Source organism: Proteus vulgaris (assembly GCF_016239305.1).
Taxonomy (GTDB): domain Bacteria; phylum Pseudomonadota; class Gammaproteobacteria; order Enterobacterales; family Enterobacteriaceae; genus Proteus; species Proteus vulgaris_C.
Window position 1 is genome coordinate 115,344 of record NZ_JAEHOQ010000003.1, and the last position, 109,506, is coordinate 224,849.

Genomic DNA, 109,506 nt, shown 5'->3' on the forward strand with positions numbered 1-109,506 from the left:
TGACCAAAATATTCTCAACATTCCACAACTAATTGAACAATATGGTGTTCCACGCGCCATTATCGAAACATGGGCGGCATTACCGCTTAGTACAGCGACAATGTGGGGCTTCTTTATCCTCTGCTTTATTGCCACTGTCACCTTAATTAATGCCTGCTCTTACACACTAGCAATGTCCACTTGTCGTTCTATGAAAGAAGGCTCTGAGCCACCTTTATTAGTGCGTATCGGCTGGTCTGTATTAGTTGGTGTTATCGGCATCATCCTGTTAGCACTTGGGGGGTTAAAACCAATTCAAACCGCCATTATCGCTGGAGGATGCCCACTATTTTTCGTCAATATCATGGTCACCTTGTCCTTTATTAAAGATGCCAAAGTACATTGGAAAGACTGATCCGCTATACGCAAAGAATGACATATTAAGAGGTTATTAACATGGATTTTAGATTGAATGATGAGCAGGAACTGTTTGTTGATGGTGTCCGCGAATTAATGGCCAGTGAAAACTGGGAAGCTTATTTCGCACAATGTGATCGCGAAAGCAAATACCCAGAACGTTTTGTCAAAGCCTTAGCGGATATGGAAATTGACAATCTGCTTATCCCTGAAGAGCACGGTGGCTTAAATGCAGGTTTTGTTACTGTTGCCGCCATTTGGATGGAATTAGGTCGTTTAGGCGCGCCAACTTATGTGCTTTATCAATTACCGGGTGGCTTTAACACTGTCTTGCGTGAAGGAACTCAAGAGCAAATTGATAAAATCATGGCGTTCCGTGGTACTGGTAAACAAATGTGGAACTCTGCTATCACCGAACCGGGTGCAGGCTCCGACGTCGGTAGCTTACAAACTACTTATACCCGTAAAGATGGCAAAGTTTATCTTAACGGTAGCAAATGCTTTATCACCAGTAGTGCCTATACCCCTTATGTTGTAGTGATGAGCCGTGACTCTGCATCTCCAGATAAGCCTATCTTTACTGAATGGTTTGTGGATATGAGCAAACCGGGTATCAAAGTCAATAAGTTAGAAAAATTGGGTTTGCGCATGGATAGCTGCTGTGAAATCACTTTCGACAACGTTGAACTTGAAGAAAAAGACATGTTTGGTCGTGAAGGTAACGGCTTTAACCGTGTAAAAGAAGAGTTCGATCACGAACGTTTCTTAGTGGCTCTCACTAATTATGGTACTGCGATGTGCGCATTCGAAGATGCTGCTCGTTATGCCAACCAACGTGTGCAATTTGGCGAAGCTATCGGTCGTTTCCAACTTATTCAAGAAAAATTCGCCCATATGGCGATCAAACTCAATTCAATGCGCAACATGTTATATGAAACTGCATGGAAGAGTGACAACAACTTAATCACTTCCGGTGATGCAGCTATGTGTAAATACTTCTGTGCGAATGCGGCATTTGAAGTGGTTGATAGTGCAATGCAAGTGCTTGGTGGTGTTGGTATTGCTGGCGAGCACCGTATCTCTCGTTTCTGGCGTGACCTTCGTGTTGACCGTGTCTCTGGTGGCTCTGACGAAATGCAGATCCTGACACTGGGACGTTCAGTGCTTAAACAGTATCGCTAATTAATCACGAACACTCTCTCATCATTAGGTGAGAGAGTATTCACTCAACCATTTACGAGGTGACGCTATGACAGAACATTTACCAATGCCACAATTCGGCCCACTTTCAGGGGTTCGTGTTGTGTTTTCAGGAATTGAAATTGCAGGGCCATTCGCAGGACAAATGTTTGCAGAATGGGGTGCTGAAGTGATTTGGATTGAAAACGTCGCATGGGCTGATACCATTCGCGTTCAACCTCACTACCCTCAACTTTCTCGCCGTAATCTTCATGCATTATCGTTAAATATCTTTAAAGACGAAGGTCGTGATGCATTTCTAAAATTAATGGAAACAACCGATATCTTTATCGAAGCCAGCAAAGGCCCAGCATTTGCACGCCGTGGTATTACTGATGAAGTATTGTGGGAACATAACCCTAAATTGGTTATTGCACATTTATCGGGTTTTGGTCAATACGGTGATCCGCAATACACCAACCTACCGGCTTATAACACTATCGCTCAGGCCTTTAGTGGTTACCTTATTCAAAATGGTGACAAAGATCAGCCAATGCCAGCCTTCCCTTATACCGCAGACTATTTTTCAGGGATGACAGCAACAACTTCTGCGTTAGCTGCACTGTATAAAGTCCAACAAACAGGTAAAGGCGAAAGTATTGATATTGCAATGTATGAAGTGATGTTGCGTATGGGGCAATACTTCATGATGGATTATTTCAATGGTGGCGAAATCTGCCCTCGAATGACCAAAGGAAAAGATCCGTACTACGCAGGCTGTGGGCTTTACCGTTGCCAAGATGGTTATATCGTGATGGAAGTTGTCGGCATCACTCAAATTGAAGAAATTTTCAAAGATATCGGCCTTGCTCATCTACTTGGTACACCTGAAGTGCCAGAAGGCACTCAACTTATTCACCGTATTAATTGCCCTCATGGTCAATTATTTGAAGACAAGTTAGATGAATGGTTAGCAAAACAACCGATCACTGACGTTCTTAAACGACTTTCAGAGCTCAATATTGCTAGTGCCAAAGTGCTGACTATTCCTGAACTTGAAGACAATCCGCAATATATTGCGCGTGAATCGATCACCGAATGGCAAACCATGAACGGCAAAACCTGTAAAGGGCCAAATGTGATGCCTAAATTTAAAAATAATCCGGGAAAAATCTGGCGCGGAATGCCATCTCACGGCATGGACACTGACGCGATTTTGAAAAATATCGGTTATAGCGATGAACAAATCAGGGGGCTAGTCGATAAGGGGCTGGCTAAAATCGAAAAGTAATACCGTTGAACTCAGATAGCACAAAGGCATAAAGCGCATCTGAGCTCACGGCAAAAGAATAGGGTAACAGTTTAATGGATGTGATTGGCAAACAAAACTTACGTCAAATGTGGGATGATTTGGCAGAGGTTTATGGCACAAAAACAGCGCTAATTTTTGGATCCGCACAAGGACAAGAGAGACAATTTAGCTACAGTGACTTAAATGAAGAGATCAACAGAACCGCAAATCTTTTCCATGCTGGTGGCATAAAAAAAGGCGACCATGTTGCCTTACATCTTGATAACTGCCCTGAATTTTTCTTTTGCTGGTTTGGGCTGGCAAAAATAGGTGCTGTCATGGTGCCCATTAATGCGCGTTTTATGCATGAAGAAAGTGCATGGATTATCAATCACTGCCAAGCCCATTACGTGGTAACACGCGATAATTTCTATTCTATTTACCAACCTATGTTACAGGATGAACAAAACCCTTTAACCCAGCTGTTTTTAATAACAGAAAACAGCCTTCCTACTGAAAAAGGGGTTATTGACTTTCTAAAAGAGAAAGCCAAGCATCCTGTTACACTTAATCATCACACCCCATTAAGTGTGGATGATACAGCTGAAATTCTTTTTACCTCAGGTACAACCTCTCAACCCAAAGGCGTTGTTATTACACACTATAACTTACGCTTTGCGGGTTATTACTCATCATGGCAAAACGCATTACGTGAAGACGATGTTTATCTCACTGTTATGCCTGCCTTTCATATTGATTGCCAATGCACCGCATCTCTCGCGGCATTTTCTGTAGGCGCGACGTTTGTCCTACTTGAAAAATACAGTGCCAGAGCCTTTTGGAAACAAATTCTTAAGTATCAAGCGACAGTGACGGAATGTATTCCCATGATGATGAGAACCTTAATGGCACAACCGGTTTCATCCGAAGAAAAGCAACACAAATTACGCGAAGTGATGTTCTACCTCAATCTCGCAAATGAAGAAAAAGACGCCTTTATTGAGCGCTTTAACGTGCGATTGCTCACCTCTTATGGCATGACTGAAACTATAGTTGGTTTAATTGGTGACAGACCCGGTGATAAACGCCGTTGGCCATCAATTGGCAGACCAGGTTTTTGTTATCAAGCTCAAATCAGAGATAAACAAAACCACGAAGTGCCTGATGGCGTTGTGGGTGAAATCTGCGTAAAAGGCGAGCCTGGAAAAACCTTATTCAAAGAGTATTACAACCGACCCGATGCAACAGCAAAAGCACTAGAGCCAGAAGGTTGGTTACATACCGGTGATTATGGTTATCGTGATGATGAAGGCTTTTTCTATTTCGTTGATCGCAGTTGCAATATGATCAAACGCGGTGGTGAAAATGTCTCTTGCGTTGAGATTGAAAATATCATTTCTTCACATCCTAAAGTTCAAGATGTCGCCGTAATTGGGGTTCCTGACAACATTCGTGATGAAGCAATTAAAGCCTTTGTGGTACTGGTTGAGAATGAAACTTTGAGCGAAGAAGAGTTCTTCCATTTCTGTGAGCAAAATATGGCGAAGTTTAAAGTTCCTAGCGCAGTTGAATTTAGAGAGGGCTTACCACGTAATTGCTCCGGAAAAGTGATTAAAAAGCATTTGAAATAAGGCATAGGTGGGTTCAACCACAACTTAATAACCTCAATCATAAATGCTTATTTTTGATGATGAAAAGGAATACAACATGAGCCAATCATTACACCTAACAACTCGTGGTTCAATACTTGAAATTGTATTAGATAGACCAAAAGCCAATGCGATTGATGCGAAAACCAGCCATGAAATGGGGGAGGTTTTTCTACGTTTTCGAGATGATCCCAACTTACGTGTCGCAATTATTACGGGTGCAGGCGAACGCTTTTTCTCAGCGGGATGGGATTTAAAAGCAGCTGCTGAAGGTGAAGCCCCTGATGCTGATTTTGGTGCGGGTGGTTTTGCCGGTTTAACCGAACTTTTTAATCTAGATAAACCTGTCATTGCAGCGGTTAACGGCTATGCTTTTGGTGGTGGATTTGAATTAGCACTCGCTGCCGACATGATGGTGTGCTCAGACAACGCTTCTTTTGCGTTACCTGAAGCACAATTAGGTATTGTGCCAGATAGTGGTGGCGTATTGCGTTTACCTAAACGTTTACCCCCGGCTATCGTCAATGAAATGCTAATGACCGGCCGTCGCATGAATGCAGACGAAGCACTACGTTGGGGAATTGCAAACCGCGTTGTCAGTTCCTCTGAATTAATGGATAGCGCTCGTGAACTTGCAGACCAAATCGCCAATAGCGCCCCACTAGCTGTTGCGGCGTTAAAAGAGATTTATCGTGCCACTAGCGAACTTTCTATTGAAGAAGGTTACAAATTAATGCGCAGTGGTGTATTAAAACATTATCCAAGCGTTCTCCATTCAGAAGATGCCACAGAAGGGCCACTTGCCTTTGCTGAAAAACGCGCACCTGAATGGAAAGGACGGTAATTATCTAGTGCTTTGATAATACAACAAAGAGGAAAACGGATGAGTATCTACGCGTTTGAAGGCCTTGTTCCTGTGGTACACCCAACGGCCTATATTCACCCATCTGCGGTATTAATTGGTGATGTGATTATTGGTGCTGGTGTTTATATCGGCCCTTTAGCTTCATTAAGAGGAGATTATGGACGCTTAATTGTTGAAGCAGGCGCTAACCTTCAAGACGGTTGCATCATGCACGGTTATACCGATATGGATACTATCGTAAGAGAAAATGGACATATTGGACACGGTGCCATTCTTCATAGTTGTATTATCGGACGTGACAGCTTAGTCGGTATGAACAGCGTAATTATGGACGGTGCAGTGATTGGTGAAGAAAGCATTGTAGCAGCAATGAGCTTTGTAAAAGCGGGTTTTCAAGGACAACCTCGCCAAATGTTAATTGGCAGTCCTGCCAAACATTTCCGTGATATTACCGAACAAGATATGGAATGGAAACGGATGAACACTCGTGAATATCAAGACTTAGCAGTACGCTGTCGCCAAAGCTTAGTCGAAACCACACCGTTAACAGCACCAGAGCCTAATCGCCCACGTTTACGAGGCACAACAGAGGTAAAACCGAAAGGCCAGTAACAAACAGCGACAGGCGTTATGCGCGCCTGTCGTCATTATTCTGTAGCCTACCACTTAATAAGTCACATTAGCGTCGTTGTGATTTTGATAACATCCATTGCCATTTTTGCTCATGGTTTAACCCATGAGGGATCATGGCGGCTAATTTCTCAGGAGAACTTTGACTACTTTTACCCTGAATGTGGCCTTTTAAGCGTGAATAGAGTTGAGGATCGATATGACTCACTTTGATCATTCGTTGGCATTGACATCCTCTGCCTTCAAGCTGATTAGGGACACTTTTCGTTTCACATTCAATTTCTTTTACATCAGAAAGAATATAAGAAACGATATTAATCGCATTACATTGAGGAATATCGAATTTTGTTGCAATTTCTTTCGCACTTACCCAACGTTCTTGCGCTTGAACCCAGTCAGCAATTGATAGATAAAGTGGCTTATTCATGTATTCTTCGCACATATTTACTCCAGTATCACAAGTAAAATTTTATTTATCGCTAAATAAAGATAATAACTGTATATGTTAATTATCATTGCACCGCGGAGTATCGGTTTTCCCTGTTAATCTGGTAAGTTAACAACCTCATTAATATAATATTTAGTTTATCTTTAACAACCAAACTTTTTAATTAACACGCTTGTCACAATTTATTATTTTGTTATTAAAGCAAAAGCAATAACAATTAAACCGAGTAAAAACAAAAAATTAATTAAATATTAAAATATAAAATAGATTTTAGAGAAAAATAACAATGCATTGATAAATAAACTATTTTTAACAACAAAAAATAGATAGATTATATTAATAATCCATTTATAGACTAAGATTATAATAATAGATCTAAATTTAGATTGCCAGAAAGGTGGCTTATTATTAGATATAAATCAATATTCGTTTATTTTAAGCTATCCTAATCTAGTTATTAATACATTAATAAAAGTGAAGTTTAATATCTTTAATATCCCAAAATTGATAAGTTAAGTGCTATATAGCACTATAGCACTTAGTCTCATATTATTAATTTAATTATAAAAAACGACGATCAAATGCTGTTTGCCAATCATCTGCAAATCTATTTACTGCATCATCCACCACTGGTGAACGAATAATTGAGTAAGCAAGTTCAATCGGTAATGTCACCGAAGAAGCCCCCGCTAATAAACAATCAACAACCTGACGGGGTGTTTTAAAACTCGCGGCAAGGATTTTTGTCGGTAAATTATGCATAGTAATTAGGGTTTGTAACTCTTTTACCACTCTTACCCCATCAGAGCCTTGTCTATCCATTCGATGAACATAAGGGGCAATATAATCGGCTCCTGCTAATGCCGCCATTAACCCTTGTGAGACACTGTAAATTGCGGTACCTAATACCAGCATGTTTTTTTGTTTTAATTGTTTAATCGCGACAAGCCCTGCTTCAGTAACTGGGATTTTAATCACGGTATTATCCGCGATATTGCCAATACGTAGTGCTTCTTCAATCATGGTATCGACATCACTGGCAATGACCTGTGCAAATACCCGACCTTTGCCACCCATTGCTGCTTTTAATTCAGGTAACAGCGTTTCAATATCTTGTGCCGATTTAGCAATAATAGACGGATTGGTAGTGACACCTGCAATAGGAAGAACTTGAGAGAGTTTTCTGACTTCTTCGATATCCGCTGTATCTAAATAGATTTCCATAATCGCGCCTCAATAATGTGGGTTTTAAGCTAAATAATTATAGGTATAACGTAGAAAGTAGCATTGTGCGCGATGGATTTCTAGTCGATTCAATGAAAATAGCGCCCATACAAAGGCGCTATTGATTAAATTTCAATAATAAATGGCGATTAATTTCATTTAACAACTAAACAATTATCAATCTAAATTTATATTTAAATTTCAGAGGTAAAACCTATTTATATTTAAAACAGAATAATATATAACCAACATAATTATTAATATTAAAAAATGATTTTAATTGAATTGATTATTTTTTAAATTCCGCATCAATGACTTGATAAAAGGCATTACCCGTATCCGCAATATCCCAAACGCCTAAAATAATTTGATAACCTGAACGCTCTGGTATATTACAATTTATCTCTACGGTTTCTGTTGGTATTTTGCCATTATCATCTTGTTGGCAGAATGGCGTTAAATCAAAGTCAGCACGGGTCAGCGGTTTATTCACATCCCACCCTGGTTTGGTAATAAAGAATCGCCATGATGCAGTGCTATGCTTTGCAGTTAATGTCCACTTAAAGGTATTTTCTCCACTTTTCATTGCTACTTTATGCCAGCGATCAGCACTTTGTGCATTTAAAGCAGAAAAAACGTCTTTTCCACCACTAGCAATTTGACCATCAGCAGGTCCATCTTTAGGAAAGCCTTTAAGCCCTTCAATTGATTGAGGTTCATACTGTATTTGACCACAATCTTTATTTAAATTTTTCCCTGTTGATGAACAAAGGAAAGCTCTACTGGGGGGGACATCAATATATCCATGTTTTAATGTCACATCAGCTGATGCTGTTGAAATAAAACCTGCTGATGATAGTAATAATGTTGCAGTAAATACCATAAGTTTATTTTTTTTCATAATGAAACCTCAATAATTATTAAAAACTTTTAAAGTATAATGATTGTGTTAATCACATTAGATATTAGTCAAAAAAAGATAATTAAATATGTGTTTATTAATATTTGTGAGCAATATCGCTATTTAATTTAATATTAAAATGGAACTAAAACGGCTATTTAATATTTGTTAGATATACAATTTATTATGGAAACAAAAACAAGTCCTTAAAATAAAATCTAAAATAAATAAGTATTCAACTGTATTTTGACTATTAGAATTTATTAACCTTCATTATTAAAGTAATTTTTAATGAGTGTTTATTGAGAATAGTAATCACACTTAAGTTAAATGTTATATATAAACAAGTATCATTATAACAAAGGGATATCCAGTGGTTTTCCCTATATATAATGATATAAAAGTAGCCATTATAATAATTAATATGGGCTACTTTTACTTAATCACATTATCTTTTATAAAGACTTATTGCATTTTTGACTTTATTTTCTAATTCTTTTGCATAAATATAAGATACACCTCGCTTAACTTCGAGTTTAGAAATTTGAAACTGTGTTTTTGGTAGCATCAAAACTTCTTTTTCAGTGTCTGCAAACTCAGAAAGTTCTTTGCTATCAATTAGTTTCCCTCGTTGTACTTCTAATGACATAATATATCGGATGTCATTTATACCAGCACTCGCTGAACTAGCAAATTTTTCTGAAGCAGCTTTATCTAATGATGTTGATAAAAAAGCAGGCTCATAAATAACATCATTCACTTTTAACCCTGCATTTAACGCTTTATTCATTGCAGCACCGCGATAAACATATCCTGAATAGTTAGGTAATATATTTAAAGCATCAATAACTTCATTAATTGAATTCTTGATATTACTTGCCATTTTATTTATTCTTAATTTTTCATTATATAATCGATACTTACCACCAGTGTAACGCCGAATCGCCGCTTTATGTGCATCTGTTAATGTATTTTCACTTTTATTATCAATATTTATTGGTTTTGGTATTGTTTCACTATCTACTGAATTTAATGTTTTTTGCAATGGTAATGAAGCAGAGGCTACCATACCAATATCTAAATTCTGTACTTTATTTTCTAGCAAACTTACATCTGATACTATTTTTGATGAACTAACCGCATTTACCTTTGTTTTTTCCTCGATAGAAGGCTTAGGTTTAAGCTTAACTGGAATTGGAGAATTATTCTCATTACTAGAACTAGCTTGGTTAAACATCGCAAAATTATTCATATTGAGTTTATTAGGCATTCGTCCATCAGGATCGTGCAAAGTCACCGGGTTATTACGCACCATGCGATATAAATTAAGTCCATCTACCGTACCGGCGGGATCAGCACTTAACCAACGACCAATCCACGGCTGATAATAACGGTAGCCGTAATAATAAAGTCCAGTAGAATCTTTCTCTTTTCCTGAATAACGGATCGTTTTGTAATCTGCTTCTACCGCATTTTCGCTAGACCAAATTGCAGTGCCTCCATAAGGGTAATACTCTTCATAACTGACTAATTGCCCTTTACCATCGGTTTCTAATCCGCTATTACCAATACCGTCATCATAGCTATAGCGCAGTGAGTTATTTTCAATGCCTTGCGGTGAGCCAATTTCCCAACATAATGCTCTGACTTTTGCACTGGTACCTACCTGAACTTGAACAACATCATATTTTTCTCTTGTCGGATATTCTCCAACTTCCCACACTTCGATATTGGATAAGTAATGAGTGGTGATTTTTTCTAACTTATCAGATGTACCTTGTTTACGACCTCTTAATTTAGTGGCTCGTTGTCCCCCGCTATCATATTGATAAGTCTCACCTTCATAAATCATTCCATTTTCTATTCTATTCTTTGTGGCTTCCAATTCATTACGGTTATTCCAAAGTAGCGTATCGCCATTCAGTAGTTTGGTTAAATTACCACTCTCATCAAAATAGCTATCCACCTTGTGTGGATCTGCACATTGAGATTTCAATAAAGCACGATTGGTTTTATGAGAAACAACAATATCTTGAGTAAAACTTTGTTGTGCCGTCGGGGAGTTATGACGAATTTGTGTTAAATTACCACCACGATCGTAAGTGTATAAACGGGTGTAATTAGTATAACTTTGTGCATCTTTAGCGAATGTTGTCACTGGTTGGGATTGCATCGAAGCAGGTGTTTGTTGGTTAGCAGATTCACGGCCTGTTGCACTGACTAATTGATATAGTGAGTCATACACATAACGATTTTCAGGCACCACTTTCTGATTACGCCAATAGCGAGTCGCTTCAGCATCGTTTTTTAACACAATAATATTGCCCACAGGATCATACTCATAACGCAGATCTTGCATGATCTTCGCCCCTAACCTATGACCTTGAGGGCGTTCTGTTTTAACATGCAATAATCGCTGAGTTTCTGCTTCATATTCATAAATGGTCACTAACCCATTGCCATGCTCTTCTCGTAATTTTTGCCCGGCAGCGCTATAAGTGAGTGAACGCAAAATCGCTTGTTCTGATTGTCCCTTTAACGTCACCCACGATTGTTTAACAAATCCGGCAATATCATAGACAATACGACGTTGATGGCCTTTAGCATCTGTTTCAGTTAATACAGCACCTACGGCATCATAAGAGTATTGTGTAACGTATTTTTCAGCCTTCTCTAGGTTATTCATACTAGAGCCACTTGCTGACCAATCAACAATAGTCGTACCTAAAAACTGTTGTGTCTCTGAAAGTATATGGCCATTTAAAGCATAGTGAGTATAGGTTTTTTTACCTGCTGTATCATAATGTTCAATACATTTACCAACTTGATTATTAGCAACATGTTTTTCAGTGTCACCATCTCCCCATACAAATTGTTGGATAACAACGTTGCTTGAATCACCTAATTGTTGTTCTTTTACTTTCTCTAAATAACGCGCAAGACGTTGATCTGTATACTCATACGTAGTCACTATACCTTTTGCGTTAATCTGTTGTGAAACTGTGCCTTCAATATCATTCAGATTAAAACTAATACCATTATCAACGCCTTTTGAAAGTGATAATGCGCCTCCTAAACTCACCGTTTGTTGAATATTAGGCTGAATACTGACATCTGACTGTTGTGTGTCATACAGTCTTGCATCAATACTGCGCTCTAAGTAACCACGAGAGTGATAGTGATGACGAGCAATACGCTCATCTGTTTTATTTATTATGTCGGGATGGCGACAATAGTTAATTTCACGAATTGTCGATCCACGGTTATCATAAACCACCACAGTGGGTGTTCGTGTGTGTAATTGTTGATTTGACATAGTTTTATAATTCCTTAGTTAATTTTCTTTTTATGATCCAATTCATTGCTACTACGCAGATTTTTTGAAGCTAATATTTCGGCAACGGCTTTTTTATCGGTATTGCATTTTTCTAAAACCAATATTAAGCGTGCCACATAATCAGGATAATCTCCCCATACTTGCACATTAAAAAAGGGTGCAGAGCACGGTTGTAACAAATGCGTAGGAACAAATTTATCCGGTGCTTTAACGATGATTGAGGGAGTTTTGCTGCAACTGGATAACAGCATCAGGCACAAGCTCATTAGCACAAGGCGTTTGAGCCAAAATCTGCCGTAATTCCTGGCGTATAACATGATTTTCTTCCTCTAAAAATTGTTGCTCCTTTTGTTGATGCATAAGTGTTTCAGAGACTTTTTCTGCTTGTTCGTGCCATTGCACTAATTGTGATTGCAATGTGCGTTGTTGATATTCAAGCTGATTGTTTTGCTCAGAAAGTCGATTTATTTGGTTATATTGATAACGAATAACCAGTAGAGTGAAAACAATAATAATTGCCACTCCCCCTTTAACACCTAAACGTAAAAAAGTGATTATATTCATGGGTTTGTCTCTCGACAAAGCTCATAATGAGGGCCATCACGAAATGAAGCCCAATCACCACCCCAATTAATTCGAACATTTAATTGATAAGCGGCTTTTTTCATCGCCTTTGATACTGACTCAAATGCTGACCAATCTTGCCAAGGGATCACTCCTTTCACTAAAGGCACAATATCAACGGCATGACCTGTTAAATGGCGACTATTGAGGGTTTTGCTTTTACCTTCCTTCATTAGCTCTTTTTGTCGAGCTAATGAGCGTACCCCTTCAATAACGACAAAGTCATATTCACTAAATGTCAGTGCCAAATTAACCACTCGGACTAAATCCCGATCCACACCTTCTAGGTTTTTTTGGCTACGTTGACTTAATGTATATATGCTCATTTAGGCTCCTTAAAGTTATTCACACCAAAAATACGGTTCCACAACCAAATTAAAGTTGTGCTACCCATTGAGCCAAAAAGCCCTGCAATCATGTAAGACATATAACGACTTGCTCCGCTTTCAAAACTTAATAACCCGCCTAATAATCCTGTAAAAACAGAGATCACGACTTGGCTGGTGATACCACACCAAGACCACTTAATTTGTTTTTGCCTAATTTCCATTAAATACCTCACGATACCTCCCCAGGCTGAAAATCCACCGATAATCATCCAAGCCAGTGCATCGCTTTCTGATGGGATCGCAACTAGCATAATAAAAGTCCTAAATAATGCGGATTAAGCGACATCGCCAATTAATCCGCATAATAAGTAATGAATAATTTACATTAGGGTGTCATTTTCATCTTCCTGAGCCACAAACCAAGGCGTTACTATCGTATTACGCTGATAGTTCTTTGCTGTGTTCACATGATATAAACGACCTAATGCGTCGTAATAATGAGTATCTGCAAATCGATTAGGCTGTACTGAAGACTCAGAGATATAACGCCAATCATTAAGAAAATAAGGTTGATAAATGCGCTTTATATTCCCTTTACTGTCATATTCTGTTTCACCTGAAATTGCCCATCGTGTTGCAGTACTTTTTACTTTTGCCTGTTGTGCGCTATCAACAACGAGTTCTCCTTTTTCACTACGCAAAAAGGCGTCTCCTGCTTCAACTCTCACGGAGGTTTGCAATAAGCGACCAAAACCATCGCTAAATGCGATTTGTTGGCGGATCTGCTGTTGTGGATCACTGTCATAACGGTCAGTCATGATTTGCAGTGCATGAGGTGGTAATTTTGCAGATGTTGACATCCAACTGTCGGCCACATACACAAAACCCGTGGCAATAGGTAGTGTTGATGTTAGTGCCAAAGCTCCATTAATTGTTATTGGCATGATAAACGTTTTATCGCTATAGCCACTTTGCTGGCCATTTTCGGTACCTGAAAAACGTGTTGTGGTCACACGCCCCAAACCATCAAAGGTGACTTGATGAAGATTTTTGTTTTCATCCGTAATAGAGTTAGGTGATAAAAAACGCCAATCGTAAGTAAGATGGAAATCTTGTGTATTTAAAGGTGACTCTTTGCCCATTAGTACACAAAACTGCTTATCCCATAACAACGTGTAATCACAAGAAAGTGCTGTTTTCTTGTACACAAGTGGTTTATAGAATTGTGCTAATGAACCATATTGGATGACACCTAACAGCGGTTTTACCCACAGCGTTTTGCCTTTTTCTGACTCATCAGCAAATAAATACGCTTTTTGTTGATAACCTGCATTTATCATCACTTCATCCAATTTTAAATTTGGATAAGGCTGTGAAATTGCTTTTGCGGTTTCTTCATCGAGTTCAGCCGTTTCGCTAGAGGCTAAACGCACAGGGAAATCAGGTTCTGCTAATGTGGCATTACCATTCGCATCTAGATAAGCAAGTTGCTGCTGTCCTACAAATACGGATGCCGATTTTTGTGTGAGCAAATTATCAGTTGCTAATAACGCTTCGATATTTAAACCTTCCTTAGGCTGTTTTTCGGTACTTAAGGTCCAAATATCTTGACGATTTGTTGCTGTGATCCTTAGCTGATAAACCTGTTTTTCAGGATGATTAATATGATGACAAGTTTGACGAGATAAACCTAAGCGCAGTGCATGTTGTTGATCATCATAACTGGATACCCATAACGTCTCTGGCAAGCTTTCATAATGTTGATAAGGATTTTTTGTACCTTTAGTTCGTCTTGGATAATCAATCGAAACTGTTTTAGAAACAAAACCATAACTATCTTGTTCTAAGATGATTTGTTGATGACAAGCAGGATCAGTCGCAATACGCTCATAGTGATATTCACGACTTTCTACCACCGAAGGCATTACCACTGGGGAGCGCCCTTGCATTTCAATTAGACGTACTTGAGGTCGCTGTTCTGTGACAACATAAGGCACATTGGAGACAACGGTATTGTCTAAACCATAAATCTCTTTTCTGAGTAGTTGACCCTGTAACCCACGCTCAAGCCAATAACCTTGTTCTTGGCGCACTGTGTTATCACAGATCTTTTCAGCGCTTCCTTCTCCTTGTGTAAAACGCGGCGAGAAATGAGGAAATGCGTCATTATCACCTTGCCAAAACTCGTTATAAAGCTGAGTATCAACAATGGATTTCCCTGTTGAAAACCATTGACGGATTAACGCACTTGGCGTTTTATCCGTTGTATTTTCTTCACTTTTAAATGATTCAGCGTTCGTAGTTTCAACACAACCAAAACCACGGAACTCTTTTTCTTTACCGTCCCAGACACCATAACGATAATTAAAAGTTTGTGTTAACTGACTTTGTGTAATCTCATCAACTGTTTCAATTTTCCAAAGCGTATGCAAAGAAAAAGGTAAATGACTCACCGCTTTATTTTTGCTTTGTTGCTGAGCTAATTTTTCATCCAACCCATATTGAGCAGAACTACGGTAGTGTAAGTTTTGGATCAGCCCCATATTGTTATTAATAGAGGTTAATAACCACGGTTTGTTATTTTGCAAAGAAAGCACCCAATGTTGCGGTGTTGGATAAGATTTTGTCAGTAAAATACTGGCAATACCCAAACCTTGAACATCCGCCACTTGTAGTTGGCATTGGTTATCAAAACGCATGCCTTTAGGTAATGGGATATCATCACCACGTACAAATTGATTACCACTTTGATTAAAATAAACTTCTAAATGAGTAGATTGGGCATAAATGATATCAGTTGTACCACTACCATCTAAATCGGCTAAATAAAGCTGGCTAGGATTAAATTTAAGGCGATCTGCCGAAAATCCCGCAATAGTGATTGGTGTGCTAAATTTACCCTCACCGAGATGAACCCAACAGGTTACTCCTTGATAATCCACTTTAATTAGATGTTGTTGCCCAGAACCCAACACATCACTAAATGCGACTAAAGCACGACGATTAATATTCTTAATCGGTAAGAGCACACCTTCAGCCTGCATTATCTCTTTACTTTCTTTCCAACCTTGAGCTGAGCCAGCATAAAGACGAATACTACGAGGGCCAATCAAGGCGAGATCAGCAAAACCACTGCCTGTTAATGAGGTGATTTCAGCTCTAGGATGAAAATATTCCACAGGTATGGCATCAAGTGGCACAAAATTAAGCCAATTCTCTGCTTTAGTGTCATCCTGAATGTAATAACCGTTTACATTACCTTGTGTAACTAACCATTCTAATTTGCCGTCCCCCGTAATATCTGTCAGCATTGCTGAACCACGTAACAATGGGATAACAGGGAGTTTTTTAGCGTTATCCCATGTTATGGCATTAGGATTTTGCTTATCTTCTTTTCTAATCGGCGCACGATACCACCAAGCACCACTGTCTTGATACAACACACCAGCAAGCCCTTCCCCCAATAAATCAACATATTGATAAGGCTGTTGTGGTGTAAAAGAAGCGAGCTCATCCAACAATTGCCATTGAGCTTGTTTAGTCGTACCGACCTGCTGCCAGTCAAATTTTACAGGAGGCAATGTCACTAACGACTGTGTATCTTTATTGTCATTAAACGCCGATTGTTGTGCAGAAACTAATATCGAACCTGCTCCAGACTCGATATAAGTCAGTGTTAATCTCGCCACTAATTCCGGTATTTCGGCCAGTGCTGCTTGTTTTTCTAGACTTTCAACACGGTGATACATCAGTACTTGACGGCATAAACGGCGAGTACGGACTTCAAAACCGTAATGGAAAAGCGAAAAACAGTCTTTACGCAGTGCCCAGGCTGAATTGCTCTGCCATTGAGGATAAGAGGCTAATGCACTGCTACGTTCACCATAATCAAACACCAACGTAAACAAAGCATTTTTAGGTAATGTGTTATCGGTTTTAGTACATGAAAAAGCACGCTCTCCCACAGCGTTACCGTAATACACCTTTTCTAAATATCGTTGTGTATTGGCATTGGTATGTGATTGAATTTCTTGCGTATCACAACCTTGCTCATCTTCAGTGCGATAGCGATATTCAATTTGCTCACCAGTGGCTGAAACAGAAGCATTAAGGTTCCATTGCGCAATATGTGCACTGTTTTGACTATCCACAATCTGTGCGGTGATTTCATAGCCAAACAAGTGAACTTCACCATTGGCACTCAACATTACCCAAAACTGTTTGGGTGTATTGGTAGGTGCATTCGCCTCATTTAATGACCAAAGTTCAAACCGGCTAAAACTTTTTTCAATGCGTGAACGATAGGTTGTCACTTGATATTGATGGGCAAGTTTTACACCTAATAATGTATTACGCTGTGCCGTTTCAATTTCACCTTGTTTATTGATAATTGGCACAATCACTTCACCTTCTGGCCCAACAAACTCATCTTGTTGAGTGTACGTTGGCACACCTTTTGATGTACGACGACGGATCGCCATCACGCCAACAGACCAGCCAAAGCCAAATGCACTATTACCTGCTTGATTTTGATACGTTAAAGCTAAAGCGGGGATATAACTACGACATTGGCTAATCGGTAATGGTAAGCTAAAAGTGGCTGCACCATCGGGGCCAACAGCGCTCATGTTGCCCGTTAATCCTGTGACAGCCCCACCCCCTTTCGGTAAATTCGGCGCATCAAAGGTCAATTTCTCTGAATTTTGCATGTAGAACTCCTGACAGGCTCCCTAAAGAGCCTGTAATTAAGATTTGGATAATTAGCGAATGGTGTAATTAATATGGAGAATGATGTCGTTAAGTGTCAGTAACATCTCTTTTTGCTTACTAGTTGCATCAGGGAAGCTTAAAGTCAGTGTACTGGTGTCATTCACTGGTAACCCTTCAAAAGGGAGATAACGATCATCATTGAAATTCAGTTGGAATTGGCCACTGTCATTCATACCATGAGAAATCGCAATTGCATTACAACCTCTTGGTTTCACCGCACTACCGCCATAATTCAGCACTGCTCTTATATTCTGATAAGCACCTGTTAATGCTGGTAATGTCACACTAATTTGTTTAACTCGACGTAACTTACCTAAATCAGCAGGATAATCTTTGTCGATAGCTAAATCAGAGAGTTTAATTGAAGCTTGTAATTGGCCGTTTTTCAGCGTAATACCATTTTCTGCGGTACCTAACTGTGTTTTAGATTGATTAATCACATCAGTTACTTGCTCAAACCCAAATGGCTTAGTGCTTAATCCTTGATATACATCGCTCAACGAAACAATTTTGGTAATTTCTAATGCGCGTTTATCTTTTTCAAGGTAACTGTTTTCCATCTGAGTCAGGTTATGCATTAAACTTTCACCTGCCATCAAACCAGAATAATTACCTTGCCATGCACCTGGACGGATAAAGGTTTGGGTTTCGCCTAAATCGTACTGATAAGCCAATTCCGCCATACGACAGCGCGAGATGGCTAAGTCGTAGAAAGGTTTATAAATTGCCATTAATTTGCCACGTAACCAGTTATACAAAGCTTTATTGGTAAATTTATTTTGTAAGAAAGTTAAGTATTCTTGTGTTTGCTGTTGTTGCAATTTCAAACTATCAAGTTGTAAACTCGCCGCTTCTTTACGTACTTTTAGGGCTTCAAGTTGCGCATCAATTTGATTTATTTCTGCTTTTGCATTATCACGAGCCAGCTCCCACTCTTCACGACGACGACGATAAGACTCAGATTGGCTTAATCTATCTGCTGCAATACGAGTGGCAGAGCCTGATAATTGCAATCCAATTGAAGTAGCATTAAAAATAGCCCCAAAACGAGAGCCACCTACCGCTAAACCATAAATATTAGGTACTAAATCAGCTGCTGCTCCTGCGATATTCAACCCTTGACTTGCCGTATTGAGTACAGAAGAGGCTAAATAGAGATCCATCGCTTGTTGTTCTGATGTACTAATATTTTCATCATATAACTTGCTATAGTGATCAAGACGGTTTTGTGCCCCAACGCGTAACGCTTTTAACGCTTTCTCGTTATAGGTAAATTCTTCGATACTCTTCGTCTGATACTTCATATTTTGCAGAATAATTTCACTACCTTGCGTAGTAAGTAATTCTGATAATGCTTGAGCATCTTGACGTTCCGTAATGCTAGACAGTGAACTACCAAACTGCATTAGCTGACTGACTACAGATTTTGCACTATTTAAAATCACAGGGAAACGTTGTGTTGGCATAATTGCATTTGGCAATGCACTGCCACCTTGTGACTGATTCACAGCAGCATTTTGTAATGCTTTAGGATCTGCGGGTGTCGCGTAAATCGCTAAAGACAGAGGTTGCCCATCAATCGATAAATTGTGACGTAAATTAAACAGACGTGTTTTTAACGTATCGCGATACTGCGCTAACTTCTCATTAATTTGCGGTAAAAAGAGCGCAGTTAATGAATTAGCGGTACGTGGAGATACGGTTTCTTCACTTTTGCCATTAATTACACGGGTTGGTTGTTTTGTTTTTGATGCAGCCTCCGTTAATTTAGGGGCAGACCAAATGTTATTACCTAACAACTCGGTTTCATCACCCAATAATTTCAGCGCTTGCATATACCACATTTTGGCTTCATTTAAGGTGTCACGTTCTAATACACGATAAGCACTGTCACCGCGTTCCATGAGAATATCGAGACACTTCATAAAAGTGGCCAATTTATAGTGCATTGGATCCGTTTGCGCCACGGCATCCGGATCGGTTGCATCCAGTTGTTCTTTATCCCATGCGGTATCAGCTAACAGAGGCTGTGAATTCCAAACACGATCTGAGTAAGTGTCGTTTTCGATATAGCCATTAGGGCTAAAGACATAACGTAACCAACGACTGGCCTCATCATAATTTTGTCCTTCCAGCATCACATTGGCGACCATCATTGGGGTGTAATAAAACAGTTCCCAGAAATAGAGTGCATTGGCGCCATTGAAGTCCATGGTATCATCCGTATTACCTTCTAATGCAGGTTCAGGTAAACGCTGAGTATCTAGAGTTAAAATAGTATCAATCCCTTTATTGGCACGTTTAACTAATTGACGGGCAAATAAGGTATTTAAACGCACCAGCATAGGCTTATTTGTAATACTCATTGACATATACTGAGCCATTGCTGAATTTGTTTCTACTTTAATAATACTTCCTGTATCCGCAACGATAGTTTTCTTAGCTTCAAATGAAAAAGCCTTTTCTGATAACACATCAGATTGTTTATTTTTAACCTTAACATTTACCGTTATCGTTGTTTTTTCATTTCGGGTAAATTCACTAGCTGGAATATCTAAACTAAGTATGCCATCTACATTATTGAAACTATTTATACCACCATTAAATTGGCTATGATTACTCCAACTATCAATATTGTATTCTTTACTGTTTTCCGTAGATTTTATTTCGATTGTAATATCACTGATCTTTTCTGCTGTATTGTTATAGATTGGATTAAAATCTTTAATTAATATATTATGTCCCAGGGTTTTACTATAAGCACCATAATAATTATCACCCTGAGCAAGATAAATAAAAAGCATATTTTTATTTTGTTTTTCCACCTCATAACCATAATTACTCATTTTCAAAACAAAATATCCATCACTCTCAAGATAATCTTTATTTAGGTTAATTATATGGTTATTATTATAATGAGTATCATCTGTAATATTAAACATTGTATTATCATTATTCATACATCGACGAGCAAAGTCGACCTCTACTTTATATTCATCATTTTCATCAACAAAATAATAATAAATATTTCTTAATTTATAATCAAAAATTAAATATAAAGCCAAACCCACACTCTCATTACATGCACTTGCTAAATTATTATCCTTACTTTTACCTATTTTAACCCTGAAATAATAAATATCTTCAAAATCATCATTATGAGTATTTTGGTATGACAGTATTTTTGTCACGTGCTCCTTTACATGCTCTTCAGCTTCAATTGTTTTTTTAATTTCACATTTAATAGCGGCAGAAAATAAACATGTTGCGCCATGATCATTTAATTTAATTTTAGCATTATTAATTAAACTACCTTGTAATGATGCTAATTCAGAATCTTTAATTGTAATATTAGAAGTAGGTTCACGTGAAATAGTATAATTCGTTTTATCTCTTTTTATAAAATGATTATTTATAATTCTAACGATACTTCCTTTCGAATCATCTAATATATCGAACTCATTTTTTGCATTAATATAAATACTTTCAATTTCATTTGCAGTTCCTTTGGAAAAATTCAATTCATTATCAATATAATAAATCTCATATTCATCTTTTTCAGCTGAGTATGTTCCTGACATTTTATAAAATACAATCATAACTTTATCAAACTCATCACTATAACTTAGATAGAAATTGAGCTTATCCAGTTTATCTAATCTATCCAATACTTCATAATTAACAGGTGAGCTCCAAGAACCATCATAACGAATATGAGAAAGCTTTAAGCTATATTTAATTTCTTTTTCAATTTTTTCTGCCGTTTCATTTTTAGCAGTTTCAAGCCGCTCAATCCAAGCAATATATAAACGATTATTAAAAATTACTGGGCGAATTAAACCATTATAAGGATTTAAGCCATTTTCAATTTTAGTCCATTCTGTCCAGGCATTAGCCGCCATTTTGCCGTCTTTAATTTTACTATGGTCAGCACTGCGCCAATAATAGCTCATTTGATCAGCAGGGTTACGGCCAATAAAATAGGTAATGCCATCATCTAATGTTACACTATCATGATAACCACTTAATACCTCTAAATTTGCCACTTGCTCAAATGAAGTTAAATAGCTTTTAAAGGCATCTTCTACCGTATCTTGGTTAACACTATTTTGGCTAATAGATTGTAATAGGGTATCCATCATTTTGGTTTGCCCAATACGCATAGTTGGGTCAACATAGTTTTCAGGATAATAGACTAATTTAGACACACCAGCCCATGTACTATAACGCTTATTAAACTCATCCCATTGCGCAAAGAAGGTGCGACCCTTCACATTTTTATCGACATCTTTTTCATCACCTGATAAACAATTATTGACATAAAATTGAATATTAGCAATTGCTTGCGCAATCCGTGTCGTCATAATTTCAGCTGAAACTTGATTATCAATTAATAAATGGTGATAAACATCATCACGACTAATTAATGATGTATTCGTGTTTTGATTAGCATAATAGTGGGTCAAAACGGCTGCTTTTTTCTCATCCATTATCTGAACAAGTTGTGCCGTTTTCTCATTATTTAAACCCGCTTGCATAATTTGGCTTAACTTATTCCACTTATCATAAGTTCCCGCGACATTATTATTTTCAGTATATTTTAAATCAACTAATAATTTGAAATCCTTAGGTGAAATACCAAGTGTTTTAGATAGTTCAAGATATTGGATAAGAATGGTAATATTTTGAAAATCTTTTAATTCTTTAGTTGGTGTTAATTCTAAGGCTTGGGTCAGCGTTGTTTTATCAATATTTAAAATAGAGGCCATTTTTTCAGTCGTTAATGACTGATTTTTAAGTTCAGTTAAAAACTCATTCGCCACATTGCTACATTGTGAAATAAAATGATGGAAATCAGTAATATGCTTTATTTTATCAATCGTCAAAACATGATCTTCTTTAGGATAAAAAGATGTTCCTTTGACACTGATAATTTCTAATTCATACTTATTTAACCCTATTTTATTAGAAACTAATGTGGTTTTTTTAAGTCTATTAAAGAATAGTGCAATATCTATTTTATCTTGCTGAGTTAAATTACTTTTAATTATTATTGGTAGTATATCTTTGAGATATTTATTACCCGTTTCTAGATCAACCCAATGTAATATAAAATCTGATTTTTCGATAGAGTCAATACCCATTTCAGATGCAATAAAGGAAGAAACAGCTGAGAATTGTTCTGCGTAATCTGTTGATGTGTTTTTTAATATTACTTTTAAAGTATTAATTAACACTCCAAGTTCATAACCAAACTCAAGATCATATTTTGATGAACAAATCAAAAATAATTCATTTATCGTCCATTTCTCTTTTTTAGCAAATTTAACAACATTATTAAGAGTATGAATTAAATTACCCATATCATCTGAAGTAGTATGGGTTGAAATTTCTTTATTAAATGGAGAAGGGAGAATATTAATAAGTAACACTAATTCATTAATAGATAAATTATTTATTTTTGATAATAAAGCGGTACGGTATAACAATGAAAGATCCGCTAATGAACACGTAAAGCTAGCATTACCCGATGCTAATTGCCATAACATAACTAATTCAATATCATTGACATTAAAAGCGCGTTTTAAAGTATTTAAACGAATAATATCAGTAGAAGATGTTGCATTAACTAAATCAAGGGAATGGTTATCATCAACAAAAAGAGTATCATTAAGTGGTGGATAATTAAATAATTGATCAAATTGAGATGGTGTATTATCTAACGATGTTTTTGAAATTAATCCACCATTAAGCACAATCGCTTGTTCCACGGTAATATGATAATCATTCATTATCATTTGAATATGAAAAATAGCACTTAGCATTTCCTTATCAATATTAAATTTACTATTTTTTGATTGAATTGCGGTGATCACAGAAGATACTGGCATTCCTGTCGCTTTATACAATCTAATAATTTTATTTAAATTTAACAGTTCTTTATTAGATAACTTCTCTTTCTTATTAAACGCTTTGATAACATATCGAGCCTCTTTCTGTTCAATATTATAATATTTCGCTAAAAAACTAATTCTATTTATAATATCAGGGCTAATAGAGCCAAAATTTTGCTTAAGCAGTGTATCGGTATCTTTATCAACATCTTCAACTAAAATATTATAAAGCTCAGGGGAAATATCCGCTTTAATAGAAGCCAGTAATGCTGAATCTAAGGTTTTAGTCACCTCAGTCGCTGTCATTAAACCTTCAAGATTTTTATCTTGAAGCATAATAGCTTGGCGGATAGTTTCATAAGGTTGATGATAAGGTGTGCCACCCGTTAAACGATTTGTGGCTAATTCACGAAATAAATCTTTACCGCTACCTAATTTATTTTGTAGTGCAGTTATTAAAATTTGATTTGATAAAGAAAGTGTAGAAACTTCTTTATCCATATTTTCTTGAGAAAGCACTAATTGCGCTAAATCAGGGCGACGCTTATCAAGATGATAAATCGAACTTTCAGCATGTAAGGCTTTTGCTTCACGATAAAGTTCGGTTAAATAACCTGCTGGTGAAAACATAGAAGCTACAGATTTGCCATCAACAAATGTATCTCCCCTTTCAGGGATCCAATCACCTAATGCACGGGTTTGTGTTGATTGTGGTTGAATACCTAAAGCCACGGCATTTTGTACTTGTGGATTATTACGTGCTAAATAATGAGCTTCGTTAAGCTTATTGATTTTTACAGCTTCTTGAGCCTCTTTATATAATATTTTAGCTTCATGCCACGTTAATTTTTCAGCACTTAATGCACGAAGTTCATGCAATGATAGTGGTGCTAAATCCTTTAATGTAATAGTTTCCGAAGTGGAAGCGTTCATTTTTGTTAAAAGCGTATTAATGTTTTTCATTAAATATTTCCTAATATAAGTTAATTAAAGTAGAGATAATTGGGCCTTGTTTTTATCTCGAATATTAAAATATCAAGAAAATTAAAAATGAAAATTGAGTTTTTTATAATGTGATATTGAGTTTTTTTATGCTTTATAGGCTGATTGCCATTTTTAATAAAAAAGCATATTCAAAAAAATAGATATAAGTAATAAATAAATTAAAATAACAATAAAAAATAAATCATTTGATTTTGTTTTTTATAAAAAATGCTATTATTTATTATCAAATTTAGTCGATAATATTATTTTTTAATTTATCCTCGATGATTTTTTCAATTTTAGTCGCTCTAAAAATATTATTGACAAATATCAATATAAAATTTTTATTCAAGCAGATTATTAATTTCAATTAATATGTCTCTGTGGAGAACACCTGTATGTTTTTCTCACGAAAAATAAATCAGTTCTTTGCTGTCGCAACTTATCAAAGTCTAGTAAAAGCAGCAGAAAAAGTTAATGTCACTCCATCCGCGCTACGTCATGGCATTAATGAACTTGAAAACCAAATTGGTAAATCATTGATTAAACGCTCAAAAAATGGAATGGAGCTTACTCCGGCAGGAAAAACACTGTATGAGCGTCTATATCCCTATTATAAAAAAATCAGAAAAATTGAGACACAGCTCCTTGATTTAAACGAAGATAAAACATTGCTTTCAATTAAATTAGATGGTCTTTATTATCCTGATTTAAAAACAAAACTATTGGAAATAAGGCAAAAAAATAATCAATATAAACTGTCTTTAGAAGATGGTTATATTGACGATATTAATGAGGAACTCTTTGATAAAGAGTTTGATCTTGTTATTTCTTCTCTTGAATTTGACTATCCCGATAAAAATATTAATACGATTAATTTATGCACACAAAAAGTCGGCTTATTAGTGAATAAAAAACTCTATGAAAAATATTCAGATACCAAGACACTCTTTGCTAAAGAAACGTTAATACAAAGGAATAGTTCTTTGCATAATCCGATATTTTTAACAATTTTAGATAGATTAAAAAAACAGGGTTATCAATATCATACTTTAGGTTTAACAGAGATGGCGGATGTATTGCAATGCATTGATGAAGGAGCAGGTTATTGTTTTATACCTGAAAACATTCATTATATTTCAACGATCACAAATGATGAGGTCCAATTTATTCGTTCACCATTTCCTTTTGATATTTTCTTACATCAAAAGGTCTATTTTAAAAAAGATAATGATAAAAAATTAGCCGATATTGCAATGACACTACGCTAATCAATTAAAACAGTGCATTGATATAATCAGAGGTAAACCCACGATATTGTAAATAGCGGATCTGTTTCGCTTTCTCTTTATAGTCCTTGGGCTTATCGGTACCAAATTTTTTCTCTTTGACCTCTTGGCAAAGTACGTACCAATCGGTATCTGTTTCTTCTAAAACTCGTTCAATAATTTCACTGGGAAACCCTTTTAGACGTAACTCTTGGCGAATACGTAACGGCCCGTAGGATTTATTTAAATAGCTACGAAAAAAACTATAAATGGTTCGATTATCATCAAGGTATTGGCTTTCAAGTAAGCGTTCAATTACTTGAGGCAAATACTCAGGTGACGTCGGTGAGTCTTTCTCTGTTTCTCGAATTCGACGTTTAATACGACGTTGAAGTTCGATTGTACTGTAGTCCCGACGAGACAGCATAAAAATTGCATATTGATAAAGCTCTTGATAGGTCATAACGTTCCTCTCTTAACAAGTCCATGTGCATTGACGATTATCATAACCTGTTATCACCAGAAGATCTTATTTCGCTGTTAATTTCATCAATAATAGGGAAAGTAATATATTAGTAATAATTAAAAGAAGAATTATCATTCTCTTTTATAATTGAAATCGACTACTTTTATTAAGGTTAACTTAGAAAAAATAGGGTTTTTTATTTAATAAACCCTTAATAATCCTTTTAAAACACAAAATATAAGCATCTTTTGCTTTATATCGCACTTATAGCTGGTGACCATCAATTAGAAAAAGATTAAAATTTACGGCTACTCTTTTACTACTTACTTTTTTAATTTTCTGTGGGTTATGTATGAACTTTTCCAATTTAAATAAGATGGTATTGACCACCTCTCTCCTTGCCACGGGTTTTTCTTACGCGGATAGCGATCGCCCCCTACTCTCTTTAAGTGTGAGCCAATCTGGTGGCACTGCATTAAATAATGAAGGTTCGTTAGATACACGCACCCCAACAAGCCAATCTCGTGTTTTACCCATTTGGGGCGATGAAGCTCGCGCCCGTGGTTATGATTTACCAGAGCCATTTGGGGTCAGCTATAACTATATGAATCTACGCCAAGATGTAGTTGTAGATAAAATTGGATTTAGTTCTAGCAATATTGCTATGCAAGGTATATTGGATCAATTAATTATTGATGTTGGCCATACTCGCAGTAGTAATAAATCGCATATGCTGAAACTCGATAGCTGGGTTTTCCCATTTATGAATGTGTATGGAATCTATGGAAAGACAAAAGGCACATCAACAGCACAATTGAAATCTGTTGGCTTCGATATTGATGCACCTATGGCTAAAAATGTTCCTTTTAATTTAGATTATGAAGGAAAATCTTATGGTGCTGGTTTTACTTTAGCTGGGGGCTATAACCAATTTTTTGGTACTTTTGATGTAAACTACACTAAAACTGACCTTGATATCTTAGACGGTGATATTAAAGCGTTAGTGATCACTCCTCGTGTGGGTTACGAGTTTGTTTTTCAACCTTTAATTACAGGACAAGGTAATACCAAATTACAAGTGTGGACAGGTGCCATGTATCAAGATATTACTCAACGTTTTAAAGGCGATGTGAACAAATTAGACCTCCCTAGTGAGATAGCGCAACCATGGATGAAGCCTTTTATGAATGGAATGAAATTCGATGTTGAACAACATCTTGCCCATAAATGGAATAATTTGATTGGTGCTCGCTTAGAAGTGACTCGTAATTTTAATCTCATTACCGAATTTGGTTTTAATAATCGTAATAGCTTCCTTGTTTCAGGTGAGTTCCGTTTTTAATGGTCAAAACATCTTTTATTTTGGGGCTGGCCTTTGCCAGCCTCTTTATTTCGCACACAGCACAAGCTCAACTCTTTCCCGATAGGCAACAAATAGACCAATGGTTAGTTGAATTAGGCGGAAAAAATAATTTCGACCGCAGTAAAACTATCGACTGGGGCGTATTGCCGGGCCCATTTTATACGCCAGAGTTAGAATTGGGTGTAGGTATTGCACTTGTTGGTCTTTATCAAGCCGATAGTCGCCCTGATAGTAAAATCTCGTCCCTCTCATTAAGTGGCTTTGGCTCATCAACCGGTGCTTTTGGTATGACCTTTAGCAACTATACCTATTTGGCAGATGATACTTGGCGCTTTTATCTCACAGGAACATTAAATAATGTTCCCACCAATTATTGGGGAGAGGGCTATCACGAAGGGCGCGTAAAAGATCATTTCGGTGAATATCGCTCTCAAGAATTGCGTCTAACTCCCACATTACTACGCCAAATTACCAAAAACACTTATATAGGATTAGGGTGGGATTACGCTAACTTACAAGCGGCGGCACCTGATGATGAGTTTAAAGCCTATATGGGTAAACGTCATTTGCCATTACGCTCTACCAGTTCAGGATTAAGTGTGCGCTTTACCTATGATAGTCGCGATTTTTTGCCTAACGCTCGTCAAGGCCAAGCCTTTGATATTAGCTATACTCATTATTCATCGGATACCGGTAGTAATAATCGTTTTAATGCAACTCAAATGCAGTACAACTACTATTACCCATTAACCGAAGATGCGGTGCTCGCCTTTGATAGCTATGCTCGCTTTACCTCGGGAGATGTACCATGGACGCAGCTTTCTAAATTAAGTAACGGCCATCAGATGCGTGGCTATTATGAAGGGCGATATCAAGATAATCATGTATTTTCAACCCAAGTTGAGTACCGTCAAAAGCTCGATTGGCGTCATGGCATTGCACTTTGGCTGGGGGGGGGTACGTTAAGCGACCAAGCCCGTGATTTAGGTAAAGGCCATTGGTTGCCTAGTGTTGGTGTTGGTTATCGATTTGAGTTTAAGCCACGTATGAATGTGCGTCTCGATTTTGGTATAGGTAAAGAAAGTACAGGGTTCTATTTTCAAGTAGGTGAAGCATTTTGACGTTCAAGCGTTTTCTTTTTATTAATACTATTGCCTTCTTCTTATTTATTGCAGGTTGCACTCATGTCACGCCTGTTAATTCTCTACACGCAAATCTTGAGAGCGTGACACACGAAAAAGCGTCTCACGTATGGCAAACACCTGCACCGCTAACAGCGCCTAATGGTTTAAGGCCTTGTTGTGCTTTTGGTTATAACTTAAAAGTCAAAGCGTTTGAAATACCCGTGCCTTTTTATCGTATTGATAATGTGGTTGAAGCCTCGGCATTAGGTAATCATCGTTATAACGATAGCTTTTGGCTAGGTACAGTGGCCGTATTAGGTTTGGGAAGTGAAAAATCAGGTTTAATTTACTCCCGTAAAGGAGGATTCCTTGATATCGCCCATATTCGTGATACCGCAGATTACACTTATTATCTCTTTAGCCATATCTATCCAAAATTAGGCCAAGAGTGGACACTAACACTAAGTAATGAACTGGCACAACGTAAAATACACTTTAATGCTTTTACCCCACCGAAAGATGAAACAGAACGCTATACCTTAAGTGCTTATCTTGCAGCGCGATTAGGTTATCGTCTTGCGGTATGGCATGAAATTGCACAATGGTATGGCTTTCGTTCTGTGCCGGGATTCTCCGAAGGTATCTCTGCATTTTCACCTGAAGATCTCTACTCCAACTTAATTGGCGCACGACTTTCACTCACCGTGATCCTTAATGGTCACGCCACCAGTCTTGAGCACTATAATCAATCAATGCAGGGTATCATTCCTTCCGCACTCTACCAATTAGAAGCCCAATCTCGTCAATTAACACAACAATGGTTTGATGTGATTGATGGACAATGGTGGGATAGTCAACAACGTGTTCCTGACAAATTTTTAGTTTTAATGCGTGATTATCATATCTCGGATAAACGGTATCCCGTGTTACCTTTTGAGGAAACTGCATCTCCACACTACCTCACATTACCTAGTGCTTATTCTGGTTACGTTTTAGAACAATTAGCAGAATTTCAGCTTTGGCCAACAACACAAATGGCAAATTTACCTTATCCAAAAATCTATTGGCATGAAGCGGATTTTACTGATTTAACAGAAAAAGCACGTGAAATTGATAATAAAACCAGACCAAAAACAACAAAAACTGACTAAATAATAAACAAAATTGACACATTAAAAACCCTTAAATTTACTAAATTTGGGTTAAGTCACAGCTTTTTTCATAAGATAAATTTAAGTTTATATCAAAAAAGCATTTTTTGTTAAAGGAGAAAAGCGATTATAAAACGTGGCCTTCCAGTGAATCTTATACATTTAGTTAACAAATCACTCGTAGTTATCCTAATGTGAGGCGATATTTTGTAGCTATGAAAAAAGTAATTTGCTAGTATTCGTTCGATTTTTATCCAGTTAAACGAGGAGAAGCAATGCCCTCTCAATTGATGAGGACAAGTGCCGTCTTCGCTTTCTTGATTTCACTACTATTTACTGGTGTAAGTTTTGCTTCAACCAGTACCAGCAGTTCCCAGATACTGCAGGCGTATTCTTTCAAAAGCACGTCAACACCGTTGCCAGATTTGAAAAGATACCCTTCGGGAACACAGCGTAAGAAAGCGTTTTTAAATGTCATAGTTCCTATTATTGACAATGTTAATAATAAGATAATGAGAGATCGTGAGTGGTTAACTGCTCAACGTAAAGCCCAGCACTGGGGCAGCGCAGATTAAAAAAAACTGCGTGAAATCTGTCAATACTATGGCGTCACATGTACCAGCCCTAAAAAAGTAAATTGGGATTCGTTACTGACTCGCGTTGATATTATTCCGACACACTTTGTCGCAACGCAAGCCGCTACAGAATCTGGCTGGGGAACATCAAAGTTGGCACAACAAAATAACAATCTATTCGGTATGCGATGTGGGAGTCAGTCTTGCAATAACGTTCCGGGGAAAACCAAAGGCTATGCAGCCTACCCTGATATTGAAGGCTCAGTGATTGCTTATATGCGTAATCTTAATACGCACCGCGCCTATAATTCATTGCGCTCCTCAAGAGCACAGCAAAGGATGACGCAGCAACAACTCGACTCTCGCCAGTTAATCACTGACTTGAAAGGTTACTCAGAATTGGGTTCAAGTTATAACGATTATCTGACCGAAATGTTCGACTCAAATAAAAAACTGATCACTCAAGTTCAGTTACAGTCGAAACAAGATAGTTAAGCCTTAACAGGCTTTCATCTGGCAAAAAGCCACTTTTCTTCCTAGAGAAAAGTGGCTTTTATTTATCACAAGATAATCTTTTGATTGAAAGCCAGCTTATAATTCATAATATATGGGGTAACACGTTTGGTATGACTTTTAAATCACACCCTTAGAGCCATTTATGAATTTTTTTTCATTCGAGTTTCTCGGAGCCTTTGTTAGCTTTTTTATTCTATACTGGCTCTTCCAAAAGCACGTTAAGATCCAAAATATCCTACTGATTACAGTCAGTTATGCTTTTCTCTTTTATGCTGATTATCGTCCTGCGATTATCTTATTAAGCTATACGCTCTTTATTTATTTACTGGCAAATATATTAACGAAGTACACCTCTTCTAAAGTCATATATTGGCTATTAGGGCTATTGGTGGGAGTCTACTTTACCGCCTTTAAATATTACTCCTTTTTCCAAGAAACGCTGACACAAGCATTTCAACAATGGGGACTCAACATTGAGTTACCACTGATTGAATTACTTGCGCCATTAGGGCTTTCATTCTACATATTCCATTCGGTAAGTTATGTGGTTTCTGTTTGTCGAAAAGAGATCCCCAAAGCTCCGTTTTTGGATGTTGTGCTTTATCTGTGCTTTTTTCCAAGCATCGTAGCTGGCCCTATTAATCGCGCTAAAGAATTTCTTCCGCAAATCCAGGCACCAACCCGAAAAATCATTGATTATAAAGGGGCGATCATGCTGATTGTGTTGGCTATCGCAAAACTCTTTTGGTTGAGTGGTTGGTTTTCAACAAACTATGTTGATCCAGTATTTAATGCGCCCGATTTAGCGCAAAGCGGACAAGTGCTGACGGCAGTTTATGCCTATGCATGGCATATCTATTTCAATTTCTCAGGTTACACCAATCTTGTCACCGGTATTGCGTTATTACTAGGCTTTGTTGTGCCTCGTAACTTTAATGCCCCTTATTTAGCGATAAACTTAGCCGATTTCTGGCGTCGCTGGCACATTAGTTTATCTACCTTTATTCGTGATTACGTCTATATTCCTTTAGGGGGTAATCGTAACGGAGTGATTAGACAGAACTTTAATGCTTTTGCTGCGATGGTGATTTCTGGATTATGGCACGGCGCAGCCATGACCTTTATTATTTGGGGTGCGATTCACGGGATTGGCGTGGTGTTATTAAATATTAAACACCGCCTCTTTCCTGCAAAGAAAAATGCCCCACCGAGTGCGTTATCGTCATTAAATATGTTGTTGTCATGGATAATCACTTTCCACTTTGTTTGCTTTGCGTGGATATTTTTCCGCAGTCAAACTGTGGGTGATGCATTTGTCTTAATACAGCAACTCTTTAGTGCGGGCGCTTGGGCATCATTACAAGCTGAAGGTTTAACGCTCTTTATGTTCTGGGGGTTGTTCTTGCTTTATCCTTGCTTTGTGACCTTAAGAGATATAGTGGCTCGCCTTGAGAAAAGAGTGCCGTGGTATGTTTATCCTCTACCACTTGCGTTGATCCTCACAATTATTTTTATGTTGTCTCCAGATGGGGTGCCAGGATTTATTTATGCCAGCTTTTGATTTCTGCTCAAACCTAAAAAAGACAGCAAAAGTTGCCTTAATGGTGCTGTTGAGTACCCTTTTGCTGATTTGGCTAAACCAAACATCACTAGAGCGCTTTTGGCAACAACAATATCATCGCCCTGCACCTTGGTCGGGGCTTTCTCATTATTATGCTTGGGAAGTCGGTGGGCAACTGCGTGATGGCGTATTTGTTGCAATAGAAAGCTATGGCGATTATCTACAGGTTCACCATCCTGATAATCAGGCAAAACCTATTGTACAAGTTTCGGTGCCAGAACAACTTCCTGAAGGTTTTGCCGTTGGTTTGCACTTCTTTAATGGATATACACGACCTGCGTCCCAACTAACGCAACGCTTTCCACAGTTGTTAGAGCGTAAGCAAGCAATGGGAGGATTACCTTACCATTCTGTTACTGATGTTTCTGATGCAGCATTAGAAGCCTTAAAACCTATCGTCCCAAAAAAAGACATTATCTTATCACCAAAAGATAAAGTCTTATTTGCGGGTGACTCCATGATGCAAGGCGTCGCACCGTTACTTAAACGCCAACTGCAAACGGATTACAACATCAGCAGTATTGATTTAAGTAAACAAAGTACAGGGCTTGCTTATCCGCGCTTTTTCAATTGGCCACAAACTATCGCAACACGTTTAGCCAGTGACGACGCCATTAAATTACTGGTGGTCTTTTTAGGCCCTAACGATCCTTGGGATATGCCACCTGATGGTGGTGGACGTTACTTAAAATTTGCCAGTGAAGCATGGGAATCAACTTACCGAGCACGCATTGCAGGCATCATAGAAAATGCCAGACAGAATAATGTCACGGTTATTTGGGTTGGCCCACCAAATATGCGCAAGCAAAAGTTATCTGAAGGTATGTCATATCTTGATAAACTTTATCGCGAAGAAGCTGAAAAAATGGGTGAAATTTACCTTTCCGTCAATGATATGTTTAAATATGAGAAAGATATTTATTCTGATTATATGGGTGATGGTAGTAGCCGTGTTAAGTTAAGAGCCGGTGATGGTATTCATTTTAGCTTAAAAGGTCAGCAAATTATTGCTCAACAGGTATTCTCACGTATTCATCTTCAAGAAGAAACAAAAGAAGATAATGCAGTCGATGATGTAAAAGATAAAAACACGGTTATTGTAAATGAAACAATTAACGCACATCCTTGAGCGTAAAACTTTAGTCAGTTGCTCAATCATACTGGCTTTGGTTTCACTCTTAGTTGCTTGTAGCCAAGACACTGAAAAAAAAGTGAAGTTACCCACACCCACAGTATTACCTGCTGATGGTTCAAGACAGCTTTACAACTATCACGATCCTCACTTTGCGAGCTTTGTTAAAAAGTTACAACAAGGCCGTCAAACAGTACATATTGTTCAGCTAGGGGATTCTCATACTGCGGCTGATTTTTTTAGTGGTAAGTTGCGTGAACGCTTTCAAGCTGATTACGGTAATGGCGGTATTGGTTTTATTCCTCCGACTAATATCGCAGGACAACGTATTGCAAACGTACAATATCAGAGTGATAAAAAAGCATGGGCACTGCTTTCAAGTAGAAAAGATAGCGATCCTGATTTCCCATTAGGAGGGTTTATTAGTGAACCACAAGCTAAATGGGCTAAATTACAGTTATCTGAAAATCCAGTAACTCAACAACGTTATCAGCTACAAGCACTCTATAAAACGCCAACTACTGCACAAGTGAATGTACAGTCATCGACAAACAAAGTCCTTTCACTATCACAAACACAAGGTAAATGGCAGTTTTCAACCCCAACAACGATGACTTTTCCAGTCAGTATTACGGTTAGCAAAAGCCAACCAGTTAAATTAGGCGGTTGGTTGATCACCAATCAACAACCTGGCGTCATGCTCTCCTCATTAGGCATTAATGGTGCCACAATCAATATGATGGATAGATGGGGTGCACAATGGACAGAAACGTTAGGCCAGTTAAATCCCGATATGGTGATTTTAGCTTATGGTACCAATGAAGCCTTTAATGATACCTTCGATTTGAATGCCTATCGTCAACAACTGACGGATAAAATTCGTCAAATTCGCCAACAAGCACCTAATAGCACTATCTTATTAATTGGACCTTCTGATTCAATTAAAAATAAAGAAGCGCCTGATTGCCGTTCACAGCAGCCCCAATGGCTCAGCGATATTGTCAGAATTCAAAAAGAAGTGGCTCAACAAGAGAAAACACTGTTTTGGGATTGGCGTGACTATATGGGGGGGGAATGTTCGATAAAAGCTTGGGCGTTGTATGATTTAGCAAGGCCTGATGGTGTGCATCTTTCTCGTGAAGGGTATGAGAGCAGTGCTAATACACTCTATAGCCAATTGAATACCTTAATGAACAAAAGCTAATTTAAGATTGTTAGCATACAAAAAGGAGCATATTGCTCCTTTTTACTTTTCTTATTGAGTTGATTAATCACTCATCCATAGCATTTAATAAAGCATCCACATACTTGATAACATCAACACTGGCTTGCTCCATATGTTCGATATACCGAGTTACCGCTTCTTGATTGCCCTCTATATTGGCGCTCAGTGCTAAACGACCGCATTCATGTACTAACTTATGGGGTTCTTCTAAGCGACGAAAAGCCTCAGTATCTGCAAACTTCCGACCATCTCCTTGGTAATACCATTTTCCTAGTCGACACTCTGTATGCTGATTAACACTATTTTCATCATCATTATTAAGTAAGTGGATGTAGATAGCTTCTTTCCATAAAACATGATCCAGTTTGATGGTATTAAAAAACTGTTCCATCGCGATAAACGTAAAAAGATGTTTAAGATCACCAGCTTGTTCTGATAATGACACCAAATTTTGATGACCTTCTACGACCAGTTGTTTAACTTGGTGTACATGCTCTCGGTTTTTTTCTGTGACTCCTTTAATAAGAGTAAAGCGAGCACCTAAATTATTATTAATGGTTGCAATAGAAGAGGCTTGTTGCTGGATTTCTAAGGATAACTTTTTCATCTCTTGAGCTAATACGGCAAAACCAGCGCCTTCACGCCCGATATGACCAGCTTCAATCGCTGAATTTATCGATAAAATATTAGCCTGATTTGAAAGCTTATCAATATTACAGACACTATTTTTAATTTTTTTTAGCCAGCCTGAGAAATTATCTATGTCTTCTCTGCTATGTGTAAAATGTGCATCTATTTCATTTAAAAATTGAGCTAATGACTGAGAGTTATCTAACATTTCACTAAAGAGATGTTCCATTTCCTCAAGCAGATTAAGCTTATCTTGTAGCTTATTGCTGGATACTAAGATGGAATCTCGAATAAGTGTGATTGTGTGAATATTGCAATCAGTGTGTTTAATAAAAAGCGAATTATAGTCAACCATAATATGACAACCCTCATGTGCCCACCGAATAAAGAAGCCTATAGGTTAATGAGATATTTGGTATTTTCTGTCATATTTGATAGTCATTTATTGTAATGAAAAAAGCGCGTCAAAAGACGCGCTAATAATGTGAAAATAAAGATTACATATTAAAGAAATGCGAAGAAGATCATACCAATCACTGCACCTGTAGTGCCAAGAATAGTCTCCATTAATGACCATGTTTTTAAGGTTTGTGCTTCTGTCGCACCCGTAAATTTACCAAACAACCAGAAACCTGAGTCATTAACGTGGCTAAGAATAATAGAGCCACCAGCGATACACACTGATAATGCCGCCATTTGAGCGCCACTGTAGCCCAGCTCATTGATAACCGGTAAAACTAAACCTACCGCTGTTAAACACGCTACCGTTGCAGAGCCTTGAATAACACGAACTGCACCAGCAAGAATAAAACATGCCACCGCAATTGGCATACCGGCGCCAATTAAAGCATTCCCTAACGCGGGACCAACACCTGAATCCACCAGCACTTGTTTAAAAACACCACCTGCACCCGTCACTAATAAAATGATCCCCGCAGGTTGGATTGCTGCCGAACAGATTTCCATTACTTTTTCTTTGCTCATACCACGACGAATAGCAAGACCGTAAATAGCCACTAAACAAGCCACAAGAATAGCAATAAATGGATGACCAACGAATTCAAGAATATTATATAGCTGAGAACCTTCCTCAACGAAACGTGCACCTATGGTTTTACATCCCACTAACACTAAAGGCAATAACACAAGCGCAAGGCTAAAACCAAAAGAAGGCATTTTATTTTGGCCCAAACTTGGTTCAGTTAAATCTTTTGGTAATTCCAAGGTAACGTAACGGCTAATAAAGTTACCGAAGATAGGGCCTGCTAATAACATGCCTGGAATAGCTGCACATAAACCAATTAAAATCATCCAACCAAAATCAGCATTCATTTGGTCAGCTAACAGCATAGGTGTTGGTCCCGGTAATAAGAAGGCTGCTGCACCTGCAACACCCGCAAACAGAGGGATAGCCATTTTCACTACATTGCCACCCGTACGGCGAGCAACAGCGAATACAACACCAATTAATAAGACAACGGCAACATCAAAGAACAAGGGCAATGCACAAATTAAGCCAGCAATACCCAGCGCGTAGTTAGCGCGTTTCTCACCAAAATATTTTAATAATCGGACTGCGATTTGGTCTAATGCTCCAGTTTCGTGTAGCACTTTACCGAACATTGCACCCAGTGCAACGACGATAGAGAGGAAACCTAATGTTCCGCCCATTCCGTTTTGCATGGTTTGTGTGATTTGTTCAAGTGGCATTCCAGAGAAAATACCCGCTCCGATAGCAACAATCATCAACGCAATAAATGCGTGCAAACGCGCATACATAACGAAAAAGAGTAATAATAGAACCGAGCCAACCGCAGTTAGCACAAGCGTTAATGTACTCATACTGTTTCCCCTTCAAAAGCCCCTTGCGTCACTGAATTTATTTTATTGATTGCGCTTTCAATTACATCATCAAGTGGCATTGAAATATCAATTTCATACACATCATTTTCAGCGTTAGTTGGCTCTTCTAAGGTTTCAAATTGAGTCACTAACATTTGAGGTTTAAAGAAGTGCCCTTTACGTACTTTTAAGCGACTTTCAATCAGCGCATAGTCACCTTTTAAATATAAAAAATGCAGGCACTGATTGCCGTCTCTTAACATATCTCGATACTGTTTTTTCAATGCAGAACAAACAATTAGCGATACTTTATTGGTTCTTTGCATCGCAAAAGCAGCATCATTTAATGCTTGTAACCAAGGTTTGCGATCTTCATCATTTAAAGCGTGGCCTGATGCCATTTTAGTAATATTTGAGCGAGGGTGTAGAAAATCACCGTCTAAAAATGCAGCACCTGTACGTTGTGCCACACCACTTGCGACTGCAGATTTACCACTGCCTGATACCCCCATTAAGATGAAAACATGGTGTAGGGATTGGGTATCGTTCATAGAATGCTCCTTTAAGGCAGATATTAAGTCTTTTTTGTAATGTTACCCGTAACTGTTACGGGTAACATATCCGAAGTGGTAAGGTAAATACAACAACGAAGGTCAACTAAGAAGTGAAAATGTGAGGCGACTCGCAAATGAAAGTAAGATGATCTACAAACTGACAACAAAATATTGGATAAGTAACTCGATATTTATTTAAGGATCAATAAAAAACCCTACTGTTGATTATTTCATAACAATAGGGTTAGTAAATGATAAATTTAAATATTATCAATAAATTAAATTACTATATGCTTTCACCTGTAATAATGCGAAAACCAACATCAATAACTTGTCCCCGAGCAATTTTACCTTTCATACGCTTGAGCAATAAATCAGCTGCTTGTTGCCCCATTTCATCACGCGGAGTAAAAATACTCGCCAAACGAGGTGTCATCACTTGTCCTACGTCATGCCCGTGAAAGCCTGAGATAGCGATATCTTTAGGTACTGAAATACCTAAACGCTGGCACTCAAAAACAGCACCAATGGCAATATCATCATTTGTACAATAAAGCCCATCTAAGTCGGAGTATTGTTTACGTGCAGCATGTAATAATTCAGCCCCTAACGAATACGACGAACTTTTCGGTGTCATTACACTGCCTGTGGGTAAGCCCGCATTTTGCATTGCTTTCTCATACCCGTTTAAACGCATTAGCGTTCGTTCATCTTGTCTTGCACCAAGATAAATAACACGTTTACAGCCTCGCTTGATCATTTCACTGACCATCTGTTGTGATGCATCAACGTTGTCTAATCCCACCGCAGAGTCAAAACAAGGTGAAACGCTATCCATTATTTCCACCACAGGAATGCCTGCTGTTTCTAGCATTTTTATTGTTTTTGGCGTGTGTGTCCTTTCTGCAAGAATAAGCCCATCAATATTATAAGAGAGCAATGAAAGCAGGCGTTCTTCTTCTTTTTCCGCACGATATCCGTAGTGCGCTAACATGGTTTGATAACCGTATTTATCGGTTACTGATTCTATGCCGCGAATAACTTCAGCAAAAACTTGGTTAGTTAAAGAAGGTAGCAATACCCCAATCGCATGACTGGTAGAATTAGACAAAATATCAGGAGCACGGTTAGGAATATAATTAAGACTATCTAACTCGCGCGCAATTTTTTCTCGTAAAGCTTCAGAGACCTGTTCTGGGTTACGCAAAAAACGACTAACCGTCATTTTGGTGACACCAACACGTGAAGCTACATCCTGTAATGAGGGGCGTTTTTTCTTCATTTTATATCGCAACTATCCAAAAACACTCGTATTAATACGCGCTTTATTTTTCCAATAACGCTGATTATAGCCTTACGTTATACACTATTTCGAATAAAGTTTTTTAGATGTGTGCTTAGATTTGATTTTGACTGACTATCCCTTGACTTAAGCCAAAGGAAATATAGTATTCTTCGCTATATAATAAATGAAACAACGATATCAATGTAAAACAATAAACAGTGTGAACTTATGGCGATCCACAGACGACAATTTCTAACTTACCTCACAACAATTGCGACATTATCTGCACTTCCACATTCGGTAAGAGCTGCGATAACCTCGCGTATTGCAGCTCAATTTGGTCATATTCCGGCATCAACTGCAATCCATCGCGTGATCAGTGCTGGGCCTCCGACGGATCAATTATTGCTCGCATTAGCGCCTGAGAAACTATTAGGTTTCTCATCCCTTAACTTAGATAAAAGCCCTTTATTTGCAGAAGACTTACGTAAATTACCTCGCTTAGGGCGTTTATCAGGACGAGGAAGTACCCTCTCTTTAGAAGCCTTATTAACGCTAGAACCCGATATCATTATTGATAGTGGAAATGTAGATGAAACTTATCGCTCATTAGCGAAACGAGTTTCTGATCAAACTGGTGTGCCTTATGTGTTAATTGATGGCACATTAAAAGATAGTCCTGCCCAATTGCGCCAAACAGGGGCTTTATTAGGGATCACAGAAAGAGCAGAAACATTAGCGTTAATTGCAGAGCAATACCTTAGTGATGCAACCTTATTTGCTTCTGAACAAAAAATACGCCCGCGTTTTTATCTTGCTCGTGGTGCAAAAGGATTACAAACGGGTGCTAGACGCTCTATTCATACAGAAGCCATTGAGGCATTAGGTTTTGAAAACGTCGTTGATGTTCCTGACTTCACTGGGTTAACGGATGTGTCACCAGAACAACTGTTAATGTGGGATCCTGAAATTATCATCACACAAGATGAAAATGCCTATCAGCAAATCATGCAAGACTCTGTATGGCAAAGCATTCAAGCCGTTAAAAACAAAAAAGTATTACTGTTTAAAGGCTTACCATTTGGTTGGTTAGATGGTCCTCCAGGGATCAATCGCTTAATGGGAATGCGTCGCCTACAGAGCCATTTTGATAAACGAATAGAAAAACAAGCGGCTCACGATCTGCAAAATTACTTTGCTCATTTTTACCATACGCAATTAAGTGCTGAACAATGTCAGCAATTGCTGGGGTATTCATGAGTCAATCTGCACGCATCACGCTTCTTTTTGCGTTATTTTCCATTGTCGCGTTAATTGCGATCACAAGTGGTAAGTATTCACTTACTACCAATGAGCTGTGGACTCTAGTGAGTAATAAATTAACCGGTAATGGCAATGTAGAATACAGTCGAACTGAAACTGTCTTTTGGCAAATAAGATTTCCCCGCGTTCTGGCGGCAATCCTAATTGGTGGAGGGTTGGCGATTGCGGGTGCGGCTTATCAAGGTATGTTTCGCAACCCTTTAGTATCACCTGATATTCTTGGCGTTTCGTCCGGTGCTGGTGTCGGTGCAGTTTTAGGTATTTTTCTTGGGCAATCCATGTTGTCTATTCAACTTTTCGCTTTTGCGGGCGGTTTAGCAACGGTTGCTTTAGTCTACTTTATTGCGAGACTTGCGAAACAACATGATCCCGTACTTTCGCTTGTATTAGTCGGTATTGCTATTAGTGCACTATGTGGCTCAGCAATCTCATTAATGAAAATTCTCGCCGATCCTTATACTCAATTGCCCTCAATCACCTTTTGGCTCTTAGGTGGTCTTTCGACTATTACCGCTGCTGATTTGCTTTCTGTTGCACCTTTAATGTTAGTGGGCTTTATTCCATTAATTTTACTGCGTTGGCGTATGAATATACTCAGTCTATCCGATGAAGAAGCCAGAGCATTAGGTTTAAATGTCGAAGTCACACGACTTGTCTTTATTTTGTCTGCGACATTAATAACCGCAAGTGCGGTTTCTATTGCGGGGATTATTGGGTGGTTAGGTTTAATTGTGCCTCATATTGCTAGATTGTTAGTGGGCGCTAACTTTAGCCAGCAACTCCCTGTTTCCTTGCTTATTGGCGCTATTATGTTGTTAATCACTGACACATTAGCCCGCACAATTGCCAATATTGAACTCCCATTAGGTATTTTAACCTCAGCCATTGGTGCGCCATTCTTCTTAATGTTATTACTCAGAACGAGGAAAAGCACATGATCATTGCTAACGCCAATCGGCTTTCTATTGGTTACAAAGGTAAAACCTTAATTAAAGATCTCTCCTTTTGTATCGAGCAAGGACAAATAATTTGCTTACTAGGCGCCAATGGCTGTGGCAAAACGACATTGATGCGCACGTTATTAGGTCTGATACCTTGTATTGATGGCAAAATTCATATTGCGGGTAAAATACTAAGTGAGTGGTCACCAACAGAACTTGCCAAAGTCATGGCATATGTTCCTCAAGCAACACATATTCCCTTTTCTTTCAATGTGATTGATATGGTTGTAATGGGGCGAGGTGCGCATCTCTCCTTTTTTTCAATGCCTAGCTCACAAGATAAAACGATAGCAATGGAAACCTTAGAAATGCTCTCGCTTTCGCATCTTGCTCACCGAACTTTTGATACTTTAAGTGGCGGTGAAAAACAGATGGTATTAATTGCACGCGCTTTGGTGCAACAACCCAAATTGTTGATTATGGATGAACCCGCTGCAAGCCTTGATTTTGGTAATCAAATCAAACTACTTACCCAAGTTAAAGCGTTAAAAGCATTAGGGATCAGTGTTTTTATGTCCACACATCATCCTCAACATGCCGCTTCTTTAGCAGATGAGGTCATTTTACTGACACCTCATGTGCCTGTTTTGCAAGATAGACCTGACATTTTACTTACACCCGACAATTTAGCGCACCTTTATGGTGTACAACCAACAGATATTCAGGCGCATTTTCACGCCTATTCTGATAATAAAAATGACCATAGGCAAAAATATGAACACTATTGAAACCACGGATTTTGCTGAACTTTATAAAAACCACATGCTACAGGCAGAAAGAACCAAAAAAGCGCCTGAACATTGGGACAAACGTGCTGAAAAAATGGCAGAGACCTGTGCCAACCCTAACGATCCCTATTTAATAAAATTTCGTGAAATGATGGATTTTACCGGTGCTGAAACCTTATTAGATGTAGGTTGTGGTCCTGGCTCTATCAGCATTCATGTTGCAGATAAATTCAAGAAAACGATTGGTATTGATTACAGTACAGGAATGTTAGCTGTCGCAAAACGCAGAGCCGAACAAGCGGGTATCAACCACGCAGAATTTATAACGTGCTCATGGGAAGATAGCTGGGATGAGCTTCCTCATTGTGATATCGCAGTGGCTTCACGTTCAACACTAGTAATGGATTTAAAAGCCGCACTGTTAAAACTAAATCACCAAGCTAAATTACGTGTTTATACTACTCACACTGTTTCGCCAACTTTTGTTGATCAACGCATTATTCGTTTACTGGGTCGAGATGTTCCTACACTTCCGACATACATTTATGCTGTGAATATGCTGAACCAAATGGGGATCCACCCTAAAGTTGATTACATCCGTAGCCGTAATTGCCAAAGCAATTTCAATAGTCTTGAACAATTTATTGAGGGTATTAACTTCTCCGTAGGGCCTTTAAGCGAAAACGAAACTGCATGCCTAACAACTTACTATCATGAAAGTATTGAAAAAGGTATTTCACTGATTTCACCTACTCGTGATTGGGCAATGGTTTCTTGGGATGTCGTTCCTGAAAGTGAGCTAAACCTATGATTTATTATCCTGATGCCTTTCTTGATAATTTGTTGATGGAAGATATCCAATATGGCGATCTCACCAGCCGAGCGCTGAATATTGGTGATCAGCTAGGCACAATGACCTTTACACGCCATGAAGCAGGTTGCGTCAGTGGGATCACTCTAGGTTGTCGCTTATTGGAAAAATTAGGATTAGTAGTAACAACACATCAACAAGATGGTGATTTTGCTAATGCAGGTGATTGTTTAATCATTGCTGAAGGTCGTGCTGATGCACTACACCAAGGCTGGAAAGTGGTACAAAACGTCCTTGAGTGGAGCTGTGGCGTGAGTGATTATATGGCAAGAATGCTAGATATTTATCACCGCTACCAACCTAGAGGGCAAATTGCGTGTACACGTAAAAATATCCCTAATACTAAATTATTGGCGACCCAAGCCGTACTGGCTGGTGGTGGTGTCATTCATCGCCAAGGTTGCTCTGAAACTATTTTGCTCTTTGCTAACCATCGTCGATTTTTATCAGAGCCTAATAATTGGGCACAACATGTTAAGCAGTTACGCCAAGCTGCCCCTGAAAAATGTATTGTTGTAGAAGCTGAAGATATTGAACAAGCGAGAGAGGCCTTAAAAGCACAGCCTGACATTTTACAGCTCGATAAGTTCTCTATTGATGATATCGCACAGCTACAACAAGAAGCGCCTTACATTGCGCCTCATTGCCATCTTTCCTTGGCTGGTGGTATTAACTTAAACACAATTGAAAAATATGCACAGACAGGCATCAATTTACTGGTGACATCTGCGCCTTATTATGCTCCGCCGACGGATATTAAAGTTCGTCTTTACACAAAAGATTAAATAAAAACAATAAGTTAAATATGAGCAAGTACTTACATATTTAATCAACAATAAATAAAGCCAACATTAACTCAATGTAAAAGAAGTCATAACAAGGAAATGGTTATAGTGGCATGGAGGAACATCTTTGCTGAGCTTCTTTTATATGAGTTTGTTGCTTTATTTTATAAAAAACCGAGTGCTAACACATTGTCAGCGCTCTTTTTATTTATTTATTTTTACGCATATCGTTATATAAAAATTTATATATAGATTATAAACTGAGATTGGAATGATGAAATTAAAACCTCTATGCTACTGTTTATCTCTTGCCCTAATACCCAGTATTGCACTTGCTGACACCACTTATAGGCAATCCACTCCAGACTTATTAACCGTATGGAGTAGCCCAATTGCAGCAAATCCAGATGTATTAACACAAGAGCAAATGCTTGAACAAAATAAGGTCAATGCGGCGCAAGCAATTTCAACATTACCTGGTGTTGTGATGCAAAAATCCGGTAACCGTAATGAGTACACCATTAAAGTGCGTGGTTTTGATAGCCGTCAAGTACCTGTATTCTTTGATGGTATCCCGACTTATGTTCCTTATGATGGCAACTTGGACTTAGCGCGTTTTACTACTAACGACCTGGCAAGTATCGAAGTCAACAAAGGCTATACCTCATTACTACAAGGCCCTAATTTAATGGGGGGTGCAATTAATATCACCACTGCGGTGCCGAAAAAACCATTAGAAGGAAGCATTGCTTATTCTCAAGGTTTTTCTCGTGGTGCTGATTATGCTCATAATATGAGTGCGCGCTTGGGTGCACGTAATGATTTAGGCTTTATTCAAATCAGTGGTAGCCAATTAAAACAACGTTTTACCCCAATTCCTGGTGCTGATGAAAATAATACGGCTGCAGGTACTCATGGACGTCGTGATAATTCAGCAACAGATGATAAGCGTGGCATGATCAAAGTGGGTTGGACACCTCGCGCTTCTGACGAATATACCCTGACTTATGTAAAACAAGATGGTGAAAAAAATAGTCCACCATCAGCATTAGGTAAAGGTAAATTTAAATATTGGGCATGGCCGGATTACAATAAAGAAAGTTATTACTATAGCGGTACCACCCAACTTACTGATGGTATGAAATTACAAAGTCGTGCTTATCACGATAAATTTGAAAATACCCTTTATATGTACCCTAAAAAAGGCGATACACCTGACTACAGTCACTATGACGACTATAGCACAGGTGCCGCATTACAATTAGGCATCGATACTCGTGAAAATGATCTGCTCTCTTTCGCTGCTCACTGGAAAGATGACGTTCACCGTTCTCAGAAAGAGAAAAATGGTGATTGGATGCGTTATAAAGACAGAACATGGTCTTTAGCAACAGAATATCAATGGGCTGTCACTAATGATCTCGATTTAGTGGGTGCAATTAGCTATGACTGGCGCGATAGCGTTGAGACTGACAAAGGCGCTGATGATAACAAGCAAACAGCCTTTAACTGGGAAATGATGGCAAAATATTCATTAGCCAATGATGATACTGTACGTTTCTCAGTGTCTGATCGTAGCCGTTTCCCTACACAAAAAGAACGTTACACGAGTGAAAAACCCAAAGATGGCTCTAAAGGGATCATCAATCCAGATTTAGATCCTGAACGCGCATTATCTTTCGATTTAACCTATGAAGGACACATTACGGATAAATGGGGTTACCAAACCAGCATTTACTATAACCGTGTCAGTGATGCAATTATGGCACACACCGTTTATCGTGGTGGCAACGCATTTTTCCAAAACCAAAATAGCGGACGCGTTGACTATGTTGGTCTTGATTTAGGTACTAAAGGTAATGTGACAGATTGGTTAGAGCTAGGCTTAAATTACAGCTATATCCATAGCGATCCTAAACAAGTAGCACACGTTGAAGGTTTACCAAAACATAAAGCCTATATGTGGATGACGTTTATTCCTGTAGAACAGGTTCGTTTTACCATTATGGAAGAGGCGCAAAATTGGACCTATAACCGCATTGATGAAAATGACAAACTGGCAGGCTATGCAAAAACTGATCTTCGTTTAGATTATGACTTTGGGTATGGTGTCTCAGCTAATGCTTCTGTGAATAACCTTTTTGATAAGTCTTATGAATACACTCAAGGTTATATGGAAGAGGGTCGTAATTACTGGTTAGGTATTGAGTATAAATTTTAATTTAAATTATTATTTATAAAAAAAGAGCTGATATATGATTAATATCAGCTCTTTTTTATCCGTAAAACAATCTCATCTTCCATAATATTACTCTACATAACGTTAGAAACGTAGAAATCCTTTTGCCATTTCCAGTAATGTATTCATTGTACTACTAACTATTTTAACAAAATTATCATAATTGCTATTTGCAGTACTGTATTTTTTAGAAAATTCATCAAGATTGTTATTTAATTTTTTCTCAAATGAATCTAACATCTTTTTTAATAGATCAAACTCTGTCTGTAAAATATCTTGTGATCCTAATCCTTTATCTTTTAAAGATTTTAATAGACTTTCGAGATCAGTAAAATCAATTTGTACATTGAACAAAAACTCAAGATAAGGATCAATATAATGGTCACTACCTTCACCATCAAATTTGTTCACTTTTACACCTTTTATTCCCTCTAACAAATTTCCTAACGCATTCATTGCTGTATTAATATCATGTTTATTATTATAGAAAATTTTCTCCCCTTTTATTTCACGGTAGTAATTTCCATCTTTATCTATTTTAAAAAATAAATCTAAGTTTAATAATGGTTTACCACTATACTTAAGTCTTAATCCTTGTAGTTCATTATAAAAATTTTCAAGATGGATATTAATACGACCTTCTTTTGTAGCAGCTTTGGTCGCTTCACTCAATTTTGATAATAACGTTCTAATTTCACTCACAAAATCCATATAATTTGAAAAGAGATCTTTTAATACATCTAAATAATCTGACTTCCCTGTATTAATAGTCAATTTGATGTCATCAAAAAGATCACTTAATGAATCAACAAACTTGTTTTTATCATTATTGTCTAGAGTTTCTGCTTTTTCTATTTTAGAAATAGATGATAAAATATTTTTGCTCTCTAATTTACTGGAATGATATTTTTGGTTTTCAACATATTTAAATAAACCATCAGCTATTTTATTGTAATTTGGATTATTAACGAATGATACATCAAAATCTTTGATTAATTTTTTACTCGCTAAATAATCCTCATTACGTTCAATATTTTCCACTATATTATTAGGTTGATCTTTATCCGCTTGTTTTTTAGTTAAATACTGAGAGAAAATATTTTCTTCATGAGGTATATGATAAGATCTAAGATTATTAATCACAATTAACCCTTTAAGTTTGAACCTATTGTAGACGCAACATCTTGTGTTGCACGAATAATGGTTTCGATACCTTGTAAAAGTGCTTTAATAATATCAGCTTCATTTCGCTGTAATTCATTATTATTGTTTACTAATTGCCCTGCAACGGAAGTTGCGGCATCATTTCCTTTTACTTCAGCTTCAATACGGATTGCCTCAGCTTGCATAGGTTGTTCCGCTATCCCACTCATTGAAGGTGCAATATTCGTTAACGTATTTCCTTTTAATATTGTCTGGTTAGTATTTCCAGCTACTAAGCCTTTTCCCATACCAAAAATAGACATAGACGCACCGCCAATATTTAAGCCTAATGAAAGTCCTGCGCCAGTTACTGAAGCCGCTACAACCATATCTGCTTTTTTATTTAAAATATTTCTTGAACTATCGGCTAATATTATCTCTATACTCATTAACATATTTCCAAGTTCTCTAGATCTTTCATATTTTTCAATCATTGCTTTATAATAATTAATAAAAAGATTAATTAATGCCATCATATCATCTGATAAAAAATTAAACTCACCTACTTTTATAACTATATTTTCCGTTAAGTTAGACTTTGATAACTCCAATTTATCCAAAAATGATTTCATTTTATTTTGATTATATTCTGGTCCTTTCAATAAAGGCTTATTTTCATTTTTTTTTATACTATCGTTGCTAAAATTAATTCTAATAAGATGTTCTGAAGATATTTTATTGAATGTTTTTATACCCTCAGTATTCTCTATTTCATTTTCATGACTATTATTTGATACGTCCTTATTAAAAACATTATTTAAAAAATTATAATTATTAACTTTTATATCCATTCTTATATTTCCTTTTATTAAGCAGAAATACTTTTCGCTATATTAGATTTAACCTTACTACTCACAGAGTAACTATCGCTCATATTCTTTAATATTTCCGTAATGGTATCCATATTATCATTATACTCTTCCATAATTTTATCCATGAGCTTTTGAACTAAATCTAAAATTGCAATTAATTTTTTACTATCGGCAACTGACCTCATAATATCTGCTGATATTGTATTGCTATAAATATTAATGGTACTGGACGCAACTGAATTTAATAATTTAGCACCTACAGCTGTTCGATGAATTGTATTGATCGCCTTTTCTGATATATCTTCTGTTATCATATGACTAATTTTATTCAATGCTGTAGTGATTTTTTGCAATAATATATTATCCGTAATTTTTGTAATCGCTTTATTTATTGCTTTTAATACCTCTTCTATTGCCTGCATAATAATTTCTTTAATCATATTACCTAGCATTTTCTCAAGGTAATCATTTAAAACTTTTTTTAATGTCTGTTTAATTTGTTCATTGAATATTTTCTTAGCGACATTGGTTATTCCATTAATTGCAGGTCCCGCAACAAACGTTAATGCTATAGCAGCAACAAATAAAACAATGGTAACTAGAATTTTAAATGCCATTTTTATTTTGTCATATAGTGCTTTTTTAATATCATTAATTTTATCGATAAGACCTAACTCTTTAAGCGTATCTAAAAAAGATTCAAACATATCCATTAACACATCAACAATTTTATCAATTACTTTCATAATGGCTTCTGAAATAGGAGCCATAATTTCATCCATAAAAGATTCACCATGAATAGCTTGATAAATCTCATCAGCAGCCGTTAATGCAACATCTGCAACTAAAAGTGTTACAGCCACGGCCATTAATGCTAAAGAAGCACCAGCCGTAAAAACAGCCGCAATACCGGCAAAAATTGCGAGAAGACCACCTAAAATCTTTAAACCAATTCCTGCCCAATATTGAATTTCTTCTTGTTTTTTAATTTTTGCATTTTGATCATCAATCTTATCCCTCAATGATTTTTCTGTTACTTTTTGCATTTCTTCAAAAAGCTTTTGCTCATTTTCAGAACGTTGTAGCATTACTTTCATCGTTAGTTCTCTAACTTTAGCAAGTAAAAAAGTTAGTAATGCCATGCCTGATAAAGAACGAGAGGCTATTTCAAGCTCTATATGACTCTGGATCAGAGTCAGGTCAATATAAGCCTTTTTCGCACTTTGTATTTTCTCAGTAAGAAGATCATCACTTTTATTATCAATAATATTCTTAAGATGGTAAAAATTTACTGAGATTGATTTTAATTTTTCATCACTCATCGAGACATGAGGTGCTATATTTGATATTTCTTTAAAGAAGTCTAATATATTGCCGTGTAAATCATCAAGATCATATAGATTGTTTTTTGATATATCCTTGGGAATATTTAAAGAAGGAAACTTCCCTATTAAATAATCTGCCATTTCAGATTTTCTATTAAATTTTTTATGGATAAGATCATTAATAATATCTTTTGAAATCTTTTTATTATTTAAAAATTTACATACTTCATCTTCTGTTTTTAATCCTTTCTCTTGTATAGAATGATATACCTCCATCCAATAATCAACATTAGTCTCTTGATATTTTTTCACATCATCTAAAATAGATTTATAATCCTCAACCAATCCTGATATTTGCTTTTCCAAATCATCAAATTGATGTAAATACTCTTCGAATCTATCTGTATTTTTAATAGTATTTAAAATACTATCATTAATTATTCCTTGATATTTTAATTGCAAATCCAAGAAATTATTTTGTTGTTTTTTCTCTTGAGAACTCCTTTTTATTTTTCTCATATTATTTTGAGAAAAGTCCTCTACTTCTGGTTTTATACCTATATTAATATTTTCACCTTCCAGTTTTTCAGGTGGCCTTAATATAGGTCCAGAGAGACTTTCATTTCTTTTGATAGAATATGAAGAAATAATTTTCTTGTTGATGTCATTTATTGTTTTTTCTTTTGCCACCAAATTTTCAACGATATGCTCCTCTTCCTTCATTTTTAATGAGACTAAATGATTAGAGATTGTACTTTTACTAATAGCATCACTCATTTTCATTTCCTTTAATTTCATTAATGACGATCAGAGGAATATCTTTTAAAGATGTTAAATAAATCTCTGTTTTCTCTTTTATGATAGGATCTTTTATATTTAGCAACACTTGATGAAAACAATACTTTGCTTTCTCTTTTTCGCCTAAAGATAAATTACATTGTCCAGCATAGAACATAGGTCTATAATCATTGTTTGCATTTAAATAAGCTAGAGCATAAAGATCTATAGCAGCTTGATACTGTTTTTTTAATTGCTTAACTGCGGCAAGTCCCATGATATAATCAACATTATAAAAATCATAAAGACATAAAAATTTGAAAATAGCCTCCGCCTCATCCAATTTTCCTTTTTGGTAGAAGTCGTAAGCAAATGAATAAATTCCTTCCATAAATCCTTCTGGAATTGTACCTTCATCTTTAAGAGTTTTACCATTTTGTACAATGGCAACAATGTAACTTGCTAATTGATCAAGTTCTTTTTCTGACATCTTTTCATATAGTGACATGATGTTAATCCTTTCATCAATGATGAATAATTAACCAAATCATAAAATAATGATTAAAAAATAGCTTTAATAAAACAAACGTTATTATTTATAAAAATAAATACTATTTATTTAAATAAGATAAATGCATTTTTATATTCTTTTATCTATAGTCCATTTCTTCTCTTAATCTACCATCTAGTTCGACTCTTTTTAACCAAATTAGGAGATCCATAATATCAAGAAGATCAGTATCGATCATAACGTCAAAAAGGTGATATTTATGGTACAGTTTTCGAGCTAATTCTGGATATCGGACTATCGGTGTACCAACTTTTTTCGCGTATGTTTTTACAGCCAGTGCTCTTGCATTTTCACACTTCAATGAAACTAATGGCATAATATTATTATCAGGATCAAAGTAAATTCCCACAGCAATATGCGTTGGATTAACAATCACAGCAGAAGAATCTCTAATTACTTTTTTCATTGGCTCATCAAGTAGCTCTTGATGTAAATATTTACGTTTTGATTTTATTTCAGGATCCCCTTCCATATTTTTATTTTCTTGTTTTATTTCATGTTTTTCCATCATCATATCTTTCAAAAAAAGAAAAAAATCAGCAATAATATTTAAAATAAGAAGTGGTAATGAAAGAATAAAGAAAATAAAAACAAAATCGACAACAACTGAGCACCACTTTTCTACTACAATATTTAAATTAGAACGGTAAAGTAAAAAAATATCTTGGCTATTTATTACCATAAAAATAAAACAAACCACTAAAAAAATGACAATAAAAAGTAATGTCTTTATGAAATCTTTTATTGTTCTTAAGCTAAAAATCTTCTTAAAACCAGAAATTGGATTAATATGATTTAAATCTACTTTTAATGCTTCAGTTGCTATTTTAAACCGAGACTGAAACAATGAAATAATAATACCCACGAACGCAGTAATAATTAGCACCGGCATAATAATATTAAAAAATAGCTTTGATATTATTTTTATATAACTTTCTAAATTAATATGTGATGTGTTTAATAAAAGAGATTTGTAAAATTCAACAAATTCTGTAAAATCAACTTGATAAAAAAGATAGATAATACCAACAATATAAACCGTACCAGAAATCAATTCCTTATTTTTAAATGATTGCCCTTTTTTTGCTGAATCATCTAATTTCTTTTGTGTCGGTTTTTCTGTTTTTTCAGCCATAATAAAGTCTCAAAAAGGCAGTATGAAAATATTGATAATTAAAAAAATCCGATAATTCATTTGTCATTGCCGAAGTAAAAAAAAGTAGAAGTGCAGAAAAAGCAATAATGCCCTTAATACATAAAGAGAGTGAAAATGCATTCAACTGAGGACAAAAAAGGGAATAAATACCTAATGCTACTTCACTAAGGAACATCAAAATTAATACAGGTGAAACCAAAACAATCGCCACTCGTACCATATCAGTTAGCCATTTTCCTATTAATGAATAACCGATATTTTGATTAAAATAGCCAACAGGAAAAATACGATAGCTATCTTTTAATACCGTCATCAATGTTACTAAACCACCAAACTGTAGAAAATAAGCAACACAAAATAATCCCGTTAACGACGCAAATTCAGAAGATTCAATACCTGTTGTAGGATTAATAGTATCACCAATACTGGCGCCTCTTTGATTATCCACAAATTCACCAAATGCAGAGGCTATCCAAAATGGCGTTGCGAGTAATAATCCGATAAAAAGACCAATAAGGATTTCACTAATTAAAATTATAATCCCGTTATCTTTAATATCATCTGAAATGGGAATACTAACTTTTATACCTAATGCAATATAAAAAATAACAACATATTTTAAAAATTGGCTATTAAGAACTCGACTATTTAAAAAAGGAATAAACATAAATGCAGGAAATAAACGTGCCATAAGAAGAAAAATATCGATAAGATCATCTTTAAAATATTCGAAAAGTATTAACATATTTTATCCTGCAAATCCTATTGCCAACATTTCTTTTGCATAGATCAATATTTTTTCCCCCATCCATCCCATTGTCATTAATAAACAAACAAAAACACACACTAACTTAATACCAAAGGGTAATGTTTGTTCTTGTATTTGTGTAATTGTCTGTAATAATCCAATGATTAATCCAACAAAAGTGGCAACTGCAATAGGCGCCGCTGATAATAAAATAATGAGATAGATTGCTTTATTAGCAGCATAAACCATATCCATTACTTTACTACCATCAAGTCAAGATATTGATTTATAAGCCCTTTTGATAATAATGTCCAACCATCCATTGCAATAAATAAAATTAATTTTAAAGGAACAGAAAGTGTAATTGGGCTCATCATCATCATTCCTAATGCCAGTAAAATACAAGAAACAATTAAATCAATCACAATAAAAGGTAGGTAAAGATAAAATCCAATAATAAATGCTGATTTTATCTCGCTTAACGCATAAGCAGGTAATAAAGAAAATAGTGAACTTTCAATTTGTTCATCGTCGTCTACACTTTCTGGCCGATATCCCTGGGCGTTATCAAAGAAATCTAATAATTCTGGTTCTGAATATCGGTATAAATAATGCTTATATTCATCTAATGCTTCATCAGAAAAACGTTCTAATGATCCTGGCTCTCCTAAATTAATGGGATTATTCACAAGATATTGATAACTATTTTTAGCCATTGGCGTCATAACAAATAATGCCATCATTAACGCAACTGCATTTAAAACCATATTAGAAGGCACCTGTTGTACCCCCAAAGCATTACGCGTCATAACAAGCACAATCGAAAACTTAAGATAACACGTACCTGCGGCAATAATAAAAGGCGCGAGTGTTGCCAATGCAAGCGTTAATATCAATGTTGTAGAACTTTCCATTATTTACTCGTTATGTGAAAAAGAACGTTGGATCTCAACAGCTAAACGCTCACCGACCTTAATTAATTCTCCTTGAGCAATAGAAAGGCCATTTACTTTTAAAATAATCTGTTGATGTGCTTCTTCAGGTAGCATGATATGTTGCCCTGATTTCAGATTTTCTATTTCTTCAATTAATAATGTTTTACTAGTTAAAATAAAAGAAACAGTGACAGGAATAGTACCGATGGGTACTAATCTTTTCTCTTCATCAGTAGTAAAAGATCGACTCTCTATTTCATGTGCTGATTTGTTTTGTTCATTACTGTCTGATATTTTTGATTCAGTATCATTTAATAGTTGCACGCCATTTTCCCCATCCCATTCAAATTTCATCCATTTTCTCTGACCTAGAAACAAATAAGATGATATTTTTTCTATAAGTAATACATCACCAAGTAATAAATTTTTTAATAATGAAAGAGAAATCTGGCTCGTTCCTAAACAAAAATCTCCTATAACTCCTAACTTTTTATTAGATAGCGCTATCCATTGGAAATGCCCTTTTATTTCATAAATAAAAACATCACCAAGATCACTGCTAATTTTGGGATACTCTCCGATTACTGATTGGCCTAAACAAATATCCTTTACACGCAATAAAAAAGGTATTGATGAAAATGAAAATAAAATCTGAGTATAATTTTGAATAAAAAGAGAACACAAATAAGAAGAAGGAACCAACTCCCAGTCAATCTTTTTCTCAGGATAAAGCCTATCCATAACGTAATTAACGGACATTAATCCATTAAAGGAACCAAGTGAATTTTTTCCATAGATAGAAAAATAATAACACCTTTTATCTACTGGATATGATTGAAATAAAGCAGAAAAACATCGCATGGTGTTATCATCATCATTATCTTTTACACACGTTAATAATGGTGTATTCATAAATCACCATCCTCTTTTCTAGGATCTGCATCAATTGAAGCAATATAGTCATGTTCATTTTCCGAGCTGTTCTCTAACGATAATGTTGCTCTACCTTGATACTGATTTAAATTATCCAGAGAAGTTTGGTAAACACGTCCTGTAGAGGCAATAAATTGCATCTGCTGTTTCATAAAAAAAAGAATTTTTATTTGATGGTGTTCCTTTCCCCACTGTTTAAAAACATAGGTAATATCACTTTTTTCGGTGGGTTGTGTTGCATGTAATATTCGCCAACAAGACACTTCCAGTGGTGATTTATTCACCGTTTTGACGTCTGTTTGAGGTTGTTGCACAAATACTACATTTTCAGATAATTGTGTAGAATTAGTATTATTTTCTGTATCAACTTTATACGTATTCTTTATTTCGTCATTAAGTACATCGTTTATCTTATTTTGTTTACTGATATTATTTTTAATATTACTTTTTTTATTTAACAAATCATCACTAATGATAGTATTTTTTACTTCAAGACTTTGTTTAGTTTTGTTACTTTCTTTTTCTTTTATAATTGACGCTTTATCTACTGATTTATCAGATAATTTTTCTTCTATTTTGTTAGAACGAAAAAACATCATATTTCTATTTATCAAAAATAGTCCTTCACTATCTTCCCTTTCTTCAATATCTGATGATATCTCTAAATCTTTATTTTTTTCATTTAACAACACATTAGTTTTATTTAATTTTAGAAATGTTTCTAACTTCATCTCTAGTTTTTGTTTATCTTTAGGAGAAACTTTTTGACATTGATATAAAACTATTTCATCAAAAGCGTATTCATTACTAGGAATTATATTATTTGTTTTTAAATTATTAGATACTATCATTGTCATACAAAGCGATCTCCTGTATATCACATTGTTCTAAACGTTCTATATATACCTGTAATTCTTTCTGCTTTCTATCAAAATAGCATTGCATTTTCTTCTGTTTTTTTATTGTTATAATATATTCTTTTTCAAGTTCTTTTTTTTCTTCTTTCAGTTTTTTTTGTTGTCCAACTATTTCTTTAAGCTGAGTTTGACATAAATTTAATGAAGATAAGACAATCGCTTTCTTTCTTCTTTGATGATAAAAAGAAATAACGGAATAAATACCTATTCTTTCATAATTTGGTATTTCATTTTTCAATAATTCCATTAATTTCTTTTGTTCTTGTTTTTTATTTTCTGACTCAGTTAATAATTTTTCATATTGATATTGTTTTTTTTCAATATTCCTTTTCCGCTTAACTAACAAATTAATGACAGCTTGTTGTTTAATTGGCAATCGCATACAACTTTTCTAATGTTTGCTGAAATTCTGCTTTTTCTTTAAATGACTGCATTAAAAATTGTTCAACCTTAGATTGTTTATTTACGGCTTCATCATTTAATACACTATCCCCGATACGGTATTCGCCAAATTCTTGTAACAGTTTAATATCCTGTAATCGCATTAAAATTTGTCTTATTTTTAATCCTGCCTGTTGTTGTCGTTCATCTGTAATTTGCTGAAAAAGGCGACTCACACTTGCTAAAATATCGATAGCCGGATAATGGCCTGATGCGGCTATTTTTCGTGAAAGGTAAATATGTCCATCAACGATAGAGCGAACTTCTTCACCTATTGCATCAGGTTCATCATCACTTTCTAATAAGACGGTGTAAAATGCAGTAATAGATCCTTGATTTGTCACACCAGGTCTTTCTAAAATGGCCGGTAATGTATCAAAAACTGAAGCGGGGTAGCCTTTACGGACAGGTAATTCGCCCGCTGTTAACGCGACATCTCGTAACGCTCGGCAATAACGTGTTATTGAATCAATAAATAAAACAACGTGTTTACCTTGTTCACGAAAATATTCAGCAACTGTAGTCGCCACTAATGCCGCATTACAGCGATCAATCGCAGGTTTTTCTGAGGTTGAACAAATCAATACTACCTTATTACACCGACTATCTTGTTTTAATTCTTCGACAAATTCGGTAACTTCTCGACCTCGTTCACCAATTAATCCAATAACAAATACATCTGCTTGAGAAAAACGAATAATCATATTCAGCAACATCGTTTTTCCTGTTCCGGCACTGGCAAATATTCCCATTCTTTGCCCTAAGCCACAACTTAGTAATCCATCTATTGCACGAACTCCTGACTGAAATAATGTCGTAATGGGTAATCGATCATTATATGCAGGAGGCTGTGCATGAACAGGGTATAATTTAGATGGTAAATCTTCCGATAAATTTTTACCGTCAAATCGTAATAAACAATGCCCTTTAATATCAATCATGCTACCTAATACACGATGATTTAAAGCAACAGAGAAAGCCTCACCCGTTGGCTCTACGATAATTTGCAAAGAATAGCCTTGAGAGTTGCCCATCATACTCAATATTGTTATTCCGTGGCGAAATCCAATAACAATAGCTTCACCAATTGGTATGCTATTTTCTATGCTATTTCTAATTTGACAAATTTCACCAATAAAAACATTACGCAACATCACCTCAAGAATATTACCTTGTATCCGAATTGGGTGTGCGGCATAACGAAAAGGGGAAAATGCGTTAGCCATGACTAATTAATAAATTGCTGGTTAATTCGATTCATGACTTGAAAAAACTCATCTATCGCTTTTGCCATTGTTTCACCATTTTGTAAGGCTATTGGCATAAAAGAGGCGCGTAATTCTAGATCATTTTCAACTTTAACTAACGCTGGTTGGCCTGGATAAAAGCTTTCTGTTTCTGAGTTCACATAACTTAATATAATTTCTGCACTATTTTGTCTTAATTGATTTTCATCATACTCTCGTAATACCGACCAAATCATAGGAACATTATCAACAATTAATAAATTAATATCAGGCATATCACCTAAGCTAATCGTAATAGTCGAATGGTTATCGATAGAGTGCCCTCCAGAAAAAAGGTCTGTTCGACCAATAACGTTCATAGCATCTATAAGTAATTGTGCGAGATCAAATGACATATTATTCCTCTAAATAGTCTGTAAAACATTTATTTCAATATCTGATGAAATTTCATCGTATGATAAAACGGATAGTTGTGAGAACTGTGTTTCTAATAATTTCCTTACAAATCGTCTTATATCAATTGCAGTTAATAAAACATAATCTTTAATATATTTTATTTCATCAAGAGCAACTGTTATTTTTTCTAAAATAACATCAAGCTCCGCAGGCTCTAAGTTTAAAAATGTCCCTGATGATGTTTGCCTAATTCCATCACGAATAATTACTTCAATTTCATTAGATAATATAACAACATTGAGTTGATTATTTTTAGAAAAAAAACCACTTATATAACGAGAGAGTAATGTTCGAATATGTTCAGTGAGCAAAATGGGATCTTTCTCTTTCCCACCCCATTGTACTAATCCACCAATAATCGTTTTAATATTCCTTATCGGTATTTTTTCTTGTACTAATCTCTGTAAAACTTCATTTATTCTTTGAATGGAAATTTGCCGATAGCATTCTTTCATCAATTCTGGTGATTTTACTTCTACTTTATCTAGTATATCTTTTGTTTCTTGTATACCTAAAAATTCCACAATATTTTCTGTAATTAAATTAGAAAATTTCTGATAAAAATAGTTATCTGAACTTATTAATTGAAAATTAAGTTTCATTAATAATGATTTATTTTCTTCATCAGTCCAATAGGTTTTTCCCCCCTTACATTCTAATTCAACATACTTTAATCCTAAAGAAAAAAATTCATCTGTCGGTGTTTCTATATTAATAAGAGGAAAGGAACAATAAAATTCATCCGCTTTAATTTCATTAATTAAAATGATGACTTTATCTTTATCAATAGTGTCAGAATAATAAATTAAGATATCAGGAAGTAAAACCCCATATTGTAATATAAATTCTTTCTTTAACCATTTATCAAAGACCTTTTTTGTTAGATAATTTTTCTTTTGTACTGAAAGTGTTACGATTAGTGGCAGTGTTTCTGCTTGTGATAAAGAAATTATTTCTGTTGCTAATTGGTTTTCCTCTTCCTGTTCTTTTTTCCCAGAAAAAAGATTAGACATAATACCTTTTTTCTCATCATCTTCTTCATAGTGAGGAATATCACTATTCTCAGCGATTTTCTTTTTTTTATCCCAAATATTTTTTTTGAAAAAATAGCATCCAATAATCGTAGATAAAATAATAAAGACAGGCGTTGGAAAGCCTGGTAAAAAACCAATAGCAAAAGCAAGCAATGCAGTAATTAATAGTGCGAAATCTTGAGATAGCAACTCATTCATAATACTTGAGCCTAAATTTTTATTTTCATCTCCGACTCTTGTAACAATAAATCCGGCACTAATTGAGATTAATAAAGCAGGGATTTGCGCCACTAAACCATCACCAATGGTTAATAATGTATAAGTTTGTAATGCTTGAGAAAGTGACATCCCCATTTGCGCCATGCCAACAGACATTCCACCAATTAAATTAACAAAGATAATCACAATACCTGCAATAGCATCACCTTTAATAAATTTCATTGCACCATCAAATGAACCATAAAGCTGACTTTCTTGTCCTAATTCCTTCCGCCTAATTTTAACTTCATCATTATTAATGATGCCTGATTTCAAATCCGCATCAATGCTCATTTGTTTACCTGGCATACCATCAAGAGAAAAACGTGCAGCAACCTCGGCAACTCGTTCAGAGCCTTTTGTAATAACAAGAAATTGCACTACCGTCACGATAGAGAAGACCACAAAACCAACAACTAAATTTTCTCCAATAACAAACTCACCAAAAGAAGTAATAATTTCTCCAGCATCAGCATCTAATAAGATAAGTCGACTAGTACTAATTGATAGTGCTAAACGAAATAATGTTGTAATCAAGAGTAATGCAGGAAACGTCTTAAAGTTTAATATTCGAGTGACATAAAAAGAGCTCATCAATATCAATAATGCAATCGTGATATTAAGACCTATAAGAAAATCAACCAAATAGGTAGGTAATGGCATAATTAGCATTAAAATAACTAAAATTATCACTGACAACACAATAAGTTCTGGGCGATTTCTTATAGAGAAAAGAAATTTATATATCATTATTAATATCCATTAAAAATAACTATTTATTTTTTCTTAATTCAAATTTTTCCATATAGATATATTTATCCATAATACTTTGTATTATTTCTTGGCAAGACACCCTATTTTCATCAGATAAATACAAACATTTTGGATATCTATTGAATAGTGTTCTTATTATTTGTAAAAATCGCATTTTTACGGTTATTAATAAATCCGAGCATTCTTTAGATAATAAATCTAACAAATAGATATTCATTTCATCGGGTATTGTCATACCATAATAGAATAATTGATAAAGTTGTTTTTCTGATAATATATATTGCAACTCTTTTTCTTTAAAAAGATCCATTCCTAATGAAATAAAACTATATATCGCTCGTAATTTATTGACTCTTTCTAAAAGTAAACCAAATTCTGAACTTTGTGAGCAACTCGGCATTAAAGACTGCATATCATATAACAAACTTTGTGCCAGAAACGTAAAAATAATCGTACATCGATCAATATCATATTCTTCTATTAAAAACTGAAAGAAATAGATTGGCTCTAAATCTAAATCAAGATAACTACGATAAAGATCTCGTAATACAGAGGGATTAAGTGATAATAATTTACCAAATATTTTTGCTTTTAAAGCGACATTAATTCCCGCCCGAATATTTTTTGCATGTTCTCCTTCCAGCATACGTACAATTTCATTTTCTATCTCAGCATCTAATTGCGCACCCAATTTTTTCTTTCTAATTAATTCCCTCAAAACCATAATCAAATCACTATCGTCAGGAAACATCTGCCGTAAATAAGCCAATAAATCCTGTAAACTTTGATCTGATTTTTTAAACATTTTTAATACTTTATCTAATTTTTTATCTGCACCTTCCTCTGTAATATATAAAGTACTATTTCCTCGTTCTGCTTTTTTATCTAGTCTTTTTCCATAACGTTGTGAGAACTGTGAGGCAACCATCGACATATCATCAGCAATTTCCATCAATTGATTTTGATAGTTCTGTCTTTCTGAAATTTTAGGCTGCTTATCTTCGTTGTCTCTTTTATTTTCATGATTAACTTTATTTTCTTTTATTCCAATTTGAATTGGGAGCGTCGATTTAGTTGGTACAATCATGGCATTACCTCATAAAACTCTGAAGTTGCTGCAATGCCTGTGTCGTTTTTTTATTTATCGGTTGAAAAGGATCATCACTTAACGATTGTGAAATATCACTGTCAGTGCTTCCTAATAAACGTGGTTGTAACATAAAAATACGTACCATTTTTTTATTGTTATCCGACTTATATGTAAATAGTTTGCCCAATAAAGGGATCGCACTGAGAATTGGAATTTTAGACTCCGCATTGACATTATCTTCTCGTGTATATCCACCAATAAGCAAACTTCCCCCTTCTGAGACTCGTGCTACGGTACTAATATTGGTACGATTAATCGTAGGTAAACGCTCATTATCTTTACTTGAATCTTCTTTTTTTTCTGCGCCATCTTCCAAGTTAATGATCATTTCAATCTCTTTATTAGAACTACCAATACGAGGCAACACACTCATCATCGTGCCAAATGTTGTAGATTCTAATGTTGCAACCCTTTCCCCCTTAATTTGAGTATAAAAGGTCGTATTATTATCAAAAATTGCAGGGGTATTTTCCTGAGTTAACAAGATGGGTCTTGATACCATTTTTGCATCACCATCATCACTTAACGCTTTTATTTTACTAAGAAAACTAAAACCTGATGCCGGTGTTAAACTCGATGTATTAAATGAAAAGGCGTGATTACCGGAGTCAAAACGTGCACTCCAATCAATTCCTAAGCTATCTGCCTTACTTTTTGAAATATCTATGATCCACAGTGAAAGCTCAACTTGCCGTTTAGGCTTATCGAGCTGAGTAATTAATGAATGGATTAATGCTAGACCTTCTCGACTGGTTTTAACCAATAAGCTATTTGATGCTGGCAACGGCACTAACTCGACATGATATTGTCCCATTTGAGTAACAATAGGTGTTATCGAATAAGGCATCTCTTCACTTTCGCCATTGCTACTATTCGTATTTAAAGATGCGGAATATGTATTCTGTTGATCTCTATTTTGTGGTGCTCTATGCGTTTCTTGTGTTTGTGAATGAAATAGCTGCTGTAATACTGTCGTAATACCTGGTAATACAATTTTTTCATCACGTAATGAATAGTTGCGATCTTGAACAAAAGTATTTTTTAGTGCAAATATCTGCACAAATTCGTCTCCATAACGAGAGCTTCCCGTAGGAACTTGATTATTCATTGTTTGTTGCTGTTTTTCTGTCGCAATATTATCAAGATAGTCAGCGGCGGCTTTCGCTAACTTAAGATAAATAGGTGGCCCAGATAAATAAAAAGTACGTTTATCTTTTCCTGCCCGTAGTGGAAAACGCAGATCGTACAAACCTACATCTTGCAAATATTCCTTAAGTTCATAAATACTAATATTTTTTACTTGAAATAATGCCTGCTCAATTTCAGTATTGTCATACACATAAATTGCCTCACCATCATTAAAATAAAGTAATGACATACGGCGAACCATTGACTCAAACGCCTCTTGTGGCGAAGCCAGTGAGAAATTACCAGTGATCCTTTTTTTCTTAACTGCCTGACTTAAAATAAAGGGTTTATTGAATTTATCTGATAAAACAAAGAAAAACTGCTCGATACGTGTGTCGACAGCAATAAACATATCGGGTTTTTTACTTTGATGTGTATAAATAATTTGTTCTTCTTCTGCTTTGACAGATAAAGGCAAACTACAACAAAGAAGTAATCCAATAATAAAATAGACTTTATTTTTTATATTCATAAAGAAAACGTCCAATTCGGCGAAATTCCGTTGGAGTAATACCAAATAATGTTTTAATTTCATTAGAGAAATGTGATGCAGAACTAAATCCATTATCAACGGCGATTTGTGTTAATGATTCATCCGTTGATAGCGTTGTTAAAATCGATGAAGCAGCACGCCATGAACGTAATTGGCTTTTACCGCAGTTCCCCAAATAACGTTTGCATAAGCGTCTAAAATGAGTACCAGATACGCCATAACGTTCCCCTATTTGTGCAATATTGCTTTTTTTCTCATCTAAATAACTAATAAGATGCAAAATAAGCCAATAGCTTTCACTGTGCCTTATCGTCACAAAAAGTGGTTCTAATTGGCTATTCTCTTTTAATGCTTCACTAATTAAAGTGTGCTCTAGTGTTCCTTCGTTATTTTCTATATGAAAAATCTTCTGATTAATATCAAATTCAGTTCCAATAGCTGTCATTTTTGAAAAATCACGCGCATAATCAATAAAAGCCAATAATCGAGCACAAATAAAAAAAGAACGTTTTTCTATTTTCCAAGTATGTGCTTCAGATTGAAAAACAACATCCTCACTTTTCGCATTATAAATAAATGCCTTACCTTGTACTATTTTTACAATTTTATTTTCATATATTTTTATCGGAGAACCATCACTCAAAGGAATGCAATAGAATAAAGAATCACCCATCAATATATCATTGTCACCACTTATCTTTATATCATTTATTAACATAATAAAACCTTAAAAGTTATAAAAAACGGTAATAATATTAATACCGAAATATTATTTATGTATTATTATTTACAGCACTTTAGATATAATAACATTAATAATTAATGATAAAAATGTACAATCATTGAGATTGGTTTAAATTTTACAAGATATTTTTATTAAAAAACACTTAAACTATAAAATAATAAACATTATTTTAAAAACAAATAAGATTAGTTAAATTATCACTCAAATCCATTCACAGCAGATATTAATAAACAAAGTCATTTATGAGTAATTATATTTTTTATTATCTTTATATTTTAAACGGACCTTTAAAAGGTACTAAAACATCACTTTCATCTCATCACTATTCTATTTTACTATACAATAGAGAAAAGAGAGAAAAGAGAGAAAAGAGAGAAAAGAGAGAAAACAGTAAAGATAAAATCAATCTATACATTCCTTTTAATGATGATTTTTCAAATGTAATTATTGATATTAAACTTTATCAAAACAATGATGATAATATTTTAACCATAAAAAACAATAAATTAAATGAAGTTAAAATAGAAAACTTAACATTAGATAAACCCATTTATTTAAATGATACCCCAATCTTATTAATTAGCAAATCAGATAATATAAATATTAAAAAGTTAAATTTAAGTTTAAATAAGATGAAAATAAAAACTTATTCAACTGTTTTTGTTTTTACCTTAACGTTCGTTTTTTTTACTTTATATTGTTTTTTTAAATATAATAAAGTTATTGATAAAAATATTGATATACCAGTTCAGTTATCTTCTCTTCATTATAAAGGTGAAAACGACCATCTCTGCCTCTATGATGATTCAGATCTACAATGGATAAAAGCAGAAAATAGAGAGGATGAATATATTTACGTTGATATTAATAAAATTAAAAATTCACTAATAGCCAGACAGCATAAAATCAATCACTTGATTTTATCAGATAAAGAAAAACCAAAAGTAATATTTATTTATCAAAATAATGCTGAAAAGGAAAAGGAGATAAATACCATTCAAAATCAATTCCCCGATGATTGTTACCCTGAGATTATTCCAATATCTATGGATAATTTAATCAATGAAATCAATAAAATCCCTTTTATTCGAAAATCTGACTATGAAATAAAGAAAGATAAAAATAGGCTTGTATTAACATTTAACACAAACTTATCTTATCAAGATAAATCAGCGTTAAATCAATTTATCAAAAAACAAACATCCTTTTTTGGTAGAAAATTTATATTTTACCAAGAGAATATAGGTAAATCTGAATTACAAAATAAAACCATGTTACAAGAAAGTAAAGGCTATATCTTTATTGATAATAAACACCTTTATTTTCCTAATGGATAAAAATCTCATTTTTAAAAAGAATACTTTAAGAGAACAATATTATGTCAACAACCCCAACAGGGAATGCGAATACTGAAGATGCAAGCTCAATTCAAAATATTGATGACTATTTTCAAAACCCCGTAAAAAACCAAAGCGAGGCTTTAAAGAAAGCCTTAGAAACATTAAAAATGGATACGTCTAATGCAGCGGCATTAGCAGATTATCAGGCAAAACTCGCGGAATATAATATAACGAGAAATGCTCAATCGACATCAATTAAAGTCGTAAAAGATCTTGCCATGAGCATTATTGGTAATATGCGCTAACCTTTTATTTATGGAGTACGTATGGCAATTACGCCCATCACATCTATTAATTTATCCACTTTATCTGACACATCTGATGAACTAAGCCACGATACATTGTCATCCATAACAACAAAAAGTATTGCTAATAGTTTGCAATATGAACAACAGATACAAAAGAAACTTTCTACACTCAGTCAATTGACGGATGTTCAAAGTTATACCCAACTTCAAACAACGCTCAATGATTACACCATTAGGATGAATCTCGCCAGCACATTGGTTAGGAAATCATTAAATGTTGTCGAAACATTATTAAAGGCACAATAGTAATGAGAGCTAAATCTTTATTATGCGCACTATTATTTTGTCTATTTCCATTGCTTTCGGGTTGTAAAGATCAATCACTTTTGACGGGTCTTAATCAACGCCAAACAACACAAGTACAGGCGGTATTGCAAAAACATCACATTACAACAACTCAAATCGCGCTGGGTAAAGGTTTATTCGATATTACAGTTAAAAAAGAAGATTTTGCCATTGCAGTACAAATTTTAGAACAATATCAACTACCAACCAATGCACGTATCGAAGTGACACAAATATTTCCTTCCGATGCATTAGTTTCTTCACCTCAGGCAGAAAAAGCGCGACTGATTTCTGCACTTGAGCAACGATTAGAACAATCCTTGATCACAATTGACCATATTATTGATGCAAGGGTTCATATCAGTTATCCCCTTTCATTATCAGAGCGAGGAATATCGGCTCCTCATGCCTCTGCATTAATTTTTTATGAGGAAAATACATTGGATGGTGACCAGCTGAGTGAAGATGTCCGTGCTTTTATTAACAATGCATTTAGTGATATGAGTATAAATAATATTACTGTGTTACTTTATTCAAGGAATATAAATAAACTCACGAAGCCTAATATAGTTATCCCCGATGAAGATCATTCAATTTTCTTTCAATATGGCTGGTTAATTGCACTAGTATCAATCAGTATCATCATTATTGCCGTTCTGGTGTTAATAAAGTATCGCCGCGAAAAAACAATATTGCGAGAGGAAAAACAAAACCATGCTCACTCTTCAGCAATTTGAACAACTATCTATTGTGATGTATGAACCATTACAATATATCCATCAAGATTATTATCAATTAGCGACACCCAATGACGATCTCATTTGGCAAAAGCTTTCAAATCGGCAACTTATTCAACAATACCATCTCAAAACAGAAATTGATTTTGATCTTGAGAATGATCCTGTAGCTAGCAAACTAGTTACACAATGGTCACTCTTACCTCAATGTGCACTTTTTTTAGGGTATTTTTTCTCATCATCGGCTCTTTTACAGGTTGATAATTACTATCAATTATCCCCGACTTTACGCGCATTTCTTTCTCTAAAACCTATTGTATTTGCTGAAGAAAAAATAGATGACACTATTGGAGAGCCTCAATATATTGGATATGAACTCTTATTTGACTTTATTTCTTCGATATCCGATGCGTTAGCACAACGCTTTGTACTCTGCTTCCCTAAAGAAAAAAAGCGAATTACGTTACCTGCAAAATTGCATTTATCACATTCTATTTTCCTTTTGGTACTGAATTATGTTGCGATCCCTGCCTGAAACTCTTTTGAGGTATACCTGTGAAGGGGTACTTATCCGTTCTCGCTATCTACGACAATTAGATAATATTCGCAGAATAGAGCAAATGACGCATAAAAGAGTGAAAAAGCGACTGATTGAACTCGATAAAAAGCAAGAATTACAATCTGTTGAAAATAAAAAACAAGCTTACGCAACAGGGTTACACGCATTATTAGGCGATATCCTGACGCTATGCACACAATATCACACCGAATTATGTCGTCACGAAATACAACAAAGAGAATTAATTGTTCAAGAAATTGCCCACTATTTTCAATCACCACAAATGCAAATAGAACTAACAAAACATCTGATCACCACAGTACCAACAGAGACTAAATTAACACTAAAGATCCCGAAAACACTGCGTTCTTATGTAGAAAAATCACTTAATGGCCTAGATGTTGATTTGATCTTTCATAATGAATCTACACTTTCTATCAATTCGGGATCACATGTTGTTTTTTTTGATCCCCCTTTATTCAAACAAGATCTAAAAAAGCAGTTTCATCAAAGCTATTCAGAGAAAAATCACATGCTATTTTCTCAAGAAGTAAAAACGCAATTATTAGCCTATATACAAGAATTTGATGAAAATACGGTAAATAAAGGTACTCACGATGAAAATTGATCCTCAATATATTACCCATCAAATTAATAACGCAAAAGCAACACCTCATAGCTTATCGTCAGCATTAATAACCTCAAAAGAGGATCCCCTACAAGCGTCTCTTAACCAAGATTTTTATCAACAACTACAAAATCTCAATCTTAACAATGCAAAAGATATTCTTTCTTTTTTAGTACAGTATGATGTTAAAAATAAAGGTAACCAAACAATTAAAGAAAATCGCCAACGGGCCATCTTAATATATGCACGCCAACAAAGTGCTTTAGAACACACAGAAAACCAAGATGAAATCAATCAGGCCTTGATTTCATTTCTCTCTTATCAAGGTTTTTATCATCAAACTACCCTCGAATTATTGGGCATGACAGATAACCAAGATACTTATGAGGGATTTTTCAAACCAGATAGCGCATCGTTTTCATTTTGATTATAGGATCTGGGGCCCCGCCCCTTTTTCACCTAAAATATCATCAGGATTACGTAACGGACAATCACTCAATGATAGACAACCACAACCAATACAGTGGTCAAGTCCGTTACGTAATCGTTTCAGACGACGAATGCGTTCATCTAGCCGTACTTTCCAATCCGTTGATATTTCGTGCCATTGTTCTGCCGTTAATTTACTATTTGGCGGATACTTTCCCAATATTTCTTGGATTTCTTTTAACGGGATCCCCGTACTTTGAGCTGCCTTGATAATTGCCACATAACGCAATACAACAGGTGGGTAACGACGCTGATTACCTGCACTTCGATAACTTTCAATTAAACCTTTTTCTTCATAAAAATGAAGTGTTGAAATAGCAACACCACTACGCTTTGCCACTTCACCTACTGTAAGTGCTCTATTGAAATCTATTTTCTCTTTTTCCATCTTTTCCTCTTGACCTCAACTTAACTTGAGGTTTTATAGTCCTCTCCTCAAATTAAGTCAAGCCAGTGGGATGCTGGTTTTTGTTTTTTAAGATTATTAAGGTCAGATGAATGCCAAATTCAATTGCACGTATTCTCGAAAGCCGCTCTTTATGGTTTATCGCTAGATTACTTATTCTTGTTTTATTTCTTTCTTCTGGCTTTGCCAAAGTCTTTGATTACGAGAATAGCTTGGCGGAAATGCGTGCGGCGGGATTGGAGCCTGATTGGTTTTTTAATATTGCCACTGCGATCGTCTTATTTTGTGGCTCACTTTTAGTGCTTTTCGATCGCTATCTATGGCTAGGTGCTGGCGCTTTAGCTGTCTTTTTATTTTTAACTATTGTGATTGTTCATACCTTTTGGGATATGACGGGAGACAAAGCCATGCTGTCGATGTTTTTTGCAGTAGAGCATCTAGCCGTTATTGGTGGATTAATGACCACAGCAATGGCAAGTCATTTCAGAGCGTTATGGAAAAAAACTAACGCAGAACACCATAAAAAATAGAAAAACAGTCACTATGGGATCAACGATAATATGAATAAAAAACTTACTCTTACTGTATGTGCTTCACTCTTTTTACTCAGTGCAGGTGCAGCGGTTTATGCGACAACATCATCTGATGAAGATGTATCACAGCAATTTGCTTACCCACCGACCAAAGTAGCATTAGCGACCGTACAATCATCAAAATTACCAAATAATATGCAAGGCGTTGGGGAATTAGAAGCCGTGCGCCAAGTCTATTTAGCCGCTGAAACTAATGGTCGTATTGCCGTGATTAATTTTGAGTCAGGGCAAACTGTTAAGGCGGGTCAAGTTTTAGCTAAATTAAATGATGAACCTGAACAGGCGGAATTATTGCGTTTACAAGCACAATTAACTAACGCAGATAAACTCTATTCCCGTACAAGACAACTTTATAGTAAAAATGTCGCAGCCGCTGCACAATTAGACAGCACATTATCTGAGCGCGATATGATTGCTGCCTCCATTCGTGAAGTAAAAGCGCGAATTGCACAGAAAACAATAAAAGCTCCTTTTGACGGCATTGTCGGGATAAAACTTGTTCATGAAGGACAATACCTCAATGCAGGTGAACGTGTAGCATCTTTAGTCGATGCAAGTCATTTAAAACTCAACTTTTCACTTGATGAGCAAGCTGCCCCCAAAATTTCCATAAAACAGCCTATCAATATCGAGGTTGATGCTTATCCAGAAATGGTATTTACAGGTTCTATTAATGCCGTCGATCCTCTTATTGGCCCTTCTCGTACTGTACAAGTACAAGCTGTTTTACCTAATACCGATAACAAATTAAAAGCAGGCATGTTTGCCCGTGTACAAGTTACTTCTCCAGATAGTCCTATGGTATTAACCGTACCAGAAACAGCAGTTACTTATACTGCCTATGGAGATACCGTGTTTGTAGCGCAATCTGACAATCAAAAAAACCTTATCGCTAAGCGTGTCTCTGTGAAAGTTGGATTGCGCTACAACGGCATGATCGAGATAAAAGAAGGCTTAGCCCTTGGTGATCAAATTGTCTCATCTGGCCAAATTAAATTAAGTGATGGCATCTCAATTGAAGCGATTGAGCAAGATACCTTAGCGCTCGCTCAATCTGCGACAACAAAACCATAACGGGAGTTAATAATGAAGTTTACCGATATTTTTGTTCGGCGACCTGTTTTGGCATTAGTTGTTAGCACATTGATCCTTTTACTGGGCGTATTTGCGTTCAGTAAACTGCCTGTTCGCCAATACCCAATGCTACAGAATTCAACGATTACGATTGCAACAGATTATCCTGGCGCTTCGTCTGAGCTTATGCAGGGATTTGTTACCCAACCAATTACACAAGCGGTTTCCTCTGTTGAGGGTGTTGATTATATTTCTTCATCTTCAGTACAAGGTAAAAGTTTAGTCACCGTTCGAATGGAATTAAACCGTGATCCGACTCAAGCCTTAACGCAAGTTATGGCGAAGGTAAATCAAGTTCGTTATAAGTTGCCAGAACAAGCTTATGATCCGGTGATTGAGCTTTCATCAGGAGAATCAACAGCGGTAGCTTATGTGGGTTTCTCAAGTGAACAGCTTTCTATTCCTGAACTCACAGACTACCTTTCTCGCGTTGTTGAACCGATGTTCTCATCCATTAATGGCGTTGCTAAAGTGCAAGTTTTTGGTGGTCAACAATTGGCCATGCGCTTGTGGTTAGATGCAGATAAATTAGCAGGCCGTAACTTAACAGCTAGCGATGTGGCAGAGGCAGTTCGCCGTAATAACTATCAAGCTGCACCAGGTAAAGTTGAAGGTGAGTTCGTTATTGCTAACGTTTATGTTAATACTGATTTAACTAATGTCGAAGAATTTAAAGACATGGTTATCACTAATGATGGTAATAATCTTGTCCGTTTACGTGATATTGGTACTGTCGAGCTAGGTGCCGCAGCCACTGAAACCAGCGGTATTATGAATGGTAAAAAGGCCGTGTTTTTGGGTTTATTCCCGACACCAACAGGTAACCCACTCGTGATTGTTGATGGTATTAGAGATCATCTAATCGATATTGAAAAAACCTTACCTCCTAGTGTCGATGTAGAACTAGCATTTGAAACTTCACGTTTTATCAAAGCCTCTATTAACCAAGTAGTACAAACATTAATTGAAGCGATTTTAATCGTTATCGCGGTCATCTACCTCTGTTTAGGATCATTTCGTTCAGTTCTTATTCCTGTACTTGCCATTCCGTTATCAATGCTAGGTGCCGCTGGATTAATGCTTGCCTTTGGCTTTAGTATTAACTTGCTCACCTTGCTAGCAATGGTTTTAGCCATTGGACTTGTGGTAGATGATGCCATTGTTGTTGTTGAAAACGTTCATCGACATATTGAAGAAGGACTATCACCTGTTCAGGCTGCGTTGGTAGGAGCAAGAGAAGTTGCCGGCCCTGTTATTGCAATGACGATTACATTAGCTGCCGTTTATGCTCCTATTGGTTTAATGGCTGGATTAACAGGCGCATTATTTAAAGAGTTCGCCATAACGCTGGCAGGTAGTGTGATTGTATCCGGTATTGTGGCATTAACGTTATCCCCCGTGATGAGCTCATTAATGCTAAAACCAAAAGAAAATGAAGGCAAAATGGCTAAAATGGCTGAGTTTGTTTTCGATAAGATGGCTCACTACTATGGCTATGTCCTTAATTTTTCTTTAGCTAATCGCTGGTTAACTGTTGTTTTTGCCTTAGCCGTGTTTGTCAGCTTACCGTTTTTATATAGCCAGACAAAACAAGAGCTGGCACCTTCAGAAGATCAGGCGAGCGTTTTAACTGCTGTAAAAGCGCCACAACATGCAAACCTTGCCTATGCTGAGCGTTTTAATCAGAAACTAGATGAAATTTATATGAGTCTGCCTGAAACTGACAGCACATGGATAATTAATGGTACTGATGGTCCATCAGCTAGCTTTGGTGGAATTAACTTTGATGGCTGGGATTTACGGGATCGCAACGCAGATCAAATCCAAGCTGATTTGCAAAATCGCGTCAATAATGTGGAAGGTACCAGTATTTTTGCTTTCCAATTAGCCTCTCTACCCGGCTCAGTGGGTGGATTACCTGTACAAATGGTGCTACGTAGCCCATTAGGTTATCCGGTTTTGTTTGAAACAATGGAACAAATAAAACAGCAAGCCAGAGAAAGCGGTTTATTTGTCGTGGTGGATAGCGATTTAGATTACAACAATCCCGTTGTTCAAGTTGCCATAGATCGAACTAAAGCTAATAGTTTAGGCATTCGTATGCAGGATATTGGTGAATCACTCTCACTATTAGTGGGTGAACACTATATTAACCGTTTTGGTATGGATGGACGTTCTTATGACGTTATTCCACAAAGTGTACGCCATCAACGCTTAACGCCTGCGGCTCTTGCTGGGCACTATATTCGAACTCAAGATAATGTGTTAATTCCATTATCAACTGTTGTGAATATTACGACGCAAGTTGAACCGAATAAACTGACACAGTTTAATCAACAAAACGCAGCTATTTTCCAAGCGATCCCCGCACCTGGCGTCACCATGGGGCAAGCGGTCGCCTTTCTTGAAACCGTGGCAGATTCATTACCCGCAGGATTTAGTCATGATTGGCAATCTGATTCTCGCCAATTTACCCAAGAAGGAAATACATTAGTCTTTGCCTTTATTGCAGCGCTTATCATTATTTACTTAGTATTAGCTGCGCAATATGAAAGCTTGGTCGATCCTTTAATTATCTTAATCACAGTACCATTATCAATTTGTGGCGCTTTAGTACCATTAGCGTTAGGTATGGTGACACTAAATATCTATACTCAAATTGGTTTAGTCACATTGATAGGACTTATCAGTAAGCACGGAATTTTAATGGTGGAATTTGCCAATGAGCTGCAAGTTCATAAAAACCTAAACCGTCGTGACGCCATTATTGAAGCAGCAAAAATCCGCTTACGTCCTGTATTAATGACTACTGCGGCAATGGTTATTGGGCTTATTCCACTTTTATTTGCCGGTGGCGCTGGAGCGAATAGCCGCTATGGATTAGGGCTGATTATTGTGTCTGGTATGTTAGTCGGCACACTGTTTACTCTGTTTGTGTTACCAACGATGTATAGTTTCTTAGCGCGAAACCATCAAGTCAGCGCTCAAACTGAGCGTCAAAAGCAGTTACAGCAAGTCAGCGAGTTGTAGGCTTACAAAATAAAAAAACAATAACAAACAGTAATGTCGTAAAACCAATCCCCATTGTGAATGCAATGGGGATTTTATTTATTAAAGGGAATGCTTTGAAAAATAAACACTACATTGCTACTCTAACGAGTATTAAAATATAAGTTGTAGCTTATTAGCCTATAAATGAGTTATAACTTATATGAGGTGAGCTGTGTGGAATGTATTCTTTACAAATAATTTCGACTCTTGGTTATTAGAACAAAACAGCGAGTTACAAGAACGCGTTTTAGCGGCCTTACAGAATTTAGAGATTTATGGACCTAGGTTACCAAGGCCACATGCTGATAACATCAAAGGTTCAAAATATCCGAATATGAAAGAGCTCCGAATACAACACACAGGAAAACCTATACGAATATTTTTTGCGTTTGTTCCAACTAGAAAAGCCATTGTGCTATGTGCAGGAAATAAAGCTAACAATAAGAAATTTTACCAAACGATGATCCATATAGCGGATCGGGAATTTACCTCATATCTTTTATCAATAAGAGAAGACAATGAAAACACTTCAACAAGCTATCGCAGAACGTTCTCCTGATAGCCAAGAACGTATAAAAAAAATGGCTGATGAATTGATACTAGAAACAGGGTTACAAATCTTAAGAGAAGAGTTAAATATTTCGCAAAGAGAACTTGCTACTCATTTAGGAATTTCTCAACCTGCAATTACCCAAATAGAGCAAAGAGGTAACGATCTAAAACTGGCAACATTAAAACGCTATGTTGAAGCTTTAGGCGGCAAACTTAGCTTAACGATTGAATTACCTACGGGTGAAGATCGTGTTTTCCATCTTTAAATTTAGAGAAATAACAAACAGTAATGTCGTAAAACCGATCCCCATTGTGAATGCAATGGGGATTTTATTTAATAGGAGTTATTTTTTTAATAGTGGGATGCCGTTTTCCAAAGCAAACGTTGTTAATTCTGCAAGTTGCCCAATTTCATACAGTGCTAATGGTGTTCTTTTTTCTCTTATTTCATGTACCATTTCTTCTAAACTTGTATTTTGTTTTTCAGCAGGCGACAGATCCATCATTTTTTCAACAAGAAACATTTCCATCGTTCTACCAATACCAGCAAGACAATGTATCAAACTATTTGAATGAGGAGAGATACCTAATTGTTCTCTTAATAAGGAGAGTGTCTCTTTTAGTTTTGTTGCATCTACTGCAGTGTGATCTTTCCAATTATGAATATGAACAAAATTTACTTCCTTTTTTCTCAATGATGAATCTATTATTTTAGGATAAGTATTTAGATCTAAAAGATCTTTTTTACCACTGATAAATATTTTATGCTTATTAGGATTATCTTTTATATTTACATCATCATAGGTATGATTATTCATAAAATATTTATTATCATTTATTAGTTTAGATTTAATATCATCATCTGATGCGAGAACATAAACGGTATCAATATTATTATCTATTAGAGAATTTAAATAATTCGCCATATTTTCCCCATCACTTTTAGGATATTGTGAAGCAATTCTTAAAGCGTTACCTGGAGTACCGCTAATGATATTAGCAGGTAACTTAATATTATTATATTTTAATAAACTTTCGCTACATAACTCTATTCCAAATCTAGAATTATTTACTGTTTTATATCTAGAATGTAAATAATTCTTTGATATCAAATTATTAAATAATTTTTCACTCTCGTTTAATTTATCCTCTTTATCTAACACATTATGCTTTAGTCTACTGTTTACAGTTATTAAAAAGTCTGAAGAATTCGCTATTTTTTTGTTACCTTCCGCATCAAAATAATAAGGTGTAGGTTTTAAAATACTGAATGATTTTGTCTGAGTAGGTACTTGTGTACTCACACCCTGTGTAGTATTTCTTGATGCTCTAGGTAGAATATTTTCTTGTATTCTTCTAGGTGGTAAGACTGGCGGATTATTCACTTTAGCACATTTAGGCGGTAAGACTGGTGGATTATTCACTTTAGCGCCCTTAGGCGGTAAGGCTGGTGGAATATTCACTTTAGCGCCCTTAGGCGGTAAGGCTGGTGGATTATTCACTTTAGCGCCCTTAGGCGGTAAGGCTGGCGGATTATCAACACTACTTGATTGATTATATATTTGTTGAATTTGTGTAGGGGTACATAATGGAGTATTTCCCTTCACCACTGCTTTTTGTTCTAGATTAGGTGCGTCTAGTTTTTGATTTGTATTATTAATATGACTAATACTATTATGAGAAGCATTCTTTCCCTTAACATACTTAGTTTCGGAATTTCTATTTATTTTCTCAACATTTGGACTACCCAAAAAATTTATTTTTGAAAACATATTTGATCCTTTTATAATTTACATTTAAATAAAAACCTCCAAATATTATATTTACTTAAAATTTAAAATATAAAAAAAACTTCTTTTCTAACCAATGTTCATTTTAAGAAAGAGAAAAAATCAATTATAAAAATGCCAATACATTTTAATAACATATCGGCATTTAAGTTAAAAAGGTAAAATCAATATCTAATTTATAAAGTTAGCTTACATTGTAGAAAATGTATTCATAATTATCCCACCAGAAATAATCAATGCCATGGAGAATATAGCCGGTAAATCTGGTTTTTGTTTATATAAAATCATCGCAACTAATGTCACACCGACAATACCAAATCCACACCACAGTGAATACGCCACACCAACAGGGATATATCCCATTGCACGCGTTAAGGCAAAATAACAGATACAGTAAGCAGCAATAACTAATACAGAAGGCGCTAATTTACTAAAGCCATTTGTTTTTTTTATCATAGACGTGCCTGTGATTTCAGAACCGATAGACAGCGCCAGCCATAAGAATCCGGTAAACATAATTGTTATCCTTATTTATTTTAATAAAAAATTTATTTATCAAAGAATAAATTTATTGAAAAATAGACTTATTAAAAAATAGAGTTATTAAGAAATAGATTTATTTATTAATTGGCGATACTGCCTGTTTAATATTAGGCGTTTCTGTTGTCTCTTCTTCCTCTTCTTCTGATCCCATTTTGGAAAAGAGATTCATAATTACAATACCACTGGCAATAACCGCCATACCTATCATTGCCGCAGTATCAGGATGTTGACCATAAAACAACATACCTAAAGAAGAAACCACTAATATACCTGTACCAGACCATGTTGCATAAGCTAAACCAACTGGAATGTTTTTCACTGCACGCGATAATGAGTAATAACAAATAACATAAAGAACAACAATTAGGCCTAATAATAATGTTTTAGTTGTACCTTCACTATTATCAAACATTTTTAAGGTAGAGGTTGCTGAGGTTTCTGAAATAATGACCGCCAGCATCCAAAGCCATGATTTAGCTTTTGGTGACATAATAATACTCCTGAGTTATCAGATATAATTTAATATTAACTTTTTAAATTTTTTAAATATTCAATAGCAGAATCCGTCAATTTATCTTGTGATAAACAGTATTCTCCAGGCTTATTCATTACTTCATTTAAAGTAATATAGCGATTATTATTCTCTTTTTTGATTTCAGGATAATATTCAGGTTTTTTATTATGATTATTATCAGTTAGGTGAGTTTCTATTTCATTGATGGAATAAAAACAAATACCTAATAACTTTAATCGTTTAATATTTTCCTGAATAAGCAGGTTGTACTCTTTATTTTTATTTAAACCTAAAATCTCATTTAATTCACTTTCTGGTTGGCAAAAATAAGGTAGTGCCATAACAGGAATATTTTGAGCTAATGCTGAATGAATTAATTTTCCTTCTTCACTCATTGATAATCCGTTAACAATTTCACCCACCAGCTTTTTATCGAAATAGGGAACGAATAAAGTGTGATAAGAAGATAAATTATTAACATCAAACTCGTCCGCTTTATACATATCACCTAGATGACGCCATTTCGACAAATCATGGCACGCTTGTGCCGGTGTTGTGACAAATAGAGAAAATCGAATATGAGAAAAAGTATTGATACGTTGGCAGATTTCATCTTGGTATCCCGGTGCAGGGGTAAGTGCTAACAACACCGACTTTTTCATTCTTTTTTCTATTTCAGCAACAATCCTTTCTATTAACTGATCGTCCATTACGTCACCTCATTGTTTTAGCTGACAATAAATACACTATCATTATTGCGAAGCCCGGCAGCATTAGCTTCATCAGTATCTATATGAAATTCCAAAGCAAATTTATCACTAACACGAACAACGACCTCATCAAAAATCAGGCTACGCTCACCTTCTGTTTTTACATGTACCTTTTGCCCATTGATGACGTTTAACATTCTGGCGTCAATTTCACTCATATGAATATGGCGTTGTGCGCAAATGACTTGCTCTTTTAATTCAACATGACCCGCAGGCCCCATTAAAACAGCATTGCCAGAACCAACTAAATCACCCGATTCACGCACTGGTGCTTTTACACCTAATGCAAAACAGTCAGCTTTTGAAATTTCTAATTGGCTTTGTGGACGAACAGGTCCTAAAACACGAACTTTGCTAATCGAACCTTTAGATCCCACGACAATCACACACTCTTTTGCTGCAAACTGACCCGGCTGTTTAAGATCTTTAAACGGGGTGAGTTGATAACCTTTGCCAAATAATGCTTCAACATCTTGTTGTGAAAGATGTACATGCCGATTGGAAATACCAACAGGGATTGCCATTCCTTGCGTCTCTCCCGATATCACACCATGTACAGGCAAACGCGAGAGGATTTTTCCCATGAGTTGTTGATTAATCATTATTTTTTACCTTTACGGCTTTCTGGTTTGATCTCTTTCTTACTACTTTGTACTTTGTCTGTCTTAGTTTCAGTGGCAATATTTTGAGCTGGTAAATCTTCAACTGCTTTTGCGACCTCTAGCTTCTCAACTTCGCTTTTAACAGGGGCTTCAACGACTGTTTCAAGAGCAATTTCTGGCGTTTTTTCAGTAGCAGGTACTTTTTTCTTACTTTTTATGGTCAGTAATTTAGTGATAACGCTTGGTTCTGGTCTTGCGATAACTAATGAACCAATCACCAGCTCTTTTTGGCTCACCACATCAACACCATGATCAACTGCCGTTTTTACTGCACTGATCTCACCTTGAAAACAGACAGATACCAAGCCAGATCCTACTTTTCGGTATCCAATAATTTCCACGTTTGCCGCTTTACAAGCTGCATCTGCAGCTTGAATGGCTGCGGTTAATCCTCGTGTTTCAATCACACCTAAACTGTTCATCTTTCTCTCCTACTTAGTGACGGACAAGACGGATATCGAAATCAAATTTCTTAAAGAAGGCTTCTAAACTGTCTAACTCTTCTGGTGTATAACTAGGATCGGTTTTTATTGGATAAATCATTTCCAATTTTTCGTATTTATTACGCCCAAATTGGTGATAAGGAAGAATATCAATGCGCTGAATATTGCCGCGTTTTGATAGCTCCATGGCATAATTAATTGCTCCCGTAATTGCATCATAAGAGTCGTTGTAGCCGCGAACTAATGGCATACGAATAACTACATTGGCACCGAGATCCATTAAACGTTCTAAATTACGACGGACATTTTCATTACCAACACCAAATAACGCTTTATGCTGAGCAGTATCAATGTGTTTGATATCAATCAGAAATTGATCAACGACTTGCGCTAATTTTTCATAATTAGCCACGTTAGTGGTCGCTTGTGTTTCCACCGCGGTATTGATCATCATCTTTTTACATTCTCGTAAAAGCGCAACCGCAAAATCAGTTTGTAAACTCATTTCACCGCCACCGATTGTGACACCTCCCCCTGAAGAGATGTAAAAGTCATAATCTTGCATGATGATTTTCATTAGTTCAGAAACAGAAACATCTTTTCCCATAATATCAAGCGCATCCGAGATACAGACCTCTTCACATTTACGACAACCGATGCAATCAACACCACGATCAACACGGTGAACTTGCTTACCACTTTCATTGGTTGTCATGTAATGCACCCCCGCAGGACAAACATCGACACATTTACCGCAATCCACACATTTGTCGTGAGAGTACATCACTTGAAACTCACTGCTGAGACCTTCTGGATTGGAACACCAAGGGCAGCGGATATTACAGCCTTTTAAGAAAACGAGAGTACGAATACCATCACCATCATAAATAGAGTATTTCTGGATATTAAATATCCGCCCTCTTATTTCTGCCGCCGTCTCCATCTTTACGCCTCCAAATCTGCATCAAACATCCTTGTTCGATAAATTTAAATCTTGTCTTGTCGATTAAAAGGGATAGCCTGCGCCATCCCTATGGCTGTAATTAGAATTTCTCAATCACAGTACGACTGATAATTTCATCCTGAACTTCTTTACATAATTCAACGAAGTAAGCACTATAGCCAGCAACACGGACGATTAAGTCACGGTATTTTTCAGGCTCTAATTGCGCTTTTTTCAGCACTTCATTATCGACATAGCTAAATTGCATCTGGCCGTTACCCAAAATGGATGCCGTTCTTAATAAGGTAATTAAACCTTGGCGACCTTCATTGGTATCTAACAATCCTTTCAGGAATTTGAAGTTATGAACCATACCGATATTCATGGTTTCAACATTCATCTTACTGATTGATTTAATAATCGCAGTTGGGCCATGTTTATCCGCACCCTGTGTTGGGCTGATACCATCTGACAATGGTTTCCATGCCAAACGACCATTTGGTGTAGCGGCGGTTAACTCGCCAATTGGCGTATTATTAGAGATAGACAGCGTGCCATGACTGAATGTGGAGTAGAGCATCTTGTATTTACGACATTCACGCTCAGTCCATTCCGTTATATCCAACGCATATTGGTCAACAACATCATCATCGTTACCAAATTTTGGCGCGTTCAAGCAGTCACGTAATAGCTCTTCTTGGCCTTCAAAATTAGCCAATAGACCGTCACGAATTTGTTCTAAGGTGTATTTTTTATCTTCGTAAACTAACTTACGAATAGCAGCCATTGAGTCTACATAAGTCGCTAAGCCAGAGAAGATCAGACCTGGGCCATGGTTAACCATTGCGCCGCCTGCAGTCACGTCTTTACCTTGTTCCATACAACCTTCAACGAGCAAAGACATTAATGGTTTTGGTGCAATATCACGGTGAACACGTTGGCTGATCACAGTACCGATTGCTGATAAACGAACAATATGAGCAACTTGCGCTTTCACTGCTCTATCGAAATCTTCATAAGTACGCAGGTCACGTAAATCACCTGTATCTAGACCTTGATAGCTATCAAACAGCACCATACGGCCACGGTTTAATACAAACTCAATAGCAATAGGCCATTGGGTGTAACCCGTTGATGTCCATTGATAAATACGGCCTGATTTTTGTGGTTCAACACAACCCATCAAGCAGTAGTCACGCGCATCCTCAAAATCGAAGCCTTTACGCAACATCATCTTGATATGAGAATCATCGAAGTGACATGCAGGAAAGCCCATACCGGCTTTAACTACATCCACAATTTTTTCCATGTATTGCTGTGGTGATTGGTTATGAATACGACACGCTAACGATGGTTGATACACTTTTACAAAACGCACAGCATCCATAATTAGGTAAGTTAAATCATTACACGCATCACCACCTGTACGTTTTTGTCCACCAATGGTTAAGTTGATAAATGGCTGATAACCTGCAAAATATTTCGCCCCTAACTCACTCGACATCCACATTAATTCAGCACATTTGATGATAAAGGCTTGCATCATTTCCAGTGCTTGCTCGCGAGTTAAACGCCCTGATTTAATGTCGTTTTCATACATTGGGAAGCAGTATTGGTCTAAGCGACCTAAAGAAAGACCCGTTTGGTTTTCTTCAACTTCAAACAGTGACTCTACCGTCCAAATACTTTGCAGAGCTTCTTGCAGTGTTTTTGGTGGATTCGCTGGTACATTTTCGTTGACTTGAGCAATCGTCAGTAACTCTTCACGACGTTGAGGGTTGCTCTCTTTTGATGCTAATTCACGCGCATGTTCGGCAATCCGATGAGCGTAAGCAATCACACCTTCACAGCTTTCAATAGACGCTTTATAGAAGTAGATACGGTCGATATCAGCCGGATTTTCCATGTTTAATTCAGCTAATTTCGCTTGTGCATCAGCTTTAATACCGTTCATACCTTTGGTGAATAACAGAACGTCATAACCAGGGCAAGTATCGCCACCACCATTGATTTGGTGATAAGAAAGATCACTCACAAAAGTTTCACCACTAAACTCCCACACACCTGCTTCGCGATATTGTGCTTCACAGATCTCATCCAGAGAACGGCCTTCCCAGAATGGAACAATCTCTTCACGAATGACTTTTTTGTCTTCTTCTGAAATTTGGAATGGATCTTGTGGACGCGTGCTCATGGTATCGAGTTCATCACGAACCCAACGCCATGCAATATCAGGAGAGAAAGCACCAGCACGCGGTTTTCCACAAGGATGCCCAACAATGAGCTCTTCATCTTGAATTAAAATAGGTGCGGTTTCACAAGCACGACGGAATGCTTTTGCACGTAGTAAAATCGGCGGTAGACCTGGATTATTACGAGCAATCTCAGTAAATGCTAATGCTCTGTAGATAGAAACGCTTGGACGTGCTTCTAAATAACGGTTACGTAAACGTTGTAAGCGAGGCGTTAAACCTTCCATCACTTTGAATTCACTCGCGTCTGCCGTTGGTGCAACAACACTCGCTGAAGGTGCAGCATATTGTGGCTGTGAATTCATACGACCGTTGTATAAACGCACTTGCAGTGAACTGTGTAATGTTGACAAATTCGCGCGCGCTGATAGCAGCATTTCTGATAATTCGTTGATGCTTACTCGAGGATCGTTAATATCAACCCCCTGAGTCATGGCATCAAACATTGGATAGCCATCAACTTCTTTGGTCGCACGTACTTCGGAAAGCTCTGCTAATTTCAGCCAAACACTTTCAACGATTTCATAAGCCTGTGCTTGAGTTAAACGGCCTTGGTCGAGATCACGTTGATAGAATGGATAAAGTGCTTTATCAAATCCCATTGGATTGATGGCATAACTACCATTTTCCAGATGTAAGACTAATTGCAGTAAATAGAAAACTTGAACCGCTTCCTTAAAGGTTTCTGCTGGTTTTGCGGGTACTTTACGTAATACCGCAGCGCTATCTAATAATTCTGCTTTACGGTATGGGTTACTTTCCATTGCAGCTAAATTCTCTGCTTTTGCTGAGAGAATTTGTGCAAAATAAAGCGCTGCATCACACGCATAAATGGCGGATTTACAAAAATTGGCTTCGTCCATACTGCTACGATTTACCGCACTGCCAATGCTTCTAATTCTGTCTTCAAGCTGTGCTTTGATTGCTAAGAAACCTTGGTTTACCACCAGCATATAATCTGGTGATGTAACACTGTTATTAATACTTAAGAAACGGTAGATAGAGTCGCTACGCACTTCTTCTTCAGTATGGAAAATTGCGCCACGTGGTGTTGATGATTGACTGCCGATAATCAATTCATCTTGTGCAATGTAGCTTGGAAAATGACGAATAAATTCATAAAAACGTTGCGCAGGTTTAATCGCTTGAGGCACACCTGCAATGCTGTTGTTTAATGAATCAAAAATGGTTGCACGCTCTGTGCTGATGGAGCTATTACGTGAAACTAAACGTTCTGCCAGCATTTTTACGCGTGGCGTCAAAGAATATTTGGCCATGTGAGGCTCTCCTGATGTTCTTTACTTGACCTAATCGGTATTAATTCGGTTGAGCATTAACTGTGTGATACACCGGCAAATGCCTGACGATACAATGTTTCTAATTGGTGTGTGTTTACGTCACGCGGATTTGTCGGCGTACAGCTATCTCGTAAAGCCTGTCCGACCATTTCCGTTAAACGGGCATAAAAGTCCGCTTCACTGACACCGGTATCGCGAATACTCTTCGGCATACCCATTTCATCTTTCAATACATTAATGGCAACGATTAAACTGGTGACCCCTTCTCTTACTGTGTTAGCCGGAAGTCCTAAGCTTTGAGCAAGATAGGCGTAACGTTTTGCGGCTTCACTATTGCAATCACCATGAAAGTTGGCATTAAAAGCAATAACATGCGTCATCAATAGTGCATTCGCTCGACCATGAGGAACATGAAAGACACCCCCTAATGCGTGAGCAAGACTGTGTGTAATACCCAGTGAAGCGTTAGTAAATGCCATCCCTGCAATACAAGATGCGTTATGCATTTTTTCACGAGCAAGTAAGTTATCGCCTTGATGATGACAATCAATAAGATGGCTAAATACTAACTTGACGGCTTTCTCTGCCATTGCATCAGAAAAATCAGAAGCAGCTTTAGAAACATACGCTTCTAGTGCATGGCAAAGCACATCCATTCCCGTATCAGCCGTAATTGCTGGCGGTACAGACTTCACCAGCTCAGGATCGAGAATGGCGACATCAGGCAACATAAACTCATCAACCAAGACCAATTTTTCACTGCGTGACTTGATCACTGAAAAGGAGGTCACTTCCGAACCTGTACCACTAGTGGTTGGGATCGCAATAAATTGTGGTTTTGTTCTGTTGCTTTCTTTACGGGTATGCCAGAGGGAGTACATAACGGCTTTCGCGGCATCAATTACAGACCCACCACCGAGTGCGATAACCAAATCTGGATAATGGGCATCCATGATTTTCATACCACTTACAATGGCTGAAATATCAGGATCTGACGCAACATCATCGTAAACTTGGAACTCGATACCCCGTTGCAATAATTTATCGGTAACTTTATTTGCAAAGCCAAACTTCACCATTGCTTTATCTGTCACCACAAATGCGCGGCGGGCAGTTAACCCAGAGAGAAAATTCAGTGCATTGGTGCCAAACTGAATTTTGGGTTTTATCAGAAACTCACTCATGTCGTTATTACTCCTTACTGTCCCGATAAACCTTCTCAACAATGGCAACCACTGACATCGCTTTGTAACGTTCTTTGTTCAGTGCAAAGTATTCTTCAGCCAACACAACATCGTTGATACCTGCACCTACACTGTCCACTGCAACATAAGTTTTGTTTTTCAGTGGGTTAAGCTCATCATCTAAAGTGGCAATCATTAATAAATTGCTACCTTTAAGTTCTGGACTTTTTTGTGTCGCTACTACGTGTCCGATTACCTTTGCGAGGATCATGGTTTATATCGCCTTATATCAATGAGTTATTTACTCAGACGTCCGAGAACTTCCTTGATAATGCGTTCCACGTTTTCTTCGGTAATATCACCTTGTTCAATCACTTGTTGCGCGCAAGCACTTACCGTCGTTGCATAAGGAGACGCGCCAAAGCGATCATCACCTTGAGTTTGACGTTGTGCAGTTGCACATTCAGCATGAACAGGGGTTAAAGAAGGTGAACGAAAACGATCATCATCAAGAATGCTGGTCTGGTGATTTGCACTGGAAACAGAGCAAGCAGAAACAGCAGGTTGAGTAGCTTCTTGTGCTAAAGGACAAGGTTGTTTCAACTCTTCGACGGTACGCACGCCATAACCTACTTTACGAATATTCAGTAAGTTCATTGGGCCGACATTGTCAGAGCTAGAACCGCCACCTACAGCCCCACAGCCTAAGGTTAATGCTGGAGTAATATTAGTAGTTGCACCGATGCCACCTAATGCTGCTGGAGTATTAATCAGAATACGGTTAACTGGTTTTTCTAGAGAGAACTGACGAATAACATCTTCATTTTTAGTATGAATAACTAAGGTATGACCTAAGCCTTCATTAGTCAGTAATTGCACTACGCGATCGCACGCCGATTTCCAATCTTCTTCGATATACATTCCTAAGATTGGGCATAATTTTTCGCGTGAATACGGATTTTTAGGTGAAACAGTATCTTGTAATGCGATTAATACACGCGTATTTGCTGGCACACTAAAACCTGCACGCTGACTTAAATAAATCGCATCTTTACCCACGACCGCAGGGTTAATTGTGCCGTTAGCACGCAGTAACATTGAAGCCACTTTGGTTGCTTCTTCGTCATTCATAAAGTAAGCACCTTGCGCTAATAGCTCACGGTGAACCTCGTTATAAATGCAACGTTCAACGATAATGGATTGCTCTGATGCACAGATAACTCCATTGTCGAATGTTTTACTGGTGATGATATCGCTCACTGCTTTTTTGATATCTGCACTGCGTTCGATGAAAGCGGGGCCATTACCTGGGCCACCACTGATGGTTGGTGTACCTGATGCATAAGCAGCACGCACCATACCTTCACCACCCGTAGCTAAAATTAATGACACATCTTTGCTGTGCATTAATTCTTTTGTCGCTTCCAGAGTCAGTAATGTCACACCATCAACAATACCTGCGGGTGCTCCAGCCTCTAAAGCCGCTTTTTTAACAATTTCTAACGCACGGAAACTGCACTGTTTTGCATTTGGGTGTGGAGAGAAAATAATCGCATTACCCGCTTTCAGTGCAATTAGGGTTTTATAGATAATGGTTGATGTTGGATTAGTTGAAGGTACTAACGCCGTGATAACACCTAAAGGCACGCCAACATCCATGACTTTTTTCACTTTATCGTCATTGATAATGCCAACGGTCTTCATGTCTTTCATATGCTCATACACACGCAATGACGCGAAGGTATTCTTCAGAACTTTGTCTTCCCACTTACCAAAGCCTGTCTCTTCGTTTGCCATTTTTGCCAGCTCTTCTGCGTGGCGAGCGGCTTCAAATGCGATGTGTTTTACAATACTGTCGATTTTTTCCTGCGAAAATTTAGCATAAACAAGTTGTGCATTTTTCGCGTTACGAACTAGCTCACGAGCTAGTTGTCTGGATTGCAAATCTTTATCTAATGCAACCATGTCTTCCCCCATACAGGAGTTAAAAAATTTAGCTGAATAACTTATTTCTTTGCTTTACAGCACGCCTGAATAATTAGGCTTTATGCTGTTGTGCGATTTTCTCGATATCGTTATGTGGTCTTGCAATAACACGAGAAGTCACCACAGTGCCGATACGTTTTGCCGCTTCAACACCTGACTCAACCGCTGCATTTACTGCACCGACATCGCCTTTCACCATAGCTGTCACTAAACCTGAACCGACGTTTTCATAACCAATCAGTTCAACATTGGCTGCTTTACACATTGCATCTGCAGCTTCAATGCAAGCGACAAGACCTTTGGTTTCAACTAGACCTAGTGCTTCTTTCATATTTATTTCCTTCGTTATTCAGTCACTTTGTACTGGGCAACGATTTTTTGAATATCGTTATGTGGACGAGCGATGACTAATGAAGTCACAACAGTACCAACACGTTGAGCAGCTTCTAAGCCAGATTCCACAGCAGCTTTAACGGCACCTACATCACCTTTCACCATTGCAGTTACTAAACCTGAACCCACATTTTCGTAGCCGATTAATTCAACATTTGCCGCTTTACACATCGCGTCGGCAGCTTCAATACAAGCCACCAGCCCTTGAGTTTCAATAAGTCCTAATGCATCACCCATACGTTCTCCTAAAGCAAAAACTATGCCTTGTGTTTGATAACTATTTTGTTGATGTCATTGTGAGGACGAGCAATCACGAGCGATGTAACAACTTCACCCACGCGTTGTGCTGACTCCACACCTGAATCCACTGCAGCTTTCACTGCGCCTACGTCGCCTTTCACCATCGCAGTCACGAGACCTGAACCCACATTTTCATAGCCAATAAGTTCAACGTTCGCGGCTTTACACATAGCGTCAGCGGCTTCAATACATGCCACCAGACCTTTGGTTTCGATCAGACCTAATGCATCACCCATTTTCATTTCCTCCGAGAAGCCGTTTAACGGTTTACGTTTGCCCATTGTGTCTGCGTGGTGATTTTTTAAACGCAGACGTTGGTTTCAAAATCACTATAACGCGCAAAAAAGAAAACAAAATATAAATCCATGATATGAATGCATATAGAATTTAACTCTGCTATTTAGTGTTTTTTATCTCTCTATTTATTTAACTATGCTGTTTATTTATCTTTTTCATCATTATAAATTTATCAATCACCACAAAAAATAGATTAAAAAATAGGCAAATTAACTTTGTTAGGAGGATGTTTAAAAGGTGCAAAAAGCCAGTACATATCGACGGGAAAGATGTGCGGAATATCACTGATAATTCAACGTGAGATCAATAATTGAAAAAGGCTAAATCAAGTCTATATACAAATCGTGCTATTTTTATATTGATAATGTATTTATTTAATCTAACCCCTTACAACAGGTATAAAAGAGTGAAAAGGATCACCCTTTATCTAACACCTGTACATGAGACCTACACAAATAATAAAGAGGGAAAAGTATCGTTTACTGGAAAGGCACAAATCTACAACTGAGCGTTTATGCTTATTTAAGGAATGTTTTCAGTCTGTACAACAAAAGAAGGTAAAAGAGGATAAGTAATCACGCAATAACAGAGAAAATAAGCAAAAGACTGGAGTGTAATAAATTAGGCCTTAGAACACAGAAAAGGTGGAAGCAGAGGTACCACCTTATAAAAATAAAATTAGATAATCAGGGCAGTTAATCAAATTTACTACCTGGTTTTAAGGTACAAATATAGAGGGGTGAATTAAGCGAATTTAATAGTAAAGTTTTCTCATTAAGCTTTTGTGCATTAATAAATAGTCCATCATGGCTATCTGACATTTCGCGCATAAAATAATCAAAAATAACGTCTGGGGATTCATCAATTGATGATGCACTAGCATCCCATTGACTAATAAAATAGTGGCGTTCTGTCGGCGAAACACGCTTGGTCGTATAATCAAATTTCACATAACGTTGTAAATACAACCACCCTTGTTTTGAGGTGGTATAACCTTCCACAACAATCGATCCTTTACCATTGGCACCAAATGAAAAATGAATATTACCATTTACATTTTCATCTTCCATATTTTCAAAACGCATAATGCCTTTGGTTGAGCAAACCATGACACCTTCATTTTTAATCGTTAATAATCTTGTTGCTGCATAAGTGGCGACCAAGATAAAAATCAGGGCCGATAAAAAACATAAAAGCTTCCCTGAGATTTTCATTAGTATTTCCAAGAATAGTAAAAGTAATTGTCACAATAACTAAATGGGTTATCTTCGTTCTTTGCACAATGCGCTAAAAATACCCGCCCTAATCCATTTGTTTGTAATTTATCACCATAAAAGAAAACAAATCGCTCACCTTTCACACACTGTAAATTAAGCTTCTTTCTTACCGCATCAAAATTGCGAACATAATTATCACTTACCGAAGAATTAATCATGGCTTCATTAGAAAGTAATTCACAATTATTATGCGTTAGTGGCGTTAGTGAAATTGGCTTTGATTGATTTTGGTTAAAAAAGATGATCACAGTAAGAAATACCGTACCTAATAAAAAACCAATGCTGGTTAAATACCAACAAATTTCTGGTTTTTGTTTTCTTTGTGTTACTTCTTTTTGTGTTGTATCTAATGGTGTTTGATCGACTACTGAAGATAAAGGAGTTGTTTCCACAATTGTTTTATTTTCATCTTCAGCTAAAGAAAGCGTTTTTTCATTTATTTGAGTTAAAGGTAATAGCGTTGAGTCATCAATTAGCTCAACAGAAATATCTGGATTAAACTCTAATCGTCCTTTTGCAATGGTAACAATGATATTTTCAATACCGTAATGACGAAATGTTTTGCGTAATAAACTCAAATATTGATTTAAATTACTGTTTGATGAAACTAGCCCATTATCATCCCAAACACGTTTTAATACTTCATCACGATTAACCACTCCAGGGTGCTGAATAAAATAAAAAAGTAACGCATTTGCGGTAATAGAAAGATGTGTATCAATACTGTCTTTTTCTAATGATATCGCGCCATCCGTTGCGTCGTAATAAATTAAGGCATTTATTTTGTATTTCATTGTGCCCTCATTCATCCTGATTAAAATTACTGATTTACTGTGTTTGCCATATAATCAAATGTCATTTCAGATAATCTTTCAACTAATGCGCTACGCTCCTCTTGTGAGATCGTAGGACCTTCTGTTAATTCAGATAACCAAAGACCGTCTGCGGCATAACGAATTAAAGTACCTAAATAACTATTATCTAATTTATCGCCTTTGGCTAAATGGTCTAGCATCCAATCTCGCCAGCATTTACGCATAATAGGCTCGTTTGGCATAGCCAAAGACAGTATGGCTAATTGACGACTTTCGTCTGACTGTTTTAAATCAGAGATATAAGTTAAATATGCGCGAGAAAAACGCCCTGCTTCAATAGGATCATTTTCCATAATAACTGCAATTCGGCTATCCATAATCCCCAATAGCCGTTTAAATACTGCCTGCACTAATTCTAATTTTCCGGGGAAATGATGAAGTAGACCACCTTTGCTTACACCCGCTTCTTTTGCTACGGCATTTAAAGAGAGAGAGGCTATTCCTTCATTAGCCACAATAACGCTTGCCGCTTCCAATAATTGCTCTTGAACTCGGATAGGATCTTTTTTTCGGTGATGTGCAGTTGTATTCATGCATAGGATAATACCGACCAGTCGGTATGTTCCTTATTGATCAAAATCAATCCCTTTTAGACTCGTACTTATTATATATAAATAATGCAGTTGAGTTCACATTCCTTTATTTTTTAATTAAACTTAATTTAAAAAATTAAAATTATTTTATGAATTTGATCTGAATAATAAATTTAAAAACTCAAGGTGGGTTAAATTTGATTTTTATCAAAAAACAACGATAGATTTAACTACTTCATTAAAAATAATAGATAAGATAAGATAAAATAAAGGAATCAATATTTATTGATTCCTTTATTTTAATATCGAGTTAATTTAACCAAGAAAATGCATCAACTACATCTTGATGCGCTTTGTCGATTATTTTTTCAGGAGTATTTTTTTTATCTATCTTACTATAAAGCTCATTTAAATCTTTCTCACTATTATCTATATTGTCAGAATGAAGAGAAATATTACTTATCTCTTCATAATTATTTTCGATTTTGTTTAAATAATCATCTATCTCTTCATAATCATTTTCGATTTTATTTAAGTCATTATCTATCTCTTCATAATCATTTTCGATTTTATTTAAGTAATCATCTATCTCTTCATAATCACTTTCGATTTTATTTAAGTCATTATCTATCTCTTCATAATCATATTTACTATTATTTTCGTTATCTATCCCATACAGAACGCCAGACAATCTTTCGTATTTTGGTAAATTAGTATTAGAAAAAGAGCTATCGCGAATAGTACGTTCTATAACAGGATATCGATATTCAACATTATTATTAAATAATCCCGTGATATTCGAACCAATATAATAAAAAAAATCCGTTATTTTATTTTTTAAATCTAAATTTTCTATTGTTGCTTTTATTTGTGAAAACGACGTTCTAACAGAATCGATAATACTCATTAAATGCTTCCTATAAACTAATAAAGTTAATTTTTAGAATGAGTATTATTAATAAACATTATATTTTAAATATAAAAAAACCACCGTCATTTAACAGTGGTTTCTTATTAATAAAAATCAATTAAACACTGGCTTTTAATGCCTGTTCTAAATCTGCAAGAATATCGTCAATATGTTCAATACCAATGGATAAACGAATCAAATCTCGTGAAACACCTGCACGTTCTAATTCTTCATCGTTTAATTGGCGGTGAGTGGTTGATGCTGGATGACATGCTAATGATTTTGCATCACCAATATTTACAAGGCGAACAATTAGTTGTAATGCATCAATAAATCTAGCGCCTGCTTCTGCACCACCTTTGATCCCAAAAGAGAGAATACCTGCTGGTTTACCCGACATATAACGTACCGCTAAATCATGTTCAGGATGATTACTTAAACCTGCGTATTTAACCCATACCACTTGAGGGTGATTTTGCAGATATTCTGCCACCTTTTGTGCATTTTCAGTGTGGCGATCCATACGTAGTGCCAGCGTTTCTAAGCCTTGTAGGATCAAGAATGCATTAAAGGGTGACAATGCCGCACCTGTTCCACGCAAAGGAGCAACACGACAACGGGCTATATAGGCAGCAGCACCAAAATGCTCAACATAATTTACCCCGTGATAAGAAATATCTGGCGTATTTAATATTTCAAAACGTGCTTTATGTTCTGCCCAAGGGAATTTACCTGAATCAACAACAATACCACCAATTGAATTACCGTGACCGCCAATATATTTGGTTAACGAGTGAATAATAATATCCGCGCCATGTTCAAAAGGACGGCACAAGTAAGGTGTTGCTACCGTATTATCAACAATTAAAGGTACACCATGGCGGTGAGCAACATCAGCCAATGCTTGAATATCTACAACATTTCCGCTTGGATTTGTGATAGTTTCACAAAATACCGCTTTTGTTTTATCGTCAATTAATGCTTCTAACGCGGCAATATCGTCATGGGGAGCAAAGCGCGCCTCAATGCCAATACGAGGGAAAGTGTGCGCCATTAAATTATAAGTACCACCATAAAGCTTAGCGACAGAAACAATATTGTCACCCACTTGAGCAATGGTTTGAATAGCGTAAGTAATAGCTGCCATACCCGATGCTACAGCAACAGCCGCAATTCCGCCTTCTAATGCTGCAACACGTTTTTCTAATACGTCATTAGTTGGGTTCATTATACGAGTATAGATATTACCAGGTACTTTTAAGTCGAAGAGATCTGCACCATGTTGCGTGTCATCGAATGCATAAGATGTAGTTTGGTAAATAGGTACAGCTACTGCTTTTGTGGTTGGATCAGGTGAATAACCGGCGTGAACAGAAAGTGTCTCAAGTTTCATAGCAATCCCTTTTTGTTGCATTTGTTCTTATCGTAAGACTTATATTTTAAATAACTTAAATCAAAGTAAGCATTCTTAGTATATAAGTCATATAAATAAGCGCATATCGCCTCTGTCGTATAGTGAAATAATTTCAACTTAGATTAATACGACCAAATTACCATACCGCCAATAATGTAAAACACCGCTTTTTACTGTCATATTTGAGTTAAGGATCTTCTTTTTCTTACTATTTTATCGCTTTAAGTACTTTTATCTTTTTTTGACGAGTCGCTAACCAGCAAATTAAAGAGCCACCAGTCACCATCATTACCCCCTGCCAAAATGAGAAAGAGAGTGCAGTAGACAATAATATTGATGAAAATGCAGTAGAAATAACAGGCGTAAAATAGGAAAGAGTGGCTAATAAGGTTACATTGCCTCTGATCATACCGATTGTCCATGCGGCATTAGCAAGCCCAATTGCCGCACCCGTGATTAACAAAAGCGTGATACTTTTAGTATTAATAATCCATTCAACTGGCGTTGAAAATAGGTATTGCCCCCATAACGCAAGTGACGTTAATAAGAAAAAAGGCACAATACCATTATTCCCACCGGAAATAAGGCGAGTTAAATTGCTATAAAACGCCCATAAAATAGCACCTGAGAACGCCAATATATAGCTTAATGGATTGCTTTGGATATTTTGCCACAGTCCTTCAATAGTTAGAGGATTATCCCCACTAACAACCCAAACTAATCCACTAAATGAACATAATAATCCTATGATCAATAAAATAGAGAATCGCTGTTTGTTGAGTATTACAGCAAGTGCTAAGGTAAAACTAGGCCATAAATAATTCACCATTCCTAGCTCTATAGCTTGTGTTCTATCTGTTGCAAATCCTAATGCCAAGGATAAACACACTTCATAAGTGACAAATAATAGCGCTCCCCAAAAAAGATAGCGTTTAGGAAAAAGTGATAGTTTTGGTATACCTAAGATCAAGACAAGAAACAGTGTTCCAGTGGTATAAATCAGTGCTGCACCACCTACAGGACCAAAATACTCACTGATATTACGAATTAAACCAACAATAGTGCTCCAAAGAAAGATAGCAACGATGCCATATAACGTCCCTTTTGATGAGCTAGATATCATTTTGTGCCTTCAATTAAGTTTATTAACTCACTAATAAAAAGTTTTAATTACCTTTACGCTTTCAACAAATAAATTCAACTTATATCCTTAAATAAAAATAAGCTTTTTTCACTATAAAAAAAGCCACCTTAAAAAAGGTGGCTCAGAACTATACTCAAACGTGATTAGCGTCCAGCTTTTAATTTTTGGTAATAGCTTTCGTATAATACAGTTGCATCACCCACATCATTTTGCCATTCACCTTTGTTAATAATCTCTTCTGTTGGATAAAGAGAATTATCTTTAGTGATCACATTTGGCAGTAATTTTTGTGCGGCTAGGTTTGGCGTAGGATAACCAATATTCTCTGCAACTTTTGCTGCTATTTCTGGGCGTAATAAGAAATCGATAAGCTTATGAGCACCTTCGACATTCTTAGCATTAGCAGGAATAGCTAAGCTATCCATCCAGAAAATACCGCCCTCTTTTGGCCACACCATTTCAATCGGTGCGCCAGCATCACGGGCTATAAATGCAGAGCCATTCCAAATCATTCCTAAATTAACTTCCCCTTGCATATAAGGGTTAGCAGGATTATCTGAATTAAATGCTAATACATTTGGCATCAGCTTTTGTAGCTCTTTGTACGCTTCCTCTATCTCTTTAGGGTCAGTCGTGTTACCAGAATAACCTAGTTTTAATAATGCCATTTGGAAAACTTCACGAGCATCATCAGTTAATAATAGGCTATCTTTATATTCAGGTTTCCATAAATCTGCCCATGAAGTAATGCTACTCACATCAACTTCATCACTATTAATACCAATAGCGGTCGCCCCCCAAATATAAGGGATGGAATAATCATTTTCTGGGTCGAATGACTTATGTAATAAGCTAGGATCGAGATTATCAAAATGCGTTAATTTTGATTTATCAATTTTTTGCAGCATTCCTTCGTGGCTCATTTTAGAAATAAAATAAGTGGAAGGAACCACCAAATCATAAGCACCTTCTTTATAGGTCTTTAACTTGGTATACATGCTTTCATTGGATTCATAGGTGGAATAAATCACCTTAATCCCAGTTTCTTTCGTAAACTGTTCAAGCAAACCAGGCGGCACATACTCCGTCCAGTTGTAGAAATATAATGTCTTACCATCATCAGCCGATGCTGTGCCGATACTTAATGCCATTACGCTGGCAGCAAGTACAGAGGACCACTTTTTCATTTATGTTTCCTTCAGTGGTTGATGCGTTAATATCAAATAGGCTACTAGCCTACCTCCAACAGATTGGTCATCAAGACCCCAAAAAGTGCGAGAAATTCGCACTAATACATGTCATTACGCTTTGCCAGTTCGGTCCCTTAAGATCAACTGACTAATTAACACTAATACTAAGGATAGACCTAAAAGGATGGTTGCAAGCGCATTCACCTCAGGTGAAACCCCTACTTTCACCATTGAGTATATTTTCAATGGCAAAATCTCATAGCTTGGTCCCGTCACAAAAGAAGAAACCACCACGTCATCCATGGATAACGTAAAGCTTAATAACCAACCTGAAGCTACTGCTGGCATAGCTAATGGCATAATGATTTTACGTAAAATAGTAAATTCACCCGCGCCTAAATCTTTGGCAGCCTCCAACATTTTTACATCAAATCCACTTAATCTTGAGTACACCGTTACCACAACAAAAGGTAGACAAAATGTAATATGTGAAAATAAAAGCGACCAAAATCCCAATGAAACACCTAGGATCATAAACAGCACAAGTAATGAAATTGCCATTACAATATCAGGTGACATCATGACAACAAACAACATACCACCGACAAATTTTTTGCCACGAAAACGGTAGCGATAGAGTGCAACCGCTGCTAATGAGCCAATCAATGTGGCAAATGTCGCAGAAGTGACCGCCATTGTTAATGAATGCCCAGCAGCTTGAAGCAGGCTGTCATTATTAAATAAAATGGCGTACCAATCTGTGGTAAATCCTTTCCAATTAATCCCGAAACGCGATGAGTTAAAAGAATTAACTATCAGAATGATAATCGGGATATAAAGATACGCGTAAATAATGGACATAAATCCACCACGCAATAACCGTCCTATCATTCTATTTCTACCTTCTTATGCAGTAGCTTCACGGCTCGATAATACACAAACAGCATTAATCCCATCACCAATGTTAAGCAAATACTGGTTGCCGCACCGAAAGGCCAGTCACGAATATTTAAGAATTGGCTTTTTATTACGTTACCAATTAATAAATTCTTCGCCCCACCCATTAAATCAGCAACAAAGAATAAGCCCATGGCAGGTAACATTACGAGTAAACAACCCGCAATAATGCCTGGCATCGTTAATGGTATAATAATACGAATAAAGGTCTGAAATTTATTAGCACCCAAATCGCGCGCAGCTTCTAAACAAGGTTTATCTAACTTTTCAATGCTGGAATATAACGGTAGTACCATAAAAGGTAATAAAATATAAACCAGTCCTAGTACAACTGCTTCAGGGGTATAAATGATCCTGAGTGGTTTCTCAATAAGTCCTATCCACAACAGAAATTCGTTAAAATAACCTTTAGTGCTTAGGAATATCTTTAATCCATAAATACGAATAAGCGAGTTTGTCCAAAAAGGCACAATCAATAAAAACAACATTAGTGGCTGTATTTTCTTAGGCATTTTTGCAAGGAAATAAGCAAAAGGATAACCTAATAATAAACAAGCTAATGTTGCTACCACCGCCATATTGATTGAATGCAATAATACTTCTGCATACATAGGATCAAATAAGCGATAGTAGTTATCGAGTGTAAAGACCATCTCGACAAGATTGGCATCATCACGCGTTAAAAAACTGGTCGCAATGATCATGATATTCGGCAAGAAGACGAACACCATCAACCAACCCACAACACCAGTAATAACGATGTTTTGAAATAGTTTACGTGTTTTCTTCATCTGCCAGCACGACCTCCCAGCTTTCAACCCAAGTTACTGCAATTTTTTGGTCTAACGAGTGATCAACATCTGGATCATCTTCATTAAAGAACTCACTGACCATCACCACCTTGCCATTTTCCATTTCAACAACAGAATCTAGCGTCATGCCTTTGTAGTTACGTTCACGAACATAACCAATTAGACCGGGAAGGTTTTCAAGATCATGAATTTCTTCAACACGAAGATCTTCAGGCCGAAGCAATACTTTGAGTTGCTGATTTTGAGTTACAGGCAATGAGGTATAAATATCACATTCATGGCCTTCAACATCAGCACGAATACGCGCCTCATCAATACGATGTAGAACACGTGCATCAAAGATATTAATTTCACCTATAAATTGCGCAACAAACAGGTTTGTTGGCTCTTCATAAATTTCTCGCGGTGTCCCATCTTGCTCAATACGCCCTTCACGCATCACCACAATTCGGTCTGACATGGTCAGCGCCTCTTCTTGGTCATGAGTTACGAAAATAAAGGTTATTCCTAATTTACGTTGTAAGGCTTTTAATTCATTTTGCATCTGTTTACGTAATTTGTAATCCAGTGCAGATAATGATTCATCAAGCAACAGTACCTTTGGTTTATTCACAACAGCACGCGCAATCGCAACACGTTGTTGTTGTCCACCAGAAAGGTGTGCAGGACGGCGTTGGGCGAAATCTTCAAGTTGCACCATACGCAAGGCTTCTTCAACGCGAACATTAATCTCTTCAGCAGGCGTTTTTTGCATGCGAAGACCAAATGCGACGTTTTCAAAAACAGTCATATGAGGGAAAAGTGCGTAACTTTGGAAAACCGTATTTACAAAACGTTGTTCTGCTGGGATATCCGTAATATCTTGCCCATCAAGGATTATTTGCCCATCGTCAACGTCTTCTAAACCCGCAATTAAACGCAAAACCGTCGTCTTACCACAGCCCGAAGGACCAAGGATGGTTAAAAACTCGCCATGGTTTATAGTGAGATCGAGGCGGGAAATAATTTGTTTTCCGTCGAAACCTTTACTTAAGGATTTTAATTCGACAACTGGTGTCAGAGATGTTTTCTCAGTCATTTAAGGTAATACTCTATCCCGAAGAATAATGCAGATAGAACCGCCACTGGAAAAGACTGTGTGAGCTGCCGGAGCATTATGCTCCACAGAAGCCCAAAACCAGCGACGCCGTATGTATAGTACAAGCGGAAAATGATAAACGCAGTGGCGTGAAATTGAAAGCAAAAAGGCGCATAAATAGTGAAAAACTATTCATATTTAAGTTTTTCCTCATAAATCAGGCTTTTTTATTTTCTAGTAAAAAGATAATAAAATCAGAATGCTACTTATTCATATAAATATGAAAAATCTATTAATTTTATGATTAAATAATTTTACCATTATAAATTGCCTAATCGTCCCCTTTTTCTATAAAAACGTATAGCAATACAAAAAAATCCTCAATCATAAATCCGTTATGATTGAGGAGAATATTTTAAACAACACTTTCTATTACTCTGGCAGGTAATTTAACTCGCGTTTTATCAATAAGTTGATTCTAGGGGTTTAAAAACAACATTATTTAATAACGCTTTTTTCTCAAATAATTAATATTTATACCGTTTTGTTTTTCACTTCTGATTAATTAAACAATCATGGGTGCTACGATAAAGCCAAATAGCACTCCGGCAATAATTCCGCCTAATCCTGGCAACATAAAGGGGTGGTTTAGAATATATTTACCCACTCGCGTTGAGCCTGTTGAGTCAAATTCAATTGCCGCAAGTGAAGTCGGATATGTCGGTAATACAAAGACCCCTGTAACTGCAACAAAAGAGGCCAGAATTGCCCATGTAGGCACATCAAGTGCAATGGCTAATGGAATAATTAAAGGTGTTGTCGCACCTTGTGAGTAAAGTAATGCGCAGGTGAAGAAAAGAACCGCAGCTAACAAAATAGGATAAGCCGCTAAAATATCTCCCGCGACCGCCTTAATTTCCTCTAAATGGAAATCAACAAAAGTTGTACCTAATGTTACTATCCCTAAAATAACAGCAAGCGAACTCATACCTGATCGGAACGTCGATGTCATGACTATTGCATCAGGAGATGTTTTACAAAAAATAACCATCAAGCACGCAGCACTTAGCATACAAATGATGATGATATCTCGTGTTCCCATTGTTTTACCCAAATCAAACCCTGGACGTAATGTAGGAAAGGCTGCAAGAATAACCACGGCAACTGTCGCAAATAGAAATAACACGACAGAAAATTTAGACCATACGGTGTCATTACTTTTTTTCTCTTCGTACTTTTTAACTAAACCGGCTTTTAAACGCGCTAAATAAACTTCGTCATCTTTTAATTCACAACCTTGGCGAGACGCAATAAAAGCTGCCGTCATGGCTGCAACAAAAGAAGCCGGCAAGCATACTGCCATAACAGTAATAAAGGATACGCCATTGAATTCCATAATTGCTAACATAGCGGCCATAGCAGCGCTAATAGGTGAGCCAGAAATGGCGACTTGCGAGGCAACAACGGATCCCGCTAATGTACGAGAAGGACGAACACCAGAATCTTTTGCTATTTCAGCAATAACGGGCAATGTTGAGAAAACAATAAACCCGGTTCCTGCAAGAATAGTCATTGTCCATGTGATCATTGGCGCAATAATATTGATGTATTTAGGATTCTTACGCATCAACTTACCCGCAAGGCGAACTAAATAGTCCATACCTCCCGAGGCTTGTAATGCAGACGCCGCAACAACAACAGTCATAATAATTAAAATGACATCAACAGGGGGAGAACCTATCGGTAAACCGAGTCCGACGGTTAAAATAACCAACCCTAACCCACCACATAAACCGATACCTATTCCTCCCATTCTAATTCCGAAGAATATGGCACCTAATACCACGAGGATCTCTAACCAAATCATAATTGGCTCCAATAGATATTTAGATTAATTTAATAAATAAAGTTTTTAAATATGATTAAAATTGTCTGTATTACTTTTTATAAATAAAGATTGGCTGTAATTTACTTATTATTCATTAGAACTTACTGATGGGATCTTTTTTGATACCAATGTATCGCCGCCTTCACTAATGCACTGGTTGAATCAATATATTTATTTTTCTTATTTTTAATTTCATTTTGTAAAATAATAGGAACTTCAGTACATCCTAAAACAATCACTTCAGCGCCCTGCTCAAAAAGACATTGAGCAATTTCCTTCATTAATTTCTCAGCATTTTCTATTTCTCCTGATTTTAATAAATAAATACTTTCCATTACTTTTCGCTGTTGTTCTTTATTCGGTGTAATACAATTTAAACCTTCACTTTCTATTTTTTGTTGATACAGTCCCATATAAACCGTTGCATTAGTTGCGAGCAACCCAACATTCACTTTCCCACTATCAAGCACTTCCTTCATTGTCGAATCAATAATACTGAGCATTTCCACATGACAACTTTTTTTTAATTCAGAAAACCAATAATGCGCTGTATTACAAGGAATAATAATACATTCAGCACCTGCATTTTCTAGTATGTCTAAGTAATCTTGCATTAAAGGTAGAGGCGATACACCGCCTTGCATTAATGCCTGAGTTCTATCAGGAATATCAGGTATAGAAGAGATAATTAATGGAACATGTTCTTGATCACTATTTGCCGATGTAAAGGTAATAAATTTATTAAATAAATCTACTGTTGCCGCTGGCCCCATACCACCAAGAACACCAATTAATCCTTTCATAACAAATCTCTCTTACGTTATAAACGACATGATAAAAATCATTAATCATTTTCTAAAAAGAAAATAAAAAATTTTACTGTTAATAACTTCTATAAAAATAATATATTTATTATATAAACTTATTTTGGTGTAAAAGAGAAATGCAAGTATGTATGGCGCAATGCAGATTATGCATTAAGAATTAAATCAACATTGCTATCTTTAATATATAAATGTTAGCGTTAGCAATAAGATAACTACTGCCGTCTACTATTTTATTAAGATTAGTATTTAAATTTCACATTGCTTAATAACTAAAATGACACCACGATGCATAATACGAATTAAGAAAAAACATAATAAGGTAATTTTTATAACTAATATTTAACGATAAATATAAAAATTAAACCAAAATAGCGAAATAAATCCTTAAGAATAAATAAAGGGGTAAGTGTAATGATGAAAAATATAGAAACGAAATGGCTTTATGATTTTTTAACGCTAGAGGCGTGTCGCCATTTTTCACATGCAGCTGAACAACGTAATATTTCACAACCTGCCTTTAGTCGCCGAATACAAGCATTAGAGTTCGCAATTGGTGTTGCACTGTTTGATAGAACAACGTTACCACTCCAACTGACTGAAGAAGGTAAGCTCTTTCATTCGCAAGCTCGTAGCTTATTACAGCAACTTGAATGTAATCTTAGTGAATTGTCAGGCTATAATATTTTGAGCATTCCTAACATTAATATTGCTGCCGCTCATTCATTATCGCTCACCCTGCTTCCTAAACTAATCCACTCTCTTTCTCAGTGTAGTGAGGAATTTGTTTATCATGTTGAAGCGATTGATGTGGTGCAAGTTGTCAATGCACTGCGTGAAGGTCGAAGTGATTTTATCATCTCTTTTTATGATGAAGACTTAATGCAACCCCCGTTCTGTTGCTTAAAAATATTTGAGTCAGAAATGTATCCTGTTTGTGCAACAACCCCAGAGGGTAAAGCGATGTATGATATCAACCAACCTCAAGTTCCTTTACTTAATTATACTGATGCATCTTATATGGGCCGTTTAGTTAATAAACGCTTACGTGAGGTAGGTGAAATAACCACACGCACACTCTTTATGTCTTCTATGAGTGAATTATTAAAAAATATGACATTAAACGGACATGGTATTGCTTGGCTTCCTATTTATTCTATTGTTAATGAACTAAAAGAAAATAAACTAGTACGCCTTAATACACCTGAATTGACAATTCCGATAGAAGCTTATATCTATCGTATGGATACACGGTTAAATAAAACCGCTGAGAATTTTTGGCAAATACTAAAAAAAAATATTTCTAGTCATTTAATTTTGGCATAGAAGAAAACAATACTGATAAAAAACACCTGCTCATTTTTAGCAGGTGTTTATACATCAATGGATGATCCTAGTTATATTTTATTTGTTTCTTTAAATATAAAATCGCATTATTCACATTGGGTAATGGACCAATTTTGTCATTTGATAATGGAAAAGTGCCTGTTCTAATTAATAAATCACGCATTTGTACTGGTGTTAATACTCTATTTGTATTGCTTTTATACCAAGATTGGATCATGGCGGCCGCCCCCGCCACTAATGCACTGGCGGACGAAGTTCCACTAAAACTGGCTGTATAAGTATGATTGTCATCACTTCGAAAGAGATCACCATAACCTGCTGTTGCAACATCTTCGCCCCATGCTTGTACATGAATGGGTGAACCATGCGTTGAAAAAGGTAGGCGATTTAATGTATAAGGCGAACCAGCACCAACACGTATCGAATTGTTGTCATGGCGTTGGCGGTAACTTTCATAAGCAGGTAAATCAAGATCAACACCACCATTACCAGCCGCCATAATTACAATAATACCTGCATCTGTTAGTGCACGTGTCGCTTCCCAGATATGCATTTCATAGTCAGCGGGAACATAAGCTTGGTGCTCACAGATGGTTTGCATTTCATATAAAACAATATCGCCCGCATGCAATATACGTTTACTCGCAATAATCGCATCAATACGACCACAGGTTAATTCAGAGATGGCATAAAACATATCGAGTTTATACGCGAGACCAGTGATCCCTTTACCATCTTTTTTTCCCATAATTAATCCTGCAACTGCAGTACCGTGATCTGCCTGGCTCGTTTTTTCATTAAAAGGAAGTAATGGTGTAATGTTATCTGTTGATAAATCATGGTGAGATAGATTGAAATCCCATTCAATATCGGCAACTTGAATACCTTGACCATATGCTTCTTGTTTCCAAGCGCCCAAAATCCCCAATCCTATAATTTTATTAATATTGGCTGTTTTTTCTGGAGCATCTAAATATTGCTGATACTGAGTAAAATCAGGTGTAATATTAGGAGGTTCAATGGGTTGTATCGGTACAGTTTGCGCATATTCAATATCAGGATACTGTTTTAATATTGTAATAACATTCTCTAATGAATATTGATTATTATCTGGTAAATTAAGGTAATAATATTTATTTAAGTCGTTAAAGTTTATTGAAATAGAATTAATATTATTTTTAGGAGGTAATTGATGGTCAGAAGAAATAACAGGTACTAAAGATATATTAGATAAAAAAGAACGATGCACTTCGTGGAGAATAGGAAATGACGGATTTTTATTATCATAATCAAAATTTTTTAATTTTATAAGGATCTTTCTTTTAATGTTCATATTCAATGCTCCTCTTTTTATTTTTTGATTTATATCGTAAATAATTGAGCAGTGACTATTTCCATTTTTAATAGAGATAATATAAATAGGTCGTTTTATAAAAAAATAATATCAAGCCTATATTCTAGAATAGACTTAATATTATTTGAATAATGTTTATTAACTAAAGTCAATATGTAGGCGTAACTTTCCACAACCGCAACATTTAAATAAATAACCTTGGCAATGGCCTTCATTAGTTAAATTATTAGGTAAATCATTCATATTCATACCTACCTCACCAATGTCCACTTCCAAAGAAACAAATTCATCTAATTTATTAGCAATATTTTCCCATCCAACATAGCCAACAAATGCACAAAGATCGCCACAGTGAGTAAGCCAATGTTCTTGTTGCCATCCTTGATATCCCGGCGTTCTGCGGATCAATTCTTCAAGGTTTTCTTTAGGTACACCTGACTGATAACCTGAATATTCACCATTACTATCATAGGTTGATAATGTCCCTTCAACAGAAGAGAGATCTTGAAAATCACCTTCAAATTTCTCACTGGCAGAACCATCTGCGATACACCAAGGGCAAAGCGCTTCAATATCATCAACACTAAAAAAAGGCCCTTCGTAGTAAATATCGGTTTCCTTCCCACAACAATCACATATAACGGTATCACCTGTAATAAAAGCACCTGTTTTTACCGGTTCAGGATGATATTTAAAATAAGGTAATGCTTTTTTTTCTGTTGACATTAAGTCTTCCTATTTTATGGTTTCTTATCACTTGTCTTCAGCTACGTAAAATAATTCTAACATCAGATCCATCATGTATAAGCGATTCTCTATGTTATAATATGCACTCATTTTATCTCCTTTATAAATTAGAGATAATCAACGCCTAAATAGATGAAAGAATTACAGCATGTCAGAAAATACAGAATTCAATAAATTAACAGAAAATCATAATATTAATATCCATTCAAAAAATTATAATTTGAATCGTTTTTCTGTTGCACCGATGCTCGACTGGACTGATCGTCATTGCCGTTATTTCTTTCGTCAATTAAGTAAAAATACGTTACTTTATACTGAGATGGTCACAACTGGTGCCATCATTCATGGTAAAGGTGATTACCTAAAATACAGTGAAGAAGAACACCCTGTTTCATTACAATTGGGCGGAAGCGATCCTCAAGCTTTAGCTCAATGTGCAAAATTAGCACAAGAACGTGGCTACGATGAAATTAATTTAAATGTAGGTTGTCCTTCAGATCGCGTTCAAAATGGGCGCTTTGGTGCTTGTTTAATGGGAGATGCCCAACTCGTCGCTGATTGTGTGAAAGCCATGCGCGATGTGGTTGATATTCCTGTCACAGTAAAAACACGCATTGGGATCGATGACCAAGATAGCTACGAATTTTTATGTGATTTTATTGATACCGTTAGTCGCGATAATAATTGCGATACTTTTATTATTCATGCTCGTAAAGCATGGCTATCGGGTTTAAGTCCAAAAGAGAACCGTGAGGTTCCACCTTTAGATTATCCTCGTGTTTATCAGTTAAAACGTGATTTTTCACATCTCACCATGGCGATTAATGGTGGGATTAAATCACTAGAAGAAGCAAAGGAACACTTAAAACATATGGATGGTGTTATGGTTGGTCGCGAGGCTTATCAAAACCCGTCAATTCTAGCGCATGTTGATCATGAACTTTTTGATAATCAATTACCTATTGCTGATACCGTCGCTGCCGTAAGAGCAATGTATCCTTATATTGAAAAAGAGCTCTCACAAGGCACTTATTTAGGTCATGTGACTCGTCATATGTTAGGAATTTTCCAAGGTATTCCGGGCGCTAGACAATGGCGTCGTCATTTAAGTGAAAATGCCCATAAGCAAGGTGCTGATCTAACCGTTCTAGAAAATGCGCTTAAATTTGTGACTGAAAAATAATTAAGAAATAAATATTTAAAACCTGTCTAATTTATTTTAAACAGGTTTTAAATCTTACAAACAATAATTAAGGAATAAGTAAGCTTGATCCTTGAGATTGTCGGCTTTCAAGATAACGATGCGCTTCTTTTGCATCTGCTAACGCAAATTTCTGATTATCTGGCACACTGACATCAATTTTACCGCTTCCAATTAACGCAAATAGCGCTTCACTCGCAGCGTCTAGCTCTTCACGTGTTGTGATATAACCCGAAATGGACGGGCGCGTCACATACAGAGAACCTTTTTTATTAAGAATACCTAAATCAACACCAGTGACTGCACCAGATGCATTACCAAAACTCACCATTAAGCCACGACGTTGTAAGCAGTCTAATGAATCTAACCAAGTTGCTTTACCGACAGAATCATAAACAACAGACACTTTTTGATTATTAGTCAGCGCTAATACACGCTCAACTATTGATTCTGTTTGGTAATTAATCACTTCCCATACACCTGCAGCTTTTGCTTTAGCAACTTTTGCATCACTGCCTGCTGTACCTATCATTTTTGCATTAATGGCTTTCGCCCATTGGCTTGCAATTAAACCAACACCACCAGCAGCTGCGTGGAATAAAAAGGTTTCGCCTGCTTGTAATTTATAGGTTTCATTGAACAAATAATAAACCGTTAATCCTTTTAAAAAAGAGGCGGCAGCTTGTTCAAAAGAGATATTATCAGGCAGACGCGCCACTTTATTTTCTGGTACATTATGCGTATCGCTATAAGCCCCTAACGGAGATTGCGCATATACAACTCTGTCCCCTTCTTTTAGTGAAGTCACTTTAGCGCCTGTTTTGATAACAATACCAGCAGCTTCAGTGCCTAATCCGCTTGGGAATTGGCTTACAGGATATAATCCGCTACGCACATAAGTATCAATATAGTTAATACCAATTGCCTTATTGGCAACTTGAACTTCATTATCACCAAGAGGAGCCGGTGTAAATGTTGCTAACTCAAGAACGTCAGCACTGCCATGAGCCGCAAATTGAATACGTTTAGCCATTACTATCTCCTTTGTAGAGTGAGAGGTTAAATAAGCGAGCGTAAAAAGACCTTAGGAGATAATGACAAAGGATAGCTATTTCTACAAGGCACAGATAATTGGGTTAGCGTATACTAGAGCGAATTGATCTTTTCTTATTGTAAAAATAAGCAGAAAAGATCAATTCGCTCTAATACACTGACTGACACTTTTTCGATTTTATGCAGGATTTATGGCCAGAAATAAGACCACTGACAAGCTGATGTCTGATATTAAAGACCGACAAATGGAGGGATTAAAGCTACCTCCCCATTCGCTGGAAGCAGAGCAGTCCGTGTTAGGCGGTCTGATGATAGATAATGAACGTTGGGATAATGTTTCGGAACGGGTTACCGCAGAAGATTTTTATAGCCGACCTCATCGTACTATTTTCTCGCAAATGCAACGCTTACTAGAATTAGGTAAGCCTATTGACCTAATTACACTATCAGAAGCATTAGAACAAAATGCTGAGTTAGACAATGTTGGCGGTTTTGCTTATTTAGCAGAACTTTCTAAAAATACGCCAAGTGCGGCGAACATCAATGCTTATGCGGATATTGTCCGAGAACGTGCGGTTGTTCGCGATATGATAAAAGTCGCCAATGAGATCGCTGATGCGGGTTTTGATCCTCAAGGACGCACAAGTGAAGATCTACTCGATTTTGCCGAATCGAGAGTGTTCCAAATTGCTGAAACTCGTGCCAACAAAGATGAAGGCCCGAAAGCGATAGAGGCTATTTTAGAAGAAACCGTTGAAAAAATAGAACAGCTCTATCAAAAACCTCACGATGGTGTCACAGGGGTTTCCAGTGGTTACCAAGATCTTGATAAAAAAACCGCTGGGTTACAAAAATCAGATTTAATTATTGTCGCAGCACGTCCTTCGATGGGGAAAACCACATTTGCCATGAACTTATGTGAAAATGCGGCAATGACAGAAGAAAAACCCGTACTTATCTTTAGTTTAGAGATGCCCGGCAACCAAATCATGATGCGTATGTTGGCATCATTATCTCGAGTTGATCAGACAAGAATTCGTACAGGCCAGCTTGATGATGAGGATTGGGCGCGTATTTCAAGCACCATGGGTATCTTGCTTGAAAAACGTAATATGTATATTGATGACTCATCGGGTTTAACGCCAACAGAAGTACGCTCTCGTGCTCGTCGAATTTATCGTGAACATGGTGGTTTAAGCCTTATCATGATTGACTACTTACAGCTAATGAGAGTACCTTCATTATCTGAAAACAGAACATTAGAAATTGCTGAAATTTCGCGTTCATTAAAAGCATTAGCTAAAGAACTGCAAGTACCCGTAGTGGCACTATCACAGTTAAACCGTAGTTTGGAACAACGTGCTGATAAACGCCCTGTCAACTCTGACTTACGTGAATCAGGCTCTATTGAGCAAGATGCTGACCTTATCATGTTTATTTATCGTGATGAGGTTTATCACGAAAGCAGTGATTTAAAAGGTGTTGCGGAGATAATTATTGGTAAGCAGCGTAATGGTCCTATTGGTTCAGTCAGATTGACCTTTAACGGTCAATGGTCGCGCTTTGATAACTACGCAGGCCCTGCTTACGACGATGAATAAACACTAACCTTGATTTAATTAGAGGAAGTATTGAAATAATATGAAAGCGGCAACCGCAGTGATAGATCGCCGCGCTCTGCGTCACAATTTTCAGCATGTGAGAGACTATGCCCCACATAGCCACCTGATAGCTGTCGTGAAAGCAAACGCTTATGGTCATGGGTTATTAGAAACAGCGTATACCTTAATGGATAATGCTGATTGTTTTGGTGTTGCACGTATTGGTGAAGCATTAACCTTACGAAGTGGGGGCGTTGTAAAACCCATTCTCTTATTAGAAGGCTTTTTTGATATTGCTGATTTACCTATTTTAGTCGTCAACCATATTGAAACTGTTGTTCACAGCCAAGAGCAATTAGAAGCCTTAGAACAAGCCGATTTAGATGAACCCGTTAAAGTATGGATGAAAATCGATACTGGCATGCACCGTTTAGGTATACGCCCTGAAGATGCACAAGCCTTTTATCTACGACTTTCTGCCTGCAAGAATGTCCAACAACCTGTTAATATTGTCAGCCATTTTAGTCGCGCTGATGAGCCAGATATTCCTGAAGCAACACAAAAACAAATCTCACTATTTCAAGATTTTATTCAAAATAAAGCCGGTGATAAGTCTATCGCAGCTTCTGCTGGTATTTTATTTTGGCCCCAAGTTCATTATCAGTGGGTTCGCCCTGGCATTATTACTTATGGCATTTCTCCTACTGGTGATGAAAGAACGGGCAAAGACTTTGGTTTAACCCCTGCGATGACGCTAAAAACAAGTCTGATCGCCGTTCGTAAACATAAAGCTGGTGAACCGGTTGGTTATGGTGGGACATGGGTAAGCGAAAAAGACACTTATCTTGGCGTTATCGCCATTGGTTATGGTGATGGTTATCCTCGCAGTGCGCCGTCAGGTACTCCTGTGTGGATCAATGGTCGAAAAGTGCCTATTGTGGGTCGTGTTTCGATGGATATGATCAGCGTCGATTTGGGGACTGAACTTATTGATAGTGTTGGTGATGAAGCAATTTTATGGGGAGATGTGTTGCCCGTAGAAGAAATTGCCAAATATAGTGGTATTAGCGCCTATGAGTTGATTACAAAATTAACCTCACGCGTCATCATGGAATACCTAGACGAACAATAATACACACGATATTGTATCCCTATGACACACTCAAAGTGATTGGAGAAAAAGCCGTGTTTCAACAGGTTGAAGCGTTTCCGGGAGATCCCATTCTCTCGTTGATGGATGTTTATAACAAAGACCCGCGTCAGGATAAAATTAATTTAAGCATCGGTCTTTATTATGATGAAGAAGGCAAGACCCCTATTTTAGGAACAGTGTCAGTTGCACGCCAGCAACTCAATGCCATGACACCCACCGCAACACTTTATTTACCAATGGAAGGGCTAGCGCCATATCGTAGCGAAATTCAAGATCTCCTTTTCGGTGCAGATAATCCTCTAATTGCAGAAAAGAAAATTGCCACAATCCAAACATTAGGTGGATCAGGTGCATTAAAAGTAGGTGCTGATTTTCTGCATCGCTATTTCCCAGGATCAGAAGTGTGGATAAGTGATCCAACTTGGGATAATCATCGTTCTATTTTTGCAGGTTCAGGTTTCAAAGTGAATGACTACCCTTACTTTGATCCAGAAACCAAGGGCGTAAAATTTGACGCACTATTAGATTCCTTTAAAAAACTGCCTGAAAAAAGCATTGTATTGATGCATCCTTGTTGCCATAACCCAACAGGCTCCGATCTGACTAAAGATCAATGGGATCAAGTCACTGAAGTATTAAAAGCTCGCCAAGCAATTCCATTCTTAGATATTGCTTATCAAGGCTTTGCCGAAAATTTAGATGAAGATGCTTATGCTATTCGTACTATGGCAAAAGCAGGATTACCGATACTTATCAGTAATTCGTTTTCAAAAATCTTTGGGATCTACGGTGAGCGTGCAGGCGGTTTATCCATTGTTTGTGATAACGCCACTGAATGCGAACATGTATTAGGCCAACTAAAAGCAGGTGTACGTCGCATCTATTCAAGCCCAGCAAACTACGGCGCACAAATTGTCAATAAAGTGCTGTCAGACCAAGTACTAACCGCACAATGGCAAAAAGAAGTAGCACATATGCGTGATCGTATTAAAGAGATGAGAGTCACTTTAGTAAATGCCTTAAAGGTAGCATTACCTGAAAAGAACTTTGATCACTTGTTAACGCAACGTGGCATGTTTAGTTATACCGGTTTTACACAAGCACAAGTTGATAGATTACGAGAAGAATTTGGTATTTACCTTGTTGGTACAGGTCGTGTTTGTATGGCTGGCGTCAATACAGGTAATGTTCAACGCATTGCCCAAGCTTTTGCGGCTGTAAGTATTTAAATTACTCCCACTTTTTTAT

General features: G+C 36.6%; 98 protein-coding genes and 1 pseudogene (1 of these 99 cut by a window edge). 37 read left to right on the forward strand and 62 right to left on the reverse strand.

Going from position 1 to position 109,506, the window contains the following annotated elements; all coding sequences use genetic code 11:
- From caiT to caiE, 6 genes are all read left to right on the forward strand, one after another.
- Positions 1-394, forward strand: the end of a protein-coding gene (gene caiT / locus JEP40_RS03205) for an L-carnitine/gamma-butyrobetaine antiporter (protein ID WP_072069078.1). The gene continues 1,121 nt to the left of window position 1, outside the view; only the last 394 of its 1,515 coding nucleotides appear in the window; its start codon lies beyond the left edge, outside the window; the stop codon is at positions 392-394.
- Between the two features lie 41 nt (positions 395-435).
- Entirely contained in the window at positions 436-1,578 is a 1,143-nt protein-coding gene (caiA, locus tag JEP40_RS03210; RefSeq protein ID WP_023582983.1) for a crotonobetainyl-CoA dehydrogenase, read from the forward strand.
- A gap of 67 nt (positions 1,579-1,645) precedes the next feature.
- A complete protein-coding gene (gene caiB / locus JEP40_RS03215) occupies positions 1,646-2,866 on the forward strand; it encodes an L-carnitine CoA-transferase (RefSeq protein ID WP_198622433.1) in 1,221 nt (406 codons plus the stop codon).
- A 74-nt stretch (positions 2,867-2,940) separates the two neighbouring features.
- A complete protein-coding gene (gene caiC, locus JEP40_RS03220; protein WP_198622434.1) occupies positions 2,941-4,497 on the forward strand; it encodes a crotonobetaine/carnitine-CoA ligase in 1,557 nt (518 codons plus the stop codon).
- Positions 4,498-4,573: 76 nt separating this feature from the next.
- A complete protein-coding gene (caiD, locus tag JEP40_RS03225) occupies positions 4,574-5,359 on the forward strand; it encodes a crotonobetainyl-CoA hydratase (protein ID WP_198622435.1) in 786 nt (261 codons plus the stop codon).
- A 39-nt stretch (positions 5,360-5,398) separates the two neighbouring features.
- A complete protein-coding gene (gene caiE, locus JEP40_RS03230) occupies positions 5,399-5,992 on the forward strand; it encodes a carnitine operon protein CaiE (RefSeq protein WP_072069082.1) in 594 nt (197 codons plus the stop codon).
- Between the two features lie 67 nt (positions 5,993-6,059).
- On the opposite strand, the gene caiF is transcribed toward caiE, so the two are convergent.
- The 10 genes from caiF to JEP40_RS03280 form a co-directional block, all read right to left on the reverse strand.
- Positions 6,060-6,452, reverse strand: coding sequence for a carnitine metabolism transcriptional regulator CaiF (caiF, locus tag JEP40_RS03235; protein ID WP_198622436.1), 393 nt, complete (start codon positions 6,450-6,452; stop codon positions 6,060-6,062).
- Positions 6,453-7,019: 567 nt separating this feature from the next.
- A complete protein-coding gene (gene fsa, locus JEP40_RS03240; RefSeq protein WP_198622437.1) occupies positions 7,020-7,682 on the reverse strand; it encodes a fructose-6-phosphate aldolase in 663 nt (220 codons plus the stop codon).
- Between the two features lie 289 nt (positions 7,683-7,971).
- The gene (locus tag JEP40_RS03245; protein WP_198622438.1) at positions 7,972-8,583 is read right to left on the reverse strand and encodes a lytic polysaccharide monooxygenase; all 612 of its coding nucleotides are present in this window, start codon (positions 8,581-8,583) and stop codon (positions 7,972-7,974) included.
- A gap of 448 nt (positions 8,584-9,031) precedes the next feature.
- The gene (locus JEP40_RS03250) at positions 9,032-11,899 is read right to left on the reverse strand and encodes an RHS repeat-associated core domain-containing protein (RefSeq protein ID WP_198622439.1); all 2,868 of its coding nucleotides are present in this window, start codon (positions 11,897-11,899) and stop codon (positions 9,032-9,034) included.
- Between the two features lie 14 nt (positions 11,900-11,913).
- Positions 11,914-12,171 carry a hypothetical protein gene (gene lysC / locus JEP40_RS03255; RefSeq protein WP_198622520.1) on the reverse strand — a complete coding sequence of 86 codons (258 nt, stop codon included), beginning with the start codon at positions 12,169-12,171 and terminating at the stop codon, positions 11,914-11,916.
- Positions 12,128-12,484 carry a hypothetical protein gene (locus tag JEP40_RS03260; RefSeq protein WP_198622440.1) on the reverse strand — a complete coding sequence of 119 codons (357 nt, stop codon included), beginning with the start codon at positions 12,482-12,484 and terminating at the stop codon, positions 12,128-12,130. Before JEP40_RS03260 ends, lysC begins: the two co-directional genes overlap by 44 nt.
- Positions 12,481-12,870, reverse strand: coding sequence for a M15 family metallopeptidase (locus JEP40_RS03265; protein WP_198622441.1), 390 nt, complete (start codon positions 12,868-12,870; stop codon positions 12,481-12,483). The genes JEP40_RS03260 and JEP40_RS03265 overlap by 4 nt, the downstream gene beginning before the upstream one ends.
- Positions 12,867-13,184: a phage holin family protein gene (locus JEP40_RS03270; RefSeq protein ID WP_198622442.1), complete on the reverse strand. Its 318-nt coding sequence runs from the start codon at positions 13,182-13,184 to the stop codon at positions 12,867-12,869. Before JEP40_RS03270 ends, JEP40_RS03265 begins: the two co-directional genes overlap by 4 nt.
- Before the next feature lie 69 nt (positions 13,185-13,253).
- Positions 13,254-17,582, reverse strand: coding sequence for a SpvB/TcaC N-terminal domain-containing protein (locus JEP40_RS03275; protein ID WP_198622443.1), 4,329 nt, complete (start codon positions 17,580-17,582; stop codon positions 13,254-13,256).
- A gap of 51 nt (positions 17,583-17,633) precedes the next feature.
- Entirely contained in the window at positions 17,634-24,500 is a 6,867-nt protein-coding gene (locus tag JEP40_RS03280) for a neuraminidase-like domain-containing protein (RefSeq protein ID WP_198622444.1), read from the reverse strand.
- Positions 24,501-24,919: 419 nt separating this feature from the next.
- On the opposite strand from JEP40_RS03280, the gene JEP40_RS03285 reads away from it, so the two are divergent.
- Positions 24,920-25,792 (forward strand): LysR family transcriptional regulator, encoded by an 873-nt coding sequence (locus JEP40_RS03285; protein ID WP_198622445.1) that lies wholly within the window; start codon positions 24,920-24,922, stop codon positions 25,790-25,792.
- Between the two features lie 4 nt (positions 25,793-25,796).
- Here the strand turns inward: JEP40_RS03285 and JEP40_RS03290 are convergent, their stop codons facing one another.
- On the reverse strand, positions 25,797-26,252 hold the full coding sequence (locus JEP40_RS03290) for a regulatory protein RecX (RefSeq protein WP_198622446.1): 456 nt from the start codon (positions 26,250-26,252) through the stop codon (positions 25,797-25,799).
- 355 nt (positions 26,253-26,607) lie between these two features.
- On the opposite strand from JEP40_RS03290, the gene JEP40_RS03295 reads away from it, so the two are divergent.
- The 7 genes and pseudogenes from JEP40_RS03295 to JEP40_RS03325 all read left to right on the forward strand — a co-directional run bounded on the left by JEP40_RS03295 (position 26,608) and on the right by JEP40_RS03325 (position 34,941).
- Complete coding sequence (locus JEP40_RS03295) at positions 26,608-27,597, forward strand: hypothetical protein (RefSeq protein WP_198622447.1); 990 nt, start codon at positions 26,608-26,610, stop codon at positions 27,595-27,597.
- A complete protein-coding gene (locus tag JEP40_RS03300; protein ID WP_198622448.1) occupies positions 27,597-28,739 on the forward strand; it encodes a BamA/TamA family outer membrane protein in 1,143 nt (380 codons plus the stop codon). The genes JEP40_RS03295 and JEP40_RS03300 overlap by 1 nt, the downstream gene beginning before the upstream one ends.
- Entirely contained in the window at positions 28,736-29,893 is a 1,158-nt protein-coding gene (locus JEP40_RS03305; protein ID WP_232799139.1) for a DUF4056 domain-containing protein, read from the forward strand. The genes JEP40_RS03300 and JEP40_RS03305 overlap by 4 nt, the downstream gene beginning before the upstream one ends.
- Before the next feature lie 275 nt (positions 29,894-30,168).
- Positions 30,169-30,963: pseudogene (locus JEP40_RS03310) on the forward strand (protein bax).
- Between the two features lie 163 nt (positions 30,964-31,126).
- Positions 31,127-32,545, forward strand: a complete 1,419-nt coding sequence (locus JEP40_RS03315) for an MBOAT family O-acyltransferase (protein ID WP_198622449.1) — start codon at positions 31,127-31,129, stop codon at positions 32,543-32,545.
- The gene (locus tag JEP40_RS03320; protein ID WP_198622450.1) at positions 32,532-33,734 is read left to right on the forward strand and encodes a GDSL-type esterase/lipase family protein; all 1,203 of its coding nucleotides are present in this window, start codon (positions 32,532-32,534) and stop codon (positions 33,732-33,734) included. Before JEP40_RS03315 ends, JEP40_RS03320 begins: the two co-directional genes overlap by 14 nt.
- Positions 33,709-34,941, forward strand: coding sequence for an SGNH/GDSL hydrolase family protein (locus tag JEP40_RS03325; protein WP_198622451.1), 1,233 nt, complete (start codon positions 33,709-33,711; stop codon positions 34,939-34,941). The genes JEP40_RS03320 and JEP40_RS03325 overlap by 26 nt, the downstream gene beginning before the upstream one ends.
- Positions 34,942-35,008: 67 nt before the next feature.
- Here the strand turns inward: JEP40_RS03325 and JEP40_RS03330 are convergent, their stop codons facing one another.
- The 4 genes from JEP40_RS03330 to gntR form a co-directional block, all read right to left on the reverse strand.
- A complete protein-coding gene (locus JEP40_RS03330; RefSeq protein WP_198622452.1) occupies positions 35,009-35,947 on the reverse strand; it encodes a CZB domain-containing protein in 939 nt (312 codons plus the stop codon).
- A 149-nt stretch (positions 35,948-36,096) separates the two neighbouring features.
- The gene (gene gntU / locus JEP40_RS03335; RefSeq protein WP_198622453.1) at positions 36,097-37,434 is read right to left on the reverse strand and encodes a gluconate transporter; all 1,338 of its coding nucleotides are present in this window, start codon (positions 37,432-37,434) and stop codon (positions 36,097-36,099) included.
- Complete coding sequence (gntK, locus tag JEP40_RS03340; RefSeq protein ID WP_198622454.1) at positions 37,431-37,985, reverse strand: gluconokinase; 555 nt, start codon at positions 37,983-37,985, stop codon at positions 37,431-37,433. The genes gntU and gntK overlap by 4 nt, the downstream gene beginning before the upstream one ends.
- A 289-nt stretch (positions 37,986-38,274) precedes the next feature.
- Positions 38,275-39,270 carry a gluconate operon transcriptional repressor GntR gene (gene gntR / locus JEP40_RS03345; RefSeq protein ID WP_198622455.1) on the reverse strand — a complete coding sequence of 332 codons (996 nt, stop codon included), beginning with the start codon at positions 39,268-39,270 and terminating at the stop codon, positions 38,275-38,277.
- Between the two features lie 231 nt (positions 39,271-39,501).
- Here gntR and JEP40_RS03350 point away from each other — a divergent pair, with 231 nt between their 5' ends.
- The 6 genes from JEP40_RS03350 to JEP40_RS03375 all read left to right on the forward strand — a co-directional run bounded on the left by JEP40_RS03350 (position 39,502) and on the right by JEP40_RS03375 (position 46,202).
- Positions 39,502-40,533, forward strand: coding sequence for an iron ABC transporter substrate-binding protein (locus tag JEP40_RS03350; protein WP_198622456.1), 1,032 nt, complete (start codon positions 39,502-39,504; stop codon positions 40,531-40,533).
- A complete protein-coding gene (locus JEP40_RS03355) occupies positions 40,530-41,534 on the forward strand; it encodes a FecCD family ABC transporter permease (protein WP_198622457.1) in 1,005 nt (334 codons plus the stop codon). The genes JEP40_RS03350 and JEP40_RS03355 overlap by 4 nt, the downstream gene beginning before the upstream one ends.
- On the forward strand, positions 41,531-42,325 hold the full coding sequence (locus JEP40_RS03360; RefSeq protein WP_198622458.1) for an ABC transporter ATP-binding protein: 795 nt from the start codon (positions 41,531-41,533) through the stop codon (positions 42,323-42,325). Before JEP40_RS03355 ends, JEP40_RS03360 begins: the two co-directional genes overlap by 4 nt.
- The gene (locus tag JEP40_RS03365; RefSeq protein ID WP_198622459.1) at positions 42,312-43,136 is read left to right on the forward strand and encodes a class I SAM-dependent methyltransferase; all 825 of its coding nucleotides are present in this window, start codon (positions 42,312-42,314) and stop codon (positions 43,134-43,136) included. The genes JEP40_RS03360 and JEP40_RS03365 overlap by 14 nt, the downstream gene beginning before the upstream one ends.
- On the forward strand, positions 43,133-43,981 hold the full coding sequence (gene modD / locus JEP40_RS03370) for a ModD protein (RefSeq protein ID WP_198622460.1): 849 nt from the start codon (positions 43,133-43,135) through the stop codon (positions 43,979-43,981). The genes JEP40_RS03365 and modD overlap by 4 nt, the downstream gene beginning before the upstream one ends.
- Positions 43,982-44,255: 274 nt before the next feature.
- Positions 44,256-46,202 (forward strand): TonB-dependent receptor plug domain-containing protein, encoded by a 1,947-nt coding sequence (locus tag JEP40_RS03375; RefSeq protein ID WP_198622518.1) that lies wholly within the window; start codon positions 44,256-44,258, stop codon positions 46,200-46,202.
- Positions 46,203-46,304: 102 nt separating this feature from the next.
- Here the strand turns inward: JEP40_RS03375 and JEP40_RS03380 are convergent, their stop codons facing one another.
- The 17 genes from JEP40_RS03380 to JEP40_RS03460 form a co-directional block, all read right to left on the reverse strand.
- Positions 46,305-47,363 (reverse strand): IpaD/SipD/SspD family type III secretion system needle tip protein, encoded by a 1,059-nt coding sequence (locus JEP40_RS03380; RefSeq protein ID WP_198622461.1) that lies wholly within the window; start codon positions 47,361-47,363, stop codon positions 46,305-46,307.
- Between the two features lie 2 nt (positions 47,364-47,365).
- A complete protein-coding gene (locus JEP40_RS03385; protein ID WP_198622462.1) occupies positions 47,366-48,214 on the reverse strand; it encodes a type III secretion protein in 849 nt (282 codons plus the stop codon).
- Between the two features lie 17 nt (positions 48,215-48,231).
- Positions 48,232-50,337 carry a type III secretion system translocon subunit SctE gene (gene sctE / locus JEP40_RS03390; RefSeq protein WP_198622463.1) on the reverse strand — a complete coding sequence of 702 codons (2,106 nt, stop codon included), beginning with the start codon at positions 50,335-50,337 and terminating at the stop codon, positions 48,232-48,234.
- On the reverse strand, positions 50,330-50,845 hold the full coding sequence (locus JEP40_RS03395; protein ID WP_198622464.1) for a SycD/LcrH family type III secretion system chaperone: 516 nt from the start codon (positions 50,843-50,845) through the stop codon (positions 50,330-50,332). The genes sctE and JEP40_RS03395 overlap by 8 nt, the downstream gene beginning before the upstream one ends.
- Positions 50,846-50,987: 142 nt before the next feature.
- Positions 50,988-52,043 (reverse strand): EscU/YscU/HrcU family type III secretion system export apparatus switch protein, encoded by a 1,056-nt coding sequence (locus JEP40_RS03400; protein WP_198622465.1) that lies wholly within the window; start codon positions 52,041-52,043, stop codon positions 50,988-50,990.
- Entirely contained in the window at positions 52,036-52,809 is a 774-nt protein-coding gene (sctT, locus tag JEP40_RS03405; RefSeq protein WP_198622466.1) for a type III secretion system export apparatus subunit SctT, read from the reverse strand. Before sctT ends, JEP40_RS03400 begins: the two co-directional genes overlap by 8 nt.
- A 3-nt stretch (positions 52,810-52,812) precedes the next feature.
- Complete coding sequence (sctS, locus tag JEP40_RS03410) at positions 52,813-53,067, reverse strand: type III secretion system export apparatus subunit SctS (protein ID WP_198622467.1); 255 nt, start codon at positions 53,065-53,067, stop codon at positions 52,813-52,815.
- Complete coding sequence (locus JEP40_RS03415; protein WP_198622468.1) at positions 53,067-53,726, reverse strand: EscR/YscR/HrcR family type III secretion system export apparatus protein; 660 nt, start codon at positions 53,724-53,726, stop codon at positions 53,067-53,069. Before JEP40_RS03415 ends, sctS begins: the two co-directional genes overlap by 1 nt.
- Positions 53,727-53,729: 3 nt before the next feature.
- The gene (locus JEP40_RS03420; RefSeq protein ID WP_198622469.1) at positions 53,730-54,659 is read right to left on the reverse strand and encodes a FliM/FliN family flagellar motor switch protein; all 930 of its coding nucleotides are present in this window, start codon (positions 54,657-54,659) and stop codon (positions 53,730-53,732) included.
- A complete protein-coding gene (locus JEP40_RS03425) occupies positions 54,656-55,537 on the reverse strand; it encodes a hypothetical protein (protein ID WP_198622470.1) in 882 nt (293 codons plus the stop codon). Before JEP40_RS03425 ends, JEP40_RS03420 begins: the two co-directional genes overlap by 4 nt.
- Entirely contained in the window at positions 55,518-55,979 is a 462-nt protein-coding gene (locus JEP40_RS03430) for a type III secretion protein (RefSeq protein ID WP_198622471.1), read from the reverse strand. The genes JEP40_RS03425 and JEP40_RS03430 overlap by 20 nt, the downstream gene beginning before the upstream one ends.
- Positions 55,963-57,264: a type III secretion system ATPase SctN gene (sctN, locus tag JEP40_RS03435; protein WP_198622472.1), complete on the reverse strand. Its 1,302-nt coding sequence runs from the start codon at positions 57,262-57,264 to the stop codon at positions 55,963-55,965. Before sctN ends, JEP40_RS03430 begins: the two co-directional genes overlap by 17 nt.
- A gap of 2 nt (positions 57,265-57,266) precedes the next feature.
- Complete coding sequence (locus JEP40_RS03440) at positions 57,267-57,680, reverse strand: type III secretion protein (protein WP_198622473.1); 414 nt, start codon at positions 57,678-57,680, stop codon at positions 57,267-57,269.
- 9 nt (positions 57,681-57,689) lie between these two features.
- Complete coding sequence (locus JEP40_RS03445; RefSeq protein ID WP_198622474.1) at positions 57,690-59,783, reverse strand: EscV/YscV/HrcV family type III secretion system export apparatus protein; 2,094 nt, start codon at positions 59,781-59,783, stop codon at positions 57,690-57,692.
- Between the two features lie 22 nt (positions 59,784-59,805).
- Entirely contained in the window at positions 59,806-60,894 is a 1,089-nt protein-coding gene (gene sctW / locus JEP40_RS03450) for a type III secretion system gatekeeper subunit SctW (RefSeq protein ID WP_198622475.1), read from the reverse strand.
- Between the two features lie 4 nt (positions 60,895-60,898).
- Positions 60,899-62,617 carry a type III secretion system outer membrane ring subunit SctC gene (sctC, locus tag JEP40_RS03455; RefSeq protein WP_198622476.1) on the reverse strand — a complete coding sequence of 573 codons (1,719 nt, stop codon included), beginning with the start codon at positions 62,615-62,617 and terminating at the stop codon, positions 60,899-60,901.
- The gene (locus tag JEP40_RS03460; protein WP_198622477.1) at positions 62,601-63,356 is read right to left on the reverse strand and encodes a helix-turn-helix domain-containing protein; all 756 of its coding nucleotides are present in this window, start codon (positions 63,354-63,356) and stop codon (positions 62,601-62,603) included. Before JEP40_RS03460 ends, sctC begins: the two co-directional genes overlap by 17 nt.
- 269 nt (positions 63,357-63,625) lie before the next feature.
- Between JEP40_RS03460 and JEP40_RS03465 the strand changes: the two genes are divergently transcribed.
- The 7 genes from JEP40_RS03465 to JEP40_RS03495 are packed head-to-tail and all read left to right on the forward strand — an operon-like array spanning position 63,626 to position 67,727.
- On the forward strand, positions 63,626-64,720 hold the full coding sequence (locus JEP40_RS03465; protein WP_198622478.1) for a hypothetical protein: 1,095 nt from the start codon (positions 63,626-63,628) through the stop codon (positions 64,718-64,720).
- A gap of 41 nt (positions 64,721-64,761) precedes the next feature.
- Positions 64,762-65,028 carry an EscF/YscF/HrpA family type III secretion system needle major subunit gene (locus JEP40_RS03470; RefSeq protein ID WP_198622479.1) on the forward strand — a complete coding sequence of 89 codons (267 nt, stop codon included), beginning with the start codon at positions 64,762-64,764 and terminating at the stop codon, positions 65,026-65,028.
- 21 nt (positions 65,029-65,049) lie between these two features.
- A complete protein-coding gene (gene sctI, locus JEP40_RS03475; RefSeq protein WP_198622480.1) occupies positions 65,050-65,337 on the forward strand; it encodes a type III secretion system inner rod subunit SctI in 288 nt (95 codons plus the stop codon).
- A 2-nt stretch (positions 65,338-65,339) separates the two neighbouring features.
- The gene (gene sctJ, locus JEP40_RS03480) at positions 65,340-66,113 is read left to right on the forward strand and encodes a type III secretion system inner membrane ring lipoprotein SctJ (RefSeq protein ID WP_198622481.1); all 774 of its coding nucleotides are present in this window, start codon (positions 65,340-65,342) and stop codon (positions 66,111-66,113) included.
- Complete coding sequence (locus tag JEP40_RS03485; protein WP_198622482.1) at positions 66,091-66,648, forward strand: type III secretion protein; 558 nt, start codon at positions 66,091-66,093, stop codon at positions 66,646-66,648. Before sctJ ends, JEP40_RS03485 begins: the two co-directional genes overlap by 23 nt.
- A complete protein-coding gene (locus tag JEP40_RS03490) occupies positions 66,629-67,300 on the forward strand; it encodes a type III secretion protein (protein WP_198622483.1) in 672 nt (223 codons plus the stop codon). The genes JEP40_RS03485 and JEP40_RS03490 overlap by 20 nt, the downstream gene beginning before the upstream one ends.
- Positions 67,290-67,727, forward strand: a complete 438-nt coding sequence (locus JEP40_RS03495; RefSeq protein ID WP_198622484.1) for a hypothetical protein — start codon at positions 67,290-67,292, stop codon at positions 67,725-67,727. Before JEP40_RS03490 ends, JEP40_RS03495 begins: the two co-directional genes overlap by 11 nt.
- On the opposite strand, the gene soxR is transcribed toward JEP40_RS03495, so the two are convergent.
- The gene (gene soxR / locus JEP40_RS03500) at positions 67,728-68,177 is read right to left on the reverse strand and encodes a redox-sensitive transcriptional activator SoxR (protein WP_088494455.1); all 450 of its coding nucleotides are present in this window, start codon (positions 68,175-68,177) and stop codon (positions 67,728-67,730) included.
- 110 nt (positions 68,178-68,287) lie between these two features.
- Here soxR and JEP40_RS03505 point away from each other — a divergent pair, with 110 nt between their 5' ends.
- From JEP40_RS03505 to JEP40_RS03525, 5 genes are all read left to right on the forward strand, one after another.
- Positions 68,288-68,725 carry a DoxX family protein gene (locus JEP40_RS03505; RefSeq protein WP_198622485.1) on the forward strand — a complete coding sequence of 146 codons (438 nt, stop codon included), beginning with the start codon at positions 68,288-68,290 and terminating at the stop codon, positions 68,723-68,725.
- A 30-nt stretch (positions 68,726-68,755) separates the two neighbouring features.
- The gene (locus tag JEP40_RS03510; RefSeq protein ID WP_198622486.1) at positions 68,756-69,862 is read left to right on the forward strand and encodes an efflux RND transporter periplasmic adaptor subunit; all 1,107 of its coding nucleotides are present in this window, start codon (positions 68,756-68,758) and stop codon (positions 69,860-69,862) included.
- A gap of 12 nt (positions 69,863-69,874) precedes the next feature.
- Positions 69,875-72,952, forward strand: a complete 3,078-nt coding sequence (locus tag JEP40_RS03515) for a MexW/MexI family multidrug efflux RND transporter permease subunit (protein ID WP_198622487.1) — start codon at positions 69,875-69,877, stop codon at positions 72,950-72,952.
- A 193-nt stretch (positions 72,953-73,145) separates the two neighbouring features.
- Positions 73,146-73,532 (forward strand): type II toxin-antitoxin system RelE/ParE family toxin, encoded by a 387-nt coding sequence (locus JEP40_RS03520; protein WP_198622488.1) that lies wholly within the window; start codon positions 73,146-73,148, stop codon positions 73,530-73,532.
- A complete protein-coding gene (locus JEP40_RS03525; RefSeq protein WP_166539911.1) occupies positions 73,492-73,791 on the forward strand; it encodes a helix-turn-helix domain-containing protein in 300 nt (99 codons plus the stop codon). Before JEP40_RS03520 ends, JEP40_RS03525 begins: the two co-directional genes overlap by 41 nt.
- A 78-nt stretch (positions 73,792-73,869) precedes the next feature.
- Here the strand turns inward: JEP40_RS03525 and JEP40_RS03530 are convergent, their stop codons facing one another.
- The 26 genes from JEP40_RS03530 to JEP40_RS03655 all read right to left on the reverse strand — a co-directional run bounded on the left by JEP40_RS03530 (position 73,870) and on the right by JEP40_RS03655 (position 99,781).
- Positions 73,870-75,297, reverse strand: coding sequence for a protein-tyrosine phosphatase family protein (locus JEP40_RS03530; RefSeq protein WP_198622489.1), 1,428 nt, complete (start codon positions 75,295-75,297; stop codon positions 73,870-73,872).
- 207 nt (positions 75,298-75,504) lie between these two features.
- Complete coding sequence (locus tag JEP40_RS03535; protein WP_004245856.1) at positions 75,505-75,831, reverse strand: DMT family transporter; 327 nt, start codon at positions 75,829-75,831, stop codon at positions 75,505-75,507.
- Between the two features lie 100 nt (positions 75,832-75,931).
- A complete protein-coding gene (locus JEP40_RS03540; RefSeq protein ID WP_198622490.1) occupies positions 75,932-76,348 on the reverse strand; it encodes a DMT family transporter in 417 nt (138 codons plus the stop codon).
- A 35-nt stretch (positions 76,349-76,383) separates the two neighbouring features.
- Complete coding sequence (locus JEP40_RS03545) at positions 76,384-77,082, reverse strand: hypothetical protein (protein ID WP_198622491.1); 699 nt, start codon at positions 77,080-77,082, stop codon at positions 76,384-76,386.
- 17 nt (positions 77,083-77,099) lie between these two features.
- The gene (locus tag JEP40_RS03550) at positions 77,100-77,744 is read right to left on the reverse strand and encodes a phosphate propanoyltransferase (RefSeq protein WP_198622492.1); all 645 of its coding nucleotides are present in this window, start codon (positions 77,742-77,744) and stop codon (positions 77,100-77,102) included.
- Complete coding sequence (locus JEP40_RS03555; protein WP_198622493.1) at positions 77,744-78,226, reverse strand: BMC domain-containing protein; 483 nt, start codon at positions 78,224-78,226, stop codon at positions 77,744-77,746. The genes JEP40_RS03550 and JEP40_RS03555 overlap by 1 nt, the downstream gene beginning before the upstream one ends.
- A gap of 13 nt (positions 78,227-78,239) precedes the next feature.
- Positions 78,240-79,190, reverse strand: coding sequence for a choline TMA-lyase-activating enzyme (gene cutD, locus JEP40_RS03560; RefSeq protein ID WP_198622494.1), 951 nt, complete (start codon positions 79,188-79,190; stop codon positions 78,240-78,242).
- A gap of 100 nt (positions 79,191-79,290) precedes the next feature.
- Positions 79,291-82,719, reverse strand: a complete 3,429-nt coding sequence (gene cutC, locus JEP40_RS03565) for a choline trimethylamine-lyase (protein ID WP_198622495.1) — start codon at positions 82,717-82,719, stop codon at positions 79,291-79,293.
- Positions 82,720-82,775: 56 nt separating this feature from the next.
- Positions 82,776-83,924, reverse strand: coding sequence for a 1-propanol dehydrogenase PduQ (locus JEP40_RS03570; protein WP_166539904.1), 1,149 nt, complete (start codon positions 83,922-83,924; stop codon positions 82,776-82,778).
- 7 nt (positions 83,925-83,931) lie between these two features.
- Positions 83,932-84,195, reverse strand: a complete 264-nt coding sequence (locus tag JEP40_RS03575; RefSeq protein WP_198622496.1) for a EutN/CcmL family microcompartment protein — start codon at positions 84,193-84,195, stop codon at positions 83,932-83,934.
- A gap of 26 nt (positions 84,196-84,221) precedes the next feature.
- Positions 84,222-85,889 (reverse strand): acetaldehyde dehydrogenase (acetylating), encoded by a 1,668-nt coding sequence (locus tag JEP40_RS03580; protein ID WP_198622497.1) that lies wholly within the window; start codon positions 85,887-85,889, stop codon positions 84,222-84,224.
- A gap of 73 nt (positions 85,890-85,962) precedes the next feature.
- Complete coding sequence (locus tag JEP40_RS03585) at positions 85,963-86,241, reverse strand: BMC domain-containing protein (protein WP_006536328.1); 279 nt, start codon at positions 86,239-86,241, stop codon at positions 85,963-85,965.
- A gap of 14 nt (positions 86,242-86,255) precedes the next feature.
- Entirely contained in the window at positions 86,256-86,540 is a 285-nt protein-coding gene (locus JEP40_RS03590) for a BMC domain-containing protein (protein WP_006536329.1), read from the reverse strand.
- A 20-nt stretch (positions 86,541-86,560) separates the two neighbouring features.
- Positions 86,561-86,839, reverse strand: a complete 279-nt coding sequence (locus JEP40_RS03595) for a BMC domain-containing protein (RefSeq protein WP_004249182.1) — start codon at positions 86,837-86,839, stop codon at positions 86,561-86,563.
- A gap of 756 nt (positions 86,840-87,595) precedes the next feature.
- Complete coding sequence (locus tag JEP40_RS03600; RefSeq protein ID WP_198622498.1) at positions 87,596-88,114, reverse strand: FidL-like protein; 519 nt, start codon at positions 88,112-88,114, stop codon at positions 87,596-87,598.
- The gene (locus JEP40_RS03605; protein ID WP_198622499.1) at positions 88,114-88,971 is read right to left on the reverse strand and encodes a transcriptional regulator; all 858 of its coding nucleotides are present in this window, start codon (positions 88,969-88,971) and stop codon (positions 88,114-88,116) included. Before JEP40_RS03605 ends, JEP40_RS03600 begins: the two co-directional genes overlap by 1 nt.
- 26 nt (positions 88,972-88,997) lie before the next feature.
- A complete protein-coding gene (locus tag JEP40_RS03610; protein ID WP_198622500.1) occupies positions 88,998-89,585 on the reverse strand; it encodes a TetR/AcrR family transcriptional regulator in 588 nt (195 codons plus the stop codon).
- A 310-nt stretch (positions 89,586-89,895) separates the two neighbouring features.
- Positions 89,896-90,492: a hypothetical protein gene (locus JEP40_RS03615; RefSeq protein WP_198622501.1), complete on the reverse strand. Its 597-nt coding sequence runs from the start codon at positions 90,490-90,492 to the stop codon at positions 89,896-89,898.
- A 121-nt stretch (positions 90,493-90,613) separates the two neighbouring features.
- Entirely contained in the window at positions 90,614-91,888 is a 1,275-nt protein-coding gene (locus JEP40_RS03620; protein ID WP_198622502.1) for a bifunctional O-acetylhomoserine aminocarboxypropyltransferase/cysteine synthase, read from the reverse strand.
- Between the two features lie 229 nt (positions 91,889-92,117).
- Entirely contained in the window at positions 92,118-93,032 is a 915-nt protein-coding gene (gene yddG, locus JEP40_RS03625; protein WP_198622503.1) for an aromatic amino acid DMT transporter YddG, read from the reverse strand.
- A gap of 164 nt (positions 93,033-93,196) precedes the next feature.
- Positions 93,197-94,240 (reverse strand): spermidine/putrescine ABC transporter substrate-binding protein PotD, encoded by a 1,044-nt coding sequence (gene potD / locus JEP40_RS03630; protein WP_075673054.1) that lies wholly within the window; start codon positions 94,238-94,240, stop codon positions 93,197-93,199.
- 114 nt (positions 94,241-94,354) lie between these two features.
- Entirely contained in the window at positions 94,355-95,134 is a 780-nt protein-coding gene (potC, locus tag JEP40_RS03635) for a spermidine/putrescine ABC transporter permease PotC (RefSeq protein WP_036934543.1), read from the reverse strand.
- Positions 95,131-95,991 carry a spermidine/putrescine ABC transporter permease PotB gene (gene potB, locus JEP40_RS03640; protein ID WP_198622504.1) on the reverse strand — a complete coding sequence of 287 codons (861 nt, stop codon included), beginning with the start codon at positions 95,989-95,991 and terminating at the stop codon, positions 95,131-95,133. Before potB ends, potC begins: the two co-directional genes overlap by 4 nt.
- Positions 95,975-97,090 carry a spermidine/putrescine ABC transporter ATP-binding protein PotA gene (gene potA / locus JEP40_RS03645; RefSeq protein ID WP_109408434.1) on the reverse strand — a complete coding sequence of 372 codons (1,116 nt, stop codon included), beginning with the start codon at positions 97,088-97,090 and terminating at the stop codon, positions 95,975-95,977. The genes potB and potA overlap by 17 nt, the downstream gene beginning before the upstream one ends.
- Positions 97,091-97,655: 565 nt before the next feature.
- Entirely contained in the window at positions 97,656-98,957 is a 1,302-nt protein-coding gene (locus JEP40_RS03650) for an anaerobic C4-dicarboxylate transporter (protein ID WP_198622505.1), read from the reverse strand.
- A gap of 122 nt (positions 98,958-99,079) precedes the next feature.
- Positions 99,080-99,781 carry an aspartate/glutamate racemase family protein gene (locus tag JEP40_RS03655; RefSeq protein WP_198622506.1) on the reverse strand — a complete coding sequence of 234 codons (702 nt, stop codon included), beginning with the start codon at positions 99,779-99,781 and terminating at the stop codon, positions 99,080-99,082.
- 438 nt (positions 99,782-100,219) lie between these two features.
- Between JEP40_RS03655 and hypT the strand changes: the two genes are divergently transcribed.
- Positions 100,220-101,128 (forward strand): hypochlorite stress DNA-binding transcriptional regulator HypT, encoded by a 909-nt coding sequence (gene hypT, locus JEP40_RS03660; protein ID WP_198622519.1) that lies wholly within the window; start codon positions 100,220-100,222, stop codon positions 101,126-101,128.
- A 67-nt stretch (positions 101,129-101,195) separates the two neighbouring features.
- Here the strand turns inward: hypT and JEP40_RS03665 are convergent, their stop codons facing one another.
- Positions 101,196-102,482 carry a S8 family serine peptidase gene (locus JEP40_RS03665; RefSeq protein WP_198622507.1) on the reverse strand — a complete coding sequence of 429 codons (1,287 nt, stop codon included), beginning with the start codon at positions 102,480-102,482 and terminating at the stop codon, positions 101,196-101,198.
- A gap of 159 nt (positions 102,483-102,641) precedes the next feature.
- Complete coding sequence (cbrC, locus tag JEP40_RS03670; protein ID WP_198622508.1) at positions 102,642-103,229, reverse strand: PF03691 family colicin E2 tolerance protein CbrC; 588 nt, start codon at positions 103,227-103,229, stop codon at positions 102,642-102,644.
- A gap of 169 nt (positions 103,230-103,398) precedes the next feature.
- Here cbrC and dusA point away from each other — a divergent pair, with 169 nt between their 5' ends.
- Positions 103,399-104,433: a tRNA dihydrouridine(20/20a) synthase DusA gene (gene dusA / locus JEP40_RS03675; RefSeq protein WP_198622509.1), complete on the forward strand. Its 1,035-nt coding sequence runs from the start codon at positions 103,399-103,401 to the stop codon at positions 104,431-104,433.
- Positions 104,434-104,500: 67 nt separating this feature from the next.
- On the opposite strand, the gene JEP40_RS03680 is transcribed toward dusA, so the two are convergent.
- Positions 104,501-105,484 carry a quinone oxidoreductase gene (locus JEP40_RS03680; protein WP_198622510.1) on the reverse strand — a complete coding sequence of 328 codons (984 nt, stop codon included), beginning with the start codon at positions 105,482-105,484 and terminating at the stop codon, positions 104,501-104,503.
- A 211-nt stretch (positions 105,485-105,695) separates the two neighbouring features.
- On the opposite strand from JEP40_RS03680, the gene dnaB reads away from it, so the two are divergent.
- From dnaB to JEP40_RS03695, 3 genes are read left to right on the forward strand one after another with little or no spacing between them, the layout of a single operon-like run.
- On the forward strand, positions 105,696-107,105 hold the full coding sequence (gene dnaB, locus JEP40_RS03685; protein ID WP_198622511.1) for a replicative DNA helicase: 1,410 nt from the start codon (positions 105,696-105,698) through the stop codon (positions 107,103-107,105).
- Positions 107,106-107,145: 40 nt separating this feature from the next.
- Entirely contained in the window at positions 107,146-108,237 is a 1,092-nt protein-coding gene (gene alr, locus JEP40_RS03690) for an alanine racemase (RefSeq protein ID WP_198622512.1), read from the forward strand.
- 53 nt (positions 108,238-108,290) lie between these two features.
- Positions 108,291-109,487 (forward strand): aromatic amino acid transaminase, encoded by a 1,197-nt coding sequence (locus JEP40_RS03695; protein ID WP_198622513.1) that lies wholly within the window; start codon positions 108,291-108,293, stop codon positions 109,485-109,487.
- Positions 109,488-109,506 lie beyond the last annotated feature (19 nt).

Coding starts and splice junctions, on each gene's coding strand:
- caiD (WP_198622435.1), top strand. CDS start 4,574: ATGAGCCAATCATTACACCTAACAACTCGTGGTTCAATACTTGAAATT.
- JEP40_RS03285 (WP_198622445.1), top strand. CDS start 24,920: ATGTTTTTCTCACGAAAAATAAATCAGTTCTTTGCTGTCGCAACTTAT.
- JEP40_RS03440 (WP_198622473.1), bottom strand. CDS start 57,680: ATGTCATTTGATCTCGCACAATTACTTATAGATGCTATGAACGTTATT.
- alr (WP_198622512.1), top strand. CDS start 107,146: ATGAAAGCGGCAACCGCAGTGATAGATCGCCGCGCTCTGCGTCACAAT.
- JEP40_RS03250 (WP_198622439.1), bottom strand. CDS start 11,899: ATGTCAAATCAACAATTACACACACGAACACCCACTGTGGTGGTTTAT.
- JEP40_RS03355 (WP_198622457.1), top strand. CDS start 40,530: ATGAGTCAATCTGCACGCATCACGCTTCTTTTTGCGTTATTTTCCATT.
- JEP40_RS03425 (WP_198622470.1), bottom strand. CDS start 55,537: ATGACAATGATAGTATCTAATAATTTAAAAACAAATAATATAATTCCT.
- caiE (WP_072069082.1), top strand. CDS start 5,399: ATGAGTATCTACGCGTTTGAAGGCCTTGTTCCTGTGGTACACCCAACG.
- JEP40_RS03265 (WP_198622441.1), bottom strand. CDS start 12,870: ATGAGCATATATACATTAAGTCAACGTAGCCAAAAAAACCTAGAAGGT.
- sctT (WP_198622466.1), bottom strand. CDS start 52,809: ATGTTAATACTTTTCGAATATTTTAAAGATGATCTTATCGATATTTTT.
- JEP40_RS03430 (WP_198622471.1), bottom strand. CDS start 55,979: ATGCGATTGCCAATTAAACAACAAGCTGTCATTAATTTGTTAGTTAAG.
- JEP40_RS03485 (WP_198622482.1), top strand. CDS start 66,091: ATGCTCACTCTTCAGCAATTTGAACAACTATCTATTGTGATGTATGAA.
- cutC (WP_198622495.1), bottom strand. CDS start 82,719: ATGGCCAAATATTCTTTGACGCCACGCGTAAAAATGCTGGCAGAACGT.
- JEP40_RS03580 (WP_198622497.1), bottom strand. CDS start 85,889: ATGGTTGCATTAGATAAAGATTTGCAATCCAGACAACTAGCTCGTGAG.
- JEP40_RS03275 (WP_198622443.1), bottom strand. CDS start 17,582: ATGCAAAATTCAGAGAAATTGACCTTTGATGCGCCGAATTTACCGAAA.
- JEP40_RS03590 (WP_006536329.1), bottom strand. CDS start 86,540: ATGGGTGATGCATTAGGACTTATTGAAACTCAAGGGCTGGTGGCTTGT.
- JEP40_RS03655 (WP_198622506.1), bottom strand. CDS start 99,781: ATGAAAGGATTAATTGGTGTTCTTGGTGGTATGGGGCCAGCGGCAACA.
- JEP40_RS03495 (WP_198622484.1), top strand. CDS start 67,290: ATGAAAATTGATCCTCAATATATTACCCATCAAATTAATAACGCAAAA.
- JEP40_RS03315 (WP_198622449.1), top strand. CDS start 31,127: ATGAATTTTTTTTCATTCGAGTTTCTCGGAGCCTTTGTTAGCTTTTTT.
- potA (WP_109408434.1), bottom strand. CDS start 97,090: ATGACTGAGAAAACATCTCTGACACCAGTTGTCGAATTAAAATCCTTA.
- JEP40_RS03680 (WP_198622510.1), bottom strand. CDS start 105,484: ATGGCTAAACGTATTCAATTTGCGGCTCATGGCAGTGCTGACGTTCTT.
- gntK (WP_198622454.1), bottom strand. CDS start 37,985: ATGAACGATACCCAATCCCTACACCATGTTTTCATCTTAATGGGGGTA.
- hypT (WP_198622519.1), top strand. CDS start 100,220: ATGAAAAATATAGAAACGAAATGGCTTTATGATTTTTTAACGCTAGAG.
- JEP40_RS03510 (WP_198622486.1), top strand. CDS start 68,756: ATGAATAAAAAACTTACTCTTACTGTATGTGCTTCACTCTTTTTACTC.
- JEP40_RS03470 (WP_198622479.1), top strand. CDS start 64,762: ATGTCAACAACCCCAACAGGGAATGCGAATACTGAAGATGCAAGCTCA.
- yddG (WP_198622503.1), bottom strand. CDS start 93,032: ATGATATCTAGCTCATCAAAAGGGACGTTATATGGCATCGTTGCTATC.
- fsa (WP_198622437.1), bottom strand. CDS start 7,682: ATGGAAATCTATTTAGATACAGCGGATATCGAAGAAGTCAGAAAACTC.
- JEP40_RS03415 (WP_198622468.1), bottom strand. CDS start 53,726: ATGGAAAGTTCTACAACATTGATATTAACGCTTGCATTGGCAACACTC.
- JEP40_RS03620 (WP_198622502.1), bottom strand. CDS start 91,888: ATGAAACTTGAGACACTTTCTGTTCACGCCGGTTATTCACCTGATCCA.
- JEP40_RS03555 (WP_198622493.1), bottom strand. CDS start 78,226: ATGAACAGTTTAGGTGTGATTGAAACACGAGGATTAACCGCAGCCATT.
- cutD (WP_198622494.1), bottom strand. CDS start 79,190: ATGGAGACGGCGGCAGAAATAAGAGGGCGGATATTTAATATCCAGAAA.
- JEP40_RS03570 (WP_166539904.1), bottom strand. CDS start 83,924: ATGAGTGAGTTTCTGATAAAACCCAAAATTCAGTTTGGCACCAATGCA.
- JEP40_RS03530 (WP_198622489.1), bottom strand. CDS start 75,297: ATGTTTTCAAAAATAAATTTTTTGGGTAGTCCAAATGTTGAGAAAATA.
- gntU (WP_198622453.1), bottom strand. CDS start 37,434: ATGAGTACATTAACGCTTGTGCTAACTGCGGTTGGCTCGGTTCTATTA.
- JEP40_RS03400 (WP_198622465.1), bottom strand. CDS start 52,043: ATGGCTGAAAAAACAGAAAAACCGACACAAAAGAAATTAGATGATTCA.
- JEP40_RS03245 (WP_198622438.1), bottom strand. CDS start 8,583: ATGAAAAAAAATAAACTTATGGTATTTACTGCAACATTATTACTATCA.
- JEP40_RS03505 (WP_198622485.1), top strand. CDS start 68,288: ATGCCAAATTCAATTGCACGTATTCTCGAAAGCCGCTCTTTATGGTTT.
- caiF (WP_198622436.1), bottom strand. CDS start 6,452: ATGTGCGAAGAATACATGAATAAGCCACTTTATCTATCAATTGCTGAC.
- potD (WP_075673054.1), bottom strand. CDS start 94,240: ATGAAAAAGTGGTCCTCTGTACTTGCTGCCAGCGTAATGGCATTAAGT.
- JEP40_RS03650 (WP_198622505.1), bottom strand. CDS start 98,957: ATGATTTGGTTAGAGATCCTCGTGGTATTAGGTGCCATATTCTTCGGA.
- sctE (WP_198622463.1), bottom strand. CDS start 50,337: ATGAGTGATGCTATTAGTAAAAGTACAATCTCTAATCATTTAGTCTCA.
- JEP40_RS03540 (WP_198622490.1), bottom strand. CDS start 76,348: ATGTCACCAAAAGCTAAATCATGGCTTTGGATGCTGGCGGTCATTATT.
- sctW (WP_198622475.1), bottom strand. CDS start 60,894: ATGATTGTACCAACTAAATCGACGCTCCCAATTCAAATTGGAATAAAA.
- JEP40_RS03395 (WP_198622464.1), bottom strand. CDS start 50,845: ATGTCACTATATGAAAAGATGTCAGAAAAAGAACTTGATCAATTAGCA.
- soxR (WP_088494455.1), bottom strand. CDS start 68,177: ATGGAAAAAGAGAAAATAGATTTCAATAGAGCACTTACAGTAGGTGAA.
- JEP40_RS03290 (WP_198622446.1), bottom strand. CDS start 26,252: ATGACCTATCAAGAGCTTTATCAATATGCAATTTTTATGCTGTCTCGT.
- JEP40_RS03595 (WP_004249182.1), bottom strand. CDS start 86,839: ATGGGTGATGCATTAGGTCTGATCGAAACCAAAGGTCTGGTGGCATGT.
- modD (WP_198622460.1), top strand. CDS start 43,133: ATGATTTATTATCCTGATGCCTTTCTTGATAATTTGTTGATGGAAGAT.
- JEP40_RS03445 (WP_198622474.1), bottom strand. CDS start 59,783: ATGATATATAAATTTCTTTTCTCTATAAGAAATCGCCCAGAACTTATT.
- JEP40_RS03525 (WP_166539911.1), top strand. CDS start 73,492: ATGAAAACACTTCAACAAGCTATCGCAGAACGTTCTCCTGATAGCCAA.
- sctS (WP_198622467.1), bottom strand. CDS start 53,067: ATGGATATGGTTTATGCTGCTAATAAAGCAATCTATCTCATTATTTTA.
- sctJ (WP_198622481.1), top strand. CDS start 65,340: ATGAGAGCTAAATCTTTATTATGCGCACTATTATTTTGTCTATTTCCA.
- JEP40_RS03550 (WP_198622492.1), bottom strand. CDS start 77,744: ATGATTAATCAACAACTCATGGGAAAAATCCTCTCGCGTTTGCCTGTA.
- potC (WP_036934543.1), bottom strand. CDS start 95,134: ATGATAGGACGGTTATTGCGTGGTGGATTTATGTCCATTATTTACGCG.
- caiC (WP_198622434.1), top strand. CDS start 2,941: ATGGATGTGATTGGCAAACAAAACTTACGTCAAATGTGGGATGATTTG.
- JEP40_RS03385 (WP_198622462.1), bottom strand. CDS start 48,214: ATGGATATAAAAGTTAATAATTATAATTTTTTAAATAATGTTTTTAAT.
- JEP40_RS03460 (WP_198622477.1), bottom strand. CDS start 63,356: ATGTTAATAAATGATATAAAGATAAGTGGTGACAATGATATATTGATG.
- JEP40_RS03280 (WP_198622444.1), bottom strand. CDS start 24,500: ATGAAAAACATTAATACGCTTTTAACAAAAATGAACGCTTCCACTTCG.
- JEP40_RS03375 (WP_198622518.1), top strand. CDS start 44,256: ATGAAATTAAAACCTCTATGCTACTGTTTATCTCTTGCCCTAATACCC.
- JEP40_RS03330 (WP_198622452.1), bottom strand. CDS start 35,947: ATGGTTGACTATAATTCGCTTTTTATTAAACACACTGATTGCAATATT.
- JEP40_RS03270 (WP_198622442.1), bottom strand. CDS start 13,184: ATGCTAGTTGCGATCCCATCAGAAAGCGATGCACTGGCTTGGATGATT.
- JEP40_RS03515 (WP_198622487.1), top strand. CDS start 69,875: ATGAAGTTTACCGATATTTTTGTTCGGCGACCTGTTTTGGCATTAGTT.
- JEP40_RS03260 (WP_198622440.1), bottom strand. CDS start 12,484: ATGAATATAATCACTTTTTTACGTTTAGGTGTTAAAGGGGGAGTGGCA.
- caiB (WP_198622433.1), top strand. CDS start 1,646: ATGACAGAACATTTACCAATGCCACAATTCGGCCCACTTTCAGGGGTT.
- JEP40_RS03575 (WP_198622496.1), bottom strand. CDS start 84,195: ATGATCCTCGCAAAGGTAATCGGACACGTAGTAGCGACACAAAAAAGT.
- JEP40_RS03600 (WP_198622498.1), bottom strand. CDS start 88,114: ATGAAAATCTCAGGGAAGCTTTTATGTTTTTTATCGGCCCTGATTTTT.
- JEP40_RS03585 (WP_006536328.1), bottom strand. CDS start 86,241: ATGAAAGAAGCACTAGGTCTAGTTGAAACCAAAGGTCTTGTCGCTTGC.
- lysC (WP_198622520.1), bottom strand. CDS start 12,171: ATGCTGTTATCCAGTTGCAGCAAAACTCCCTCAATCATCGTTAAAGCA.
- JEP40_RS03465 (WP_198622478.1), top strand. CDS start 63,626: ATGAGTAATTATATTTTTTATTATCTTTATATTTTAAACGGACCTTTA.
- caiA (WP_023582983.1), top strand. CDS start 436: ATGGATTTTAGATTGAATGATGAGCAGGAACTGTTTGTTGATGGTGTC.
- JEP40_RS03545 (WP_198622491.1), bottom strand. CDS start 77,082: ATGGACGATCAGTTAATAGAAAGGATTGTTGCTGAAATAGAAAAAAGA.
- sctI (WP_198622480.1), top strand. CDS start 65,050: ATGGCAATTACGCCCATCACATCTATTAATTTATCCACTTTATCTGAC.
- JEP40_RS03295 (WP_198622447.1), top strand. CDS start 26,608: ATGAACTTTTCCAATTTAAATAAGATGGTATTGACCACCTCTCTCCTT.
- sctN (WP_198622472.1), bottom strand. CDS start 57,264: ATGGCTAACGCATTTTCCCCTTTTCGTTATGCCGCACACCCAATTCGG.
- JEP40_RS03610 (WP_198622500.1), bottom strand. CDS start 89,585: ATGAATACAACTGCACATCACCGAAAAAAAGATCCTATCCGAGTTCAA.
- JEP40_RS03665 (WP_198622507.1), bottom strand. CDS start 102,482: ATGAACATTAAAAGAAAGATCCTTATAAAATTAAAAAATTTTGATTAT.
- gntR (WP_198622455.1), bottom strand. CDS start 39,270: ATGAAGAAAAAACGCCCCTCATTACAGGATGTAGCTTCACGTGTTGGT.
- JEP40_RS03360 (WP_198622458.1), top strand. CDS start 41,531: ATGATCATTGCTAACGCCAATCGGCTTTCTATTGGTTACAAAGGTAAA.
- JEP40_RS03605 (WP_198622499.1), bottom strand. CDS start 88,971: ATGAAATACAAAATAAATGCCTTAATTTATTACGACGCAACGGATGGC.
- potB (WP_198622504.1), bottom strand. CDS start 95,991: ATGAAGAAAACACGTAAACTATTTCAAAACATCGTTATTACTGGTGTT.
- JEP40_RS03615 (WP_198622501.1), bottom strand. CDS start 90,492: ATGAGTATTATCGATTCTGTTAGAACGTCGTTTTCACAAATAAAAGCA.
- JEP40_RS03365 (WP_198622459.1), top strand. CDS start 42,312: ATGAACACTATTGAAACCACGGATTTTGCTGAACTTTATAAAAACCAC.
- cbrC (WP_198622508.1), bottom strand. CDS start 103,229: ATGTCAACAGAAAAAAAAGCATTACCTTATTTTAAATATCATCCTGAA.
- JEP40_RS03350 (WP_198622456.1), top strand. CDS start 39,502: ATGGCGATCCACAGACGACAATTTCTAACTTACCTCACAACAATTGCG.
- JEP40_RS03535 (WP_004245856.1), bottom strand. CDS start 75,831: ATGTTTACCGGATTCTTATGGCTGGCGCTGTCTATCGGTTCTGAAATC.
- JEP40_RS03420 (WP_198622469.1), bottom strand. CDS start 54,659: ATGAATACACCATTATTAACGTGTGTAAAAGATAATGATGATGATAAC.
- sctC (WP_198622476.1), bottom strand. CDS start 62,617: ATGAATATAAAAAATAAAGTCTATTTTATTATTGGATTACTTCTTTGT.
- JEP40_RS03325 (WP_198622451.1), top strand. CDS start 33,709: ATGAAACAATTAACGCACATCCTTGAGCGTAAAACTTTAGTCAGTTGC.
- dusA (WP_198622509.1), top strand. CDS start 103,399: ATGTCAGAAAATACAGAATTCAATAAATTAACAGAAAATCATAATATT.
- JEP40_RS03320 (WP_198622450.1), top strand. CDS start 32,532: ATGCCAGCTTTTGATTTCTGCTCAAACCTAAAAAAGACAGCAAAAGTT.
- dnaB (WP_198622511.1), top strand. CDS start 105,696: ATGGCCAGAAATAAGACCACTGACAAGCTGATGTCTGATATTAAAGAC.
- JEP40_RS03490 (WP_198622483.1), top strand. CDS start 66,629: ATGTTGCGATCCCTGCCTGAAACTCTTTTGAGGTATACCTGTGAAGGG.
- JEP40_RS03300 (WP_198622448.1), top strand. CDS start 27,597: ATGGTCAAAACATCTTTTATTTTGGGGCTGGCCTTTGCCAGCCTCTTT.